Annotated in this window: 112 protein-coding genes (2 of these 112 cut by a window edge); 45 read left to right on the top strand and 67 right to left on the bottom strand. The window is 67.4% G+C overall.

Features of this window, described 5'->3' with window-relative positions; genetic code table 11:
- From rplI to dnaB, 3 genes are all read left to right on the top strand, one after another.
- Positions 1–416, top strand: partial view of a 50S ribosomal protein L9 gene (gene rplI / locus AC0IX4_RS08645; protein WP_056074181.1) — the 3' portion only. 43 nt of this gene lie to the left of the window's left edge; the window shows 416 of its 459 coding nt (coding positions 44–459); the start codon falls outside the window, past its left edge; the stop codon is at positions 414–416.
- Between the two features lie 316 nt (positions 417–732).
- The gene (locus AC0IX4_RS08640; protein WP_471828699.1) at positions 733–3006 is read left to right on the top strand and encodes a SulP family inorganic anion transporter; all 2274 of its coding nucleotides are present in this window, start codon (positions 733–735) and stop codon (positions 3004–3006) included.
- Between the two features lie 564 nt (positions 3007–3570).
- A complete protein-coding gene (gene dnaB, locus AC0IX4_RS08635) occupies positions 3571–4959 on the top strand; it encodes a replicative DNA helicase (protein ID WP_042576321.1) in 1389 nt (462 codons plus the stop codon).
- A 2-nt stretch (positions 4960–4961) separates the two neighbouring features.
- Here dnaB and AC0IX4_RS08630 read toward each other — a convergent pair whose 3' ends face one another.
- Positions 4962–5498 carry a YceI family protein gene (locus AC0IX4_RS08630; protein ID WP_471828698.1) on the bottom strand — a complete coding sequence of 179 codons (537 nt, stop codon included), beginning with the start codon at positions 5496–5498 and terminating at the stop codon, positions 4962–4964.
- 132 nt (positions 5499–5630) lie between these two features.
- Here AC0IX4_RS08630 and AC0IX4_RS08625 point away from each other — a divergent pair, with 132 nt between their 5' ends.
- Positions 5631–6509 (top strand): dioxygenase family protein, encoded by an 879-nt coding sequence (locus tag AC0IX4_RS08625; RefSeq protein ID WP_471828697.1) that lies wholly within the window; start codon positions 5631–5633, stop codon positions 6507–6509.
- Position 6510: 1 nt separating this feature from the next.
- On the opposite strand, the gene AC0IX4_RS08620 is transcribed toward AC0IX4_RS08625, so the two are convergent.
- Positions 6511–7896 carry a GGDEF domain-containing protein gene (locus AC0IX4_RS08620; protein WP_471828696.1) on the bottom strand — a complete coding sequence of 462 codons (1386 nt, stop codon included), beginning with the start codon at positions 7894–7896 and terminating at the stop codon, positions 6511–6513.
- A 249-nt stretch (positions 7897–8145) separates the two neighbouring features.
- Between AC0IX4_RS08620 and yczE the strand changes: the two genes are divergently transcribed.
- Positions 8146–8820 (top strand): membrane protein YczE, encoded by a 675-nt coding sequence (gene yczE, locus AC0IX4_RS08615; RefSeq protein WP_082518442.1) that lies wholly within the window; start codon positions 8146–8148, stop codon positions 8818–8820.
- Here the strand turns inward: yczE and AC0IX4_RS08610 are convergent.
- Positions 8763–9158, bottom strand: coding sequence for a hypothetical protein (locus AC0IX4_RS08610; RefSeq protein ID WP_042576317.1), 396 nt, complete (start codon positions 9156–9158; stop codon positions 8763–8765). The genes yczE and AC0IX4_RS08610 overlap by 58 nt on opposite strands.
- 139 nt (positions 9159–9297) lie before the next feature.
- On the opposite strand from AC0IX4_RS08610, the gene AC0IX4_RS08605 reads away from it, so the two are divergent.
- A complete protein-coding gene (locus AC0IX4_RS08605) occupies positions 9298–9999 on the top strand; it encodes a type 1 glutamine amidotransferase domain-containing protein (protein ID WP_042576316.1) in 702 nt (233 codons plus the stop codon).
- 95 nt (positions 10000–10094) lie between these two features.
- On the opposite strand, the gene nuoN is transcribed toward AC0IX4_RS08605, so the two are convergent.
- The 17 genes from nuoN to AC0IX4_RS08520 all read right to left on the bottom strand — a co-directional run bounded on the left by nuoN (position 10095) and on the right by AC0IX4_RS08520 (position 27384).
- Positions 10095–11621 carry an NADH-quinone oxidoreductase subunit NuoN gene (nuoN, locus tag AC0IX4_RS08600; RefSeq protein ID WP_471828695.1) on the bottom strand — a complete coding sequence of 509 codons (1527 nt, stop codon included), beginning with the start codon at positions 11619–11621 and terminating at the stop codon, positions 10095–10097.
- A complete protein-coding gene (locus tag AC0IX4_RS08595; protein ID WP_471828694.1) occupies positions 11618–13165 on the bottom strand; it encodes an NADH-quinone oxidoreductase subunit M in 1548 nt (515 codons plus the stop codon). Before AC0IX4_RS08595 ends, nuoN begins: the two co-directional genes overlap by 4 nt.
- Positions 13162–15048, bottom strand: coding sequence for an NADH-quinone oxidoreductase subunit L (gene nuoL, locus AC0IX4_RS08590; protein ID WP_471828693.1), 1887 nt, complete (start codon positions 15046–15048; stop codon positions 13162–13164). The genes AC0IX4_RS08595 and nuoL overlap by 4 nt, the downstream gene beginning before the upstream one ends.
- A gap of 1 nt (position 15049) precedes the next feature.
- Positions 15050–15349 carry an NADH-quinone oxidoreductase subunit NuoK gene (nuoK, locus tag AC0IX4_RS08585; RefSeq protein WP_042576312.1) on the bottom strand — a complete coding sequence of 100 codons (300 nt, stop codon included), beginning with the start codon at positions 15347–15349 and terminating at the stop codon, positions 15050–15052.
- The gene (locus tag AC0IX4_RS08580) at positions 15346–16041 is read right to left on the bottom strand and encodes an NADH-quinone oxidoreductase subunit J (protein WP_471828692.1); all 696 of its coding nucleotides are present in this window, start codon (positions 16039–16041) and stop codon (positions 15346–15348) included. The genes nuoK and AC0IX4_RS08580 overlap by 4 nt, the downstream gene beginning before the upstream one ends.
- A complete protein-coding gene (gene nuoI / locus AC0IX4_RS08575) occupies positions 16038–16562 on the bottom strand; it encodes an NADH-quinone oxidoreductase subunit NuoI (protein ID WP_042576310.1) in 525 nt (174 codons plus the stop codon). The genes AC0IX4_RS08580 and nuoI overlap by 4 nt, the downstream gene beginning before the upstream one ends.
- Positions 16555–17820, bottom strand: a complete 1266-nt coding sequence (gene nuoH / locus AC0IX4_RS08570; RefSeq protein ID WP_471828691.1) for an NADH-quinone oxidoreductase subunit NuoH — start codon at positions 17818–17820, stop codon at positions 16555–16557. Before nuoH ends, nuoI begins: the two co-directional genes overlap by 8 nt.
- Positions 17817–20171: an NADH-quinone oxidoreductase subunit G gene (locus tag AC0IX4_RS08565; RefSeq protein WP_471828690.1), complete on the bottom strand. Its 2355-nt coding sequence runs from the start codon at positions 20169–20171 to the stop codon at positions 17817–17819. The genes nuoH and AC0IX4_RS08565 overlap by 4 nt, the downstream gene beginning before the upstream one ends.
- A complete protein-coding gene (gene nuoF, locus AC0IX4_RS08560; protein ID WP_042576308.1) occupies positions 20168–21484 on the bottom strand; it encodes an NADH-quinone oxidoreductase subunit NuoF in 1317 nt (438 codons plus the stop codon). The genes AC0IX4_RS08565 and nuoF overlap by 4 nt, the downstream gene beginning before the upstream one ends.
- Positions 21481–22347 (bottom strand): NADH-quinone oxidoreductase subunit NuoE, encoded by an 867-nt coding sequence (nuoE, locus tag AC0IX4_RS08555; RefSeq protein WP_471828689.1) that lies wholly within the window; start codon positions 22345–22347, stop codon positions 21481–21483. Before nuoE ends, nuoF begins: the two co-directional genes overlap by 4 nt.
- The gene (gene nuoD / locus AC0IX4_RS08550; protein ID WP_056074157.1) at positions 22344–23654 is read right to left on the bottom strand and encodes an NADH dehydrogenase (quinone) subunit D; all 1311 of its coding nucleotides are present in this window, start codon (positions 23652–23654) and stop codon (positions 22344–22346) included. The genes nuoE and nuoD overlap by 4 nt, the downstream gene beginning before the upstream one ends.
- Positions 23654–24277 (bottom strand): NADH-quinone oxidoreductase subunit C, encoded by a 624-nt coding sequence (locus AC0IX4_RS08545; RefSeq protein ID WP_471828819.1) that lies wholly within the window; start codon positions 24275–24277, stop codon positions 23654–23656. Before AC0IX4_RS08545 ends, nuoD begins: the two co-directional genes overlap by 1 nt.
- 20 nt (positions 24278–24297) lie before the next feature.
- Positions 24298–24852 carry a NuoB/complex I 20 kDa subunit family protein gene (locus tag AC0IX4_RS08540; protein WP_042576304.1) on the bottom strand — a complete coding sequence of 185 codons (555 nt, stop codon included), beginning with the start codon at positions 24850–24852 and terminating at the stop codon, positions 24298–24300.
- 27 nt (positions 24853–24879) lie between these two features.
- The gene (locus AC0IX4_RS08535; protein ID WP_042576303.1) at positions 24880–25239 is read right to left on the bottom strand and encodes an NADH-quinone oxidoreductase subunit A; all 360 of its coding nucleotides are present in this window, start codon (positions 25237–25239) and stop codon (positions 24880–24882) included.
- Between the two features lie 146 nt (positions 25240–25385).
- Complete coding sequence (locus tag AC0IX4_RS08530) at positions 25386–25790, bottom strand: Rv3143 family two-component system response regulator (RefSeq protein WP_042576302.1); 405 nt, start codon at positions 25788–25790, stop codon at positions 25386–25388.
- Between the two features lie 17 nt (positions 25791–25807).
- On the bottom strand, positions 25808–26437 hold the full coding sequence (locus AC0IX4_RS08525) for an MSMEG_1061 family FMN-dependent PPOX-type flavoprotein (protein WP_042576301.1): 630 nt from the start codon (positions 26435–26437) through the stop codon (positions 25808–25810).
- Positions 26434–27384, bottom strand: a complete 951-nt coding sequence (locus AC0IX4_RS08520) for a ring-cleaving dioxygenase (RefSeq protein WP_042576300.1) — start codon at positions 27382–27384, stop codon at positions 26434–26436. The genes AC0IX4_RS08525 and AC0IX4_RS08520 overlap by 4 nt, the downstream gene beginning before the upstream one ends.
- A gap of 48 nt (positions 27385–27432) precedes the next feature.
- On the opposite strand from AC0IX4_RS08520, the gene AC0IX4_RS08515 reads away from it, so the two are divergent.
- A complete protein-coding gene (locus AC0IX4_RS08515) occupies positions 27433–28362 on the top strand; it encodes a DUF5996 family protein (protein ID WP_056074156.1) in 930 nt (309 codons plus the stop codon).
- Here AC0IX4_RS08515 and AC0IX4_RS08510 read toward each other — a convergent pair.
- From AC0IX4_RS08510 to AC0IX4_RS08485, 6 genes are all read right to left on the bottom strand, one after another.
- Positions 28338–29132: an SDR family NAD(P)-dependent oxidoreductase gene (locus tag AC0IX4_RS08510; protein WP_056074153.1), complete on the bottom strand. Its 795-nt coding sequence runs from the start codon at positions 29130–29132 to the stop codon at positions 28338–28340. The genes AC0IX4_RS08515 and AC0IX4_RS08510 overlap by 25 nt on opposite strands.
- On the bottom strand, positions 29129–29563 hold the full coding sequence (locus AC0IX4_RS08505; protein ID WP_471828688.1) for a GNAT family N-acetyltransferase: 435 nt from the start codon (positions 29561–29563) through the stop codon (positions 29129–29131). The genes AC0IX4_RS08510 and AC0IX4_RS08505 overlap by 4 nt, the downstream gene beginning before the upstream one ends.
- A 7-nt stretch (positions 29564–29570) precedes the next feature.
- Entirely contained in the window at positions 29571–30749 is a 1179-nt protein-coding gene (locus AC0IX4_RS08500) for a dihydrolipoamide acetyltransferase family protein (RefSeq protein ID WP_471828687.1), read from the bottom strand.
- A gap of 144 nt (positions 30750–30893) precedes the next feature.
- Positions 30894–31727, bottom strand: coding sequence for an SGNH/GDSL hydrolase family protein (locus AC0IX4_RS08495; protein ID WP_471828686.1), 834 nt, complete (start codon positions 31725–31727; stop codon positions 30894–30896).
- A 39-nt stretch (positions 31728–31766) separates the two neighbouring features.
- The gene (locus AC0IX4_RS08490; RefSeq protein ID WP_471828830.1) at positions 31767–32531 is read right to left on the bottom strand and encodes a hypothetical protein; all 765 of its coding nucleotides are present in this window, start codon (positions 32529–32531) and stop codon (positions 31767–31769) included.
- A complete protein-coding gene (locus tag AC0IX4_RS08485; protein ID WP_471828684.1) occupies positions 32528–33604 on the bottom strand; it encodes a PLP-dependent cysteine synthase family protein in 1077 nt (358 codons plus the stop codon). The genes AC0IX4_RS08490 and AC0IX4_RS08485 overlap by 4 nt, the downstream gene beginning before the upstream one ends.
- A gap of 95 nt (positions 33605–33699) precedes the next feature.
- Between AC0IX4_RS08485 and AC0IX4_RS08480 the strand changes: the two genes are divergently transcribed.
- On the top strand, positions 33700–34740 hold the full coding sequence (locus tag AC0IX4_RS08480; RefSeq protein WP_056074146.1) for a type III polyketide synthase: 1041 nt from the start codon (positions 33700–33702) through the stop codon (positions 34738–34740).
- Between the two features lie 7 nt (positions 34741–34747).
- Here the strand turns inward: AC0IX4_RS08480 and AC0IX4_RS08475 are convergent, their stop codons facing one another.
- Positions 34748–36367 carry an AMP-binding protein gene (locus AC0IX4_RS08475; protein ID WP_471828683.1) on the bottom strand — a complete coding sequence of 540 codons (1620 nt, stop codon included), beginning with the start codon at positions 36365–36367 and terminating at the stop codon, positions 34748–34750.
- Between the two features lie 124 nt (positions 36368–36491).
- Between AC0IX4_RS08475 and AC0IX4_RS08470 the strand changes: the two genes are divergently transcribed.
- Positions 36492–37727, top strand: a complete 1236-nt coding sequence (locus tag AC0IX4_RS08470; RefSeq protein ID WP_471828818.1) for an APC family permease — start codon at positions 36492–36494, stop codon at positions 37725–37727.
- On the opposite strand, the gene AC0IX4_RS08465 is transcribed toward AC0IX4_RS08470, so the two are convergent.
- On the bottom strand, positions 37721–38092 hold the full coding sequence (locus AC0IX4_RS08465; protein ID WP_042576292.1) for a histone-like nucleoid-structuring protein Lsr2: 372 nt from the start codon (positions 38090–38092) through the stop codon (positions 37721–37723). The two genes, AC0IX4_RS08470 and AC0IX4_RS08465, sit on opposite strands and share 7 nt — an antisense overlap.
- Before the next feature lie 273 nt (positions 38093–38365).
- On the opposite strand from AC0IX4_RS08465, the gene AC0IX4_RS08460 reads away from it, so the two are divergent.
- Together AC0IX4_RS08460 and AC0IX4_RS08455 are read left to right on the top strand one after the other, a co-directional pair.
- Positions 38366–39358: an LLM class flavin-dependent oxidoreductase gene (locus AC0IX4_RS08460; protein WP_042576291.1), complete on the top strand. Its 993-nt coding sequence runs from the start codon at positions 38366–38368 to the stop codon at positions 39356–39358.
- An 89-nt stretch (positions 39359–39447) separates the two neighbouring features.
- Positions 39448–39873 (top strand): VOC family protein, encoded by a 426-nt coding sequence (locus AC0IX4_RS08455; protein ID WP_042576290.1) that lies wholly within the window; start codon positions 39448–39450, stop codon positions 39871–39873.
- A gap of 4 nt (positions 39874–39877) precedes the next feature.
- On the opposite strand, the gene AC0IX4_RS08450 is transcribed toward AC0IX4_RS08455, so the two are convergent.
- Positions 39878–40864, bottom strand: coding sequence for a sigma-70 family RNA polymerase sigma factor (locus AC0IX4_RS08450; RefSeq protein ID WP_042576289.1), 987 nt, complete (start codon positions 40862–40864; stop codon positions 39878–39880).
- Between the two features lie 92 nt (positions 40865–40956).
- Here AC0IX4_RS08450 and AC0IX4_RS08445 point away from each other — a divergent pair, with 92 nt between their 5' ends.
- On the top strand, positions 40957–41358 hold the full coding sequence (locus AC0IX4_RS08445) for a DoxX family protein (protein ID WP_471828681.1): 402 nt from the start codon (positions 40957–40959) through the stop codon (positions 41356–41358).
- 1 nt (position 41359) lies between these two features.
- Here the strand turns inward: AC0IX4_RS08445 and AC0IX4_RS08440 are convergent, their stop codons facing one another.
- A complete protein-coding gene (locus AC0IX4_RS08440; protein WP_471828817.1) occupies positions 41360–43534 on the bottom strand; it encodes a heavy metal translocating P-type ATPase in 2175 nt (724 codons plus the stop codon).
- Between the two features lie 44 nt (positions 43535–43578).
- Complete coding sequence (locus AC0IX4_RS08435; protein WP_042576287.1) at positions 43579–43788, bottom strand: heavy-metal-associated domain-containing protein; 210 nt, start codon at positions 43786–43788, stop codon at positions 43579–43581.
- A 170-nt stretch (positions 43789–43958) separates the two neighbouring features.
- Between AC0IX4_RS08435 and AC0IX4_RS08430 the strand changes: the two genes are divergently transcribed.
- Positions 43959–44879 (top strand): phosphodiesterase, encoded by a 921-nt coding sequence (locus tag AC0IX4_RS08430; protein WP_471828816.1) that lies wholly within the window; start codon positions 43959–43961, stop codon positions 44877–44879.
- On the opposite strand, the gene AC0IX4_RS08425 is transcribed toward AC0IX4_RS08430, so the two are convergent.
- On the bottom strand, positions 44876–46294 hold the full coding sequence (locus AC0IX4_RS08425; RefSeq protein WP_442970574.1) for a stealth family protein: 1419 nt from the start codon (positions 46292–46294) through the stop codon (positions 44876–44878). The genes AC0IX4_RS08430 and AC0IX4_RS08425 overlap by 4 nt on opposite strands.
- Positions 46295–46567: 273 nt before the next feature.
- Positions 46568–47266, bottom strand: coding sequence for a FadR/GntR family transcriptional regulator (locus AC0IX4_RS08420; protein ID WP_042576285.1), 699 nt, complete (start codon positions 47264–47266; stop codon positions 46568–46570).
- A 187-nt stretch (positions 47267–47453) separates the two neighbouring features.
- Here AC0IX4_RS08420 and AC0IX4_RS08415 point away from each other — a divergent pair, with 187 nt between their 5' ends.
- A complete protein-coding gene (locus tag AC0IX4_RS08415) occupies positions 47454–48443 on the top strand; it encodes a malate dehydrogenase (protein WP_471828680.1) in 990 nt (329 codons plus the stop codon).
- A 258-nt stretch (positions 48444–48701) separates the two neighbouring features.
- Positions 48702–49082, top strand: coding sequence for a YchJ family protein (locus tag AC0IX4_RS08410; protein WP_471828679.1), 381 nt, complete (start codon positions 48702–48704; stop codon positions 49080–49082).
- On the opposite strand, the gene AC0IX4_RS08405 is transcribed toward AC0IX4_RS08410, so the two are convergent.
- Genes AC0IX4_RS08405 through AC0IX4_RS08395 form a run of 3 tightly spaced genes read right to left on the bottom strand, consistent with a single transcriptional unit; the run spans position 49064 to position 51937 of the window.
- Positions 49064–49978, bottom strand: coding sequence for an alpha/beta fold hydrolase (locus tag AC0IX4_RS08405; RefSeq protein WP_471828678.1), 915 nt, complete (start codon positions 49976–49978; stop codon positions 49064–49066). The two genes, AC0IX4_RS08410 and AC0IX4_RS08405, sit on opposite strands and share 19 nt — an antisense overlap.
- A gap of 16 nt (positions 49979–49994) precedes the next feature.
- The gene (locus tag AC0IX4_RS08400; RefSeq protein ID WP_471828677.1) at positions 49995–51059 is read right to left on the bottom strand and encodes a PDR/VanB family oxidoreductase; all 1065 of its coding nucleotides are present in this window, start codon (positions 51057–51059) and stop codon (positions 49995–49997) included.
- Entirely contained in the window at positions 51056–51937 is an 882-nt protein-coding gene (locus AC0IX4_RS08395) for a metal-dependent hydrolase (protein ID WP_042576281.1), read from the bottom strand. The genes AC0IX4_RS08400 and AC0IX4_RS08395 overlap by 4 nt, the downstream gene beginning before the upstream one ends.
- A gap of 209 nt (positions 51938–52146) precedes the next feature.
- On the opposite strand from AC0IX4_RS08395, the gene AC0IX4_RS08390 reads away from it, so the two are divergent.
- A complete protein-coding gene (locus tag AC0IX4_RS08390; protein WP_471828676.1) occupies positions 52147–52737 on the top strand; it encodes an Rv1733c family protein in 591 nt (196 codons plus the stop codon).
- Position 52738: 1 nt separating this feature from the next.
- On the opposite strand, the gene AC0IX4_RS08385 is transcribed toward AC0IX4_RS08390, so the two are convergent.
- A complete protein-coding gene (locus tag AC0IX4_RS08385; RefSeq protein ID WP_471828675.1) occupies positions 52739–53212 on the bottom strand; it encodes an alpha-isopropylmalate synthase regulatory domain-containing protein in 474 nt (157 codons plus the stop codon).
- Positions 53213–53440: 228 nt separating this feature from the next.
- Between AC0IX4_RS08385 and AC0IX4_RS08380 the strand changes: the two genes are divergently transcribed.
- The gene (locus AC0IX4_RS08380) at positions 53441–54628 is read left to right on the top strand and encodes an AAA family ATPase (RefSeq protein ID WP_042576278.1); all 1188 of its coding nucleotides are present in this window, start codon (positions 53441–53443) and stop codon (positions 54626–54628) included.
- On the opposite strand, the gene AC0IX4_RS08375 is transcribed toward AC0IX4_RS08380, so the two are convergent.
- Together AC0IX4_RS08375 and AC0IX4_RS08370 are read right to left on the bottom strand one after the other, a co-directional pair.
- Positions 54629–55834 carry an acetyl-CoA C-acetyltransferase gene (locus tag AC0IX4_RS08375; protein ID WP_471828674.1) on the bottom strand — a complete coding sequence of 402 codons (1206 nt, stop codon included), beginning with the start codon at positions 55832–55834 and terminating at the stop codon, positions 54629–54631. It lies immediately after the preceding gene.
- Positions 55831–56514, bottom strand: coding sequence for a TetR/AcrR family transcriptional regulator (locus tag AC0IX4_RS08370; protein ID WP_471828673.1), 684 nt, complete (start codon positions 56512–56514; stop codon positions 55831–55833). Before AC0IX4_RS08370 ends, AC0IX4_RS08375 begins: the two co-directional genes overlap by 4 nt.
- A 186-nt stretch (positions 56515–56700) precedes the next feature.
- Between AC0IX4_RS08370 and AC0IX4_RS08365 the strand changes: the two genes are divergently transcribed.
- The 4 genes from AC0IX4_RS08365 (at position 56701) to AC0IX4_RS08350 (ending at position 61154) form a co-directional block, all read left to right on the top strand.
- Complete coding sequence (locus tag AC0IX4_RS08365; RefSeq protein WP_471828672.1) at positions 56701–58962, top strand: putative bifunctional diguanylate cyclase/phosphodiesterase; 2262 nt, start codon at positions 56701–56703, stop codon at positions 58960–58962.
- Positions 58963–59028: 66 nt separating this feature from the next.
- Positions 59029–59997: an NADPH:quinone oxidoreductase family protein gene (locus AC0IX4_RS08360; protein WP_471828671.1), complete on the top strand. Its 969-nt coding sequence runs from the start codon at positions 59029–59031 to the stop codon at positions 59995–59997.
- A gap of 41 nt (positions 59998–60038) precedes the next feature.
- Positions 60039–60380: a carboxymuconolactone decarboxylase family protein gene (locus AC0IX4_RS08355; protein ID WP_082518481.1), complete on the top strand. Its 342-nt coding sequence runs from the start codon at positions 60039–60041 to the stop codon at positions 60378–60380.
- Positions 60381–60389: 9 nt separating this feature from the next.
- A complete protein-coding gene (locus AC0IX4_RS08350) occupies positions 60390–61154 on the top strand; it encodes a deoxyribonuclease IV (RefSeq protein WP_471828670.1) in 765 nt (254 codons plus the stop codon).
- On the opposite strand, the gene AC0IX4_RS08345 is transcribed toward AC0IX4_RS08350, so the two are convergent.
- The 6 genes from AC0IX4_RS08345 to AC0IX4_RS08320 all read right to left on the bottom strand — a co-directional run bounded on the left by AC0IX4_RS08345 (position 61140) and on the right by AC0IX4_RS08320 (position 66678).
- Entirely contained in the window at positions 61140–62396 is a 1257-nt protein-coding gene (locus AC0IX4_RS08345) for a multidrug effflux MFS transporter (RefSeq protein ID WP_056074105.1), read from the bottom strand. The two genes, AC0IX4_RS08350 and AC0IX4_RS08345, sit on opposite strands and share 15 nt — an antisense overlap.
- 62 nt (positions 62397–62458) lie before the next feature.
- A complete protein-coding gene (locus tag AC0IX4_RS08340; protein WP_056074104.1) occupies positions 62459–62935 on the bottom strand; it encodes a DUF309 domain-containing protein in 477 nt (158 codons plus the stop codon).
- A 10-nt stretch (positions 62936–62945) separates the two neighbouring features.
- Positions 62946–63893, bottom strand: a complete 948-nt coding sequence (locus tag AC0IX4_RS08335) for an aldo/keto reductase (protein ID WP_056074395.1) — start codon at positions 63891–63893, stop codon at positions 62946–62948.
- Between the two features lie 36 nt (positions 63894–63929).
- Positions 63930–64445 carry a VOC family protein gene (locus AC0IX4_RS08330; RefSeq protein ID WP_471828669.1) on the bottom strand — a complete coding sequence of 172 codons (516 nt, stop codon included), beginning with the start codon at positions 64443–64445 and terminating at the stop codon, positions 63930–63932.
- A gap of 294 nt (positions 64446–64739) precedes the next feature.
- Positions 64740–65708: a DNA-3-methyladenine glycosylase family protein gene (locus AC0IX4_RS08325; RefSeq protein ID WP_471828668.1), complete on the bottom strand. Its 969-nt coding sequence runs from the start codon at positions 65706–65708 to the stop codon at positions 64740–64742.
- Positions 65656–66678 (bottom strand): oxidoreductase, encoded by a 1023-nt coding sequence (locus AC0IX4_RS08320; protein ID WP_471828667.1) that lies wholly within the window; start codon positions 66676–66678, stop codon positions 65656–65658. The genes AC0IX4_RS08325 and AC0IX4_RS08320 overlap by 53 nt, the downstream gene beginning before the upstream one ends.
- Positions 66679–66795: 117 nt before the next feature.
- Between AC0IX4_RS08320 and AC0IX4_RS08315 the strand changes: the two genes are divergently transcribed.
- Positions 66796–67281: a ribonuclease H family protein gene (locus AC0IX4_RS08315; RefSeq protein ID WP_471828666.1), complete on the top strand. Its 486-nt coding sequence runs from the start codon at positions 66796–66798 to the stop codon at positions 67279–67281.
- On the opposite strand, the gene AC0IX4_RS08310 is transcribed toward AC0IX4_RS08315, so the two are convergent.
- A complete protein-coding gene (locus AC0IX4_RS08310) occupies positions 67278–67544 on the bottom strand; it encodes a hypothetical protein (protein WP_042576267.1) in 267 nt (88 codons plus the stop codon). The two genes, AC0IX4_RS08315 and AC0IX4_RS08310, sit on opposite strands and share 4 nt — an antisense overlap.
- Positions 67545–67587: 43 nt before the next feature.
- Complete coding sequence (locus AC0IX4_RS08305; protein WP_471828665.1) at positions 67588–68115, bottom strand: DUF4190 domain-containing protein; 528 nt, start codon at positions 68113–68115, stop codon at positions 67588–67590.
- Between the two features lie 116 nt (positions 68116–68231).
- On the opposite strand from AC0IX4_RS08305, the gene AC0IX4_RS08300 reads away from it, so the two are divergent.
- Both AC0IX4_RS08300 and AC0IX4_RS08295 read left to right on the top strand, forming a co-directional pair.
- Positions 68232–69047: an alpha/beta fold hydrolase gene (locus tag AC0IX4_RS08300; protein ID WP_471828664.1), complete on the top strand. Its 816-nt coding sequence runs from the start codon at positions 68232–68234 to the stop codon at positions 69045–69047.
- Between the two features lie 46 nt (positions 69048–69093).
- Positions 69094–69489 (top strand): OsmC family protein, encoded by a 396-nt coding sequence (locus AC0IX4_RS08295; RefSeq protein ID WP_471828663.1) that lies wholly within the window; start codon positions 69094–69096, stop codon positions 69487–69489.
- On the opposite strand, the gene AC0IX4_RS08290 is transcribed toward AC0IX4_RS08295, so the two are convergent.
- A complete protein-coding gene (locus tag AC0IX4_RS08290) occupies positions 69490–69840 on the bottom strand; it encodes a DoxX family protein (RefSeq protein WP_042576263.1) in 351 nt (116 codons plus the stop codon).
- Positions 69841–70105: 265 nt separating this feature from the next.
- Here AC0IX4_RS08290 and lon point away from each other — a divergent pair, with 265 nt between their 5' ends.
- Positions 70106–72427 (top strand): endopeptidase La, encoded by a 2322-nt coding sequence (gene lon / locus AC0IX4_RS08285; protein WP_042576372.1) that lies wholly within the window; start codon positions 70106–70108, stop codon positions 72425–72427.
- Between the two features lie 123 nt (positions 72428–72550).
- A complete protein-coding gene (locus AC0IX4_RS08280; protein ID WP_056074098.1) occupies positions 72551–74425 on the top strand; it encodes an ABC transporter ATP-binding protein in 1875 nt (624 codons plus the stop codon).
- Positions 74426–74433: 8 nt separating this feature from the next.
- Here AC0IX4_RS08280 and AC0IX4_RS08275 read toward each other — a convergent pair whose 3' ends face one another.
- Entirely contained in the window at positions 74434–75642 is a 1209-nt protein-coding gene (locus AC0IX4_RS08275; protein ID WP_042576261.1) for a lipase family protein, read from the bottom strand.
- Positions 75643–75831: 189 nt separating this feature from the next.
- On the bottom strand, positions 75832–78117 hold the full coding sequence (locus AC0IX4_RS08270) for an ATP-dependent DNA ligase (RefSeq protein WP_471828662.1): 2286 nt from the start codon (positions 78115–78117) through the stop codon (positions 75832–75834).
- 108 nt (positions 78118–78225) lie between these two features.
- Here AC0IX4_RS08270 and AC0IX4_RS08265 point away from each other — a divergent pair, with 108 nt between their 5' ends.
- Positions 78226–78654 carry a type II toxin-antitoxin system Rv0910 family toxin gene (locus tag AC0IX4_RS08265; protein ID WP_042576259.1) on the top strand — a complete coding sequence of 143 codons (429 nt, stop codon included), beginning with the start codon at positions 78226–78228 and terminating at the stop codon, positions 78652–78654.
- Between the two features lie 24 nt (positions 78655–78678).
- Positions 78679–79653: a pyridoxal-phosphate dependent enzyme gene (locus tag AC0IX4_RS08260; RefSeq protein WP_471828661.1), complete on the top strand. Its 975-nt coding sequence runs from the start codon at positions 78679–78681 to the stop codon at positions 79651–79653.
- A 3-nt stretch (positions 79654–79656) separates the two neighbouring features.
- Here the strand turns inward: AC0IX4_RS08260 and AC0IX4_RS08255 are convergent, their stop codons facing one another.
- Entirely contained in the window at positions 79657–80064 is a 408-nt protein-coding gene (locus tag AC0IX4_RS08255; RefSeq protein WP_471828660.1) for a hypothetical protein, read from the bottom strand.
- Positions 80057–80437 carry a hypothetical protein gene (locus AC0IX4_RS08250; RefSeq protein WP_042576256.1) on the bottom strand — a complete coding sequence of 127 codons (381 nt, stop codon included), beginning with the start codon at positions 80435–80437 and terminating at the stop codon, positions 80057–80059. The genes AC0IX4_RS08255 and AC0IX4_RS08250 overlap by 8 nt, the downstream gene beginning before the upstream one ends.
- Positions 80438–80624: 187 nt before the next feature.
- On the opposite strand from AC0IX4_RS08250, the gene AC0IX4_RS08245 reads away from it, so the two are divergent.
- The 10 genes from AC0IX4_RS08245 to AC0IX4_RS08200 all read left to right on the top strand — a co-directional run bounded on the left by AC0IX4_RS08245 (position 80625) and on the right by AC0IX4_RS08200 (position 90076).
- Positions 80625–81149 (top strand): MSMEG_0572/Sll0783 family nitrogen starvation response protein, encoded by a 525-nt coding sequence (locus AC0IX4_RS08245; RefSeq protein WP_042576255.1) that lies wholly within the window; start codon positions 80625–80627, stop codon positions 81147–81149.
- A 10-nt stretch (positions 81150–81159) separates the two neighbouring features.
- Positions 81160–82227, top strand: coding sequence for an MSMEG_0568 family radical SAM protein (locus AC0IX4_RS08240; protein WP_471828659.1), 1068 nt, complete (start codon positions 81160–81162; stop codon positions 82225–82227).
- A 1-nt stretch (position 82228) separates the two neighbouring features.
- Entirely contained in the window at positions 82229–83626 is a 1398-nt protein-coding gene (locus AC0IX4_RS08235; protein ID WP_471828658.1) for an MSMEG_0567/sll0787 family protein, read from the top strand.
- Positions 83623–84531, top strand: a complete 909-nt coding sequence (locus tag AC0IX4_RS08230) for a carbon-nitrogen hydrolase family protein (protein ID WP_471828657.1) — start codon at positions 83623–83625, stop codon at positions 84529–84531. The genes AC0IX4_RS08235 and AC0IX4_RS08230 overlap by 4 nt, the downstream gene beginning before the upstream one ends.
- Complete coding sequence (locus AC0IX4_RS08225; protein ID WP_056074091.1) at positions 84524–84808, top strand: MSMEG_0570 family nitrogen starvation response protein; 285 nt, start codon at positions 84524–84526, stop codon at positions 84806–84808. Before AC0IX4_RS08230 ends, AC0IX4_RS08225 begins: the two co-directional genes overlap by 8 nt.
- On the top strand, positions 84805–86052 hold the full coding sequence (locus AC0IX4_RS08220) for an MSMEG_0569 family flavin-dependent oxidoreductase (protein WP_471828656.1): 1248 nt from the start codon (positions 84805–84807) through the stop codon (positions 86050–86052). Before AC0IX4_RS08225 ends, AC0IX4_RS08220 begins: the two co-directional genes overlap by 4 nt.
- An 8-nt stretch (positions 86053–86060) precedes the next feature.
- The gene (locus tag AC0IX4_RS08215) at positions 86061–86912 is read left to right on the top strand and encodes a carbon-nitrogen hydrolase family protein (protein WP_471828655.1); all 852 of its coding nucleotides are present in this window, start codon (positions 86061–86063) and stop codon (positions 86910–86912) included.
- Positions 86894–87979 (top strand): MSMEG_0565 family glycosyltransferase, encoded by a 1086-nt coding sequence (locus AC0IX4_RS08210; protein ID WP_471828654.1) that lies wholly within the window; start codon positions 86894–86896, stop codon positions 87977–87979. Before AC0IX4_RS08215 ends, AC0IX4_RS08210 begins: the two co-directional genes overlap by 19 nt.
- 291 nt (positions 87980–88270) lie before the next feature.
- On the top strand, positions 88271–89686 hold the full coding sequence (locus AC0IX4_RS08205) for a sugar porter family MFS transporter (protein WP_471828653.1): 1416 nt from the start codon (positions 88271–88273) through the stop codon (positions 89684–89686).
- Between the two features lie 33 nt (positions 89687–89719).
- Positions 89720–90076: a universal stress protein gene (locus AC0IX4_RS08200; RefSeq protein WP_042576247.1), complete on the top strand. Its 357-nt coding sequence runs from the start codon at positions 89720–89722 to the stop codon at positions 90074–90076.
- Positions 90077–90099: 23 nt separating this feature from the next.
- Here the strand turns inward: AC0IX4_RS08200 and AC0IX4_RS08195 are convergent, their stop codons facing one another.
- Both AC0IX4_RS08195 and AC0IX4_RS08190 read right to left on the bottom strand, forming a co-directional pair.
- Positions 90100–90705, bottom strand: a complete 606-nt coding sequence (locus tag AC0IX4_RS08195; RefSeq protein ID WP_471828652.1) for a lipocalin family protein — start codon at positions 90703–90705, stop codon at positions 90100–90102.
- A complete protein-coding gene (locus AC0IX4_RS08190; RefSeq protein WP_471828815.1) occupies positions 90702–92780 on the bottom strand; it encodes an MMPL family transporter in 2079 nt (692 codons plus the stop codon). The genes AC0IX4_RS08195 and AC0IX4_RS08190 overlap by 4 nt, the downstream gene beginning before the upstream one ends.
- Before the next feature lie 207 nt (positions 92781–92987).
- Here AC0IX4_RS08190 and AC0IX4_RS08185 point away from each other — a divergent pair, with 207 nt between their 5' ends.
- Both AC0IX4_RS08185 and AC0IX4_RS08180 read left to right on the top strand, forming a co-directional pair.
- Positions 92988–93419 (top strand): MarR family winged helix-turn-helix transcriptional regulator, encoded by a 432-nt coding sequence (locus tag AC0IX4_RS08185; RefSeq protein WP_042576370.1) that lies wholly within the window; start codon positions 92988–92990, stop codon positions 93417–93419.
- Between the two features lie 859 nt (positions 93420–94278).
- Complete coding sequence (locus AC0IX4_RS08180; protein WP_471828651.1) at positions 94279–94413, top strand: hypothetical protein; 135 nt, start codon at positions 94279–94281, stop codon at positions 94411–94413.
- A gap of 26 nt (positions 94414–94439) precedes the next feature.
- Here AC0IX4_RS08180 and AC0IX4_RS08175 read toward each other — a convergent pair whose 3' ends face one another.
- The 9 genes from AC0IX4_RS08175 to AC0IX4_RS08135 form a co-directional block, all read right to left on the bottom strand.
- The gene (locus tag AC0IX4_RS08175) at positions 94440–94874 is read right to left on the bottom strand and encodes a VOC family protein (protein ID WP_471828650.1); all 435 of its coding nucleotides are present in this window, start codon (positions 94872–94874) and stop codon (positions 94440–94442) included.
- A complete protein-coding gene (gene thrC / locus AC0IX4_RS08170) occupies positions 94874–96319 on the bottom strand; it encodes a threonine synthase (protein ID WP_056074084.1) in 1446 nt (481 codons plus the stop codon). Before thrC ends, AC0IX4_RS08175 begins: the two co-directional genes overlap by 1 nt.
- 33 nt (positions 96320–96352) lie before the next feature.
- A complete protein-coding gene (locus AC0IX4_RS08165; protein WP_471828649.1) occupies positions 96353–97456 on the bottom strand; it encodes a threonine aldolase family protein in 1104 nt (367 codons plus the stop codon).
- A gap of 4 nt (positions 97457–97460) precedes the next feature.
- Positions 97461–98264, bottom strand: a complete 804-nt coding sequence (locus AC0IX4_RS08160) for a DNA-formamidopyrimidine glycosylase family protein (protein ID WP_471828648.1) — start codon at positions 98262–98264, stop codon at positions 97461–97463.
- Position 98265: 1 nt separating this feature from the next.
- A complete protein-coding gene (locus AC0IX4_RS08155) occupies positions 98266–99357 on the bottom strand; it encodes a spore photoproduct lyase family protein (protein ID WP_471828647.1) in 1092 nt (363 codons plus the stop codon).
- A gap of 13 nt (positions 99358–99370) precedes the next feature.
- Positions 99371–100417, bottom strand: a complete 1047-nt coding sequence (locus AC0IX4_RS08150) for an adenylate/guanylate cyclase domain-containing protein (protein ID WP_042576240.1) — start codon at positions 100415–100417, stop codon at positions 99371–99373.
- Complete coding sequence (locus AC0IX4_RS08145; protein WP_042576239.1) at positions 100414–101868, bottom strand: HAD-IB family hydrolase; 1455 nt, start codon at positions 101866–101868, stop codon at positions 100414–100416. Before AC0IX4_RS08145 ends, AC0IX4_RS08150 begins: the two co-directional genes overlap by 4 nt.
- The gene (locus AC0IX4_RS08140; protein ID WP_471828646.1) at positions 101865–104111 is read right to left on the bottom strand and encodes a glycerol-3-phosphate 1-O-acyltransferase; all 2247 of its coding nucleotides are present in this window, start codon (positions 104109–104111) and stop codon (positions 101865–101867) included. The genes AC0IX4_RS08145 and AC0IX4_RS08140 overlap by 4 nt, the downstream gene beginning before the upstream one ends.
- 145 nt (positions 104112–104256) lie before the next feature.
- Positions 104257–104739: a pyridoxamine 5'-phosphate oxidase family protein gene (locus AC0IX4_RS08135; protein ID WP_042576237.1), complete on the bottom strand. Its 483-nt coding sequence runs from the start codon at positions 104737–104739 to the stop codon at positions 104257–104259.
- A gap of 124 nt (positions 104740–104863) precedes the next feature.
- Between AC0IX4_RS08135 and AC0IX4_RS08130 the strand changes: the two genes are divergently transcribed.
- Both AC0IX4_RS08130 and AC0IX4_RS08125 read left to right on the top strand, forming a co-directional pair.
- On the top strand, positions 104864–105568 hold the full coding sequence (locus AC0IX4_RS08130) for a DUF6319 family protein (protein ID WP_471828645.1): 705 nt from the start codon (positions 104864–104866) through the stop codon (positions 105566–105568).
- Between the two features lie 60 nt (positions 105569–105628).
- Positions 105629–106300 (top strand): S1 family peptidase, encoded by a 672-nt coding sequence (locus AC0IX4_RS08125; RefSeq protein ID WP_042576369.1) that lies wholly within the window; start codon positions 105629–105631, stop codon positions 106298–106300.
- A gap of 62 nt (positions 106301–106362) precedes the next feature.
- Here AC0IX4_RS08125 and AC0IX4_RS08120 read toward each other — a convergent pair whose 3' ends face one another.
- Together AC0IX4_RS08120 and ilvD are read right to left on the bottom strand one after the other, a co-directional pair.
- Positions 106363–106830, bottom strand: coding sequence for a DUF6764 family protein (locus tag AC0IX4_RS08120; RefSeq protein WP_056074076.1), 468 nt, complete (start codon positions 106828–106830; stop codon positions 106363–106365).
- A 138-nt stretch (positions 106831–106968) separates the two neighbouring features.
- A complete protein-coding gene (gene ilvD / locus AC0IX4_RS08115; RefSeq protein ID WP_471828643.1) occupies positions 106969–108702 on the bottom strand; it encodes a dihydroxy-acid dehydratase in 1734 nt (577 codons plus the stop codon).
- 190 nt (positions 108703–108892) lie between these two features.
- On the opposite strand from ilvD, the gene AC0IX4_RS08110 reads away from it, so the two are divergent.
- The gene (locus AC0IX4_RS08110) at positions 108893–109519 is read left to right on the top strand and encodes a sigma-70 family RNA polymerase sigma factor (RefSeq protein WP_471828641.1); all 627 of its coding nucleotides are present in this window, start codon (positions 108893–108895) and stop codon (positions 109517–109519) included.
- On the opposite strand, the gene AC0IX4_RS08105 is transcribed toward AC0IX4_RS08110, so the two are convergent.
- Complete coding sequence (locus AC0IX4_RS08105) at positions 109516–110892, bottom strand: MFS transporter (RefSeq protein WP_471828640.1); 1377 nt, start codon at positions 110890–110892, stop codon at positions 109516–109518. The two genes, AC0IX4_RS08110 and AC0IX4_RS08105, sit on opposite strands and share 4 nt — an antisense overlap.
- On the bottom strand, positions 110889–111479 hold the full coding sequence (gene lppU, locus AC0IX4_RS08100; RefSeq protein WP_042576232.1) for an LppU family putative lipoprotein: 591 nt from the start codon (positions 111477–111479) through the stop codon (positions 110889–110891). The genes AC0IX4_RS08105 and lppU overlap by 4 nt, the downstream gene beginning before the upstream one ends.
- A gap of 53 nt (positions 111480–111532) precedes the next feature.
- Here lppU and AC0IX4_RS08095 point away from each other — a divergent pair, with 53 nt between their 5' ends.
- Both AC0IX4_RS08095 and AC0IX4_RS08090 read left to right on the top strand, forming a co-directional pair.
- On the top strand, positions 111533–112585 hold the full coding sequence (locus AC0IX4_RS08095; RefSeq protein ID WP_042576231.1) for an ATP-dependent DNA ligase: 1053 nt from the start codon (positions 111533–111535) through the stop codon (positions 112583–112585).
- 3 nt (positions 112586–112588) lie between these two features.
- Positions 112589–113516, top strand: partial view of a DNA polymerase domain-containing protein gene (locus AC0IX4_RS08090; RefSeq protein ID WP_042576230.1) — the 5' portion only. The gene runs 158 nt beyond the window's last position; only the first 928 of its 1086 coding nucleotides appear in the window; its start codon is at positions 112589–112591; its stop codon lies beyond the right edge, outside the window.

Here is a 113516-nt window from a genome sequence, read left to right as displayed (position 1 = left end):
CCGGAGACACCGTGGAGGTCAAGGACGGCTACGGCCGTAACTTCCTCCTGCCCCGTGGGCTGGCCATCGCGGCCACTCGCGGAGCACAGAAGCAGGTCGAAGGCATCCGCCGCGCCCAGGAAGCTCGCGCCGTGCGCGGGCTCGACCACGCCAACGAGCTCAAGCAGGCCATCGAGGCCCTCGAGTCCGTGACCCTCGCGGTGCGTACCGCGGGTGGTTCGGGCAAGCTCTTCGGCTCGGTCACCGCAGCCGACGTCGCCGCCGCGCTCAAGAGCGCCGGCGGACCCGTCGTCGACAAGCGCAGCATCGAACTGCCGAAGTCGCACGTGAAGTCCACGGGCAAGCACCGCATCTCCGTCGCGCTGCACCCCGACGTCACCGCGGCGTTCGACCTCGAGGTCACTGCCTCGGAGTGATACTCCCTTCTCGACCACGAAGACCCCGGCTGTTCGCAGCCGGGGTCTTCGTGCATTTGCGTGCATTCTGTTCTCTACACCCGCTGCATTCTTCGCGCCATTCACAGCCGATTTTTTATGCTCGGCGAGTGTTTCTGCCGGCACTTTCTGGTGCAGTGCCCAAACATCGTGTGAAGGCGGTCTCGATCCACCTCCAGGGTCTGCAGTGCTCCGAAAGCCTTACGTACCCTTTGGGAAGTCTTGACTCATTCGTCGAGCATCCCTGTTGAACGTAACCGCACAGACAAACACCCACGTGTCGCCTGGAGGTTCACTCGTGACTGCACAACTCGACCGACCATCGTCCGACGATCCGCCCGTGTCCCTGCAGTCGAATCCGATACGCGATCGAGTGGCCGCCGTCCTGAGATACGACGTGCCCGCCTCCCTGGTGGTGTTCCTCGTCGCGGTCCCCCTCTCCATCGGTATCGCGGTCGCGTCCGGCGCCCCGGTCATGGCGGGGCTCATCGCCGCCGTGATCGGTGGCATCCTGGCGGGGCTTCTCGGAGGCTCACCCCTTCAGGTCAGTGGCCCGGCCGCCGGACTGACGGTCGTCGTCGCCGAGTTGGTCGCCCAGTTCGGATGGCGCGTCACGTGTCTCATCACGGTGGCCGCGGGCGTTCTGCAGGTCGGTCTGGGACTGAGCAGGATCGCTCGCCAGGCGTTGGCCATCTCACCCGTAGTGGTGCACGCGATGCTCGCGGGCATCGGTATCACCATCGCGCTGCAGCAGATCCACGTTCTTCTGGGCGGTGACAGCAAGAGCTCCGCGATCGAGAACATCACGTCGCTCCCGGCGTCGCTCGTCGATGCGGAGCTCGCGTCCGTCGCCATCGGTGCAGTGGTCGTCGCCTTGATGCTTCTGTGGCCCCGCATCAAGGGTCCGCTGGGCAAGGTGCCCGGTCCTCTCGTCGCGGTCGTCGCCGGTACCGGTCTGTCGCTGGCCCTCGCGATGGATGTCGAACGAATCGACCTGCCCGGCAACCTGATCGACGCCATCGAGCTGCCGCTCCTGCCCGAAGGGCAATGGATGGGATTCGCGACCGGTGTGCTCACCATCGCGTTGATCGCCAGCGTCGAGTCTCTGCTGTCCGCAGTCGCCATCGACAAGATGCACTCGGGTCGGCGCACGAACTTCGACCGTGAACTGATGGGACAGGGCGCCGCCAACATGGTGTCCGGTGTCGCCGGCGGCCTTCCGGTGACCGGAGTCATCGTGCGCAGCGCGACCAACGTCAAGTCCGGTGCACGCTCACCGGCTTCCGCTGTGCTGCACGGTGTCTGGGTCCTCGTCTTCTCCGTGCTGTTCATCGGTGTCGTCGAGCTGGTGCCGTACGCCGCACTCGCAGGTCTGCTGGTGATGATCGGTGTGCAGTTGGTCAAACTCGCCGACATCAAGTCGGCGAAGCGGACCGGTGACGTCGCCGTCTACGCCGTGACCGTCGTCGGTGTGGTCGCGCTCAACCTCCTCGAGGGTGTCCTCATCGGTCTGGCCCTGTCGGTGCTGCTGGTTCTGCGTCGAGTGCTCTGGGCGCGTGTGCGTTCCGAGGAAGTGGGTGCCGACTCCTGGAGGGTCGTCGTCGAGGGTTCGCTGAGCTTCCTGTCGCTTCCGCGACTGACCCGTGTGCTGCAGGCCGTCCCGGCCGGCCGCTCGGTCACCGTCGAACTGGTCGTCGACTTCCTCGACCACGCGGTCTACGACGCTCTCCACGAATGGATCCGGCAGTACGAGGCCACCGGCGGCACCGTCGTGGTGGACGAGGTCGGCGCTGTCGACATGGAGTCGGCCACCGAGGGTCCGCCGAAGCGCCTGCCCAACCTCCTCTCCGCTCGTACGTTCATGCCCTGGTCGCAGTGGCAGACGGTGGACAGCCATTCCGGACCGTTCACGGCCGACGCCGTCACCCCGGCAGCGCTACGGCCGGTCCTGGCCGGCGTGGAGGAGTACCACCGCCGGAGCGCGGACTCCATGCGTCCGCACCTCGAGAAACTGAGCGAGTTCCAGGACCCCGATACCTTCTTCCTGAGCTGCGTGGATTCACGGGTGATGCCCAACACGATCACCAGCGCAGGCCCCGGAGACCTGTTCACCGTCCGCAACATGGGCAACCTGATCCCGGTGGGCGCCCCGGACACGTCGCTGGAAGCGGCACTGCACTACGGAGTCGACACGCTGAACATCAGCTCGATCGTGGTGTGCGGTCACTCCGGCTGCGGAGCCATGCGGGGATTGCTGGCCGGTGCCCACGACGGTGACGGGGTCGTCGCCGACTGGCTGTCGCACGGCCGTGCGAGCCTCAGTGCGTTCCGCAGCGGGCACCCTGTGGCTCGGGACGCGTCAGAATTGGGCTTCTCGGACATCGACCAGTTGGCGATGGTGAACGTCGCCGTACAACTGCAGACGCTGTCCCGACACTCCGTGGTGGGCAAAGCCTCCGCGGAGGGTCGCCTCCGTGTCGTCGGCTTGTTCTTCGACATCCCGACGGCGCGCGTCCTCCTTGTCGACGCGGCCTCCGTGACCGAGCTCCGAGAGCCGATCGACGCCGGCTGAACCACCGACCGACCCTGACGGGCGACGCGACGCACTGTGCGTCGCGGCGCCCGTGTCGTGTGCGGCCTCGGACGTGGATGTCCGGCGTGAAACGAGCCGCGGTGAGTGTGCCGTGACGGTTTTCCGGACCGGATCAGAATTCGCTGGCCGTTTACCACCGGTTACCGAGATGTGAGCTGCGTCATGTTGATAAGTGCGGCTACCCGAGACCTGACACGCCCGACATGTCAACTCGGCGGGACACGCCGAGGCCGCATTCATCCACAGACGGTCAACAATCGAAACGGCTCTGACGTGCGACGACACCCACTGTGATGTTGTTGGTCCCCAGGTTCTGCACAGGTGGTCAACACGGCTGTCCTGCAGTATCCCCAATTGCTCCACAGGTTCGCCAACATGACGGTTTGGCGCTGCGGTTCACAAGCCCTAACGTCCCTCCGGCACACCATCTCGAGCTCACGGCACACGTGTCGGACGTCGGGAGTACAAGTTGTCTGCGACGGCGTCGTGTCCCGAATTTCTCGGTCACGCGCCGGTCGACGAGCGAGGGAGAGGGCGGCATCCGTGGCGGTCGTGGACGATCGAGGAGCGAACGACTACCAGGGACCGTCCGAGGCGCCGGGCGAGGACTTCGGTCGTCAGCCCCCTCAGGACATGGCGGCCGAGCAGTCGGTACTCGGTGGCATGTTGCTCAGCAAGGACGCCATCGCCGACGTCCTCGAGGTCCTGCGGCCCGGTGACTTCTACCGCCCCGCTCACCAGATGGTCTACGACGCGATCCTCGATCTGTACGGCCGCGGAGATCCCGCGGACCCGGTGACGGTCTCGGCCGAACTCGAGCGCCGAGGCGAGCTCAAGCGCATCGGCGGACCGCCCTACCTGGTCACGCTGACGCAGACGGTGCCCACCGCGGCGAACGCGTCGTTCTACGCGGAGATCGTCGTCGAGAAGGCCATCCTGCGTCGCCTCGTGGAGGCCGGTACCCGCATCGTGCAGTTCGGCTATGCCGGCGCCGACGGGCAGGACGTCGCGGAGGTGGTGGACCGCGCGCAAGCCGAGGTCTACGAGGTCACCGAGCGTCGTACCGCGGAGGACTTCGTCCAGCTCGAAGAGCTGCTGCAGCCCACGATGGACGAGATCGACTCCATCGCCAGCCGCGGCGGCATGTCGAACGGCGTGCCCACCGGCTTCACCGAACTCGACGAGGTCACCAACGGCCTGCATCCCGGCCAGATGATCATCGTCGCGGCGAGGCCTGGTGTCGGGAAGTCAACGCTCGGAATGGATTTCATGCGCTCGTGCTCCATCAAGCACGGCATGGCCAGCGTCATGTTCTCGCTCGAGATGAGCCGCACCGAGATCGTCATGCGTCTCCTCTCCGCCGAAGCCAAGATCAAGCTCGGCGACATGCGCTCGGGAAAGATGACCGACGACGACTGGACGCGTCTCGCTCGCCGGATGAGCGAGATCAGCGAGGCACCGCTCTTCGTGGACGACTCCCCCAACCTCACGATGATGGAGATCCGTGCCAAGGCGCGGCGCCTCAAGCAGCGGCACGACCTCAAGTTGATCGTCATCGACTACTTGCAGCTGATGTCGTCGGGCAAGAAGGTCGAGTCACGGCAGCAGGAAGTCTCGGACTTCTCCCGTTCGCTGAAGCTGCTGGCGAAGGAACTGATGGTGCCCGTGGTGGCGATCTGTCAGCTCAACCGTGGTCCCGAGCAGCGCACCGACAAGAAGCCGATGGTCTCCGACCTCCGAGAGTCGGGTTCGCTCGAGCAGGATGCCGACATGGTCATCCTGCTCTACCGTCCCGACGCCACCGAGCGGGACGATCCGCGCGGCGGCGAGGCCGACTTGATTCTGGGTAAGCACCGAAACGGCCCGACCGCGACCATCACCGTTGCGCACCAGCTGCATCTGTCGCGGTTCGTCGACATGGCGCGGGGATAGGACTAGCGGGGTAGCTCGGCCTCGAAGGTGACGGTCACGTCGTCGACCACCTTCATGGCCCCCAGCAGCTGCGAGTAGGGCTTGATGTCGAAGTTTGTTTGCCGCACAACGGTTTCGGCGGAAACCCGCGTGCCGTCGATGACGACGTCGATGTACTGCGCACGGGTCACTCCGTGGATCTTCAGTTTCCCGGTCAGGCGGTAGCCCTGGTCGAACGCCTCGATATGTGTGGTGTCGAAGTGGATCTCAGGGAACTTGTCGGCGTGGAACGTCCCCAGTGCGTTCGACCGCGCCAGCATCTTCTCCGGCCCGATCAGCGGCGTGACTCCGCCCTCACCCGACACCACCTCGAGGGACTCGACGGGCACCCGCAGGCTGACCGAGGTGGGCTGACCGTCGGTCTGCTCGACGGTGGCCTCCCACGTCGCCATGCGCAGACGCAGTCGGTGCCCCATCTTCGAGGCGCGCCCGGTGACGCCCGTTCGTATCTCCAGCGCACCGCCGTCCGATGCCGACAGGGTCCACGTCGAGGAAGTCATTGCACCGACTGTATCCACAGTTCGCCCGAACCCCCTGCGACGTGTCCCGGGGAGCTCCCAGCGTGACCCCGGGTTCGTCGCAGACGGGCCCTGTTGTCTGGTGTCGACCACCAACCGTTCACGGAGGAATCGATGACACACGACCACGATCGCGGCCTGGGCCACGACATGACGACGATGCTGTCCCGCCGACGCGCCCTGCTGGTGTTCGGCACCGCGAGTGCAGCGGCCCTCGCGGCGTGCTCGTCCGGAACCTCGGCGCCGGCAGTGGAGACGGCCGCGTCGTCGTCGAGTGCCGAGACCGCCGTGGCCGGAACATGTGTCGCTGCCGTTCCGCAGGAGACGGCCGGTCCGTATCCCGGTGACGGGAGCAACGGGCCGAACGTGCTGATCGAGTCGGGGATCGTCCGCCAGGACATCACCACCAGTTTCGGGTCGTCGACGGGAACTGCGGACGGCGTGCCGACCACCGTCTCGATGACCCTGCAGGACCTCACTGCGGACTGTGCGCCGGCTGTGGGGATGGCCGTGTACCTGTGGCACTGCAACCGGGACGGCGAGTACTCGCTGTACGGCGACGGCATCACGGACCAGAACTATCTGCGCGGCATCCAGGTCGCGGACGCGTCAGGGAAGGTGTCGTTCACGTCGATCTTCCCGGCCTGCTATTCCGGTCGCTGGCCTCATATCCACTTCGAGGTCTTCGAGTCCCTCGAGGCCGCGATCGCCGGCGAGAGCGCTCGCCTCACGTCGCAGATCGCAGTGCCTCAGGAGGCGTGTGCCACCGTATTCGATTACGACAGTGGGTATTCGAGCAGTACGGCCAATCTGTCGAAGGTGTCGTTGGCGTCCGACAACGTCTTCGGCGACGGATGGGATGCGGAGCTCGCGACGGTGACCGGAGAACCGTCGAGCGGGATGGAGGTGTCGATCACCATCGGCGTCGCCGCCGCGTCCGAGAACACCGCGGCCGCGCCGTCGGGCGGTATGGGCGGGCCGCCGCCGAGGTAGTTCACACCAGGTCGACGGAGACCACGGTGTTGCGGCCCGATCGTTTGGCGTCGTACAGCGCGTGATCGGCGGAGATCAACAGGGGCGACACCGAGGGAGGTGAGTCGTTGGTCCACGCGAGCCCGATGCTGACGGTGGCGGTCCGCGCGGACAGGACGTGCAGCCGCTCGTGGTCGCGGCGGATCAGGTCGGCGATGGCAGCCGCATGATCTCGGCCGGCGCGGGGGAGCAGCACGGCGAACTCCTCCCCGCCGATCCGCCCGGCGATGGCGTCGGTCGGCAGTGCTCCGAGGATGCAGGCGGCACTGCGCACCAACGCGATGTCTCCGACGGCGTGACCGAGGGTGTCGTTGATGGACTTGAAGTGATCGAGGTCCAGCATGAGGAGCGCGACGGGTCCGGAATCGGCGAGCAGTCGTTGCTGGCTCCTGCGCAGAAAGGCTGCGCGAGAGAGAACTCCGGTCAGACTGTCGTACTCGAGCGCTGCGCGCAGCTTGTTCTGGACGGCCATCCGGTCGAGGCACACCGTCGCGACGAGCAGCGGGCCGAGGGCGATCAACGCGACCGACAGGGTGGCCGTCGCGCCGTCCTGACCGTCGGCACCCAGGATTCCGCCGGTCTCCAGGGCGCCCTGGCCCAGGAGGACGAGGGTCCACCCCGCCCACAGCGCGGTGAGCAGCGCTGTTCCGAGCATCGGAATCCGTGTCGCACACCAGAGCAGAGCCGGTAGTGGCAGTGCCAGCAGCAACGGTCCTTGCACTCCCAGCCCGACCAGCATGAGTGCGACGGTGAGGGCGACGGGCGCCCACTCCCAGGCGAGTGTCGACTTCGAGGTGGGTCTGCGCCGAGGCGTCGATGCTCGGATCGACAGGAAGACGGGTACCAGCAGCAGGTAGCTCGTGACCTCGGAACTGAACCAGCTGAGCGCTTCGACGGCCGGTGCACCGGGGTCGGGATGTCGCGCCGACAGGGCTGCGACGGACGCCGACAGGATCGCGGCCACGACGATGCCGATGCACATTCTGGAGAAGTCGGCGGAGCCCGACAGGGTGAGAGGTGCGTCTCGGCGGTGGCGGATCACGAAGGAGCCGCCGATCACTCCGACGATGTTGGCCACGTTGAACGTCACGGCCGCGTACGTGTCCGTGCCCGACACCAGATCTGCGGCGATCAGGGCCACCAGGGCCGCGGCAACGGCAGTGACGGTGAACATTCTGGGCCACCGCGCGAACACGGCGAGCGCGACGGCGTTGGCCAGCCATACCGAGGCCAGCAGTCCGGGCGGGCGTGACTGGATGCCGACGAGTGCCGCGACGAACACGACGACCGCGAACAACGCCACGTACGTCGTCGCGCGCGACACGGGTACGTCGATCGAACGGGTCACGGGCAGGGCCATCCTTCGTAAGGAAAGGAACCCCCTGTGACTTTTCAGTCGTTCCCAGCCATGTTGTTGGTACGAAGTGCAGTATCCACTACCTCAACGTGCCGTGAGGGGGTTGAGGCACACGCGGTCCGCCGGGTCATGCTTCGCGCTCGCGTGAGAGCCGAGAATGGGAACGGAACCTACGAATGCAGTCCACCTGCGTGCAGTGGCCTGCTCTGGCGACGTACGCGAGCGGCGAGACTCGAGCGCATGACCTACTCCGCTCTGCGCGAGACCGTGCTGCGTACGGGACTGCTGATCGGCGGTCTCGCGCTGTACGGCACCTCGATGGCCATGATGATCGCGGGCGGACTCGGCCTCAACCCGTGGGACGTGTTGCACCAGGGCCTCGAGAATCGCCTCCCGGTGAGCTTCGGTGCGGTGACCGCACTGACGGGAGCCGTGGTTCTGCTGCTGTGGATACCGCTGCGCCAGCGTCCGGGCATCGGCACCGTCGCCAACATCGTCGTCATCGCCGTGACGGTCGATCTCGCGCTGACATTCCTGCCGACGAACAGCGGTCACCTGGTCGGATCGGCGCTGCTCGTCGGTGGGGTGGTCCTCAACGGACTGGCGACCGCGGCGTACATCTCCGCCGGGCTGGGCGCGGGCCCGCGCGACGGCCTCATGACGGGGCTCGTCGCGCGGACGGGTATGACGGTGCGCTCCGTGCGCACGGCGATCGAGGTGACCGTGCTGGCCACGGGGTGGCTTCTCGGCGGGACCGTCGGCATCGGGACCGTGCTGTACGCGCTGGCGATCGGACCGCTGGCCCACATGTTCCTTCAGGTGATGCCGCAGCGGTGGGTCACGATCGGTTCAGGTTCTCACTCCTCCGTCGGCAGGTCGGTGCCCGCGGAGAGGATGCCGACCGAGACGCCGTAGGGAAGGAACCGCACCTTGCGGCTGGGATCGACGTTGTCACGGTGGGCCCGGAGTGCGTCGAGTTCCGTCGCGAAGACCTGGTCGACACCGGCCGTCCCGGTCTCGTCGACCGTGTAGATCGCCCACACACCGTCGCCTTTCTGACCGGTGGTCTCAGGCTCGGGCGCAGTGGCCTTGCCGGGGGCTGCCCCGAACAGACCGGCCCAGGGCACGTCGACGCCCGACTGGTTGGCCTTCTTCATCGCCTGACCGAGCATGTCGCGGATGCCGTCGCCGGCCTCGCGTGCGACGCGCTCGAAATCCTCGGGATCGAAACCGAACTGTCCGTTGCCGCTCATGACTACCTCGCAGAGTGTTAAGTGACTGTGATCGGTGCAACGAATGGGCGGCCTCGTCCGTTCCCGCGTTGTGAAGGTCGTCCGGGGGTACCCCCGGATCGAACACGACCACATTTCTACGACGGATGGACATCACCTCATGACGAAACTGCTCTTCGTGGTCACCGGCTCCGATCACTGGACCCTGAACGACGGGACGAAGCACCCCACCGGCTACTGGGCGGAGGAGCTCGTAGAGAGCCACCGGACCTTCACCGAGGCAGGGTGGGATGTCGTCGTCGCCACTCCCGGCGGCGTGACGCCCACGGTCGACCAGGGATCGCTCGCAGTGGAGGCCAACGGCGGCGACGAGAGCAAGGTCGCCGATCAGAAGCAGTACCTCGAGTCCATCGAGGGCGTGCTGGCCTCCCCCGCTCGCCTCGAGGATCAGACCGCGTCCTCCTTCGACGTCGTGTTCGTCCCCGGCGGTCACGGTCCGATGGAGGATCTGGCCGTGTCGACCGACTTCGGAGCCCTGGTCACGGAGTTCCTCGAATCGGGCAAGATCGTGTCCGCCGTCTGCCACGCGCCGGCAGCTCTGCTGTCCGCCACCCGCGACGACGGCAGCTGGCCCTTCTCGGGATACAAGCTCACCGGCTTCACCAACGAGGAAGAAGAGCAGGCCGGTCTCGCCGCCAAGGCACCCTGGCTACTCGAGACGCGGTTGCGCGACGGCGGAGCCGAGTTCTCCTCCGGCGACGCCTGGGGACCCCACGTCATCGTCGACCGAACGGTCTTCACGGGCCAGAACCCGGCGTCGACCAAGCCGCTGGCGGACAGGCTCGTCGCTGCCCTGAGCTGACCAACCACCCCGCACCCCCGCGAGTACGTCCATAACGTCGCGACTCCCCCCGGAATCACGACGGTATCGACGTACTCGCGGGAGGGGTCAGGTGGTCAGGCAATGGCTGCGGCCGCTCGCTCGGCGAGGTCGAGCAGGGGCTGGGGGAAGACGCCGAGCGCAACCGTGACGATCGCGCAGACACCGATGGTCAGGGCGGCACCGGGACTTCGGCTCATCGTCACGGAATCCCCGTCCGCGTCGGTGAAGAACAGGACGACCACCACCCGGATGTAGAACGACGCCGCGATGGCGCTGCTGACGACTCCGACGATCACGAGAGCTGTCCCGCCGTCGGCGAGGGCCGCCTGGAACACCGCGAACTTGCTGGTGAACCCGCTGGTCAACGGAATGCCGGCGAACGCGAGCAGGAACAACGCGAACGCGCCCGCCACCGCCGGGGACTGCCGACCCAAGCCCGCCCACCGGCGGAGCTCCGACACCTCGCCACCCTGGTCGCGGACCAGCGACACCACCGCGAACGCACCGAGGGTGCTGAACGCGTAGGCCGCGAGGTAGAACAGCGTCGCCGAGACACCGGGGCCTCCGGCGTAGACACCGGTGAGGATGAACCCGGCGTGGGCGATGGAGGAGTAGGCCAGCATCCGGATCACGTCGGTCTGGGTGACGGCGATGACGGCACCCACCAGCATCGTCACGATGGCGACGGCCCAGAGCATGGGACGCCATGCGTCCTGCAGATCGGGGACGCCCACGACCAGGATGCGGACGAGGGCGCCGAAGGCCGCCACCTTGGTTGCCGACGCCATGAAGGCCGTCACCGGCGTCGGGGCGCCCTGGTAGACGTCGGGAATCCACGAATGGAACGGCACCGCACCGACCTTGAACAGCAGTCCCACCGCGACGAGGCCGACGCCGAGAACCCCGAGCACGCGATCGCCGTCGGCCACCGCCAGGTCGTCGAAGCGCACGCTGCCCGCGTAGCCGTAGAGCAGCGCCGTCCCGAACAGGAAGAATGCCGACGAGAAAGCGCCGAGCAGGAAGTACTTGAGCGATGCCTCCTGCGACAACAGGCGTCGACGACGGGCCAGCCCGCACAGCAGATAGAGCGGCAGTGACAACACTTCGAGGGCGACGAACATCGTCAGGAGATCGTTCGACGCGGGCAGCACCATCATGCCGCCGACGGCGAACAGTGTCAGCGGATAGATCTCGGTGCGGGTCACCTTCGCGGTGACGGCGCGGGCCTCGGCGAGGCTGCCGGGGACGACCGACGCGAGAGGTGTGAAGGCGTCCGCCGCTTCCGCTTCGGGATGGTCGACGGTGCGATGGGCCATCAGCGCGATCGATGCTGCCGAGACGGTCAGGAGCACACCCTGCAGGAACAGTGTCGGCCCGTCGACGACGACGGATCCGGCCGCGGCAACGGTACTGGTGCCTGCCAGCGCGATGACTGCCACCAGTGCCGCGGCGAGGGACCCGATGCTCAGGACGAGGTGCGTCGCCCGCCGACGTTCGGCGGAGACGAATGCCTCGACGAGAACTCCGACCACCGCTGCTACCAACACGATGATCATCGGCGAGAGCAGGCTGTACTCGATCGACGGCGATTCGACGGTCATGGTTGCGCCACCCCTGTCTCCACCTGTTCGACGGATGTGCGTTCGACTGCGGGCGTGATGACGTCGAGAAGCGGCTTGGGGTACACCCCGAGGACGATCACCAACGCCAGAAGTGGTGCCACCACCGCTATCTCGCGCGGTACGAGGTCCCCGATGCGGTCGGAGCCGGCCGCTGCCGGCCCTGTCATCACGCGTTGGTAGAGCCACAGCACGTACATCGCGGACAGCACGAGCGCGCTCGCGGCGATAACCGCGGCGACGCCGTATCGGGGGAACGTGCCGATCAGGACGAGGAACTCGCTGACGAACGGGGCGAGCCCGGGTAGCGACAGCGTCGCGAGCCCGGCGACGAGGAAGGTGCCCGCCAGGATCGGCGCCACCTTCTGCACTCCTCCGTACTCGGCGATCAGAGCAGTTCCTCGACGGGTGACCAGGAATCCGGCCACGAGAAACAGTGCAGCCGTGGCAATCCCGTGGTTCACCATGTACAGCGCGGAACCGGCCTGCGACTGGCTGGTCATCGCGAAGATGCCGAGGATGATGAATCCGAAGTGCGAGATCGAGGTGTAGGCGATGAGGCGCATGATGTCCGTCGACCCGATCGCGAGGATCGCGCCGTAGACGATGCCGACCACGGCGAGGGTGATCACGAGCGGCGCGAAGGTGGCCGACGCGTCGGGAAAGAGTTGCAGGCAGTACCGCAGCATGCCGAACGTGCCGACCTTGTCCACGACGGCCATCATCAACACGGCTGTCGCAGGCGTACTTTCGGTCGCCGCCCCGGGTAGCCAGGTGTGCAGGGGCCACAGCGGCGCCTTCACGGCGAAGGCCACGAGGAAGCCGAGGAAGATCGCGTTCAGGACGCCCGGCGACGCACCGAGTTCTCCCGCCGCGGCCGCGTCGGCGATCGCCCGCACGTCGAACGTCCCGGACTCGAACGGGCTGGTGTCCGACGCGGTCACCACGTAGAGACCGATGACCGCCGCCAGCATCACCAGTCCGCCGACCAGGTTGTACAGCAGGAACTTCACCGCCGCGACACGTGATCGCTCCGCGTCCCGTCCGAAGCCGCCGATCAGGAAGTACATCGGTACGAGCATCGCCTCGAAGAAGATGTAGAACAGCAGGATGTCGAGGGAGACGAAGGACACCATGACCATCGACTCGACGACCAGGATCAGAGCGACGTAGGTCTGGGGGCGTCGTGAATCCTGCGCGTGTGCGGTGTCGTTCCACCCGGCCAGCAGGAGCAACGGCACCAGCACGGCGGTCAGCAGGACCAGCGTCAACGCGATGCCGTCGATCCCGAGTGTGTAACCGGCGCCGAACGTCGGTATCCACTCCCGTGATTCGACGAACTGGTAGCCCTCACGCCCGGGCTCGAAGTTCACCGCCAGCGCAGCCGCGAGAACGAGGACCGCGCCGGCAGCACCGACGCCGGTGATCCGCGCGGCGCGGCTGTTCGATCGCGGGACCGCCATGACGGCGAGAGCGCCGAGCAACGGCACGATCCACAGCGCGCTGAGTACGGGAAGGTCGGTCATCGCGTCACCCCCAGTGCCACGGTCAGGGCGACGACGACGAGAACCGCGCCGGTGAACATCGAGAGCGCGTAGGACCGTACGAAGCCGTTCTGCCAACGTCGCAACCGCGTCGAGGCGGTGCGGACCGACAGGGCGAAGGCCTCGACGACGCCGTCGACACCGGCGCGGTCGGCTGTCACGACGGCCTCGGTGACGCGCCGACCCGGGCGCATGAACACGGCCTCGTTCACGGCGTCTCCGTACAGATCGCGTCGTGCCGCGGTGGTGAGCACCGACCCGGCAGGGGCGGTCCGTGGAACAGCCGATCGGCCGTACATGCGCAGCGCCACGGCTATTCCGGCGGCCACGACGACGAGGACGACGGCCGTGACGATCCAGGCGGGCACGACGTGAGCTGCCTCGTGCTCGCCGACGACCGGGGCCAGCCACCCTTCGAGTCGGCTCCCGACCGCGAGAAGTGCTCCCGCGCCGACAGATCCGACCGCCAGCACGATCATCGGTGCCGTCATGCTCGCCGGCGCCTCGTGGGGGTGCGCATGGTCCGTCCACCGACGCTCGCCGAAGAAGGTGAGGACCATGACACGCGTCATGTAGAAAGCAGTCAGACCCGCGCCGACCAGGGTGGCGATTCCCAGCAGAACTCCCTTCACGCCGCCGGCGTCGAGAGCGGCCTCGATGATGCCGTCCTTCGACCAGAATCCCGAGAACGGGGGCACTCCGATGATCGCGAGGTAGCCCAGCCCGAAGGTCACGAAGGTGACGGGCAGGACCGTCCGCAGGCCGCCGAACCGGCGCATGTCGGTCTCGTCGTCCATCGCGTGCATGACGGAGCCCGCGCCGAGGAAGAGTCCCGCCTTGAAGAAGCCGTGCGTGAGCAGATGCATGATCGCCACCGCGTAACCGGCCGGACCGAGACCCGCGGCCAGAACCATGTAGCCGATCTGGCTCATCGTCGACGCGGCCAGAGCCTTCTTGATGTCGTCCTTGGCGCAGCCGATGACGGCGCCGAAGAGCAATGTGACCGCACCGACTGCAGCGACGACGTTCTGGGCGACCGGCGACGCCTCGAACACCGCGCCGGACCGCACGATCAGATACACCCCGGCGGTGACCATGGTCGCCGCGTGGATCAGGGCCGACACCGGGGTCGGCCCCTCCATCGCGTCGCCGAGCCAGGACTGGAGGGGCACCTGGGCGGACTTGCCGCAGGCGGCGAGGAGAAGCATCAACCCGAGTGCTGTCGCCGTGCCGGTGCCGGCGTCGCCGATTCCGGAGAACACGTCGTCGTAGGAGACGGAGCCGAATGTGGCGAACATGATCATCAGAGCCACCGCCAGGCCGATGTCTCCGACCCGGTTGACGACGAAGGCCTTGCGCGCTGCTGTCGCGGCGGAGGGCTTGGCCGACCAGAAGCCGATCAGCAGGTAGGAGGCCAGTCCGACGCCTTCCCAGCCGACATACAGGCCGAGGAAGTTGTCGGACATGACCAGCAGCAGCATCGCGGCGACGAAGAGATTGAGATACGCGAAGAAGCGGCGCCGGTCGGGGTCGTCCCGCATGTAGCCGATGGAGTAGACGTGGATCAGGGCGCCGACTCCGGTGATCAGCAGGACGAAGCAGACGGAGAGTTGATCGAGCCGGAGCCCGAGGTCGACCTGGAGGGTGTCGACGGGTATCCACGAGAACACGGTGCGGGCGAGGGTCCGGTCGTCCTCGGCGCGGCCGGCCATGTCGAGGAACGTCACCACCGCCACGACGAACGATGCGGCCATCGCCGCGCAGGCGAGCAGATGGCCCCACGCATCTGTACGTCGACCTCCGAGGAGGAGCACTGCGGCGCCGAGGAGTGGGATCATGGGCAGCAGAACCAGATTCGTCCCCATGTCAGTACTTCAGCAGACTGTCGTCGTCGACCGAGACGGATCGACGGGATCGGAAGATGGCCATGATGATGGCGAGTCCGACGACCACTTCCGCGGCGGCGACGACCATCGTGAAGAAGGCGAACACCTGGCCGTCGAGTCCGCCGTGCATCCGCGAGAACGTGACGAAGGCCAGATTCGACGCATTGAGCATCAGCTCGACACACATGAAGACGACGATCGCGTTGCGCCGCAGCAGTACTCCGGCGGCGCCGATCGTGAACAGAGCCGCCGAAAGGTACAGGTAGTACTCGGGATTCATGACCGGTCCTCGCGGAACTGTCGGCTCACGGAGTCCGCGGCCGGTGCTCCCCCGGGTAGCCGGGCGGGGATGTCGACGCCGTTGTGTCGGGCGTAGACGCCGGGGCTCGGCAGCGGAGTCACTCGCGCGCCGAGTCGGAAGCGGTCCTGCGACAACTCCTTCTGCGTTCTGGTGCGGCCGATCGCGTCGCGGTGGGTGAGCACCATGGCGCCGATCGTCGCGGTGATCAGCAGGGCGCCGGTCAGTTCGAAGGCCCACACGTAGCGCACGAAGACCAACTCGGCGAGACCCTCGACGTTCGGCGGAGATGCGGCGGTGAACCCCTGGAAGTCGGAAAGCGATGCGTTGCCGAGGCCGCCGATCAGGAGGATGCCGAAGCCCAGTCCGACGACGATGGCCGCGGCGCGCTGTCCACGCAGTGTCTCGATCAGTGAGTCGGACGAGTCGACACCGACGAGCATCAGCACGAACAGGAACAGCATCATCACGGCACCGGTGTAGACGACGATCTGCACGACGCCGAGGAAGACCGCGCCCTGCACGATGTAGAAGATCGCGAGGACGACCATGGTCGAGGCGAGGAACAGTGCCGAGTACACGGCCTTGGCCGAGGCGACGACGCCGATCCCGCCGATGAGGGCGAGAGGCGCGAGGATCCAGAAGGCGACGGCTTCCGACGTCGACACGATCATCGGTCGCCGTCCCGTCGGGCGGTGACGGTGCCGCGGTAGTAGTCCTCGTCGGACGCGCCCTCGGCCATCGCGTGGGGTGGTGCGTCCATGCCCTCGGTGAGCGAGGCCAGCAGGTCCGTCTTCTCGTAGATGAGATCGGCGCGGTTGTCGTCGCACATCTCGTACTCGTTGGTCATGGTCAGGGCTCGCGTCGGGCACGCCTCGATGCAGAGCCCGCAGCCGATGCACCGGAGATAGTTGATCTGGTAGACGCGGCCGTATCGTTCACCGGGAGAGAATCTTTCGGTCTCGGTGTTATCGGCGCCCTCGACGTAGATCGCATCGGCGGGGCACGCCCAGGCGCACAGTTCGCATCCGATGCACTTCTCGAGTCCGTCCGCGTACCGGTTGAGCTGATGCCGCCCGTGGTAGCGCGTCGCCGTGGGAACCTTCTCCTCCGGGTACGACTCGGTCTCGGCTTTCTTGAACATCGTCGCGAAGGTGACACCGAAACCGGCTACGGGACCGAGGAATTCAGGCATCGGTGGTCTCCTTCGCAGTGGGGCGAGTTTTTCGAGCGGGAAGCGGCGGTACGGGGAAGCCGCCGGCATGAGGATCGGCCGGCGCGGTGTTCTCCGGGTCCGAGACGGTGCGCTCGAGCCGGCCCCTACGCAGCGTCCTGGTCAGGACGGCAACCAGGGCGGCGGTGTAGACGAGGGACGCGACCACGGTGACCGGCCGGACGTGTGGTGAGTCGACCAGCAGAATCCGCACGCCGGCGATGACCAGGATCCACAGCAGGGCGGCCGGGATCAGCACCTTCCACCCGAAGTTCATGAACTGGTCGTAGCGCAGCCTCGGCAGCGTGCTGCGCAGCCAGATGAAGACGAACAGGAATCCCCACACCTTGATCGTGAACCAGAGGACGGGCCACCATCCTTGATTCGCACCGTCCCACAGGCTGATCGGGAACGGTGCCCGCCATCCTCCGAGGAACAGGGTGGTCGCGAGCGCGGACACGGTGACCATGTTGACGTACTCCGCCAGCATGAACATGGCGAAGCGTAGCGACGAGTACTCCGTGTGGAATCCGCCGACCAGTTCGCCTTCTGCCTCCGGCAGATCGAAGGGTGCGCGGTTGGTCTCCCCGACCATCGAGGTGACGTAGACGAGGAACGACGGCAGCAGCATGACCACGAACCACAGGCGTTCCTGCGAGGCGATGATGCCCGATGTCGACATGGTGCCCGCGTACAGGAACACGGCAGCGAAACTGAGTCCCATCGCGACCTCGTACGAGATCACCTGCGCGGTCGACCGCAACGCTCCCAGCAGCGGATACGTCGACCCCGACGACCATCCGGCGAGCACGATCCCGTACACACCGATCGAGGTCACCGCCAGGATGTAGAGGACCGCGACGGGCATGTCGGTCAGCTGCAGCGGGGTGATGTGGCCGAAGATCGAGACGGTCGGACCGAACGGGATGACGGCGAAGGCCATGAACGCGGGGACGACCGAGATGACCGGCGCCAGCAGGTAGATGGGCCGATCGACGCCCTTCGGGATGATGCCTTCCTTGAGCGCCAGCTTGATGCCGTCTGCAAGGCTCTGCAGCATGCCCCGCGGTCCGGTGCGGTTGGGACCGATGCGCATCTGCATCCACGCCATGACCTTGCGCTCGACGTAGATCGCGATCAGCGGGGTCAGCACGAGGAATCCGAAGACGGCGAGAGCCTTGGCCACGACGAGCCACAGCGGGTCGAGTCCGAACATCGACAGATCGGTCGGCGTGGTCATCGTTCGCCTCCGACGGCGATCGAGACGGTCGCGCCCGGTGAGACCCCGAGTTCGACACCGATGCGCGACGGTCCGGAGTTCAGGGGGAGCCAGACGACCTGGTCGGGCATCGCGGTGACCAGGAGCGACAGGGTGATCGCACCCGAGGCAGTGGACACGGTGACGGGGTCCCCGTCGGCGGCGCCGATGTCCGAGGCGGTGCCCGGGGAGAGTCGGACCACGGGGGTGCGTGCCGTACCCGCGAGATCGTCCTCCCCGTCCTGCAGGCGACCCGAGTCGAGCAGCATGTGCCAGCCCGCGAGCACCGCGGAATCCGACCCGGGGGCGATGGACGGCACGGGCGGCGGAGCGGCGACGTGCGAGTCGCGCGGCGCGGACCCGGCCGCATCCAGTTCCCGACGAGCCGAGGCTGCATCCGGAAGTCCGAGGTGCACGCCCATCTCCGAGGCCAGCGCATCGAGCACGCGGAGGTCGGACATCCTGGACGGGGTGGGAAGTGCGGCATCGAACGTCTTCCGGCGTCCTTCCCAGTCGAGAAAGGAGCCGGACTTCTCGGCGACGGAGGCGACGGGGAACACCACGTCGGCCATGGCGGTGACCGCACTCGAGCGGATGTCGAGTGCGACGACGAACCGTGCGCGTTCCAGCCCTGCCCGGGCTGCGGCCGGGTCGGGGAAGTCGTCCGGGTCGACACCCGCCACGACCAGCGCACCGAGGGACCCGTCGAGCATCGCAGCGGCATCGCGACCCGGACGCTCGGGGAGATCGGACACGTTCCACGAGGTCGCGACGGCCCGCCGCGCATCCTCGTCGTCGACACGCCGACCGCCGTGCAGAAGTGTGGGAAGCGCCCCTGCTTCGAGCGCCCCGCGGTCTCCGGCGCGGCGCGGGATCCATGCGAGACGGGCGCCGGTCCGCTCCGACAGTCGGACGACGGCGGCCAGGGCGCCGGGACTGGTGGCGGCACGCTCACCGACCAGAACGACGGTGTCGCCGGTGACCGTCTCGGTCCCGAGGGTGTCGAGCACGGCGGCCTCGCGGCCGGGGACCGTCTGCAGGACGTCGGCCGACATCTTGCGGGAGCCGGCCGAGGTGAAAGGTGCGAGCGTGACGACGCGGGTACCACCGCGTCGGACGGCCTTGCGCAGGCGGAGGAAGACGATCGGACTCTCCTCCTCCGGCTCGACACAGACGAGCAGTACGGTCGGCGCCGCCTCGAGGGACGAGTAGGTCACTGCCATGTCGCGACCGGCGACCCGGGCGGTGAGGAAGTCGGTCTCCTCCTCGGACAGTGCCCGCGCGCGGAAGTCGATGTCGTTGCTGTGCAGAGCGACTCGAGCGAACTTGCTGTAGGCGTAGGCGTCCTCGACGGTGAGGCGTCCGCCGGTGAGGACGCCGGCATCTCCCCCCGCGCCGGCCAGTCCGCGGGCTGCGACGGCCAAGGCTTCCGGCCACGAGGCCGGCTCGAGGTCACCGCCGGCGCGGCGCACCAGCGGGGTGGTCAGACGGTCCGGGAGGGTGCCGTAGGCGAACGCCCACCGGCCCTTGTCGCAGGTCCATTCCTCGTTGGTCTCGGGATCGTCCCCGGCGAGCCTGCGGACGACCTTGCCGCGACGGTGATCGGTGCGCTGGGAGCACCCGCTGGCGCAGTGCTCGCAGACACTGGGCGTCGACACCAGGTCGAAGGGGCGGGCGCGGAAACGGTAGGCGGTGTTGGTCAGCGCCCCGACCGGGCAGATCTGCACGGTGTTGCCGGAGAAGTACGACTCGAACGGCTCGGCACCGTAGATCCCGACCTGTTGCAGCGCACCGCGTTCGAGTAGATCGATGAAGGGGTCCCCCGCGATCTGCTCGGAGAAGCGCGTGCACCGGGCGCACAGGACGCAGCGCTCCCGGTCGAGCAGGACTTCCGTCGACAGCGGAACGGGTTTGGGGTAGGTGCGTTTGGTCTCGGTGAAGCGGGACTCCGTGCGCCCGGCGGACATGGCCTGGTTCTGCAGGGGGCACTCGCCGCCCTTGTCGCAGACGGGGCAGTCGAGGGGATGGTTGATCAGGAGCAGTTCCATGACACCGCGCTGCGCCTTCTCGGCGATCTCCGAGCTGTGCTGCGTCCTGACGATCATGCCGTCGGACACGGTGGTGGTGCACGACGCCAACGGCTTCCGCTGACCTTCGACGTCGACGAGGCACTGCCGGCACGCTCCGACCGGGTCGAGGAGCGGGTGGTCGCAGAACCGGGGGATCTGAATGCCCAGCATCTCGGCGGCACGAATGACCAACGTGCCCTTCGGAACCGTCATGGGCACGCCGTCGATCGTGATGTCCACCGTGCTTTGCTGTACTGCGGTCACGCGTACTCACCTGCCATCAGGGTGGAGAGATGCGGGTCGAACGGGCATCCGCCCTGCTCGACATGGGCGACGTACTCGTCACGGAAATGTGCGATCGAAGACACGATGGGACTGGCGGCACCGTCGCCCAACGCGCAGAACGACTTTCCGAGGATGCTGTCCGCGACGTCGAGCAGCTTCTGCAGATCGCCCTCCGACCCGGTGCCGTTCTCGAGCCGTGCCAGGATCTGCACCAACCAGTACGTGCCCTCACGGCACGGGGTGCACTTGCCGCAGGACTCGTGGGCGTAGAACTCGCTCCACCGCCGCACGGCGCGGACCACGCACGTGGTCTCGTCGAAGATCTGCAGAGCCTTGGTTCCCAACATGGACCCGGCGGCGCTGACGCCCTCGTAGTCCAGGGGTACGTCGAGGTGCTCGTCGGTGAAGATCGGCGTCGACGATCCACCGGGAGTCCAGAACTTCAGACGATGACCGGCGCGCACACCGCCCGCGAGATCGAGCAACTCGCGCAACGTGATTCCGAGAGGGGCCTCGTACTGGCCGGGCGTGGTCACGTGCCCCGAGAGGGAATACAGCGTGAACCCGGGCGACTTCTCGCTCCCCATCGACCGGAACCACTGCGTCCCGTTCGCCAGGATGGACGGCACGCTCGCAATGGATTCCACATTGTTGACGACGGTCGGACTTGCGTAGAGGCCGGCCACCGCGGGGAAGGGCGGCCGCAGCCGGGGCTGGCCGCGTCGCCCCTCGAGCGAGTCGAGAAGGGCGGTCTCCTCGCCGCAGATGTAGGCACCGGCGCCGGCATGGACGACGAGGTCGAGATCGAAGCCCGACCCCTGGATGTCCCTGCCCAGGTACCCGGCGTCGTACGCCTCCGCGACCGCGGTCTGCAGTCGCCGGAGTACCGGAACCACCTCGCCGCGGAGATAGATGAAGGCGCGCGTGGACCGGATGGCGTACGCGGCGATGATGATGCCCTCGACCAGCACGTGCGGTGTGGCCATCAGCAGCGGCATGTCCTTGCACGTGCCGGGCTCCGACTCGTCCGCGTTGACCACCAGATAGTGCGGCACTGTCTGGTCCGCGGGTGTCGGACCGTCCTGCGGGATGAAACTCCACTTCATGCCCGTCGGGAATCCGGCGCCACCGCGGCCGCGCAGACCAGACTCCTTGACGGTGGCGATCACCTCGTCGGGCGCGGAGGACAGCGCCGCCCGCAGGCCGTCGTAACCTCCGTGTCGGAGATAGGTCTCCAGAGTCCAGGACTCGGGTTCGTCCCAGTAGCGGCTCAGCACGGGGGTCAGCGTCACGGCCGTGGTCCCTTCGGAACGTCGGCGGACGGTGCGGGCGCCGGCTTGTCGCGGGTGGAATCGGTGGGCACCGCTGCCGCGTCCGGCGCGGGCACCTCGGCTCGGCGGTCGTCCGTCGAGGGTGCTGCCATTCCCCGTTCGCGGGCGATCGTCAGGCCGGCCAGGGTGGCCGGTCCCGCGGTGGCGGTGCCCCCGGCGCCCGGTCGAGGATCGGGGAACCCGGCGAGAATGCGCGACGTCTCGCGGAACGTACACAGAGTCGCGCCGCGTGTCGGTGTCACGGGAGCGCCCGACCGCAGATCGTCGACGAGTGTTCGCGCCGACTCGGGCGTCTGGTTGTCGAAGAATTCCCAGTTGACCATCACCACCGGCGCGTAATCGCAGGCGGCATTGCACTCGATGTGCTCGAGGGTGATCGCATCGTCGCCGTCGAGGTGCTCGGTCAGCGCGTCGTAGATGGCGTCGCCGCCCATCACCGCGCACAACGTGTTGGTGCAGACCCCGACGAGGTAGTTCGCGGTGGGTTCGCGTCGGTACATCGAATAGAACGTCGCCACCGCCGCGACCTCGGCCCCCGTCAACGACAGGGTGGCGGAACAGAAGTCGATCGCCGCGGGAGTGAGATAGCCGTCCTCGGCCTGCAGGAGATGGAGGATCGGGATGATGGCCGACCGCGGGTGGGGATAGCGCGCGATGATCTCCGCCGCATCACGAGTGAGTCGGCCCAGCACCGCGTCGGGATAGCTGCGTCGGGCACCCGGCTGCACCAGCTGAACCCGTTCCTCCGGCTTCGGCCCGAACGCCACGAACACCGGTTCGTGCATGCTCGATTCCGGCCGGCCTCCGGCCTTCCCGCTGCTCATCGGTCCACCCCACCCATGACGGGATCGATACTGGCCACCGAGGCGATGACGTCGGACACCATGCCTCCCTCGCACATAGCGGCCACTGCCTGGAGATTGGTGAACGACGGATCGCGGAAATGGACCCGATACGGTCTCGAGCCGCCGTCGGACACCATGTGCACGCCCAACTCGCCGCGTGGCGACTCGACGGCCACGTACACTTGACCCGCGGGCACGCGGATTCCCTCGGTCACCAGTTTGAAATGGTGGATGAGCGATTCCATGGACCCGTCCATGATCTTCGCGACGTGTTCGCGGGAGTTGCCCAATCCGTCGGATTCGGAGACCAGATCCGCCGGCCATGCGATCTTCTTGTCCGAGATCATCACGGGCCCCGGCCGCAGGGCGTCCAGGCACTGCTCGACGATCTTCAGTGACTCCGTCATCTCGTCGACACGGATGAGATAGCGCGCGTAGCAGTCGCTTTCCTGCTCGGTGATCACGTCGAACTCGTAGTTCTCGTACCCGCAGTACGGCTCCGCGCGCCGCAGGTCGTGCGGCAGTCCGGTGGCGCGGAGAACGGGGCCGGTCACTCCGAGCGCCATGCACCCCGTCAGATCGAGGAAACCGATGCCGCGGGTCCGCCCCTTCCAGATGGGGTTGTCGTCGAGCATCGCACCCATGTCCCGCAGTCGAACCGGCAACAGCGTCAGCAGGTCCCGGATCTTGGGTACCGCGTCGTCCGGAAGGTCCATGGCCAGCCCGCCGGGGCGGATGAAGGCGTGGTTCATCCGCAGGCCCGTGATCGTCTCGAAGATGTCGAGGATCAGTTCCCGCTCCCGGAAGCCGAACAGCATGGCGGTGACGGCGCCGAGTTCCATGCCGCCGGTCGCCAGCGCCACCAGGTGCGAGGAGATCCGATTGAGCTCCATCAGCAGGACACGCACCACCGTCGCGCGCTCGGGAATGTCGTCGGTGATCCCGAGCAACTTCTCGACGCCCAGGCAGTAGGCGGTCTCGTTGAAGAACGGCGACAGGTAGTCCATACGTGTCACATAGGTGACGCCCTGAGTCCAGTTGCGGTACTCCAGGTTTTTCTCGATACCTGTGTGCAGGTAGCCGATTCCACACCGCGCCTCGGTCACCGTCTCGCCCTCGATCTCGAGAATCAGGCGCAGCACTCCGTGCGTCGACGGGTGCTGGGGACCCATGTTGACGACGATGCGCTCCTCACCGGCGGTGCCGGCCAGATCGACGATCTCGTCCCAGTCCTGTCCCGATGCGGTGTAGACGGTCGGTGTGTCGTGATCCTTCTCGAGTGTCATCAGTTGTACGACCTGCGCTGATCGGGGGGAGGAATCTGCGCGCCCTTGAATTCGACGGGGATGCCGCCCAGTGGATAGTCCTTGCGCTGCGGGTGACCCGCCCAATCGTCCGGCATCTGTATACGTGTCAACGACGGGTGGCCGTCGAATTCGATGCCGAAGAAGTCGTACGTCTCGCGCTCGTGCCAGTCGGTGGTGGGATAGATGCCGCACAGGGAGGGAATGTGCGGATCCGACTCGGGCACCGACACTTCGAGACGCAGTCGGCGTCCGTGGGTGATGGACTGCAGGTGGTACACGGCGTGCAGTTCACGACCAGCGTCGTCGGGACGATGCACCCCGCTGACTCCGAGACAGAGTTCGTAGCGCAGAGCCGCATCGTCACGCAACGCCGAGGCGACGGACGGAAGGTGGGTCCGCGCGATGTGGAAGGTGAGTTCGCCGCGGTGGACGACGGCTCGTTCCACGGCGTCGGACAGGTGACCGCCCAGCGCCCGGTCGAGTGCCACGGCGACGTCCTCGAAGGAACCGTCGAAAGGTCGAGTTGCGGTGTCGTGTCGGGGTTTCGGCGGCGCCAGTCGACCGTACCCGGACACGTCGCCCGATCCGCGGACGCCGAACATGCCTCGCGGCCCCCGGGTGCTCACCGGAACAGCGTCTTCGCGTCGATGACGGACGGTGAGGCCAGTGCAGCCTTCTCGGTCTCGGCGATCGCACGGACCCGGTCGACACCGAGTGGCATCGCTTGGATGGACGCGTGCAGTTGCAGAATGGCGTTGATCAGCATCTCCGGACGCGGCGGGCACCCGGGGAGGTAGATGTCGACCGGAACCACGTGATCGACGCCCTGGACGATGGCGTAGTTGTTGAACATCCCGCCCGACGATGCGCAGACACCCATGGCCAGAACCCATTTGGGCTCCGCCATCTGGTCGTACACCTGCCGCAGGACGGGAGCCATCTTCTGGCTGACGCGTCCGGCGACGATCATCAGATCGGCTTGGCGGGGTGAGGCTCGGAACGCTTCCATCCCGAACCGTGCCAGATCGAAGCGGCCCGACGTGGTGGACATCATCTCGATGGCGCAGCATGCCAGCCCGAACGTCGCGGGCCACAGGGACCCTTTGCGCGCGAAGCCGGCCAGTCCCTCGACAGTGGTCAGCAGGAAGCCGCTCGGCAGCTTCTCTTCCAATCCCATTCGATCACTTCTTCCACGACGTGTGGATCAGTCCCAGCTGAGACCTCCACGACGCCACTCGTATGCGTAGGCGACGGAAACGTTGACGATGAAGAGGGCCATCGCAGCCAAGCCGAAGACGCCCAGCGCCTCGAAGTGCACAGCCCACGGGTAGAGGAACACGATCTCGATGTCGAAGATGATGAAAAGCATTGCGGTGAGGTAGAACTTGACCGGAAAGCGGCCACCACCCGGATGCTGCGGTGTGGGCTCGACGCCGCATTCGTAGGCATCGAGTTTGGCGCGGTTGTAGCGCTTCGGGCCCACCGCGGACGCGACGAAGACCGAGAACACGGCGAAGGCGACAGCGATCACACCGAGTACGAGGACTGGCACATAAGCATTCATGCCGCTCGAACTCCTGCCTGTCGTGTCGGCTCCCGAGGGAGTCGAAACCATCAGTGGAAGTGACCTGTGCCACACAGTAGGACGTTCGACGGCGCGATGGGTCTGATTTCGAGCGTTGTCACGACAATCGCAACGGATCGGTGACCTCAGGCAGGAGGGCGGAGCAGCGACACCACGGCGCGCGAGAGTTCGAGCGGGTCGATCGGATGCGTGACCGACGCGTCGGCGCGAGACCACGTGGCGAGCCACGCGTCGTCGGGGCGGCCGGTGATCACGAGAAGTGGTGGACATGGGTCGATCTCGTCGCGCAGCTGCTTGGCCAGCCCCATGCCGCCGACGGGGGCCGACTCGCCGTCGAGGATCACCAGGTCGACGCCGCCGCGGTCCAACCGCTCGAGGACGACGGGCGCGGTGGCGACGTCGAGGTACTCGATCTCGGGGAGGTCGGGGTGTGGACGCCGGCCCAGAGCGCCGTGGACGGCGTCGCGCGTGCGGGCGTGACTGCTGTAGACCAGCACCGACAGCGTCGCATTCGCCACGAGGCGAACCATACCCTCGAGACGGAGATCTAGGACCGGTACAGCGACTCCTCGTACGCGGGCCCGTAGTACTCCCGGAGCTGGTCGAGGGATTCGGGGGACTCCGGGATCAGGATCTTCGTCATCTCGGCCACCGTGGGAAGAACGGACGGGTTCCACGTCTCGGGCTCCCACAGCCGCGAGCGCATGAACGCCTTCGCGCAGTGGTGGAAGATCTGCTCGATGTCGACGACCAGACAGAGGATCGGCCGGTGCCCCTTGACGACGAGGTCGTCGAAGAACGGTGCATCCGAGATCAGGCGCGCGCGGCCGTTGATGCGCAGGGTGTCGCCGCGGCCGGGCACCAGGAAGTCGAGGCCGACGAACGGGTTGAGCAGGACGTTGCGGTAGCCGTCCATGCGCTTGTTGCCCGGCCTCTCCGCCAACGCGATGGTCGCGTCGTCGAGGACGTGGACCAGCGAGCCCGCCGGGTCGCCTTTCGGGGACACGTCGCACCGCCCGGTGTCGTCGGCGGTCGCCACCAGGCAGAACGGCGACGCCGCGAGGAAGTCCCGATCGAGCGGATGAAGCCTCGGACGGTCCTTGTGCGCGGCGCGGAAGGACGGGGTGCCGTACATCGCCGTCAGCTGGTCGCTATCGGTCACCTCGGTCCAGGTCACGACTCGTCGCTCGGGGGCAGCGCAGGCAGGTTCTGCTGGATCTGTTCCCGCGTCGGTTCGAGCCACGGCGGCAGTTTGAGCGACTTGCCGAGTTCGAGGAGCGGCTCGTCGACGTCGAAGCCGGGGGCCTCCGTCGCGATCTCGAACAGGACGCCGCCGGGTTCGCGGAAGTAGATCGACTGGAAGTACTGCCGGTCGAGGATCTCCGTGACATGCGCGCCGCTGTCGAGCAGCTCGGCGCGCCACGCCGTCAGCGTCTCGTGATCGGGTGCGCGGAAGGCCACGTGGTGGACTGTTCCGCCTGCTTGCAGGCCTTTGTCGGCGCGGTCGGCGGCGACGTCGACCAGTGCGCCGGCGCCGCCCGACGACATCGCGAACCGCGCGCTGCCCGACGCTTCGCTCGCGACCGTCATGCTCATGCGTCCGGTGAGGAGTTCGGCCGTGGCGTCGAGCGTCTTCTCGGTCAGAGTCACCGAGTGCAGTCCGCGTACCGCGTGTTCCGCGGGGATCGATCCCACGCCGTCCCAGCCGGAGCGGGTGTCCCCGTCGGATGCGACGAGGTCGAGGACCATCCCGTCGTGGTCGTACAGGCGCAGTACCTCGTCGTCACCCCGCGTGACCGGATCGTCGACGCGGACGTTCATCGCTCGGAGACGGTCGTGCCAGAACGACAATGACGACCCCGGCACGCTGAACGCGGTCGAGGTGGCCAGACCCGTTCCTTGTCGCCCTCGCTCGACGTCCTTCCACGGGAAGAAGGTGATCAGGGACGACGGGCTCCCGTGCTCGTCGCCGTAGTACAGGTGGTAGGTGCCGGGGTCGTCGAAGTTCACCGTCTGCTTCACCAACCGGAGGCCGAGCACTCGCGTGTAGAACTCGACGTTCCGGCCGGGATCGGAGGCGATGGCGGTGACGTGGTGCAGACCGAGGGGAGCAATCGTCGTCATGGGGATATCGTCCACCGTGATCGCAGAATCTTCTCGGAAAGGACGCCCGTGTCACCAGAGTTCGAACCCTGGCCCGAGCTCGACGTCGCCTCCTGGCAGGACACACGCGACACCGTGCACATGTGGACACAGATCGTCGGAAAGGTGCGGATGGCATTGTCGCCGCACGTCAACCACTGGTGGAACGTCACCTTCTACGTCGACGCGACCGGACTGACGACGTCGTTGATGCCGTACCGCACCATGGGTGTGGAAATCAGGTTCGACTTCGTCCGTCACCGGCTGATCGTCGCGACGACGCAGGGCACCTCCCGGGAGCTGGAACTGCGGGCGCGCACCGTGGCGAGCTTCCACGACGAACTGTTCGAGCATCTGCGCGCCCTCGGGATCGAGGTGACGATCATGGGATCACCCGTCGAGGTCGACCCGGCGATCCCGTTCGCGGAAGACACGGTGCACAGCAGCTACGACGCCGACGCGATGCACCGGTACTGGATGTCGCTGGTGTCCGCCGACAGGGTGTTCTCGGCGTTCCGCGGTGACTTCCGCGGCAAGACGAGCCCGTCCCACTTCTTCTGGGGTGCTTTCGATCTCGCGGTGACCCGCTTCTCGGGTCGACGCGCGGCGCAGCACCCCGGCGGCGTGCCGAACTGCCCGGACTGGGTGATGCACGAGGCCTACAGCGACGAGGTCTCGAGCGCCGGCTACTGGCCAGGAGGCGCATCGGAGGGCATCTTCTACTCCTACGCCTACCCCCAGCCCGACGGATTCGACACTGCGACAGTCGAACCCGAGGCCGCCTATTTCGACACCGCGCTCGGCGAATTCGTCCTCCCGTACTCGGTGGTCCGGCAGTCGGAGAACCCCGACGCGACCCTGCGGACGTTCCTGGACAGCACCGCGCGGGTGGCAGCCGAGTTGGCGGAGTGGCCGTCCTCGGACGGCGACGCGACTCAGGGGAGGATCGAGTCCACGTAACCACCGTCGACACGTAGTGCCCCGCCCGTGGTCGCGGACGCCAGCGGAGAACTCAGGTAGACCACCATGTTCGCGATCTCCTCGGGCTCGATCAGTCGCTGGATCAGGCTCTGCGGGCGGTACTTCACCATGAACTCGTGCTGGGCCTCGTCCCACGGGAGATCGTCGCCGACCAGCTCGCGCACGAACGTCTCCACTCCCCCCGTGTGGGTCGGACCGGCCATGACCGAGTTGACCGTCACCCCGGACCCGGCGGCGTCCTTGGCGAATCCGCGGGAGACGGACAGCAGCGCCGTCTTCGTCATGCCGTAGTGGATCATCTCGGTGGGAACGACGACGGCCGAGTCGCTGGCGATGCTGAGCACGCGTCCCCATCCGGCGTCCTTCATCGACGGCAGGTAGGCGCGGATGAGGCGCACGGCAGCGAGGACGTTGATCTCGAAGTAGCGACGCCATTCGTCGTCGTCGATCTCGAGAGCCGGCTGCGCGCCGAAGATTCCGAGGTTGTTGACCAGGATGTCGACCCGGGGATGCGCGTCGGTCAGGGATCGCGACCCCGATTCGGTTCCGACGTCGGCGGGCGCGGCGACGAAGGTGCCGTCGACGACCTCCGCGGTCAGTCGCTCGATGGCCGCGGACACCGAGGCTTCGGTTCTGCCGTTCACCAGCACGGTGGCTCCGCTGCGCGCGAGGCCGGCCGCGATGGCGTAGCCGATTCCTTGGGTCGAACCGGTCACGAGGGCAGTCTTACCCGAGAGGTCGATGATCATGCCCGGGTGAACAGCATCGGCACGTGGTCTATGCCCGCCTCGAGGTAGTTCGCGCCGGTACGCACGAAACCGAATCGGCCGTACCACTCCTCGAGGTAAGCCTGCGCGGAGATGGCGATGTCGGTACCGGCGCACTCCATGGCGGCGCGCATCACCTCGGCCGCGACCCCCCGACCGCGAGCGGATGTCGCGGTGGCGACGCGGCCGATATGGGCGGGGAGCTCGTCCTGCAGCAGACGCAGCGTCGAGACGACGCGACCGTCGTCCTCCGCCCAGAAGAGCGTGGTGGTCGGTTCGAGGTCACGGCCGTCGATCTCCTGGTCGCCCACGATGCCCTGCTCGTGGATGAACACCTCGGTGCGCAACTGCAGGATGCGGTACAGCGCAACGGGATCGACGTCGCGAACGGTGGCGTGGTGAATGCTGGTCACCTCCCCACTATCCCAGGGCCGTGAACCCCACCGGATCCGACAGCAGCGTCGCGACCGTCGACAGGAACTTCGAGCCCTGCTCGCCGTCGACGAGTCGGTGGTCGAACGACAGGCTCAGCGTCGTGACGTGTCGCAGCGCGACCTCACCTCGGTATTCCCACGGCTGACGACGGATCGCTCCGAAGCACAGGATCGCCGCCTCGCCGGGCGTGAGGATCGGGGTGCCGGAGTCGATGCCGAACACCCCGATGTTGGTGATCGTGATCGTGCCGTCCGCGAGGTCGGCCGGACCGGTCTTTCCCTCCTTGGCGACGGACGTGAGGTCCGCGAGGGCGGCGCAGAGATCCCGGAAACCGAGAGCGTGCGCGTTCTTGACGTTGGGCACCATGAGTCCGCGCGGAGTCGCCGCGGCGATGCCCAGGTTGACGTACTTCTTGGTGACGATCTCGTCGGCTGCCTCGTCCCAGTGCGAGTTGAGGCTGGGGTGCTCACGCACAGCGATGAGGAGTGCCTTCGCGACGAGCGCGAGCGGTGTGACGCGGACGTCGGCGAGCAGCGGGCTGCTCTTCAGCTGCTCGAGCAGCTCCATCGTCGGGGTGACGTCGACGGTGACGAACTCGGTCACGTGCGGCGCGGTGAACGCGCTGCGCACCATCGCCTCGGCCGTGTGCTTACGCACGCCCTTGATCGGCGTGCGGTCCTCGTCGAGTCGCGACGACGCGAGGTCGGCGCGGGTCACGTCGCCGTGGGAACCCGTCGGGACGATCGTGGACAGGTCGATGCCGCGATCACGCGCCTCCTTACGGACAGGCGGGGCCGCGAGCGGCCGGCGTGACGACGACTCTTCCGCGACGCCGTAGCCGACCAGAACGGGTGTGCGCGTCGGGGGATCTGCCGGTGGATCTGCAGGGGCGGGAACAGGGACGTCGGCCGTGTCGGTGGACGGCACTTCGATGTCGAGGAACGGTGCGCCCACGTCGACGGTCGTGCCCTCCTCCGCATGCCGTGCGACGACGACGCCGGCGTAGGGAGACGGCAGTTCGACCGATGCCTTCGCGGTCTCCACCTCGGCGATGGTCTGGTTCAAGGTGACGGTGTCGCCGATGTCGACGGACCACGCGAGCAGTTCGGCGTCGGCGAGTCCCTCACCGAGGTCGGGAAGCAGGAAGGTCTTGACCGTGGACATGGCGGATGCTCCTCGTGAGTGCACGTCGTGTGAAGCTGTGTGTCACATCACACAAGCACCGACGGTCACTGTGCGCAAGAGAATGCAGCCGCGATGAGCACGATGACCAGTGGCGGGGCTCCGACGGGCGCATCGCGGGTGCACTCAGCGCAGCACGGCCTCGATCTGCCGCGCTGCGTTCGCGTGACCCGCCGCCGTCGGATGCAGGGGAACGAACGCGTCGAGGGAGGTCGGAACGATGCCGACCATCCAGCTGTCCTCGGCACACACGTCGTGGTCACGCGAGGACTCGGCGAGATCGACGTAGGTGGCGCCGTGCCGGTCGGCCGCGGCCTCCATGACGTCGTTCAGCTGGTCGATGCGTGCCTGCAGGTAGGTCGCATCGGTGGGCCGGACGGGCTGACGATCGGGGCAACCGCCGGGTCTGATGCCGGTCGGGTACCCGACCATGAGGACGCGCGCAGCCGGGGCCCGGCGAGCAACCTCGTCGAGCACCGTGTCGTAGGTAGCGGCGAAGGCGTCGATACGCGAGGGGTAGGTGTCGTCGGGAAGAGTGGCGCACGGAGCGCTGAGGGGCAGCGCGATGCAGCGCGCTGCCAGTTGCACCAGCTGGATGTCGTTGCCCCCGATGCCGACGGTGACCAGCGTCGTGTCCGTGCTCAGCGCGTCGTACTGCGGTTCGGCGATGCCGCCGGGCCCGCGCTGCGGTCCGGCGAGGTTCGCGGACTCGGCCGACCCGCACGTCACGTCCCGGACCACCGGGATCTGCAGGTCACGTGCGAGGAGACTGGGGTAGTTGACGCCGGATCGACCGCAGATTCCCGACGGTGTCTGCGGCGCGATGCCACTGCCCGCGGCGAAGGAGTCACCCAGTGCGACGTACACCTCGGGAGTGGGCGCTGCCGTGGCACTTCCACCCGTCAGCACGGCCGCGGCGACTGCCGCGGTGAGGACGATTCCGATGCGACTGCGTGACATGTTTCCCCCGAACGAAAGCCCCGATACGTCGGTCGAAACCTAGTCTGCGCCCTCGCGTGCCTCTGCATCGGCAACCTCGGGGGCGTTCTCGCGCGTCGCCATGCCGCCGGCACCACCCTGATCCGACGGGCCCGGGCGGCCACCCTTCGGTTCGGTCTCGTCGTTCTTCTTCTTGTCGGTCGCCATGATGGCAGCGTAGTCCGGCAGGCGCAGGCCCGACGCGGACAGTTCGAGCCTCGCGAGTTTCCTGATGACGTCGGTGTCGCCGCCCCGCCACGCCCCTGCGGGGTCGTCGTGCACCCGGGCGAGATCCGTCAGCGGCCGGCGGGTCAACGCACGCAGCGCGAACAGGTCGAGGTCGGCGCCGGAATCCAGCAGCGTTGCCGCGGCAGTGGCCTGGCGTGCGAAGCGGAGACGCCGAGGGAGCCACACGAGCAGCAGGAGCGCGATGGGGAGCAGCGCGATGGTGACACCGAGGAACGTCGCCAGGGTCTGCACGGCGTCGACCTGCGCTTCGCCCGCCGACCGCAACGCGGCACCGGCGTCGCTCGCGCGGTCGAAGGGGGTGCGGACGTCGTCACCGATGAGCGGTACGCCCGACACCTTGTCCCCCGCCGCGCGCAGGTTGTTCTCCAATCCGCTTCCGGCGTCGGCTATCTCACGTCCCGGCGCGGCGAGCGAGGCGACCGCGTCGTGCAACGACATGCCGGTGCGGATCCAGAAGATCGTCCACACCGCGGCCACCACGTCCGCGATCACCTGCCGTACGCGGCGAGCCGGTAGATCGGAGTAGAGCCTGATCATGCGTCCTCCGTCCAGTCGCCCGTCGCCAGGAAACGGTCGATGCGGGCACGGTGCAGTCGTGGGTCCATGCCGTGGCTCTCTACCCAGGAATCGTCGTAATAGGTCCCCTCGTACCGTTCACCGCCGTCACACAGCAACGTGACGATGCTTCCCTTCTCCCCTCGCTTCTTCATGTCCGCGGCCAACCGGAACGCGCCGATCAAGTTCGTGCCGGTCGATCCGCCGGCGTGCAGTCCGGTGACGTCGTCGAGCATGCGAACGGCGGCGACGGAGGCGGCGTCGGGAATCTGCATCATGTGCTCGATGACCGCGGGAACGAACGACGGCTCGACGCGAGGCCGCCCGATGCCTTCGATGCGTGATCCGGTGCCGACCGCGGCGCGGGTGTCGTCTCGCCAGGCCTCGTAGAACGCGGAGCCTTCCGGGTCCACCACACACACCCGCGTGACGACGCGGCGATACCGGCAGTACCTGCCGATGGTGGCGCTGGTTCCTCCGGTGCCGGCGCCGACCACGATCCAGGTGGGGACGGGGAAGCGTTCGAGGGCCATCTGGTCGAAGATCGACGCCGCGATGCTGTTGTTCCCGCGCCAGTCGGTGACCACGGAGGCGTTGGTGAACTGATCGAGATACAGCCAGTCTCGCTGGCGGCCCAGGTCCTCGGCCACGTCGTACACGGCGCCGGAATGGTCGACGAGGCGACAGATGCCGCCGTACCGCTCGATGAGCTTGATCTTCGCGGGGCTGGTCGCGGCGGGCATCACGGCGACGAATTCGAGACCGATCAATCGGGCGAAATACGCCTCCGACACTGCCGTGGACCCGGACGAGGCCTCGACCAGCGTGGTTCGCGGGCCGATGTCACCGTTGGCGAGTCCGAACAGGAACAGCGAACGCGCGAGACGGTGCTTCAGCGAGCCGGTGGGGTGTACGGACTCGTCCTTCAAGTACAGGTCGATGCCCCACTCGGCCGGCAGCGGGAACGGATGCAGGTGCGTGTCGGCGCTGCGGTTGGCATCGGCCTCGACGATGCGGAGGGCGTTCTCGACCCAGGCGCGGTCTTCGATTCTCATGCGGCCATTCTGTCCGACCAGCGTCACACCGCGACCGGTGATTGACTCGGGAGGCGGTAGGGAACCCGACGAGCAACCCTGCAGGAAAGGCACCAGTGACTACTGCGTACATCAACTCGATCTCGACAGCTGTACCCGAGCACGACGTGCACGACGATTTCGTCGCCTACGCCGACAGCACGTTCACGCTGCGGCGCAAACAACTGTTGTTCCGCAGAATGGCCGACCGGGCGCAGATCTCGCATCGGTATTCGGCGTTCCCGTCGATCGCGTCCTTCTACGGCGACGATCCGAACGCGGTGGACACGCAGGCTCGCATGCAGGAGTTCGAACGCACCGCGCCGGGACTCGCGGTCCGCGCCGTGGACGGTCTGGGGTTGGGCGACACCGCGGCGGACATCACTCATCTCATCGTTCTGACCTGCACCGGGTTCTACACTCCCGGAATCGATTTCGAGATCATGAAGCAGTGCGGTGTGCCGACGTCAGCCGAGCGTACGCAGGTGGGTTTCATGGGGTGCTTTGCCGGCATCAACGGTCTCAAGCTCGCGCATCACATCGTCCGGTCCGAGCCGTCCGCACGCGTCCTGGTGGTCAGTGTGGAGCTGTGCTCGCTGCACATGCAGAAGACGGACGATCTCGAGACGATGCTGTCGTTCCTCGTGTTCGGTGACGGTGCAGCTGCGGTCCTGGTGACCGCGGAACCCACCGGGCTCGCCATCGACTCGTTCCGCGCGTTGATGATCGAGGATTCCCGCGACCTGATCACGTGGCGTATCGGCGGCATGGGCTTCGACATGGTCCTGTCGGGCAAGGTTCCGGGGTCGCTCTCGCGAGCGCTGGACGAGACCACCATGAAGACGGTGCTCGACGGGGCCGAGACCTCGTCGGTCGATCTATGGGCGGTGCATCCCGGCGGCCGGTCGATTCTCGACGCCGTGGAGGGCGCGCTGCACCTCGACGCGGACGCACTGACGTCGTCGCGGTCGGTGTTGGACAACTACGGCAACATGTCCTCGGCCACCGTGCTGTTCGTGCTCGCCGACATGCTCGAGCGCGGAGACACCGGGTCGGGGTGCGCCATGGCGTTCGGCCCCGGACTCACCGCGGAGACGATGCTGTTCCACGCGTCCTGATCCGAGGTCAGGCGAGGAACTCCTCGGCGTCGCGCCGCAGATCGATCTTGCGGATCTTGCCGGTGACCGTCATGGGGAACGCGTCCATGACGCGCAGGTACCGCGGGATCTTGTAGCGGGCGATCCGACCGTCGCAGAACTCCCGGAGGTCGTCCACGGTCATGGCGGGGGCATCGTCACGCAGTCGGACGCAGGCCATCAGTTCCTCGCCGTACTTCTCGTCCGGGACCCCGATGACCTGGGCGTCGAGGATGTCGGGATGCGAGTAGAGGAATTCCTCGATCTCGCGGGGGTAGATGTTCTCGCCGCCGCGGATCACCATGTCCTTGATGCGTCCGGTGATGGCCACGTAGCCCTCGTCGTCCATGGTGCCGATGTCGCCGGTGTGCATCCATTTGTCGGCGTCGAGTGCCTCCGCTGTCTTCTCGGGATCGTCCCAGTACCCGAGCATGACCGAGTACCCGCGCGTGCACAGCTCCCCCGGCTCCCCGCGCGGAACCGTCTCCCCGGTGACCGGATCGACGATCTTGACCGCGAGGTGCGGGCCGACGCGGCCCACGGTGGACACGCGTTGTTCGATCGAGTCGTCCGAGCGGGTCTGCAGGGACACCGGTGAGGTCTCGGTCATGCCGTAACAGATGGACACCTCGGCCATCCCCATGATGTCGATGACCTGCTTCATCACTTCGGTGGGGCAGGGAGAGCCGGCCATGATTCCCGTCCGGAGCGAGCTCAGATCGTACGAGTCCAGTTCCGGGACAGCCAGTTCGGCGATGAACATGGTAGGCACACCGTAGAGCGACGTGCATCGCTCCGAGGCCACGGCGGCCAGCGTCGCGGCCGGCGAGAACGACGGTCCGGGGATGACCATGGTCGACCCGTGCGACGTGCATGCCAGGTTGCCCATCACCATGCCGAAGCAGTGGTAGAACGGCACGGGAATGCAGACCGAATCTGCATCGGTGTAGTGGCACAGCTCGCCCACGAAGAATCCGTTGTTGAGAATGTTGCGATGGCTGAGCGTCGCGCCCTTCGGGAATCCCGTTGTGCCCGAGGTGTACTGGATGTTGATCGCGTCGTCGGGAGCGAGCTGACCGGCTCGCTCGATCACAGCGTCGCGTCCGGCGGCGGTTCCCGCCTCGGCCAGATCGTCCCAGTCGGAGGTTCCGATGTAGACCACGTTCTTCAGCGTCGGGCACTCTCCGCGGACCGTGTCGATCATTCCGGCGTAGTCGGAGGTGCCGTGCGCGCGGACCGCTATGAGCATGGCCGCTCCGGATTGATCGAGCACGTACTGCAGTTCGTGCGCGCGATACGCAGGATTGACGGTGACCAGGACGGCGCCGATCTTGGCCGTCGCATACTGCGTGATCGTCCACTCGGGACAGTTCGGTGCCCAGATGGCGACGCGGTCACCGTGTCCGATGCCACGGGTGATCAGTCCTGCGGCGACGACGTCCACGTCCGCCTGCAACTGTGCGTAGGTCCACCGACGCCCGGACGGAATGTCGACGAGGGCATCGGAGGATCCGACGCGCTCGACCGTGCGATCGAAGTTCTGTCCGATCGTCTCGTCGAGCAACGGGGTGTCGGTCGGTCCTGACGAGGAGGAAAGCTGGGGGGTCATCGACGCTCCTGACGGCTCGGTTCGTCGACGACGCTAACGCACCGCTGTGGTCGCTGCGTGGCGTTTCCGCGAATTCGGTTAACGACGATTCATCGAAATCGCGTTACCGCACGGAACACCTACGCTGTCGCAGGTGACACTCGAGAGACGGCTGGGAACCCGCGACGCGGTGGTCATCGGAGTCGGATCGATGGTCGGCGCCGGGGTGTTCTCGGCGTTCGCGCCGGCCGCTGCCGTCGCGGGCAGGGGTTTGCTGATCGGGCTTGCCGTCGCTGCCGTCGTCGCATTCTGCAACGCGACCTCCTCCGCGCAGCTCGCCGCGGCCTACCCCACGTCGGGCGGTACCTACGCCTACGGACGTGCCCGTCTGTCCAATTTCTGGGGCTTCGTCGCCGGGTGGGGCTTCGTGGTGGGGAAGACGGCCAGCTGCGCGGCGATGGCACTCACGTTCGGCGCCTACGCGTGGCCCGACCACGCACGCATCGTCGCCGTCGGCGCTGTGGTGGCTCTGACGTGTGTGAACCTGGTCGGAATCACGCGCACGGCATTCGTCACCAGGATTCTCGTCGCGATCGTGCTGGCAGTTCTCCTGGTCGCGGTAATCGTGGGAACCACAGGGCGACCTTTAGGAGTCGACGTCGGATTCACCGGATCACCGGTCGCGATCCTGCAATCGGCGGGGATCCTGTTCTTCGCCTTCGCCGGATATGCACGCATCGCGACACTGGGCGAAGAGGTGCGCGACCCGGCTCGCACCATTCCCCGCGCGATCGTCGTCGCACTCGCGTGTGCGGTCGTCGTCTACACCGCGGTGGCGCTGATGGTTCTGCACGTCCTCGGCGCCGACGGTGTGGCGCGGTCGAGCGCTCCTGTCGCCGCCGCGATGAGCGCGGTCGGCGCGCAGTGGGCCGATCCCGTGGTGCGCGTCGGAGCTGCCGCGGCATCGGTCGGCGCCCTGCTCGGGTTGATCACCGGGGTGTCGCGCACGACCATGGCGATGGCCCGTGAACGGGATCTGCCGGTATATCTGGCACGCGTCGATGTGTCCCGATCGGTGCCACGCGCTGCGGAACTGACCCTGTGCGCCGTGATCGTCGCGCTGGTCCTCACCGTCGATCTGCGGGAGGCGATCGGTTTCTCCTCGTTCGGCGTGCTCGTCTACTACGCCGTCGCGAATGTCGCGGCCTTCACCCAATCCGGCAGCGATCGGCGTTATTCCCCGGTGCTGCAGATCGTCGGGCTTCTCGGATGCGCCGCCCTGGTATTCACCCTCCCGACCACCGCTCTCGTCACCGGATCGTGCGTGCTGACGGTCGGTGCGGTCGGTCGGTGGGTGACCAGGCGCGGCTCACATCACTGAGCGGAGTTGTACGCCTGCTCGACGTCTGCGGGAATGCGGCCGCGACTCGACACGGTGAAACCGTTCTGGTTCGCCCATTCACGAATTGCCTTGGTCTGCAACGGGTCACGTGCCGGAACGGTCGATGCGGTCGATGCCGTGGCGGACGACTTCTTCGCAGTCGCCTTCTTGCCGCGCGAGCTGACCTTGGTCGCATGCTCGGCCCAGTAGTCGAGTTGTTTGCGGAATTCCTTGGCGTTCTTCACGCCCAGATCGATCTCGTACTCCACGCCGTCCACCGAGAATCCGATGGTCTCGCCTTTACCTGTTTTGATAGGCGCGCCGTCGATATCGTCGACCAATTCTACGTAGACCTGTTTAGCCATGACGAATGTCCTTTCGATGTGTGATGTCCCCGACCGAACCGGCGACCCGAATTCCCCATGGAACTCGCGATGGGGATTCGGTGTGTCACGGTCCAGTTGGACCGAGTTTATCCACGTCGACGTGCAATAAGCGAGTTACGGCGCAATTCGGGTATCGGGCTTCAGGTGAAACCGAATGGTCCGGTCGACGGCCGCAGCGTGCGCGGAAATATCCGGACGGCGGTGAGCGTTGCGACAGTGAAGAAGTAGTTGTCGTCGAAAGGGTGAACGCTCGTGGCTGTTCCGCTGTCCGTACTCGATCTCGCACAGGTCGGCGAGGGCACGACGCCTCGCGACAGTTTCGACGCGAGTGTTGCTCTGGCCCAACTCGCGGAGACGAGTGGTTATCGACGGGTCTGGTACGCCGAGCACCACAACATGCCGTCCATCGCGTCGTCCGCGACGTCGGTGTTGATCGCACACGTGGCAGCGCACACGTCGAGCATCCGTCTGGGAAGTGGCGGAGTCATGCTCCCGAACCATTCTCCGTTGACCATTGCCGAGCAATTCGGGACACTCGCGACACTGCACCCCGACCGTATCGACCTCGGACTCGGGCGCGCGCCCGGCTCGGACCAGACCACCATGCGCGCGCTGCGCCGTGACCCGTCGTCCGCCGAGACCTTCCCGCAGGACGTGCTCGAACTGCAGGGATATCTGTCGTCGTCCAGTCGTGTTCCCGGGGTGCAGGCCATCCCAGGAGCGGGCACCGAGGTGCCGCTCTACATTCTCGGATCCTCGCTGTTCGGTGCGCAGTTGGCCGCGCAGCTCGGACTTCCCTACGCCAATGCGTCGCACTTCTCCCCCGAGTCGCTGGAGGAAGCGGTAGCCGTCTACCGCGAGACCTTCCGCCCCTCCGCACAGTTGTCCGAGCCGTACGTCATTGCCGCCGTCAACGCGGTCGTCGCGCCGACGACCGCCCGTGCGCAGGAAATTTTCACCGCGAGCGTGCGCCGTCGCGTGGTCATGATGGTGGGCCGCGGTCGGTCGTTCTCCGAGGAGGAGGTCGACATGATCATGGATTCGCCGGCAGGACGCCAGATCCAGGGCATGGTGCGGTACTCCGCAGTCGGTACCCCGGCCGAGGCATCGGATTACATCGATCGTTTCGCCGCACATGCACAGGCGGACGAGGTCATCGTGGCCAGCGCCGTCGACGACCGCGAGGAGCGACTCGAGTCCTACCGGCTGCTCGCGGAGCAGCACCTGCACGCGAACGCAGCCTGACCGGCCGCGATGAATTTAGCGGGTCAGCGGTGTCGGTAGTGGTGAGTGGCCCTGATGCCGGGGCCGACGACACCACACCAGGAGACACCATGTCCGGCATGATCTTCGTCAACACCTTCGTCCAGGACGTCGCCGCGAGCCGCGCGTTCTTCTCGTCCTTGGGGTTCGGCTTCAACGACACCTTCAGCGACGAGAACACCGCCTGCCTGATCATCAACGAGCAGGCCGTCGTGATGCTGCTGAACGTCCCGCGCTTCAAGGACTTCATCCGCGACGACGTCGCGGACCTCTCCACCTCGCGCGAGATGCTGCTGGCCGTGTCGGCCGACAGCAAGGAGGCCGTCGACGCCATGGCCGACGCGGCGCTCGCCGCGGGCGGCAGTGACTGGATGGATCCCCAGGACCACGGCTTCATGTACGGGCGGTCGTTCCGCGACCTCGACGGTCACGTGTGGGAAGTGACCTGGATGGACCCGGCCGTCGCCTCGGGCGAGGCGTCTCCTCCCGACATGTGAGCGCTCAGCCGCCCGCGGTGTACGCCGCGGGCAGGCCGAACCGCTCGAAGAGAGTCGTGTCGAAGAAGCACGCGACGTGGGCGACTCGATTGTCGACGACCTCGAGGACGTGGAGCTGGAACGGATGATGCACTCCGTCCTCTCCGAGCATGTAGAGGCCGAAGGCCGGCTGCCCGTTGGCGGTGGTCGCCATCATTCTCATCGACTCGGGGCCGGTCGCGGGGCACTTCGTCGAGATGAGGGCGCCGATGTCGACCGGGCCGCGGTACCACCCGACGAACGGGGGCATCTCCCAGACCGCTTCTGCGGCAAAGAGCTTGACGATGCCGTCGATGTCGTAGTTCTCGAATCCGTCGACGTACCGCTTCAGTAGTTCACGTGTCTCCGCCGACTCGGGCTCCACCACGGAGTTCTCGTCGGGCATGATCGCGTCGATCTGCCCTCGTGCACGCTGGAGCAGACTGTTGACTGCCGCCGGCGTCGTACCGAGTAGCTCTGCCACCTCGGATGCTTTCCACTGCAGTACTTCTCGCAGCACCAGCACGGCGCGCTGCCGAGCGGACAGGTGCTGGAGCGCGGCGATGAACGCCAGGCGCACCGATTCTCGCGAGCCGACCATCGACGCCGGGTCGTCGTCGACAGGATCGCCGAACGGCGGCGCCGGCTCGAGCCACGCGATCTCGTGGCGCTCGACCAGCTCGTCCGACGGATCCGACGACGGCGTGCCCAGCCCCGACGGGAGCGGCCGGCGCTTTCGACCTTCGAGCGAGGTGAGGCACGTATTCGTGGCGATGCGGTACAGCCATGTGCGCAGGGACGAGTCGCCCTTGAAGTTCGCGTATCCCTTCCACCCTCTGACCAGGGTGTCCTGAACCAGATCCTCGGCATCGTGGATCGATCCGGTCATGCGGTAGCAGTGCGCCAGGAGCTCGCGTCGATACGGTTCCGCGAGGGTCATGAAGTCGCTGCCGAGCTCCTGCGTCGCAGTCATGCGAGGAGGATAGTCCTCGCAGGGACGACTCGCCGAGGAAAATTTCCGGGGCTCCGTGATGAGTTTCCGTGGCGCACGCGGTCGACAGTCACATGACCACTCACCCCACGACCACCGCTCCCTCCCGTGGAGCCGTCCGAGCGGGCTGGATCATCAGCCTTCTCGTCATCGCCTTCATGCTGTTCGACTCGATCATCCACCTGCTGAACCTGGACGTGGTGAAGACCTCGTCCGCCGACCTGGGTCTGCCCGTGGACATGGCGCCGAAGATCGGGATCATCGCGCTGATCATCATCGTGCTGTACGCGATTCCTCGCACGGCTCCGCTGGGCGCCGTCCTGCTGACCGGCTACCTCGGCGGAGCGGTGATCACGAACTGGCGCACGGAGCAGCCGCTGGTCTCGACCGTCCTGTTCGCGGTCTACGTCGGGATCTTCGCGTGGCTCGGGGTGTGGTTGCGCGACAGCAGAGTTCGCGCCCTGCTCCTGCCCTGAGTCAGATGGTGGAGCGGAACGACCGTAGGCGGAGGCTGTTGGTCACCACGAACAGTGACGACAGCGCCATCGCTGCACCGGCGAACATCGGGGTCAGCAGACCGGCTGCTGCGAGCGGGATGGCCGCCACGTTGTAGGCGAACGCCCAGAAGAGATTGACCTTGATGGTCCGCAGCGTTGCCCGTGCCAGGCGTACGGCGTCGACGGCGACGCGCAGGTCGCCTCGGACCAGAGTGAGGTCGCCGGCTTCGATGGCGACGTCAGTCCCCGTGCCCATGGACAGTCCGAGATCCGATGTCGCCAGCGCGGCAGCGTCGTTGACGCCGTCCCCGACCATCGCCACGGTCTTGCCCGACGCCTGCAGCTCGCGGATCGCGTTCGCCTTCTGCTCGGGGAGGACCCCTGCGATCACGGTGTCGATACCGACGGCGTCGGCCGCTGCGCGAGCTGCGAACTCGTTGTCCCCGGTGAGCATGATGGGCTCCAGACCCAGTCTGCGGAGACCCGCGACAGCGGAGGCCGAGGTCTCCTTGACCGAGTCGGCCACGGCGACGACTGCTCGGTCCCGACCGTCCCACGCGACGACCACGGCGGTCGCGCCCCCGGACTCGGCGTCGGTGAACGCGCGTCGGAGGTCGTCGGGGAGGTCCGTGGTCGACGATCCCGACGATGCGAGGCCGGGACGTCCGACCACGACGCGGTGGCCCTCGACCAGTGCGGAGATTCCGCGACCGGCTGTCGTCGTGAACTCGGTCGCCTCCACCGGCTCCCCGAACGACGCCCGGTACCTGTCGACGATGGCCCGCGCGACCGGATGCTCGGAACCCGATTCCGCTGCCGCCGCGAGACGCAGTGCGGTGTCGACATCGTCGCCGACCACCGAGCGCACGCTCATGATCCCGGTGGTCACCGTGCCGGTCTTGTCGAGCACGATCGTGTCGACCACGCGGGTGCGCTCGAGCACCTCGGGTCCTTTGATCAGGACGCCGAGCTGGGCGCCGCGGCCCGTGCCGACCATCAGAGCGGTGGGTGTCGCCAGACCCAGGGCGCAGGGGCACGCGATGATCAGGACGGCCACCGCCGCGGTGAAGGCGGCGGACCAGCTGCCCGTGAGCAGCACCCAGGCGACCAGGGTGGTGAGTGCCAGTCCGATCACCACCGGGACGAAGACGCCGGAGACACGGTCGGCCAGGCGCTGCGCCTCGGCCTTGCCGTTCTGAGCGTCCTCGACGATGCGGGCCATCCGCGCCAGGTTGGTGTCGGACCCGACGCGCTCGGCGAGCAGGGTGAGCGCGCCGCCTACGTTGACGGTTCCGCCGATCACGGTGTCGCCGGGACCGACCTCGACGGGGACGGACTCACCCGTCATCGTCGAGGTGTCCACTGCGGATGTCCCGCTCTCGACCGTGCCGTCCACGGCGATGGTCTCGCCGGGCCTGACCAGCAAGCGGTCGCCGACCACCACCGACTCGGCGGGGACGCTCGACTCACGGCCGTCGCGCAGGACGGTCACGTTCTTGGTGCCGACATCGAGCAGCGCGCGCAGGGCAGCGCCGGCGCTGCGCTTGGACCGTGCCTCGAGGTAGCGGCCGGCGAGCAGGAAGGTGGTGACTCCCGCGGCGGCTTCGAGGTAGATGTTCGAACTGCCGTCGGTGCGTGCGACGGTCAACTCGAAGGCGTGCCGCATGCCCGGCATGCCGGCGTGACCGAAGAAGAGGGCGTACAGGGACCACGCGAAGGCGGCCAGCGTGCCGACGGACACGAGCGTGTCCATGGTCGCGGCGCCGTGACGCAGGTTGGTCCAGGCAGCGCGGTGGAAGGGCAGTCCGCCCCACACGACGACGGGTGCGGCGAGGGTGAGCGAGAGCCACTGCCAGTTGTCGAACTGGAGGACGGGGATCATGGCCATCGCGATGACCGGGATCGACAGCACCGCGGACACGATCAGCCGTGTGCGGAGCGGATCGCTCGGCGCGGCGGTGTCCGCCGGATCGTCCTTGCGCGGAACGGTGGCGGTGTATCCGGCCTTCTCGACCGCGGCCACCATGTCCTCGGGTCCGACCGCCCCGTCGCTGACGATGCTGGCCTTCTCGGTGGCGTAGTTGACCGTGGCCGTCACCCCGTCGAGGCGGTTGAGCTTCTTCTCGATGCGGTTGGCGCACGACGCGCAGGTCATGCCGCCGATGTCGAGCTGGATGTTCGCAGCCTTCTCCCCGGTGGTCACGGCTGCGCTACTTCGTACCCGGCCTCGTCCACTGCGGCGGCGATGGCAGCGTCGTCGATGGGTGTGTCCGACGCGACATCGACGCGTCCGGAGGCGAGGTCGACCGTCACTCCGGTGACTCCGTCCAGGGCGCCGACCTCCTCCGTCACGGCCGAGACGCAGTGCTGGCAGGTCATTCCGACGACGGTGACTGTCTTCGTGTTCATGAGACCTACCATACCCCCCTACGGTATGCAGTCAACCCCGTGTCGCCTTCCGTTCGGCAGCTCGACACCCGGTGTGGTTAGGGTGGACGGTGCCCGGCTCTCCCGCGGAGCCGGACAGCTTCATGCCACGCGCCGAACGGCGATGCGGCAGCACCGGGAAGCGAGAACTCATGGAGTCGGCCGAGCACACCTGGCGTACCTCCGAGCACCCCAGGCCCGAGCACTTCCTCCTGCACATCAGCGACACGCACCTCGTCGTCGACGGTGAGCTGTACGGCGCCGTGGACAGCGAGGCGCGGCTGCGTCAGATCTTCGACGAGCTCGAGGCGAGCGGCGCCCGTCCCGACGCGCTGGTCTTCACCGGCGACCTGGCCGACAAGGGCGAGTCCGACGCCTACCGGTCGCTCCGAGCGATGGTCGAGCCGGTGGCGGATGCGCTCGGGGCGCAGGTCGTCTGGGCGATGGGCAACCACGACGATCGGACGACCTTCCGACGGGCGCTGCTGGACGAACAGGGCTCCGCCGATCCGGTCGACATCGTCTACGACGTGGGCGGCCTCCGCGTGATCACGCTCGACTCGACAGTGCCGGGGCACCACTACGGAGCCGTGTCCGAGGCTCAACTGCGCTGGCTCGCGGACGTCCTCGCGTCACCGGCTCCCTACGGCACGGTCCTGGCCATGCACCACCCGCCGGTCCCCTGCGTCCAGGATCTGGCCGTGCTGGTCGAACTGCGGCAACAGAAAGCCCTCGCCGACGTTCTCGCGGGCACCGACGTGCGTGCGATCCTCGCGGGCCACCTGCACTACTCCACCAGTGCGACGTTCGCCGGCATCCCGGTGTCCGTCGCCTCTGCCACCTGCTACACCCAGGACCTGAACGTGCCCGTCGGTGCGCAGCGCGGACGGGACGGAGCCCAGGCATACAACCTCGTGCACCTGTACGAGGACACCGTCGTGCACTCGGTCGTCCCCATCGGGACCGGAACGACGGTCGGCACCTACGTCTCGGCCGACGAGACCGCCCGACGTCTGCACGACGCCGGGATCGTCATCGCCGATGCTCCGGGAAAGCTGGCCACTCAGCGCTAGTTCTGCTCCCACGGCGCCGGAACGGGGAAGTACGTCTCGAGGAACGCCGTGACCTTCGTAGCGCGCTCGTCGGCGCCGATCTCGGGGAAACTGCCGTCGTTCAAGCAGAAGAAGTCCATCGAGCGTTTCGCCAGCAGGCGATCCATGTCGCGGAGTCCACTGCGCATCGTGGTGTCGACGTACTTCACGGCAGCGCGGGTCTGCACCACGGCACGGCCGGTGAGCAGCGCGTAGTAGTGATAGAGCGAATTGGTCACCGAGATGTTGGAGCTCGCACGGAATCTGCTGCCCGCAGTGGCGGTGAACTCGTCCGGGAATTCTTTCTCGAGCTCGAACATCACACTGCGCCGCAACGGAACCGGCGCGTGTTCGAGGTGCCGGGTGGTGATGCGGCCGAACCGCTCGTGCAGCAGCCGCCGATTCACGCGGGCAGCATTCTCGAAGCCGCTGCGCTGTTCGTCGTTGCTGCCCAACCCGATTCGAGTTCCCGCTTCGACGAACATGCTGATCCCGCCGGGCGAGAAGAACATCTGCGGGCCGACCGGGCGTCCGAAGAACATGTCGTCGTTCGAATACAGGAAATGCTCGGCGAGACCGTCGATGTGGTGCAGCTGGCACTCGACTGCCTGAGAGTTGTACGTCGGGAGCACCGAGGTGTCGGTGAAGAACTCCTCGCTGCGCACGAACGTGACGTCGGCGTGCTCGGCCAACCATGCCGGTTTCGGTGAGTCGGTGACGACGAAGATCCGCCGGATCCACGGCGCGTACAGATGCACCGAGCGCAGCGCGTACTTCAATTCGTCGATCTGACGGAACCGCGCCTCGTGGTCGTCACCCTCGCCGACGACGAACTCGCGCAGGTGCGCGGCGCGTTCTGCCTGCCACTCGGCGTCCGAGCCGTCGACCCACGAGAAGACCAGGTCGATATCGAAGTCGATGTCCGACGCGTGATCGGCGAACATGTTCTCGATGGTGGGCCAGTGCCGACCGAAACGTTCGACGGTGCCGCGCACCGCCTCGTCCTCCCGGATCGTGCGCCGTGTCAGCGAGTTCTCCACGGGCAGCACGATGGTGTCGTCGGAGAACTCCCACAATTCGACCTGAATGCCCTTCGCGGAGCCGTAGAACAATCCGCTGGTGCGATGTGCTCGTGGACGGAACAGCCGGAAGATGCGCGCCTGCGACGCCGAGGCCAGCAGTCCGTCGGCGATCAGGAGCGCGGTGCCGCCCTTGACGTCCATCGGCTTGGAGTAGAACGGCTCGTTCGCGCAGGCTGCCACCAAGGCGTCGCGAAGCGTGGGTCGGTCGTGTCGATCGATCGCGATGACCGGACGTTCGTCGTTGCCACGCACCAGCAGGTACTCGATCGCGGTCGCATCCAGGACGTCGCGCACGAAGAGCAGGTCCTCGACCATGGCCTCGTGCGGAGTGGTCGTCGTGATGGACAACGCGAACTTGTCCTTCACCAGCGAGATGTCCGAGCGTTCGGTCAGACGCGTCCGGGATGCTGCCGATGCCACACGTGCGCGTTCGATCTCGTCGCTGTCCGGCGGGACGAGGTAGACGTCCGGTGTCTCGACGTTGTGGAGAGCTGGTGGCTGTGTGATGGTGAACCTTCCCGGTGTGGGCGCGACGGCCGTGTGACCTGGTTATTCTACGGGCAGACGGCGGTGCTCCCGGCCACGAGCTCAGTCCCCTCGGAGCTGCCCGATCGCGTCCTGGACGTGGGTCAGATGCCGGTCCATCGCGTCCGATGCGGCCTCGCCGGACCCGGACTCGATGGCGTCGACGATGCTCTCGTGCTCGACATTGGAGCGGTGCTGGCGATCCGGCAGCAGGTTGACCATCTCGGACTGCTGCGCCAGCGCCTCGCGGATCTCTGCGATGACGGCGGCGAACACGTCGTTGCCACTGGCCGTGGCGATCAGCAGGTGGAACTCGGCGTCGAGCCGCACCCACTCCTTCGGGTCGGTCTCCGCGATCATCGTCTGCAGCAACGCGCGCATGGCGGCCATCTGTTCCGGAGTACGGCGCTCTGCCGCCAGTGCGGCTGCCGGCACCTCGATGTGGGGTCGGGCCTCGCGCAGGGACGCCACCGAGTGGTTGCCGAAGACGGCGTTGGTCTCCACCGTCGACGCGAGGACGAACGTGCCCTTGCCCGTGTGCGTCTCGGTCAGACCGAGAGCGGTCGTCGACCGCAGCGCCTCCCGGACGACGGACCTGCTGACACCGAACCGTGTGGCCAGTGCAGCCTCGGACGGCAGGCGCGTGCCGACCTCGAGCTCGCCGCTCTCGATCGCCGAGCGAAGCTCACGGAGAACGGCCTCGGCCGCCCCCACGCGCGTCACCGTGGCCTGTTTGCTGGCCCAACTGTCCGACAGGGTCATGGCGTCACTGTGAACGAGGATCGGGTGTGGGGCAAATCGGGCGAACGCAGGTCGATATTCATCATTCTTGCTTGCGAGCTAGAAAGCCGAAGAGAGCCCGATGGACGGTGATCCGGTGCAGTCCGACACACATCCGTGCACTCGGTCGGCTGCGGGATCTACGGTCGGAGGGAACGAAGGAGTTCACATGACGCACAGCATCGTCACCGTCACGGGCGCGGCCGGCAGCATCGGCTACGCGGCACTGTTCCGCATCGCATCGGGTGCCATGCTCGGTCCGGACACGTCCGTCACGCTGCGGCTTCTCGAAATCCCGCCGGCACTGCGAGCAGCCGAGGGCACGGCGATGGAGTTGCACGACAGCGCGTTCCCTCTGCTTCGGTCGGTCGAGATCCACGACGACCCGGTCGACGCTTTCGACGGAACGAACGTCGCGCTGTTGATCGGCGCCCGTCCTCGTACCGTGGGGATGGAACGCGCCGACCTGCTCGAGGCCAACGGGTCGATCTTCGGGCCGCAGGGCGCGGCTCTCGAGGCGGGCGCCGCGTCCGACATCCGGGTGGTGGTCGTGGGCAATCCTGCCAATACCAACGCGGCCATCGCCGCGGCGCACGCACCCAGCATCCCCGCGGATCGGTTCACCGCGCTGACCCGGCTCGACCACAACCGCGCCGTCGCGCAACTGTCCGCTCGTGCGGACGTCCCGGTGGGCGAAATCTCGCGGGTCAGCATCTGGGGAAATCACTCTGCCACGCAGTACCCGGACATCTTCCACGCGCGGGTCGGGGACCGGTCGGGCGCCGAGTTCGCCGCGGACACCACCTGGCTCGAGAACGTCTTCGTGCCGACGGTGGCTCGCCGAGGCACCGCGATCATCGAGGCGCGTGGTGCGTCGTCCGCTGCCTCCGCGGCGAACGCCACCATCGATCATGTGCGCGACTGGGTCCTGGGCACTCCCGCCGACGACTGGACGTCCGTCGCGCTCCCGTCGACGGGCGCATACGGCGTGCCCGAGGGACTGGTGTCCTCGTTCCCCGTGCGGTCCTCCGGCGGTGCCTGGCAGATCGTGGAGGGTCTCGAGATCGGCGAGTTCTCCCGGCGGCGTATCGACGCGTCCGTCGCGGAACTGCAGGCCGAGCGCGACGCCGTCACGAAACTCGGGATGCTGCCGAACTGACGCAGGGTTCGGCGGGGCTGACCGCGCGATATTCCGGAACACTGCGTGCACAGGACGATATTCGAGTATCTAGCGATAGTGGTAGATCAGTGCAGAACCTGATGTCGAACGCTCGACCGTCGTTGCAGGCGAGCGACGCACGTTTCGCCACATTTTGAGTGGATGTTCTGCCATCCGGCAGAAATCTGCGTGATCGGGTGCGTCTACGTGCACGGCGGCGCATCTCGATCCGCTGCGGGGACCGTAGGCTTCACAGCCATGCCCGACACCTGCCCGTGCGGCACTCCGCTGCCGATGTCCGAGTGCTGCGGACCCATGCTCGACGGCCGGGTCGGCGCGCCGACCGCCGAGCGTCTGATGCGCTCGCGGTACACGGCGTTCACCGTGCTCGACGCCGACTACCTGCTGCGCACATGGCATCCGGACACCCGACCGTCGTCCTTGGACCTCGATGACCGCCGCGAATGGACGGGCCTCGAGATCCTGGGCACGACGGGCGGCGGGATGCTTCACACCACCGGCACCGTCGACTTCGTCGCACACTTCCGCGACGCCGGTGCGCGCCGGCCGGGTTCGCAACGGGAGAACAGCACGTTCTCCCGCGTCGACGGAGCCTGGGTCTACGTCGACGCGGTGTGACGCGACGCTTCGATGCGGTCGACGAAGTCGGCGGTGATCCGAGCGATGTCCCAGGGGTGCGACAGCGGAGACCAGTGTCCTGCATCCAGATCCGTGCGCGAGAGCTCCGCGACCCACCGCTCGGTGTCGTCGTAATGGAACGGGCGCACGGCAGCGTCCCGCGTGTTCACGATCAGGTGCACTGGGAGGGTGACGTAGCGGCGACGCGGCTTTCGGAAGCGAGGCAGCAGGTTCGCCCGATAGATGCGCAGGCCGTTCCATGCGTCGTCCAGCAGTGTCGGTGACTCGTGGACCATCGAGGCGGGAACGTCGGAGAACTCTCCGATGAACTGGGTCCAGCCCTTGCGCTTCATTCGGTACATCCGCAGGCGAGCGAGCGGCGGGATGTGGAAGGTGACGGTGTACCAGGACGCGCGCGTCTGCGCGAACACCTGCGCCAGATTGCGGGGGGTCGGGCGGCGCAGCCGTGATCGGGCCCAGAGCGCGAGATGGTCGAGGTTGGGGCCGGACACCGACGTGTACGACGCGATGCGGAGCGGTGCATCGGCTTCGGCGACCAGTTCCCACGCCTCGACGGCGCCCCAGTCGTGACCCAGGATGTGCACCGGCGCATCGGGACTCACCGCGTCGATGACCGCGCGGAGGTCCGAGGCCATGTGCGCCAGGCTGTAGTCCCGGGTGCGGGCCGGAACGGTGGAGTCACCTGCACCGCGCGAGTCGTAGGTGACGACGCGGTAGCGGTCGGCCAGCAGAGCCGCGACGTGATTCCAGAGTGTGTGGCTGTCGGGCCACCCGTGCACCAGGACGATCGTCGGCCCGTCGGCGGTGCCCGAGGTGTAGACCGCGAGGTCCACGTCGCCGTTCGAGACGGTCGAACGTACGTCGGTAACGGTCATCGCGGATTCTCTTCTCTCAGAGGTCGAGGGTCAACGTGTCGGAGTATGCACGAGAGACGCACGGCAGCATGTGCTCTCGCTGTTCGGCGGGATCGAGTCGGGTCTCGCGGTGGTCGGGTTCGCCGGCCAGGACGCGCACTTTGCAGGTACCGCAGAATCCTTGGCGGCACGAGTAGGCGACGGTCGGATCCTGGTCGACGATGACGGACAGCGCCGACCGGTCCGCGGGTACTTCGAGGGTGCGCCCACTGCGTGCGAGGGTGACGGTGAACGGGGTTCCACCCACGACGGGGGGTGCTCCGAACCGTTCGAAGTGCAGGGCGGACGCCCCGCAGTCGGCGAACGAGGTCCGCACCGAGTTCAGCATGGGTGTCGGGCCGCAGCAGTACACGGCCGAGTTCGCCGGCGCGGCGCCCAGAAGGTCTGCAGCGGTCGGGATTCCGTCGTCGAGGATGCGAACGCGCGAGGAGCCCCAGCTTTCGATCTCCTCCAGGAACGGCATGCTGTCCCGGGAGCGGCCGCAGTAGACGAAGGTCCAGTCGAGGCCGGCATCGCGCGCGGCGCGGACCATCGGAAGGATCGGGGTGATGCCGATGCCGCCGGCGACGAAGTGGACGGCGGGTTCCCCGGCGAACAGGAATGCGTTGCGTGGACCGCGCACGGTCACGGTGTCGCCGACGCGCAGTGCATGCATCCGAGCGGAGACGGTCCCGATGTGGCGCACCGCGATCCGGTAGCGCGAGGTGTCCTCGGGGTCGCCGCACAGCGAGTACTGCCGTCGGAGCGGTCCGTTCGCGTCGCCGTCGAGGTGGATGTCGATGTGGCACCCCGGCTGCCACCGAGGCAGCGGGGAGCCGCCGGCGTCGACGAGGTCGATCTGCACGACGTCACCGTCGGCGGTGATCGGTACGGCCGCATCGACGATGAGAGTCGCCGCGGTGTCCGGCGGGCGGAGTGCGACACGGGAGTCGTACGGCATCCGCGACAGGGCGCCGAGGTAGTTGCCGACCACGAGCCCGATGAGACCGAGAGCCCGGTCCGAGCGTGGGCGGCCACGGAGGTCGCGAGGCGCGTCGATCATCGCGACGCGGCCCGCGCGGCGGGCGACGAAGCCAGGTACGCGACGGCCTGAGCGGTCGAGCCTTCCTGGCTGGGGTGGTAACTGCGTCGGAAGTAGCGGGAGAGCCGCAGGCCGAGATCGATGGGCCCCGGCACCGTGCCCTTCTTGGCGGCACGACGCCATGCCAGTGGCGTGGGTCGGCGATGCGACGCGGGTGCATCGGCCAGGGTCGGGTCGTTCTGCATCAGGAATCGGGTGCCGCGGATCCACAGGTAGACCAGCAGCGGTGCGGCGAGGGCCTGCGTCCGCAGCCGGCGGACTTCACGCCGATCGAAGTAGCGCATCGTCTCGTAGGCGACGGACCGGTGCTCGACTTCCTCCGACCCGTGCCAGCGCAGCAGGTCGAGCATGGTCGGGTGGATGCCGGCGCGGTCCAGTCCCTCGGCATTGAGCACCCAGTCGCCCAGGAAGGCAGTGATGTGCTCGATGGCGGCAATGATGGCCAGGCGTTCGACCAGGTAGTTCTTCTCGCGGCTGCTGGTGACGGGCCGCGGACCGAGAACCTTGCCGAAGACCCAGTTCATCTGGTCGGTGAACGGCGTGGGGTCGAGGCCGCTGCGCTGGAGGTGCTCGAGAACGCCGGAGTGGGCGGACGAGTGCATCGCTTCCTGGCCGATGAAGCCGATCACGTCGTCGCGGAGCTTCTCGTCCTCGATGAAGGGCAGTGCCTGACGGAACGTCTCGACGAACCATTCCTCGCCGGCGGGCAGCAGCAGATGCAGAACGTTGAGCGCATGTGTGGAGAACGGCTCGTCGGGGATCCAATGCATCGGGAGGTCGTCCCAGTCGAAATGGACGTCGCGTGCCTGCAGCACCAAGTTGTCGGCGTCGGCCGTCATGGCAGGTCCTTTCGATGCATGATCACCGGCTGTGGTCCGGCTTACACAGATTACTATGACAGACGGTAACGGTAAAGCACCTCGGGTAACCGGGAACACATGTGATGTGAAACGAACTACCTTGCGAGGACGTCGACGGGACGGGACCCTCGGTAGAGGTCGGAACCTCGGACGCCGCTCGCGGCGCGACACTCAGTCAGGACATCCACATGGCGGACAACAAGAGAACTGCACGTCGGACGGATGCGTCCGGACGACCGCTCGATTCTCGGCATCCGCTGATGCGTCCCGTCGACCGAGCCGAGGCGCGCATGCACCGGATCCTGGTGACGCTGTTCCTGATGTCCGTGCCGTTCGCCGTCGTCGTCGGCGTGACTCTATTCCACTCGCAGCAGTCGTCCGCCCTGGAACTGGCCGCCCGTACCTCGACGGTCCAGGCGTCGACGACCATCGAGGCGCCTGCCGGCGTGGTGGCGTCCGATCAGTTCTCCCCCGTCGAACCGACGGTGCTCACTCCCGCGACGTGGACCCTCGACGGTACGAAGCACGTCGGGTCCGTCCCGGTTGCGGCCCACAGCCCGGCAGGGACGACCCTGCCGATCACCGTCGACGACCAGGGCCGTCGGACATCGCCGCCGCCGACCGGTGTCGACGTCGCCGTGGTCAGCGTCTTCGGCGCGGGAGCCCTCATCGGCCTGATCGCGCTGGCCCTGGTCGTCACTCGCTCAGCCCTCGTGCGCATCTACGACCGGACGCGCGAGCGCGACTGGGACGACGCACTCGCGCGACTGCTCTCCTGACTCAGGCGGTGCGGTTGGCCGCGGCCACCAGGGCCTTCGCGGTCGCCTCGGTCGCATTCGATCCGGTGCCCATCGCCCACGCGATGCGTGAATCCTGCTGTCCGCGAATGAACGTGACGATTCCCGTCTCGGTGATCTGCTGGTGGAACGACAGGATCTCGAGGTTCACCCCGGCGTCGTAGAGCATCGACGTGAATGCTTCGGCGGGGCCGTGGCAGGTCACCGACGAGCTACGGATCGTATCGCCGACGGCGAGAGTGGCCGTGAATTCGAACCGGCCCGCGCCCTTCGGCGCGCACTCCGCGGAACCCAGCCGGATCGGACCTGCAGTCGGCGAATACGTGCGGGCGAACTCTGCGAAGAACATGCCGTCAGCTTCCGCGCGCAAACCGTGCGGCAGGGGTGAGGAGGCATGAATGGCAGCCGAATTGTGCGAGAAGAAATCCGGCGTGAAGGAATGTGCGCTGGTACTCATAGCGAGGTCTTTCCGAGAAGAGGAAGGACCGACACGCAACCCGACGACCCGCAGCGGGGGGTCGGTCCGAGATCAGACCCCGCTGCGGCGGCGAACTACGAGAATGCGCGACATGGCTCCAGGTTAACCGTTCGTCGAGGTCACAGGCAAGACATATCTTTCTGCTCGGTTCTAGAACACGCGCTAGAGAGTCGCAGAGATGGCTACGATCGTTGCTACCGTCCCGTTATGGATCCCGTTCGCAATCCGTACGCACCCGGCGCCGGTCAGCGGCCACCCGAGCTCGCGGGGCGGTCGAAGCAACTCGACGCCTTCGATGTGGTGCTCGAGCGCATCGCTCGCGGTCGCCCCGAACGCAGCGTCGTGCTCACCGGTCTACGCGGCGTCGGCAAGACAGTGTTGCTCAACCATCTGCGGTCGGCCGCCATCTCCCGCAAGTGGGGTACCGGGAAGATCGAGGCTCGACCCGATCAGGACCTGCGCCGTCCCCTGTCGTCCGCGTTGCACATGGCAGTACGGGAAATCGCTGTGGCGCATCGTGATCCCGAGCGAGTAGATCAGTTCCTCGGCGTCCTCAAATCGTTCGCGTTGCGCGCATCTGCCGACAAGGGGATGCGGGACAAGTGGCAGCCGGGGATCGATGCCCCGGCGCTCAAGGGCCGCGCGGACACGGGCGACATCGAGATCGATCTGGTCGAATTGTTGATGGACGCAGCATCTCTCGCCCGCGATGTCGGTGTGGGCATCGCCATCTTCATCGACGAGATGCAGGACCTGGCGACCGAGGACATCTCGGCCATCTGCGGTGCCTGCCACGAACTCAGTCAGGATGCCGCGCCGCTGATCGTCGTCGGGGCCGGGCTGCCGCACCTCCCCGCGGTGCTGTCGGCGTCGAAAAGCTACTCGGAGCGGCTGTTCAGCTACCACCGCATCGATCGGTTGGATCGCCTCTCGGCCGATCGCGCCTTGATCGCTCCTGCGGAACGTGAGGACGTCGAGTACACGACCGAGGCACTGGATGCGTTGTACGAGGCCGCTGACGGATACCCGTACTTCGTGCAGGCGTACGGCAAGGCGACCTGGGATCACGCGGCGGACAGCCCCATCACTGTCGACGACGTCCGCGTGGCGGCACCGACCGCGGAGGACGAATTGGCCGTCGGATTCTTCGGATCCCGTTACGAAAGGGCAACTCCCGCGGAACGCGAGTACATGCGCGCGATGGCGGACCTGTCGGGCGACGACGGTCCCGTCTCCACCGCGAAGATCGCGGTGGAGCTGGGCCGTAAGCCTGCCTCGCTGTCACCCGCGCGCGACGGGTTGATCAAGAAGGGCTTGATCTACTCCGCCGAGCGCGGGTCCATCGGGTTCACCGTCCCGCACTTCGGCCGCTACCTCCGCGCGCAGACGGACTGATCAGGCGGACGGAACCCGCAGGATCAGGGCGTCGCCCTGACCGCCGCCGCCGCACAGGGCTGCGGCTCCGGTTCCGCCGCCGCGTCGCTTCAGCTCGAGGGCGAGGTGCAGGGCGATGCGGGCGCCCGACGCGCCGAGGGGGTGACCGATCGCGATGGCGCCGCCGTTGACGTTGACCTTGTCGGCGTCGATGCCCAGTTCACGGGTGGAGACGATGCCGACCGCGGCGAAGGCCTCGTTGATCTCGACGAGGTCGAGGTCGGTGGGGGCGATGCCTTCCTTGGCGCACGCTGCGGTGATGGCGTTGGCGGGCTGGGACTGCAGCGACGAGTCGGGTCCGGCGACGACGCCGTGAGCACCGATCTCGGCCAGCCAGGTCAGACCGAGCTCCTCGGCCTTGGTGCGGCTCATCACGACCACTGCTGCGGCGCCGTCGGAGATCTGCGAGGCGGAGCCGGCGGTGATGGTGCCGTTCTTGTCGAAGGACGGGCGGAGCTTGGACAGGCTCTCGGCGGTGGTGTCCGCGCGGATGCCCTCGTCGCTGGTGACGACGACGGGGTCGCCCTTGCGCTGCGGGATGCTGACGGGAACGACCTCGTCGTCGAAGACGCCGTTCTTCCATGCCTGCGCGGCACGCTGGTGCGACGCTGCGGCGAAGGAGTCCTGCTCCTCGCGGGTGACGAACTGCGTGTCGGCGTTGCGGTCCTCGGTCAGGGCGCCCATGGCCTGATCGGTGAAGATGTCGTACAGGCCGTCGTAGGCCATGTGGTCCTTCATGGTGACGTCGCCGTACTTGAATCCGCTGCGGCTCTTCTCGAGCATGTGCGGGGCGAGGGACATCGACTCCTGCCCGCCGGCGACGACGATGTCGAATTCCCCGGCGCGGATGAGCTGGTCGGCGAGGGCGATGGCATCGACACCCGACAGGCACACCTTGTTGATGCTCAGGGCGGGAACGCTGAGCGGGATGCCACCGGCATGAGCCGCCTGACGTGCGGGGATCTGACCTGCGCCGGCGGTGAGGACCTGGCCCATGATGACGTACTGGACCTGGTCGCCGGTGATTCCGGCCTTCTCCAGCGCGCCGGCGATGGCGACGCCGCCGAGGTCGGAGCCGGAGAGGGTCGACAGCGACCCCAGGAGGCGGCCGACGGGGGTGCGTGCGCCCGCCACGATGACGGATGTGGGGCGTGATGATGCGGTCATGCTGATTCCTCACTGCTGGTGAACTGGCTTCTCGTGACGGGCGGGGTTGTCGTGACGGGCAGGTCGTCGATCTCCAGGGCACGCAGGACCATCCTCGACAGTCGACGCCGCAGGAGGGTGATCGACACACGTCCCACGGACTGCGGTGTCGAGTTGAGCAATCCGAACGCGGCGTGGGCCTGCACCCGTGCGTCGTCCTCGGTGCGGTCCGGGTCGATCTCCCGCAGCGTCCGCACCCAGATCTCTATGTAGCGACGCTGTAGTGACCGCACCGTCCGCTGCGCGTCCGCAGGGAGATTGGCGAGGTCACGGAACTGGATCTCGATGAGTCGGGGTGAGGTGAGCGCGAAGTCGAGGTGGAAGTCGACCAGTGCTTCCAACGTCTCGAGGGACGACGGTGTTCCTGCAGCGACGACCGCGGCTCCACCCGAATGCAGGTACTCGGAGATCCCGACGAGCAGTTCGACGAGGACGGCTTCCTTGTTGGGGAAGTGTCGATAGACGGCCGGCCCGCTGATTCCGACGGCAGCTCCGAGGTCCTCGAGGCGAAGGCCGTGGTAGCCGCGCTCGGCGACCAGGACGGCGGCGGCGTCGACGAGGTTGGTCCGGCGCTCGGCCTTCATGCGGGATCGCTCGGTGGACGCGGTCGGACCGTCCGCGGTGCGGCGCTGGGACACCATCGTCTCGCTCCCCTTCCGCGTCGGCTGAGCACGCAGTTTACCGCACTCGGTTAGTCGGGATTCACTTGCAGAGGGGAGTCGACGCTATCCTGACGATCGGCCGTGGCGCGCGCCCGGTTGGCAGTACATTGAACGTGTATTCGCGCTGGTTTTCGACTGTGTACTCGGGGTCACGAGAGAGGGAACATGAACTCGGTGTCCTCGCCGTCCAGATCCATCGCGCCCTCCGCATTTCTCGCGCTGGGGTCCACGGCCATCGCGGTCTATGCGTTTCTTCCCGTCGGGATCCTCGCCAGCGCTGTGTACTGCGTGATCGCGGTCGCCGTCGTCGCGGCCGTTCCCGTGGGGATCCTGTCGGGCCGCAAGGTCAGCGCGCACTCGTGGTGGCTCATGGTCGTCGCACTCGGCTTGTGGGTCGCGGGTGATATCTACTACGGCATCGCCGAGAACACCTCGGGCGTGACCACTCCGTCTCCCGCGGACATCGCCTACGTTGCCGGGTACCTCCTGATCGGGTTCGCTCTCGTGTCCGTGCGAAGCGAAGGCACACCGATGCTCGGATTCCCCGACATCCTCGAAGCGGCGATCATGACCGCGGGCGTCGGTCTGGCGTCGTGGGTGTTCGCGTCGGGAAACAAGGATCCGGACGCGTCGATCTGGCTCGGGATCTTCTACACCGAATTCGACGTGTTCCTGCTCGTACTGGTCGTGTTCGTGGTCCTGCACCGTCGCGCCGGCTCCCCCACGCACTGGTTGCTCGGCTCGGCGATGGCGCTGATGGTGATCGCGGACTACGCGTCGTACGTGCTCGAGGCGGACGGCGTGATCACGACGCGGGTCCTCAACATCTGCTGGCTGGCGTCGTACCTGCTGTTCGGAGTCGCCGCGTTGCGGAAGGACGAACGTCCGCGGGTGAGCACGATCAGCAGAGCGCGAACCGGCATGACACGCCTGGTGATCCTGACGACCGCGGTCGCGATGACGCCGATCGCGATGAGTGTGCAACTCGCTCGCGGTGTGCCCGTGACGCAGTGGGGACCCGTCCTGGTCGTCGCGGCGTCCGTCATCGTGGCCCTGGGTGCCCTCCGGATGTGGTCGTTCCTGGCTCTGCTCCAACGTCAGTCGGCCGCGCTGCGGCGTGCGGCGGACACCGACATGGTCACCGGGCTGGCCAACCGTGCACTTCTGGGCCGCCGACTCGGGGAAATCCTCGGGCCCACCGGTCGTGACGGCGTGGCCCTGGTGTTGATCGACCTCAACCGGTTCTCCGACATCAACCAGACCTTCGGCTACACCGTCGGTGACCAGGTTCTCGCCGAGATCGGACACCGTCTGACGTCGGTCGTCGGCCCGGACGCACTGGTCGCACGACTCGGCGGCGACGAGTTCGCGGTCGTCCTCCCCGGCCCCTCCGACCGACACGACGCCGTGGCGACTGCGATGGCCGCGCAGCGCGCGGTGGGTGCACCCATGACTGTCCGCGACATCAAGCTCACCCTCGAGTGCTCCGTGGGAGTGGCGCTGTCCGCCGATCGGCCCAGCGTGGGGGCGGAGGAGCTGGTTCAGCGCGCGTACGCCGCCGTCGTCGCGGCCAAGACGCGGCAACCGAGACTCGCTGTGTGGGACCGCACGATGGACGTCGACCGGGTGGACCAGCTCCGGCGCATGGGCGAACTCGAGGACGCCATCGCGACGGGCGAACTCGAAGTCTGGTTCCAGCCCCGTCTGGACCTGCGGACCGGACGGGTTTCGGGTCTGGAAGCTCTTCTGCGGTGGCGTCATCCGACGGAAGGCTTGCTCCTACCCGCAGCCTTCCTGGCCAGCGCGGAGCAGACCGGCATGCTTCCGGCGGTGACCGCGTTCGTGTTGGACACCTCCATGGCGGCATGCCGCCAGTGGCGGTTGGCGGGCCTCGACGTCGACGTCGCGATCAATCTCTCCGTGCGTGACCTGGTGGACGCGTCGTTGGCGAACCAGGTGCAGACCTCGCTCGACCGACACCTCCTGCCGGGTTCGGCGGTGGTGTTCGAGGTGACGGAGACCTCGGCGATGATGGATCCGGAACGCTCCATCGACACCCTGGAAGCTCTTCGCTCACTGGGGGTTTCGATCTCGATCGACGACTTCGGCACCGGCTACAGTTCCCTCGCCTATCTCGCGTCTCTTCCGGTCCAGCAACTGAAGATGGACCGGTCGTTCGTCACCTCGATCTTCACCGACTCGGCGAATCTGGCCATCGTCCGTTCCACCATCGACCTCGCGCACAGTATGGGACTGCACATCGTGGCGGAGGGTGTGGAGGACGCGCGCACACTCGGCGTCCTGCACGGGCTGGGGTGCGACGCGGTGCAGGGTTTCCACATCGCCCGTCCCGTCCGAGCCGACCAGGTCCTGGCCACCGTGCGTTCCGTGAACATCTCGACCAGCGCGGCCATCAGCGGAGTGTGACCCGTGCCGCACCGCCGTGGGGACCCTTTGTAACGTGGGGTCGTCGACCCGACGAAAGGACCGCTCGTGCGCGCAGTTCAGGTAAGCACTCTTCAGGGCCCCGAAGCCCTGACCGTGGTGGACATCGACGAACCGACAGGTGACGGCGTCGTGATCGATGTGCGAGCCGCCGGTGTCGCCTTCCCCGACGCGCTGCTCAGTCGCGGTCTCTACCAGTACAAGCCGGAACTGCCGTTCGTGCCGGGCAGCGAGGTGGCGGGAACAGTGCGGTCGGCGCCCGAGGGATCGGGCTTCGCTGCCGGAGATCGCGTCGCGGCCCTCACCGGATTCGGCGGCGGTATGGCCGAGGTCGCCGTGGTGACTCCCGATCTGGTCTTCGCGCTTCCCGACGCGGTGTCGTTCGAGGCAGGTGCCGGACTGCTGTTCAACGATCTGACGGTGCACTTCGCCTTGCGTCAGCGCGGTCGTCTCGCACAGGGCGAGACCGTTCTGGTCCACGGCGCCGGTGGCGGCATCGGCACCTCCACGCTGCGGCTGGCTCCCGCCCTGGGTGCGTCCCGCGTGATCGCGGTGGTCAGCAGCGAGGGCAAGGCCGAGATCGCCCGCGCTGCCGGAGCATCGGACGTCGTGATGCTCGACGGGTGGAAGGACACGGTCAAGGAGTTGACCGGCGGCCGCGGCGTCGACATCGTCATCGACCCGGTGGGCGGTGACAGGTTCACCGACAGCATCCGCTCTCTCGCACCGGGCGGCCGATTGGTGGTCATCGGCTTCACCGGCGGCGACATTCCCACGGTCAAGGTCAACCGCCTCCTGCTGAGCAACGTGGAGGTCGTCGGCGCCGGCTGGGGCGCGTGGTGGATGAGCCGACCGGGGTACACCGCGACCCAGTGGGCCGAGCTCGAACCCCTTTTCGCCTCGGGTGAGCTGTCGGCTCCGGAACCGGTGGTCTATTCGCTCGAGGATGCGGGCGACGCCATCGCGTCTCTCGAGAACCGCACGGCCACCGGCAAAGTCGTGGTGTCGCTCGCGTGAGCGACGCGTACGAGGCCGGCCTGGCGGTTCGTCGCGAGGTCATGGGCGAGTCGTTCGTCTCCGCGGCTCTCGAGGGCAGTGCGGGCACCGATTCGGAGGCGTTGCAGACGCACGTCACGGAGCACGTGTGGGATGCGGTGTGGAACCGGCCGGGCCTGGACCGGCGCAGCAGGAGCCTGCTGAACATCGGCATGCTGATCGCGCTGCGCGCCGAACAGGAACTGGGCGGACACATCCGCGGGGCGTTGACCAACGGCCTCACGCGCGAGGAGATCGTCGAATCGGTGGTGCACGCGAGCGGCTACTGCGGTGCTCCCGCCGCGCTGGCGGCCATGCGTGTGGTGCAGCGAGTGTTGGACGAGGAGCTCGGCCCGCTCGAGTAGGCTCGTTCCATGCGCATAGGTGCCCACGTACGTGACTCGGAGAACCCGCTCGGCGAGGCCGGAGAGCTCGACGTCGATCTGGTCCAGCTGTTCGTGACCGACCCGCAGAAGTGGAACAAGCCGGTCGTCGGCGAGGGCCTCGAGGCCATCCATGCGAGCGACGTCGATGTCGTCGTGCACTCCTCGTACGTTATCAACGTCGCCAGCCTGAACAACCGCATCCGCATCCCGTCGCGCAAGGCGGTCGCGCAGCAGGCCGACGTGGCGGCGGAGATCGGCGCGCTCGGCATGGTCGTCCACGGAGGGCATGTTCGCGACGGCGAAGACCCGGCGGAGGGTATTGCCAACTGGCGCAAGCTCTTTGAGCGTCAGGCGGAGTCGGGCGGATTCGCGGTGCCGATCTGGATCGAGAACACCGCCGGAGGCGACTTCGCGATGGCGAGGCACTTCGACGGCATCGCCCGTCTGTGGGACGCAGTCGGTGAGTTCGGTGCAGGTTTCTGCCTGGACACGTGCCATGCCTGGGCCGGCGGTGAGGACCTGGTCGACGCTGTCGAGCGGATCAAGGCCATCACCGGACGCATCGACCTGGTCCATCTGAACAATTCGCGCGACGAGTTCGACTCCGCGCGAGACCGGCACGCGAACCTCGAGAGCGGCGAGATCGATCCACAGCTTCTCGCGGCAGTGGCGTCCGCGGCAGGCGCCCCGATCATGCTCGAGACGCCCGCCGACGGAATGAAAGCCGACGTGGCGTTCCTACGCGCTCTCTGACTCCGACTCGGTCTCGGACCGGACGCTCGCCAGCGCGAGCAGTGCGATGGTGGCGCCACCGGTCATCGCGATAGCCATCGCAGGACCGTCGTTACCCAGGACGCCGACCAGCGGCGCGATGAGCGCACCGATACCGAACTGTGCGGCGCCGAGAAGTGCGGCGGCGGTTCCGGCTGCCTCGCCGTGGCGTGAGAGTGCCAGTGCCGGTGAGTTGGGCATGACGAATCCGGCGGACGCGAGGACGAACAGCACGGGAACCATGAAGCCGACAATCCCGCCGAAGCCGGTGGTCGTCGTGGCGATGAGCGACGCCCCGGACAGAGCCATCGCGACGAGGGCGACCGTCACGATGCGCTGCGGGCTGAACCGCTGCAGAGCAAGCACATTGAGCTGCGACGCGCTGATCAATGCCACGGCGCCGATGCCGAACACGAGAGCGAACTGCTGCTCGCCCAGTCCGTAGCCGTCCTGCAGGACGAACGAGCTGCCGGAGATGTAGGCGAACAGTGCCGACATGCCCAAACCGGCCACCAGGACGAGGACGACGAACCGTCGATCACGGAGCAGCGAGCCGTACGTCCGCAGGACAGGGACGAACTCCGGCGGCCGGCGGCGTTCCTGCGGCAGGGTCTCCTTCAGCAGGAAGATGGCGACGAGCATCAGTGCCACACCGGCGACGGCAAGGCCCGCGAACACGCCGCGCCACGACCCGTGGATCAGAACCAGGCTGCCCAGGCTGGGGGCGACGATCGGTGCGACACCCATGACGAGGACGAGCCGCGACATCACGGTCGCGGCGGCTCTGCCGTCGAAGAGGTCACGCACGATGGCGATGGCGATGACCATCGCCGCCGCGGCGCCGAAGCCCTGCAGCGCGCGCATGAACCCGAGGACCGCGACGTTCGGCGCGATCATGCACAGCAGAGACGCCGCGATGTGCACGACGGTGCCGGCGATCAACGGCCGTCGACGGCCCAGCGAATCGGAGAGCGGTCCGATGACCAACTGACCGACGGCGAGACCGATGAGTGTTCCCGTCAGCGTGAACTGGACGGCGGCATCCGTCGAGCCGAGGTCGGTCGTGATCGCCGGAAGCGCCGGTAGGTAGACGTCGATAGTCAGCGGTCCGAGTGCGACGAGCGCACCGAGAACGAGAATCGTGCGCAGAGTGGAGGGGCCTGGCACGGTGGCGGTGTGCGCCGCCGTGCCGGTGTCGGTCGTGAGGGTGGGGTTCGTCGTCACCCGGAGTGCAGCACCGCCGAGCGCCGATGTGTTCCCGCCGCGTGTGACGGCTGGGTGAACAACTACCCGTGAGTCAGAGACGGGACTGTCGGGCGCGGCACATCGCCGCGGGCCAGCGCTGCCGAGAGCGAGTCCGCCCACCCCATCAGACCTGCGACATCGATGTCGTGGGGCGCATCCGGGTAGGTGCCGATGCGGTCCCTGCCTTGCGTCAGCAACGACGCGGCGCCGACGACGTTCCCACGCATCAGGTGGGTGAGACCCACCGCGAGTTGGGCGAGGCCCTGCCACAACTCGCGCTCGTGGGGCTCGGAGATCTTCCACGTGCCCTCGAGTATCTCGTGGGCGTGGAACGGCTTGCCCTCGTCGAGCAGCTGCTGCGCACGGAGAAGGGACTGCGCGGGTGGCAGCTGCACATCGTCGGGAATTCGCTCGACGCCCTCGGAGCCACGCGGCAGAGGACGACCCAGCCCGTCACGAGGACGCGCGTTCTGAGCCCGTCCCTGTGGATTGCGTTCGCGTTCCTCCGCGCGTCCCATCCCGCCGACGCTACGCGCCGACCTTGTCCGACAGCGCGGTCAGACGGTCGAGCTCGTCCGCCGTCAACGACAGAGCGGGAGCATCGGTCAGCGATCCGAGCTGGTCGATGCGGCTGGCACTCGCGATGGGCGCCACGATGCCGTTACGGGACAGCAGCCAGGCGAGAGCGACCGTCGGAACGGCTGTGTCGTGCGCCGCGGCGATGTCGGCGAGGGCACCGACCACGTCGAGCCCCTCGTCGGTGAAGTAGCCGGAGGTGATGCTCGAACGCGGAGTTCCCTCGATGTCCTCACGTGTGCGGTACTTGCCGGTCAGGAATCCCGAGGCCAGTGCGAAGTACGGGAACACGCCCAGCTGGTTCTGCTCAGCGAGGTCCATCAGATCGGGCTCGTAGCTGCGACGGTGCACCAGGTTGTAGTGCGGCTGCAGCGCCACCGGCACGTCGAATCCTTCGCGTCGGGCGATGTCGATCCACTGCTGTGCGCGCTCGGCCGTGTAGTTCGAGATGCCGACGTAGCGCACCTTTCCGGCCTTCACCAACGCGTCGAACGCGGCAACCGTCTCCTCCAGCGGAGTGTTCTCGTCGTCGAAGTGCGCGTAGTAGAGGTCGATGCGGTCGGTCTGCAGACGCTGCAACGACGCGTCGGCTGCGGCAGCGACCGTGCTCGCCGCCAGACCCTTGAACTGCGGGTGCTGGCTCACCTTGGTGGCCAGGACGACATCGTCGCGCCGACCCGTCGAGGTGAACCAGTTCCCGATCACCGTCTCCGACTCGCCGCCCGAGTTGCCGGGAGCGAAGGCCGAATACGAGTCCGCGGTGTCGATCAGCGAACCACCGGCTCCGAGGAAGGCCTCGATGATCTCGTGTGATGCCGCTTCGTCGCTGGTCCACCCGAAGGTGTTGGCGCCCAGCGCGAGGGGGAAGACGTCAAGGTCAGAGGTTCCGATACGCGTCATGTTCTGTGCAACGCGGTCCACGCGACGCTATTCCTGTCACCGCGCCGGGCTGCTGACCCCGATGCCGCCGAGGGTGTCGGCGCCGTAGCGAGCGACCTCCGCGTCGATGTCGAGCGCGGCGAGCGTGCTGCGACGGTCGATGACCTCGGCGTCGATGCGATCCGCGGGGACGAGCCAGGCGATCTCGAATTCGATGCCGTCGGGGTCCTGTCCGTACAGGCTCTTCGACGTGGAGTGATCGGTCGCACCGACCAGTGCCCCCGCTGCGGCCAGTGCGTCGCGGAGTCCGACCAGGTCGTTCAGCGTCTGCACCTCCCACGCGAGGTGGTAGAGGCCGACGGTGGACCGTCCGGCCGAGGGTGCACCCGCGGCGTCGCCGATGGAGAACAGGCCGAGGTCGTGGTCGTTCGCACTGTCGGGTGCCTGCAGGAAGATCGCCCTGTCACCCATCCGGTTCACGACGCGGAAGCCGAGGACGTCGGCGTAGAACTGGGCGCTGCGCCCGGCATCGCGGACGTAGAGAACGGCGTGGTTGAGGCGAGTGATGGCCATCGGGTGTCCTTCGGGTCGGGGTTGACTTGAAGCTTCAACCCAGAGGGTACGCCGGTTGTTCCGGAAGGTGTGTGTACACCGCCTGCGTGAGCCGAACACCCCCTCCTGCGTGCGGGACAGGATGTGCGCTCACCAGCAGCGGTGTGCACACACCTTCCAGCGGCCGGCGCGCCCGACACTGTCCTGTAGCCGTGTGCACACCGCCTGCATGAACCGAACACCCCCTCCTGCGTGCGGGAAAGGGTGTGCGCTCACCAGTACCGGTGTGCACACACCGTCCAGCAACCGCCGGACTCAATGCAGCCGGTGATCGGTCACCTGTGTCCTGGGGCCGAACTTGGGCCGCACGGCCGTGCCGCTCACCTCGAGCAGCCGCACTGCCCGGTACCGGTGCGGACGAAGCGGCGCCAGGTACTCGACCATCGCGTCGTCGTCCATGGGAGCGCCGGTGAGTGTCCACCCGATCACCGAGGCCAGGTGATAGTCGCCGACGGACAGAGCATCGGTGTCTCCGAGCGCCCGTTGCATCACCTCGGCCGCAGTCCACGCCCCGACACCGGGTACGACTCGCAGCCGCCGCTCGGCGTCCTCGCGTCCCATCGTCGTGATCTGTTCGAGTTTGTCGGCCAACTGCGCGCTCCGCACGATGGTCTTGGAACGTTTCGGGTCGACGTTGGCGCGGTGGAATTCCCACGACGGGATCCGTCGCCACACCTCGGAGGGCGGCGGCACCCGCATGCCGCGTGGCGCGGGACCCGGCGCCGGCTCACCGAACGTGGACAGGAGATATCGCCACGACGCGAAGGCGGCGATGCCGTGCACCTTCTGCTCCAGGATTGCCGGTACGAGCGCTTCCATGACCCGGCCGGTCCTACCGATGCGCAGGTGCGGGAAGCGCCGGTGAGCCTCGGCGAGCAGGCGATGCTCGGGCTCGAATCCGGAGGCGTCGTCCTCCAGTCCGACCAGGCCCGGGAGTGAGTCCAGGAACTCGGCGGCCCCCGGCCCCCACGCCTCGCACGTCACCTCGGTGCGGCCGGCCTGTCGGATGCGGTACGTGACAGGTCCCGTCGGGAACCGCGCTGTCCGCCAGATCGACCCGTCGGTATCCACGCGGTGGGACGGATCGCCGGCGCCACGTCGGTGCGGCGACAGCGAATACCGCACGCTGAGCGGGTGCTCCGAGGTCAGGACGATGTCCACCGCGACCCGACTACTGGACGCGGACGAGGGTGCGACCGGTGTTGTCACCGGCGCGCAGGGCATCCAGAACGGCCTCGACGTCGTCGAGAGCGACCTCCGTGGTGACGTCCGCGAGACGGCTCGGGCGGAACTCGTCGGCCAACTCGCTCCACAACGTGCGCCGAGCGGCGATGGGCAACTGCACCGAGTCGATGCCGAGCAGGGCCACGCCGCGGAGGATGAACGGGAGCACCGTCGTCGACAATCCCGGACCGCCGGTGAGTCCACTTGCCGCGACAGCCCCGCCGTACTTCACCGTGCTCAGCACGTGCGCGAGGGTCTTGCCTCCGACACAATCCACCGCGGCCGCCCACTGCGCCTTGCCCAGAGGGCGCGGCTTCGCGTCGGGATCCTCCGGCAACCGGCCGATGATCGAGGACGCGCCGAGCGTCGTCAGCAGGTCGTGAGCGGACTCCTTGCCCGTCGATGCGACGACCTCGAAACCGCGGTGCGACAACAGGTCGACGCTGACCGATCCGACGCCGCCGCTCGCGCCGGTGACCAGCACGGGACCGTCCTCGGGAGTCAGTCCGCGAGCCAGCAGCGCCTGCACGCTCATGGCGGCGGTGAATCCGGCGGTGCCGATGGTGGCCGCGTCCGCCGTGGAGAGTACGTCGGCGAGCGGGACGACCCAGTCCGCCGGAACGCGGGCGTACTCGGCGTATCCACCGTGACGGCCGGTGCCGATCTCGTAGCCGTGCGCCACGACGCGATCTCCGACTGCGATCGACTCGTCGCTCGAGGAGACGACGACGCCGGCGAGGTCGATACCGGGAACGATCGGATACTCGCGCACCACACCGCCCTTCGGCGTGACGGCCAGGGCGTCCTTGTAGTTCGCGCCGGAGTACTCGACACGGATCGTCACCTCACCCTCCGGGAGGAACGACTGGTCGACGGTCTCGAAGCCCACGTCGATCCGGTCCCCCGACTCGCGGGCGACCAGCGCGCGGAAAGTGTCGCTGGTGGAAAGGCTTCCGGGCTGGGTGCTCACGGTGGGAACTCCTCGATCGACGGGTGGCGGCCGACATCGAGACTATGCCTGCCGAGCCGCCGCGTCGTACGGCGCGGGACCACAGGATTGTCGGTGGCCGCCCGTACTCTCTCGAGGGTGATCATCGTGAGTACCGACGGTTCGTGCCTGAAGAACCCCGGCGGAGCCATCGGCTGGGCCTGGGTCGACCACACCGGCCCCAGTGCCTCCGGTGGTGAAGCGTCGGGCACCAACCAGATCGCCGAACTGCGCGCGTTGTTCGAGGCAGTCCAGGCGCATTCCGGGCCGGAGCCGATGCTCATCGAGTCCGACAGTCAGTACGCCATCAAGTGCGCGTCCGAGTGGCTCGTGGGATGGAAGCGGAAGGGGTGGCGTACGTCGACGGGCGCGCCCGTCCGCAACCTCGAACTGGTCCGCGCGATCGATCGGGCGATCACCGAACGTGAGGGGCCCGTGAGATTCCGCTGGGTCCGCGGCCACGTCGGGAATCAGTTCAACGAGATGGCGGACGAACTGGCGGGAATCGCGGCACGCGAGATCCGCGACGGAGTCCTGACGCCGTCCGAGCCGGTCGGCGCGCAGGAGCCCGTCACGCTGTTCTAGTCCTGGCGCGAGGTCTGCTTGTCGTCCTTGTCGCCGGCGGTCACATCGCGCGGACTCGGCGTGGGTAGATCTTTGCCCTCGTCCACGGCGGCCTCACTGCGATCGAGGGTCGGCGCCGGCTCGGCCTCGGCATGGTTGTCGAACTCGCGGATCGCCTCGTCCCGCTCACCCGAGCTCTGAGCGGTATCGGCTCCCGTTCCCTTCGATTCCTCACGTGGATCGATGGACGCGGTGTCGACGGGGGTGTCTGCAGAATCGCTCATGCGTCGGGAATGCCCTGTCGAGCCGGCGGTCAACCCTGCGCGATCACGGCGTCGGCAACGGAGTGATGGTCACCGAGAACTGCTCCTCGAGGTTGCCGGTGAAGTCACGGGCGCACTGCTCCTGTCGGGCCTGGTCCGCGCCTGCATCGGTCAGGCACGATGTCAGGTCCTGGCCGCCTACCGCGTTGAACACCCAGACACTCAACGCGATGAACACTGCTCCGCCGATGATTCCCAGGATGCCGAGAACGATGCCGGTGGTCGCAACCCCGCCGTTCGTGGCTTCCCGCCGCTTGACCCGGCCACGTCCGATGACGCCGAGGATCACAGCGATGATGCCGAGCAGGATGCCGAAGCCGAACGTCCAGAACGCGAGAATGGACAGGATGCCGAAGATCAGCGCCGCGATGCCGAGACCGTTCTTCGGAGCGACCGGTGGCCCGCCGTACGCAGGTTGGCCGTACTGGGGATCCTGGCCGTACTGGGGGTACTGAGGCTGCTGTCCGTACTGATTGCCGGGATAGTTCCGATCATCGGGGCCGGGTTGTCCCGGGTACGCGGGGCCGCTCATGATGCCTCCTGACGTGCAGCGTGGCTGATGCGCTGCACTGTAACCCCGCGGGGACCGACCGGGCGCCGGTGTGACCGCACCGTTACCGACGACTCGGCGCGGGGTATCCGCTGTCTATGAGCACCGTGACCGTCAGCGATGGAACAGTCCTGCACTACCGAGAGCAGGGCGCCGGCCGTCCGCTCGTCCTGCTGCACGGCTGGGGATTCAGTGGGGAGTTCTTCTCCGGCAGCATGGATCGGTTGGCGGAGCACTCCCGGGTGATCGCGCTGGACATGCGGGCGCACGGTGATTCGGAGGATCCTGGCCACGGTTACCGCGTATCGCGTCTGGCGAAGGACCTCTTCGACGTTCTCGCGGCGCTCGACTTGGCCGACGTGACCGTGCTGGGCTGGTCGCTGGGGTGCCCGGTCATCTGGTCGTACCAGGAACTCTTCGGCAACGAACGTCTCGCGCAGGCCATCTATGTCGCCCAGACTCCCCGGCAGTACCGCACCCCGGAATGGTCGCTGGCTCATACCAGCATCTTCGACGATGCATCACTCGCTGCCGTCCAGGGCCGAGTTCTCTACGACCGCACCAACTTCGACGCGGAGCAGCTGGACGAGATCACGGCGACGGACCTCCCGGCCGACCGCGTCGAGATTCTTCACGCTGAAATGGCGAAGATGTCCGGCGCGGCCCGGAACGCGGTGATGGCCGATCACACCCACCACGATTGGCGGGACCTGTTGCCGACGCTCGATCTCCCGTCCCTCGTCATGGTGGGCAAGCATGACAAGGCGTTCCCGTGGGAGGCGGCTCGCTACGTCGGCGACACCGTTCCGGGAGCACGCACGGTCCTCTTCGAGGACAGCAGTCATGCGCTCTTCCTGGACGAACCGCAGAAGTTCGGGGACGAGGTCGTCGCGTTCCTGGCCGAACATCGGTGACGAACGCCCTGGTTTGCATCCCCCTGTTCGCGGACACCCGAGACGTATGAGTCAAGACCTGTACACCGCCACTGTCACTGCTACCGACGGATCGATCTCCTCGAGCGACGACGTGCTGTCCTTGGACGTCCACGAGCCGTCCGACCTGGGTGGGCCCGGCGGAGCGACCAACCCCGAGCAGCTGATGGCGGCTGCCCTGAGCTCGTGCCTGCTCGAATCGCTGCGCATCGCCGTCGGTACCGCCGGTGGAACACTCGACGGGGCAGCCGTCGAAGGCCGTGTCACCCTCTCCAACGCCGACGGAGCGGGCTACGACGCCGCCTACCAGCTGGCCGTCACCCTTCCAGGCGTCGACAATCCGGGGGATGTGCTCGAGCAGGCGCGATCGATCTGCCCGTTCCTCAAGTCCGTCACCGGTGTGGATGTAGCCCTGAAGAGCTGATCAGGCGGTGACGAGCCGCAGAACGAGTGCCGCGACGGACACGACGGTGAGGAAGGCCGACGGCCCGATGCCCGCCGTGTCCTTCACTCGCAGATGTGCGACCACGGCGCCCACGAAGTAGAGAATGACCCCGATCGCCGCCGCGACGCCGATGGGCCAGACGAACAGTCCGATGACCAGGCCGACCGCGCCCGCGATCTCGAGGTACGCCAGGACCGGCACTCTGTTCGCGGGCACTCCGACGCTGTCCATGATGGGCATGACCGACGCGCTCTTGGTCAGCTTGCCGATCGCAGAGAAGGTCAGTGCGACGGCGAGGAAAATCGTGACGACATACAAAGCGATGGTCATTGGTGTGCCTCCCGGTCGGCTGGGTCGCCGGTGGAAGACTATGCCCTGACACATTTCTCTTCCCGCGGCCGTTCCGTCTTACCGTGGTTGCTGCAGTAGCAGCGGAAAGACGGATTTAGCGCGGGAATGACGCCAGGGGCGCCGGAGCAGGCAGTGCGCCGGCCGTTCACACCGTCCTGTACGCCTCCAGCGAACGTGCTCACCAGCGGGAACACGAGGGCACTTCGACAAGTTGAGCTGATCACGCGCAACCTTGGAGGACCCCATGAGCGAATCGACTCGCTTGCCCGTTCTGTTCCTGACCGACCCCGTCGTCCTGCCCGGCATGGTCGTGCCGGTCGAACTGGACGACGCTGCCCGCGCCGCGGTCGACGCCGCGCGGACCAGCGCCGACGGCACTCTGCTGATCGCCCCACGACTGGACGACCGCTACCCCGCCTACGGCGTCGTGGCGACGATCGTGCAGGTCGGCCGTCTCGCGACCGGTGAGCCGGCCGCGGTGCTGAAGGCCGAGAAGCGTGCACACATCGGCACCGGTGTCAGTGGCCCGGGCGCCGCTCTGTGGGTGGAGGCCGAGCCGGTATCGGAACCGGAGCCGACGGAGGCCGTACGGACCCTCGCCGCGGAGTACAAGAAGCTCGTTCTGGCCATGTTGCAGCGCCGTGAGGCATGGCAGGTGATCGACTCGGTGAACAAGCTTCTCGACCCGTCCGCGCTGGCCGACACCGCCGGCTACGCCTCGTGGCTCACCGATGTCCAGAAGCGCCAGCTGCTCGAGACCCCGGACGTGGCAGCACGATTGACGGTGCTGACCGAGTGGACCACCGACCACCTCGCCGAGGTCGAGGTGACGGACAAGATCGCCGGGGACGTCCGCGACGGCATGGAGAAGACACAGAAGGAATTCCTGCTGCGTCAGCAATTGGCTGCGATCCGCAAGGAACTCGGCGAGGGTGAACCCGATGGTGCCGACGACTACCGCGGCCGCGTCGAGTCCGCCGAGTTGCCGGACGCGGTGCGTGAGGCCGCGCTGCGGGAGGTCGGTCGGCTGGAGCGGTCCAGTGACCAAAGCCCCGAAAGTGGCTGGATCAGAACGTGGTTGGACACGGTGCTGGAGCTGCCGTGGACGGTGACCACCGTCGACACCACCGACATCGAGGCGGCCCGTGCCGTGCTCGACGCGGATCATCACGGCTTGGACGATGTGAAGGACCGCATCACCGAGTACCTCGCCGTGCGCTCGCGCCGCGCTGAGCGAAGCATGGCAGTGGTGGGTGGACGTGGTTCCGGAGCCGTCATGGTGCTTGCCGGTCCTCCCGGTGTCGGCAAGACGTCCCTGGGTGAGTCGGTCGCGAAAGCGCTGGGCCGCAAGTTCGTTCGCGTCGCGCTCGGCGGCGTCCGCGACGAGGCGGAGATCCGCGGGCACCGGCGCACGTACGTCGGTGCGCTGCCCGGTCGGATCGTGAGGGCCATCGCCGAGGCAGGATCGATGAACCCCGTGGTGCTGCTCGACGAGATCGACAAGATCGGATCGGACTTCCGCGGCGATCCTGCCGCGGCTCTGCTCGAGGTGCTCGACCCCGCGCAGAACCACACGTACCGAGATCACTACCTCGACCTGGATCTGGACCTGTCGGATGTGGTGTTCCTGGCCACGGCAAACGTCGTCGACCAGATTCCGACGGCACTGCTCGATCGTATGGAGCTGGTGACCATCGACGGCTACACCGAGGACGACAAGGTGGTCATCGCGCGGAACTACCTGTTGCCGCGCCAGCTCGAACGTGCGGCGATGACGGACTCCGACGTGGCCGTCACCGACGCGGCGCTGCGCAAGATCGCCGCCGACTACACGCGTGAGCCGGGTATGCGTCAGTTCGAACGACTGCTGGCGAAGGTGCTGCGCAAGGTCGCCATCGAACTGGCCACCGGTGAGCGGATGCTGACGGTGGACGAACCGGATCTCCGCACCTACCTGGGTCGACCCCGATTCACGCCCGAGGTGCACGAACGCACCGAGGTTCCCGGCGTGGCGACGGGTCTCGCCGTGACCGGTCTCGGCGGGGACGTGCTGTTCATCGAGGCGAGCTCGACGGGCGACAAGGCCGGGCTCACGTTGACCGGCCAGCTGGGCGACGTGATGAAGGAGTCTGCGCAGATCGCGCTGTCCTACGTCCGGTCGCACGCGGAGCAGCTGGGTGTCGACCCGGCAGCGCTGGACAAGGCCATCCACATCCACGTTCCTGCGGGTGCGGTGCCGAAGGACGGCCCCTCGGCCGGCGTGACCATGGTGACCGCGCTGGTGTCCATGGCGACCGGACGGCCCGTGCGGTCCGACGTGGGCATGACCGGGGAGGTGTCGCTGAACGGCCGAGTCATGCCGATCGGCGGACTGAAGCAGAAGTTGCTGGCCGCCCAACGTGCCGGACTGACGACGGTCTTCGTCCCCTCCCGCAACGAGCCGGACCTGGACGACGTGTCGGCGGACGTGCTCGCCGCGGTCGAGGTGCGCCCGATGTCGGACGTCGCCGATATCGTCGCCCTGGCGCTCGAACCCCGTGCGGAGGACGCGGCCGCCGCAGCGTGACGGCGGAATGACGGGGAGCTCGCCGAGGTTGTCACGGACAGTTGCCCCACAGGCAGACGACCTCGCGATGCGACCCGGGGGGACCACGCACCAGAGGCGCCGAACGAGCAAGGGGGATTCCCGATGAGTATGGAAATGACCGCGTGGAACCAGATGTATCGGTCCATGCATACCGACGACAAGGGCAGACGTCCGTTCTCCCGCGTCACGGTGCGCCGGATCATGGTGTTCGCGCGGCCGCTCCGCACGCTGCTCATCGGATTCCTCGTGCTCAGCGTCGTCGCGGCGGTCCTCGCCGTGGCGACGCCGGTATTGGCCGGCCGCGTGGTCGACGCCATCGTGCAGGGCAAGGACTATCGGATCGTCCTGATCCTGGCCGTCGTCATCGCCGTCGTGGCGCTCCTCGACGCGGGGACGGGCCTGGTCAATCGCTGGCTGTCGTCGCGTATCGGGGAGAACCTGATCCTCGATCTCCGCACGCGGGTGTTCGACCACGTGCAGAAGATGCCGATCGCGTTCTTCACCCGCACCCGTACCGGCGCGCTGGTGAGTCGGCTGAACAACGACGTGATCGGTGCGCAGCGCGCGTTCAGTGGAACGCTCTCCGGCGTGGTCAGTAACGTGGTCACGTTGCTGCTGACGCTGGTCGTGATGGTCGGCATCTCCTGGCAGATCACACTGCTCGCGCTCCTGCTCCTCCCGGTGTTCGTCCTCCCCGCCCGACGGATGGGCACCCGGTTGGCGCGTCTGCAGCGGGAGGCCGCTGCCCACAACGCGGCCATGTCGACGCAGATGACCGAGCGCTTCTCCGCGCCCGGAGCGACACTCATCAAGCTGTTCGGGCGCCCCGACCACGAATCGTCGGAGTTCGCGCTGCGTGCAGGCCGAGTCCGCGACATCGGCGTTCGGTCGGCGATGGTGCAGACCGTCTTCGTCACGACACTGACTCTCGTCTCGGCTCTCGCGCTTGCGCTGGTCTACGGGCTCGGAGGGTTCTATGCATTGCGCGGCCAGCTGGACGCCGGCGCCGTCGTCACGTTGGCGCTGCTGCTCACAAGGTTGTACGCACCGTTGACAGCTCTGGCGAGCGCGCGCGTCGACGTGATGAGCGCGGTCGTCAGCTTCGAGAGAGTGTTCGAGATCCTCGACCTCGATCCGCTGATCACGGATGCGCCTGATGCCCGGACGGTTCCGGAGGGTCCTGTCACCGTCGAGTTCGACGACGTCCGGTTCGCCTACCCGTCGGCGGACAAGGTGTCGTTGGCATCGCTCGAAGACGTGTCCGTGCTGGATTCGCGCGGCGGCGAGGAAGTGCTGCACGGAGTGTCGTTCCGCGCAGAGCCGGGCAAGATGGTGGCCCTGGTCGGGTCCTCGGGTGCCGGTAAGTCGACCATCGCACAGCTGGTCTCACGGTTGTACGACGTGGATTCCGGGGCCGTGCGGATCGGCGGTATCGACGTGCGAGACCTGACGGCGGAGTCGATCCGCCACACCGTCGGCATGGTGACGCAGGACGGGCACCTCTTCCACGAGACGCTGCGCTCCAATCTGACATTGGCGCGTCCCGATGCGACGGAGGACGACATCTGGTCCGCGCTCCGACGCGCACGACTCGAAGACCTGGTCCGATCCTTGCCCGACGGCCTCGAGACCGTGGTCGGTGAGCGCGGCTACCGCTTCTCGGGTGGAGAGCGCCAGCGCGTCACCATCGCACGGCTGCTGTTGGCTCAGCCGACTGTCGTGGTGCTCGACGAGGCCACGGCGTCGCTGGACTCCACGTCCGAGGCGGCGGTGCAGGAAGCACTGTCCGAGGCTCTGGTGGGTCGGACGTCCATCGTCATCGCTCACCGTTTGTCCACCATTCGCGCGGCGGACCAGATCCTGGTGATCGAGGACGGGCGGGTCGCGGAGAACGGGACGCACGCGGAGCTGCTGGCCCGGTCGGGTCGCTACGCGCAGCTGTACCGCACGCAGTTCGACGAGCCCGTCCGGGCCTGAGCAGCAGCTCAGCAGGTGCTGGGCGCCGGGAGTCGGGCGAACCGGTCGTTCAGCCACTGCAGTGCTGCCGGCAATCCGAGCAGCGCAGCGCTGAGGTGGTCCGGGCTGGGTGTGAGCAGCGTCTGCACCGGGGTTCCGGCGCGGCAGTACCGGGCGGTGGAGCTGTCGATGGCGTCGACGGGGATCAGCGCGTCGGTAGGGCTGTGCCACTCGAAGATGGGCGCGCGGGGAACTCCGGGGTAGAGCTCGACGCTGTTCTCCTCCACCACGGCGCGTCCCTGCGGATCCGCGAAGACCGACCTGTTCGCGGTGATCTCCGCGGCGCTGTGGTTGGCACCCACGGACAGGATGTCGTTGGTGCAGGAGTTGGCGATCTGGTTCATCATCGACGTGCCCTGGGGAGTCAGGCTCTGCGACACCGGCATCCGGTCCGGGTACTCGCGGCCCAAGCCGATTGCCGCGGCGAGCGCGAGCCCGAACACGGGGTGAGGGGTGTTCTCGCCGAGCATGTAGGCCATTTTGACCAGGTTCATCGGGACGCCGCCCTGCGCGCTCCCCACGATGTCGAGCTCGGGTGCGTACGACGGTGCCAGTGCTGCAGCCCAGGCTGTGGCCATGCCACCACCGGAGTAGCCGCCCATGCCGACGGGACTGTTGCGCAACTGCAGCGGCTCGAAGTTCTTGGCGGCGCGGATGCCGTCGAGGGTGATCTGACCACCCATCTTGGCGGCGCCGTACGCACTGTTGGGGCCGAGGTGATCGGGCATGGCCACCGACCAGCCGCGGGAGAAGACGACGTTCAGCGCTGCAGCGTCGCGGATGACGACGTTCGGATCCTCCGAGTACAGCGCCTGCGACGGCGCGCACTTCAGACCGAGTGCGTTGACGATCTGCTGGTACGACAGCAAGGGGCCGTCGGGGGCCTTGACCTGCGGGATGAACACCGTGGTCACGCCGACGATGGGATTGCCCTCGCCGCCGGTACTGCGGAAGGCGAGCTGCCAGGTGTTCACGCCGACGAAGTTCGGCGGATTCGGCATCGGACGGCTGGCCAGCACGGTGCCGGGAGCGAGGCCGGAGATGTCTCCCGGCGCCGAGTAGAACGGGTCGGCGTTGGGGATCGGATATTGCGCATCGGCCGATGCGGTGCCGGGAAGTGCGGCTGCGAACAGCGCCGCAGTGACGGTTGCCAACACGAGGCGACGAATGGATCTCACAGAACACTCCTACGAACCGACTGTGCGGTTATCGAACGACAGATGCATTGAACACCGCCCGAGCGTCTGACTCCACCCGAGTTACCGACGCCCCCGCCTCGTTACCGAACCGTAAACAGCCACGCCGACGTAGGCAACCAGTCGAAGCGGTTCCTGTGTAGGCTCCAAAGTTCTTCGTTTCGCGTGTGGTCAGGTTTCGCGCCGCACATCCGCAATGCTCTTGTCCTCGCGCAGGCCCCGCCAGCTCGGATGCCGCAACGAACCGCCGTCCGTCCACTCGAAGAATCGGACCTCCCCGACCAGGGTCGGTGTCACCCATGTCGCGTCCCGACGATCGGCCGTCGGCAACGGTCGGTCGAACGGGGACGTCTCGACCACCGTCGGTGTCAGCAGGTCCAGGAGTTCGTCGCGCTGACGCGCCGTGAACCCGGTGCCGACGCGTCCCACATAGCGCAGGCCGTCGTCCGACGGGATGCCCAGCAGCAGCGATCCGATACCGCCGCTGCGGGACCCCTGGCCGGCGCGCCACCCGCCGATCACGACCTCCTGCGTGCGCCAGTTCTTCACCTTGATCCATGCCGAACTGCGGCGTCCGACCTCGTAGGTCGACTCCCGGCGCTTGGCGACGATGCCTTCCCACCCGCGTCGCTCGCTCTCCGACAGCGCCCCGGCCGCCGTTCCCGGCATCAACGGAGACAGCGTGACCGTCTCGAGTCCGGACAGCAGGAGCTCGAGAATGCGCCGCCGGTCGGAGAACCGTTTGCCCGTCAGGTCGGTTCCGTCCAGGTGCAGCACGTCGAAGCAGATGAACTCCACGTCGTCCGGATGCGCGTCCTGCAGCATCTGGAAGCTGGTGACCCCGTCCTCCCGGTAGACGACGGCCTCGCCGTCGAGGACGACGGCGTGATCGCTGAGATCGGCTGCCAACGCCGCGATCCCTGCGTAGCGACGCGTGAGGTCCTGCCCCGTCCTGCTCTCGAGCACGATGTCGCCGTGGTCGATCGTCGCCACGACGCGGACGCCGTCCCATTTCCCTTCGAACGACCACTCGTCCGCATCGAGCCCCGCCAGGTCGCCGGGGGAGGCCAGCATCGGGCGGAGATGCTTGGGGAGGTCCGCAGCGGGCTGATCTCCGGCGGCTCCGGGTCGGGGTTTCATCCTGTGGACCAGCCACTGGTCCCCGTCCGTCCGGATCAGGGCGTACCGGCCGGTGATGCGTGAGCCGGTGAGCTCGACGATGACCTCGTCGTCCCTCCACTTCTCGGTGGTGAAGGTGCCGTGGTCCCACACGGTGACCTCACCGCCGCCGTATTCACCCTTCGGGATGGTGCCTTCGAAGTCGGCGTAGTCCATCGGGTGGTCCTCGGTGTGCACGGCCAGGTGGTTCTTCTTCTCGTCGGTCGGGAGGTTCTTCGGCACGGCCCAGGACACCAGGGCCCCGTCGTGTTCGAGTCGGAAGTCGTAGTGCAGGCGCCGCGCGTGGTGTTCCTGGATGACGAAGACGGGGTCGGTGGCGTCCTTCTTCTCGGTGCGTGTGGGGACGGGTTCCGGTGTGCGCGAGGCAGTTCGCTTGCCTCGATACGGGCCGAGCGAGTCGGTGTCGGGCGTGGGATCGACCTCCGGGTCGAGTGCCGCGAGCAGGTCGCCGTCGCGGCGGTATCGCTCGAGGACGTCCTCGAAGCTCAGCTGTGCGAGGCCGCCCCCGGAGATCTCGTCCCAGGTCCGTGGTGCGGCAACTGTCGGCCGGCTACGTCCCCGCAGTGAATAGGGCGCGATGGTGGTCTTCTTGCCGTTGTTCTGACTCCAGTCGAGAAAGATCTTCCCGGGCCGGACGGCTTTCGACATCGAGGCGGTGACCAGGTCCGGCATCCGCTCTTCCAGAAGCGTCGCAACGCGTTTCGCGACCGTCGACGCGCCGGACGACGACACGGGTTTGTCCAGGGGAACGTAGAGGTGAATTCCCTTGCTGCCGCTCGTGAGGGGGAATGCGGTCAGTCCGATGCCGTCGATCATGCTGCGCACTTCGAGCGCGACCTCCGCGCAGGTGTCGAGGTCGACCCCTTCGCCGGGGTCGAGGTCGAAGACGATACGCGTCGCCTTCCCTTGCTCGTCGCCCTCGAAACGCCATTGCGGCACATGGGCTTCCAGTGAGGCCTGTTGTCCCAGCCATGCCAGATCCGCGGCGGTGTGGAACACCGGGTAGACGACCACTCGGTCGGAATGATGCAGACGACGACGGTCCAGCCAGTCGGGTGCGGACGCTGCGAGATTCTTCTCGAAGAACGCACCCGACTCGACGCCGTTCGGCCAGCGTTTACGGGTGACGGGCCGGCCCGCGAGGTGAGGCAGCATGGCGGGGGCGATCTCGACGTAGTAGTCGATCACCTCACCCTTGGTGGTGCCGGTCTCGGGGAACAGCACCTTGTCCACGTTGGTGAGCGGGATCCGCTGCCCTGCGACGTCGAGCGATGCCATGACGCCAGGATAGGTTGCACGCCCGCCATGGTGGGTATGTTCGAGACGGTGACCGGGGCTTCCCGGATCCATCCTGCAAGCATCACCGCACCAAGGAATGAGGACCGCGTGGCCGGAGTGAACGTGTCGGTGGAATCGACGATGACACCGGACGAGGCATGGGCCAGGGCGTCCGACCTGTCGAGTTTCCAGGAGTGGATGACCATCTTCGGCGGGTGGCGCGGTCCCGTGCCGACCACCCTGAGCGAAGGCGTGACCATCGATTCGCTGATCAAGGTGAAGGGTTTCCGCAACGTCATCACGTGGACCATCACCGAGTACGACAAGCCCTACGAGATCGCGCTGCTCGGAAAAGGCAAGGGCGGCATCAAGATCGATCTGAAGATGTCGGTGGCACCGAAGGACGCGGGCTCGGAGTTCACGCTCGACGCGAACTTCCGCGGCGGCTTGCTGTCCGGGCCGATCGGCGGGGTCGTGGCCAAGGTGCTCGAGTCCGACGTGCGTGACAGCGTCACCAATCTCGCGAAACTGGGTTAGACCACCCCGGCCGGAAGGTCCCCGATGACTGCTCCTCGCGACGATCGACGTGTCCGACTCGCAACCTGGCCGACGCCCCTCGAACCCGCGCCGCGGTTGTCCGAGGCGATCGGCCTCCGGGCCGGCGATCTGCGACTCAAACGAGACGATCTCACGGGACTCGGAGCGGGCGGCAACAAGATCCGCAAATTGGAGTGGACGGTGGGGGCTGCGGTCGCCGACGGTGCCGACGTTCTGATCACCACCGGTGCGCCACAGTCCAACCACGCGCGGCTGACCGCGGCTGCGGCCGCCCGGCTGGGGCTGGACTCGGTCCTGGTGTTCCCGGGTGATCCACGGCCGTTCGTGGGGAACCTGCTGCTCGACGCGCTGCTGGGCACCGGCATCGAATGGATCGGTCCGATCGATGCCGGGTCCGACACACAGACCGAACTCGATTCCGCAGCGCAGCGGGTCGCCGACAGGCTGCGACGGCTGGGTCGGCACCCCGCGATCATTCCGTTCGGTGGCTCGAACAGCGTCGGTGCACACGGGTACCGGCTCGCGGGGCAGGAGATCCTCGAGCAGGCGCCGGACGTAGACCTGGTGGTGTGCGCGGTGGGGTCCGGCGGCACGATGGCCGGGCTGGTCGCCGGCCTCGGAGCCGATCACGTGCTGGGTGTCGACACGGGCGCGGTGCCCGATGCGGCAGATCGCGTGCGGCACATCCTGGGCGGCATGGACGGCGTGTCGGCGACGGCTGCACTGCGTATCCGCACCGATCAGGTGGGTGCCGGCTACGAGAGCCTCGCTGCGGGAGCCCGGCGCGCGTCGACGATCGCGGCGCGCACGGAGGGCCTCGTCCTCGATCCGACCTACTCGGCGCGGGCACTCGCCGGACTGGTCGCGGCAGTGGCCGACGGTGACGTCGTACCCGGAACCGACGTCGTGTTCCTCGCGAGCGGTGGTCTACCCGGCCTGTTCGGCCATCCGCAGGCGCAGGACTTCACCGTCGACTGATCGTCACGGCCGTCCGTCGGTTCTGCGCAACCACCACAGAGCGGCGATCGGCAGGATGACCGGAATGAACACGTATCCGGATCCGAAGTGCGACCACACGGTGGGCTCCGGGAACTCCTGCGGCACCACGTAACTCGCGATGGACACGCCGATCACGCCGACGATCTCCACGATGCACGACACGGTGGCGATCCGGCGCGACACGACCGATGCTCGCGCCAGACAGACCGTGCCGACGATGTAGACGAGGGCGGCGAACGCCGACAGCAGGTATGCGACGGGAGCATCCTCGAACCGGGTGCCGATCTGCACGGCCGAGCGTGACGCCGCCGCGACCGAGAACAGTGCGTACAGCGCGATCAGCACGCGCCCCGGCCCGGAGCGGGTCGCCGTCTGCAGGGAGTCAGGCATGGCCGGCCCAGATCTGGTTCAGTCGCAACACCATGACGGCCAGCGTCAGCGTGACGACGATCAGTACGGCCGTTCCGCCGCGGCTGCGATCTCCGAGGGACCACCACACACCGATGGGCAGCAGCAGAGCGAGCCCGACGAGGTAGGCGCCGAAGGTGACGGCGTGCACGTCACGGTCGGTGGTGGCCAGGGCGACGAATCCGACCACGGCTTGCGCGATCACCAGAAGTTCGATGCCCACGAGGAAGCGGAAGAACACGCGGTCGCTGCGGTTCGCCAGCAGGAGGGCCTTGTTGCGGACCAACTTCACCATCGCCCAGACGGCAGCGACGAGTGGCAGCACGTAGAGGGCGACCGTGATGGGAGTGAACATGGTGTCCTCAGTTTATCCCCGTCCGATTCGTCCCCCGGACGGCGGCGCATGTGTCCTGCGCGTTACCCGAGTGAGCAGGACGAAACCGGGCGTTGTTCCGCGGGTGACCATCCGGACATCGGTCGCGCTTGTACTTGTGCGTAGAGACGGATCGTCTCCCTCGCTCCCTCATCCTCGGAGGTTTCCAGTGGCCGCGTTCGATCAGACCATCCTCGACAACATGTCCGCTTCGCTCGCCGAGATCCCGCACCCGTCACTTCCCAAGGGCAGCAACATCTATGGCGGTACCAAGATCTTCCCCGACTACAAGGCGGAGGACGGGGAGTCCTACTTCACCCTGGTGCACGGTATCGCACACGAGTCGTCGGTCAGTTTCGTCGCGGTGCTCCAGGCCACCCGCGCCCTGCGCAAGGGATACGAGTCGGCGATGTACTTCTACGGTCCGGGCGCGATCAACTGCCTCGCCACGCGCGGCTTCCCGACCACCGGGGACTCCGGCTTTCCCGGTGAGCAGAACATCAACGACGCGTTGGCGACGTTCATCTCAGAGGGTGGCACGGTGTTCTGCTGCCGCTTCGGACTCGCGCTGCACGGCGGCCGCGAGGAGGACTTGATCGAGGGCGTGATCCCTGCGCACCCGCTCGACGTGCAGGACGCGTTGATCCACTACGCCCGCAAGGGCGCGATCATCAACTCCACCTACATGGTCTGAGGCCGGTCCGATGTCCGTCACCCAGACCAGGAACCACCGCGTGGACCTCGCTCTTCTCGGTATCCGCGGCACTCCGCCCGTGCGGCGCACGGCCGGCGCGGGACCCAGCGACGACGGTCATGTCAGCATCGACGGCCTGGGCGCCGCACTGCCGCGGAACCCGTCGAGTCCGTACGTCCTGGACGGCGACCGGGTCCTGTTCGACGGCGACGACATCGGACTCGACATCGCCGCCATCGCCCGGCCGGCTTTCTACGACCTGACGACCGACGAGGGCGTCCCCTACGAGAAGCTGGCCAAACTGCACGGCAAGGGCGTCCTGGCGACGACGGTGGTGCAGACCTGCATCCGCTACGACGAGTCCCAGCGGTGCCGGTTCTGCTCCATCGAGGAATCGCTGCGCAGCGGCGCCACGGTGGCCGTCAAGAAGCCGGCCGATCTCGCCGCCGTCGCCGAGGCCGCGGTGCGGCTCGACGGCGTCACGCAGATGGTCATGACGACGGGCACCTCCGCCGGCACCGACCGTGGAGCGTTGCATCTGGCGCGCTGCGTCCGAGCCGTCAAGGCGCGGGTCCCGGAGTTACCGATCCAGGTGCAGTGCGAACCTCCCGGTGACCTCGCCACCATCACGGAGTTGTACGACGCGGGTGCGCGGTCCATCGGTATCCACGTCGAGTCGCTCGACGAGGACGTCCGCCGGGAGTGGATGCCCGGCAAGGCGTCGGTACCGCTGGACGACTACCGCGCAGCATGGGTCGAGGCCGTCCGCGTCTTCGGCCGCAACCAGGTGTCGACGTACCTGCTCGTCGGCCTCGGTGAAGATCCGGACGAGCTGGTGGCGGGGGCCGCCGAGCTGATCGAGATGGGCGTCTATCCCTTCGTCGTCCCGTTCCGTCCGCATCCCGGCACGCTGGCAGTCGACGTCGACGGTGCCCGCGCACCCTCGTCGGATCTGCTCACGGACGTCAGTACGAGGGTCGCCGAGACGCTTGCCGACGCCGGAATGCTGGGCACCGATCAGAAGGCCGGATGCGCGGCGTGCGGTGCCTGCAGTGTGCTGCAGCCGATGGGGGGCTGACATGGCGTCCGAGCTGTCCATCCTGACGGGTGAACCGTCGACTGTCCTCGCACCCTTCCTGGTGCGGCCGGCGGAGTCGAACGCCGACCTGGGTGCCTACCGGCAACTCCGGCGTGAGTCGTTCGTCGTCGACCAGGGGCTGTTCGAGGGTTCCGATCGCGACGAGGTCGACGACGATCCGCGGGCGACCGTGCTGGTCGCGACAGCCCCGGACGGCACGGTGCTGGGCGGTGTCCGGGTGGCGCCGTGCACGGACGTCGACCTGGGGTGGTGGGCGGGTAGTCGTCTGGTGGTCGCGCGCGGAAGCCGCGGTCGGACAGTAGGTCCCGCGCTGGTGCGAGCGGCCTGCGCGTACGTCGAGACCCTCGGCGTCCTGCGTTTCGACGCGACGGTGCAGTCGCAGTACGTGCCGATGTTCACCGAGCTCGGCTGGGAATCCGTGGGCGCCGCGTGGATCGCCGACACGCCGCACGAGTCGATGCGGTGGCCCCTGCATACCGTGCAGCGACTGGTCGACTCCACCAAATCGATGCTCGCCCGCGTCCTCGCCCCGCTGGCGACGGGCCCACTGGGGCTGGGCGCCAGTGGTTTCCGAGGTGACGACGGCGTGCCGGTCCCCGGATCCGACATCGTCGCCGCGTGCGACGCCATCGTCCCGTCGATGGTCGAGCGCGATCCCGAATGGGCCGGGTGGTGCGCGGCACTGGTCAATCTGAACGATCTGTCGGCGATGGGCGCGACACCGGTCGGGATGCTCGACGCGGTCGGCGCCCCGACGACCTCTCTCCTGACGCGTGTGATTCGTGGATTGGCGCGTGCAGGGGACGCGTGGGGCGTGCCGGTCCTCGGTGGACACACCCAGGTGGGCGTTCCTGCGTCACTGTCCGTGACGGCTCTCGGCAGAACGACCCGCCCCGTGCCTGCAGGGGGTGGCAGCGTGGGCGACGACCTGCGACTGACCGCCGATCTGGGCGGCGGTTGGCGCGCCGGATATCAGGGCGCGCAGTGGGATTCGTCGTCGACGAGGTCGCGGGACGAACTGGTGGCGATGGGGTCGTTCGTGGCCCGCGCGGCTCCGCGAGCGGCCAAGGACGTCAGTATGGCCGGCTTCGCCGGCACGACCGGGATGATGGCCGAAGCGTCGGGGACGGGTGCGGAGATCGACGTCGCCCGGATACCTCGCCCTGCCGGCGAAGATCTCGGCCGGTGGATCACGTGTTTTCCAGGGTTCGCGATGATCACCGCGGACCGGCCGGGACGCCGCGTCCCGGCCGCAGGACCGGCAACGTCGGCTGTGTGCGGCCGACTCACCAGGACGCCGGGCGTCACCTTGCGGTGGCCCGACGGCGTCGTCACCTCTGCGGTGTCCGCCGCAGTCACAGGATTGGGACGAGCATGAGCGAGATCGTGATATCGGTTGCGTCGGAACGGTTCGGCCGCGATATGGCCGAGTCCTACGCGACGATCGAGAGGAACATCGTCGAGGCACGACGACGCGGCAGTTCACTGCTTGTCCTGCCGGAAGCCTGCCTGGGTGGCTACCTTCCCAGCCTGGGCGGGGGTGAGGAGACGGAGGAGAAGCGGCAGCGACGGTTGCAGAACCTTCCGCCGGCTCTGGAACTCGACGGCCCGGAGATCGCCAGGGTCGCCGCGATGGCCGGAGACATGGTGGTGACGTTCGGCTTCTGCGAGGCGGACGGACCGGTGCGGTACAACGCCGCGGTGACCGTCCACGGCGACGGTGTGCTGGGCTCCTACCGCAAGGTGCATCAGCCACTGGGCGAAAATCTCTGCTACTCAGCAGGTTCGGAGTACCGGGCGTTCGACACGCCGGTCGGCCGGATGGGGATGCAGATCTGCTACGACAAGGCCTTCCCCGAGGCCGCGCGGGAGATCGCTCTCGACGGCGCGGAGATCATCACCTCCCTGTCCGCATGGCCGACGTCGCGGACGGGTCGGGCTCCCGACATGGCGCAGGACAGGTGGAAGCTCCGTTTCGACATCTACGACCAGGCGCGTGCGCTCGAGAACCAGGTGGTCTGGGTCGCCGCGAACCAGGCGGGCTCGTTCGGCTCGCTCGACTTCGTCTGCAGCGCCAAGATCGTCGGGCCGGGCGGGGAGATCCTGGCGGGGACGGGCATCGAGCCCGGCCTGGCCACGGCCACGCTCGACGTCCAGCGCGCGATCGCCGCAGCTCGTGGAGGCGGCATGTACAACCTCAGGGATCGTCGACCGTCGATCTACGGGACCATCACCGACGAGGACAGCATGTCCCGCGTGGATCGGGTGATGAGCCGTGCCTGAGATGACGTTCACCGTGCTCTGGCCCAACGGGCTTCGACAGCAGTGCTATTCACCGTCGTTGGTCGTTCGCGACCACCTGACGGTGGGCGACCGTTACGAGATCGTCGACTTCGTCCAGCGCAGCAGGACGGCGCTGACGGAAGCGAGCGATCGGGTGATGGCCAAGTTCGGCTTCGCGTGCACCTCGGCCGCGGCCACGCTACGGGAGATCGAGACCACCGCAGCAGCATTCGACTCGGGCACGGTCCGAGTTCTCGACCTGGGAGGCCCGCGATGAGCGAACATCACAGCGCGATCGTCATCGGTGCGGGGCAGGCCGGGCTGTCGATGAGCTGGCACCTGACTCGCCGCGGCATCGACCACGTCGTCCTGGAGCGGGACACCGTCGCGCACGAATGGCTCGACGGCCGCTGGGACAACTTCACGTTGGTGACGCCGAACTGGCAGTGCGTGCTGCCGGGCTACGAGTACGACGGTGACGATCCAGACGGGTTCATGACCCGGGATCTGGTGTACGACTTCGTGCGTCGGTACGCGGAGTCCTTCGATGCGCCGGTACGCGAGCACGTCACCGTCCTGAACGTCCAGCAGCGCCCCCGGGGCGGGTATTCGGTCTCCACCTCGTCAGGTGCGATGACGGCGGATCAGGTCGTGGTAGCCGTCGGTGGGTACCACATCCCGTCGATACCTCGACTCGCCGAACGCATTCCGCCGTCGATCACGCAGATCCACTCGTCGGCGTACCGGAGCGCGAGCGCACTGCCTGCCGGCGGAGTCCTGGTGGTCGGCACCGGGCAGTCCGGGGCACAGATCGCCGAAGACCTCCACCTCGAGGGCCGCCAGGTGCACCTCGTCGCCGGATCCGCTCCGCGGGTGGCACGGTTCTACCGAGGGCGCGACTGTGTCGCGTGGCTGCAGGACATGGGGGTGTACGACGTCTCCATCTCCGCCCATGCCGGTGGTCTGTCGAAGCGGGAGAGCACGAACCACTACGTCACGGGCCGTGACGGTGGACGCGACATCGACCTGCGGGCGTTCGCGGTGGACGGCATGCGGCTCTACGGCCGTCTCACCGACGTCGACCAGGACGGGCGGCTGCACTTCGCGCAGACCCTCGAACAGTCGCTCGACGCTGCCGATGCCGTGTCCGAGGGCATCAAGAACGACATCGACGCGTACATCGCCAGGGCGGGTCTGGATGCTCCCGTCGAGGAGCGGTACACGCCGGTGTGGCGGCCGGAGGTCGAACCCACGGAACTCGACCTCGCGGCCGAGGGAGTCACGTCCATCGTGTGGGCCGTCGGTTTCCGACGCGACTACCGGTGGCTGAAGGTGGGTGTGTTCGACGGTGAGGGTCACCCGGCCCACACACGCGGGGTGACCGCGGCTCCGGGCCTGTACTTCCTCGGCCTGCCCTGGCAGAACACCTGGGGCTCCGGACGTTTCGCGGCGGTGGCGCGCGATGCCGAATACCTGGGCGAGCAGGTGGCGGCCGGCGCACGCGTGCCGGCGCGAGTCTGAGTGCACCGGTGGCCCCCATCCGAGCAGCGGCGCTCGCAGGTCATTTCGGCAGGGACGTCGAGCGGTCTCTGGAGAAGATCCTGGGCATCATCGGTCATGCGCACGATCGCAAGATCGACCTCCTGGTGCTTCCCGACGCGTGTCTCGGTGGGTACATCGGCGATCTGAACAACCCGGACCTGGACGAGTTGCCGCCCGCTCTGGACGAGGACGGTCCGGAACTGTCCGGCATCGCGGCCGCGGCGCGCTCGATGACCGTGTGCGTCGGCTACACCGAGCGGGCCGGAGATCAGCGGTACAACGCTGCGGTGTGCCTTACCGGTGACGGCGTGTTGGGGAGTCACCGCAAGGTGCACCAGCCTGCAGGGGAGTCCCTGGCATATTCGGCGGGAAACGGCTTCTCGGCGTTCGACACACCGGTGGGGCGGATGGGTATGCTGATCGACTACGACAAGACGTTCCCCGAGTCGGCGCGCACGTTGGCGCTGGACGGCGCGCGTATCGTCGCGGCCCTGTCGGCGTGGCCGGCGAGTGTGACCGATCGAGCGTCGAAGTTGGCCAACGACAGGCAGTCTCGTCTGTTCGACCTCTACGACGCAGCACGTGCCGCGGAGAACCAGGTCGTGCTGCTGTCCTCGAACCACACGGGGGTGATGGGCTCGTTGCGCTTCCTCGGGCAGGCGAAAGTGGTGGGCCCCGGCGGCGACGTGCTCTGCCGGACCCGGGACAAGGGCGGGCTGGCGTGTTGCGACATCGATGTCGATGCCGAGGTGGATCGCGCGCGGAGGGTGTTGCGCCATCTCCACGAGCGGCGCCCGGACGCGTATCACCGGGAGGTCTCGTGCGCATCGCACTCCTGACCTACTCGACGAAGCCGCGCGGCGGAGTGGTGCACACCGTCGAACTGGCCGAAGCCCTCTCGCGGGCCGGAGCCGAGGTCACCGTGTGGTCTCTGGCTCGCGGCGGAGACGAGGGTTTCTTCCGCACCGTCGACCCGTCGGTCCGGGTGCGGTTGGTTCCGTTCCCCCCGCGTGACGACGAGTCGGTGGGCGAGCGCATCCTCCGCTCGATCCGGGTGATGCGCGAGGCGTTCGACCCGGCCGACGCCGACATCGTGCACGCGCAGGACTGCATCACGGCCAACGCTGTCGGACGGTGCATCCGCACGATCCACCACCTCGAGAACTTCACGACACCCGAGCTGGCGGCGTGTCACGAGCGCGCGATCGTCGAGCCCTACGCCCACATCTGCGTCTCGCGGGCCGTGGCCGACGAGGTCCGGGCCGGCTGGGGTTTCGAGCCGACGGTCATCCCGAACGGGGTGGACCACGTGAGGTTCGCGTCGGCGCGCGGCGACGACTGGCGTGCGCGCCTGGGCAGGTACGTCCTGGCCGTCGGCGGCATCGAGCCGCGGAAGGGCAGCATCGACCTGCTCGACGCCTATGCCGTTCTGCAGCAACGCCATCCCGACGTCCGACTGGTCTTCGCCGGCGGTGAGACGCTGTTCGACTACCGCGGATACCGGGCAGAGTTCGATGCGCGTGCGGGCCTGGCAGCGGCGGCCCCCGTCGTGATGGGGACCGTCGACAACGATGTGCTCCCGTCCCTCGTCGCCGGGGCGTCGGCGTTCGCGTTCCTGTCCACGAAGGAGGGCTTCGGCCTCGCCGCGATGGAGGCTCTCGCCGCGTCCGTCCCCGTGGTGGTGCGCGACCTCCCGGTGTTCCGGGAAGTGTTCGGCGACGCGGTGCGGTACGGAGGCGACGCCGAGGAGACGGCCGAGGCGCTCGAGGATGCGATGGGCTCCAGCGATCGGGCAGCGGCTGGACGTGCGCTCGCCGCCGCAGCGGACTGGGACGACGCGGCAGCCCGGCATCTGGAGTTCTACGAACGCATGTCCCCGGCGTTGGGGCACTCCGCCGACGCGTGACCCTCGACGGTGGCGTCGTAGAAGAGTTGGACGAACGACGACGGCGCTGCACGCCTCTTCTCGGGTCTGTCGTGCTCGCGATCGTCGGGTGATGTCGACATGAATGGTCCCCTCCGAACACTCTCATCTACTGAATAGTTGAACAACTGAGAGAGTACCCGCTGCGGCGATTGCATGCAGAGGGGATTTTGATGTGACCCACTTCTCATTGGCGCCGAAGTATGTTAAGACATACAGACATGGATTGAGAGCCTCGCAGGGCTGGAGGCCACACGCCGACGATGGGATGTCATGTCTTCGCAAGTCACCGGTACGGGAAGTTCGCTCCCGGCCGACTCTCCCGGCCCGCATTCACGACGACTCGGGGTCATCGCCGTCGTGGCGACCTTCGGTGGTCTGCTCTTCGGCTACGACACCGGCGTCATCAACGGCGCGCTGGAGCCGCTGAAGGAGGACCTGTCCCTGACGTCGTTCACCGAGGGCTTCGTCGTCAGCATCCTGATCTTCGGAGCGGCGATCGGCGCCCTGGTCGGAGGCCGGCTGTCGGACAAGTACGGGCGTCGCCACAACATTTTGATGCTGGCGGGCGTCTTCGTCCTCGGCACGCTCGGATGTGTTCTCGCGCCGTCGTGGGAAGTACTCGCGGTGTTCCGCTTCGTCCTCGGCCTGGCCGTCGGTGGCGCATCCGCGACAGTGCCGGTGTACCTCTCGGAGGTCTCACCGTTCGAGCGCCGCGGCTCACTGGTCACCCGTAACGAGGTCATGATCGTCAGTGGCCAGTTCGCCGCTTTCGTCATCAACGCCCTGATCTTCAACATCTGGGGCGACCACGAGTCCGTCTGGCGGTACATGCTTCTGGTCGCGGTGCTACCGGCCTTCGCTCTCTTCTTCGGGATGCTGCGCATGCCCGAAAGTCCGCGCTGGTTGGTCTCGCAGGGCAGGGACGACGACGCGTTGGCCGTGCTGAAGCAGGTGCGCTCACCGGAACGCGCCGAGGCCGAGATGGCAGAAGTCCACGCGCTCGCCGAGGAGGAGAAGCTCTCCCAGACCGGCGGAGCGGCCGATCTGTCCGTGCGCTGGATCAGACGGTTGATCTTCATCGGGGTCGGACTGGGTGTCTTCCAGCAGTTCACCGGCATCAACTCCGTGATGTACTACGGCACCCAGCTGCTCGGTGATGCCGGGTTCTCCAGCAGCGCAGCAATTCTCGCGAACACCCTCAACGGTCTGTTCAGTGTTCTCGGCATCACCGTCGGACTGTTCATCATGAACAGGGTGAACCGTCGCACGATGCTGATCGCGGGGTTCTCGCTGACGACGTTCTTCCATCTGCTGGTCGGGCTGTCGGCCCTTCTGCTTCCCGACGGCACCGCGAAGGCCTACTTCATCCTCGTCTTCGTCGTTCTCTTCGTCTTCTGCATGCAGGGGACCATCGGGCCGCTGGTGTGGCTGATGCTCGCGGAGATCTTCCCGTTGAAGATCCGCAGCTTCGCCATCGGTGTCTGTGTGTTCATGCTCTGGATCGCCAATGCTGCGGTCGCACTGGCATTCCCACCGGTGGTGGAGGCGCTGGGCATCGCGCCGACGTTCTTCATCTTCGTCGGACTCGGCATTCTGGCCCTGGTCTTCATCGTCACCCAGGTGCCCGAGACCCGCGGCCAGAGTCTGGAACACTTGGAAGCTCGCTTCCGCCGCGAATACTCCTGACACGACCGACACACGAAAGGTAGGTGACACGTCATGGCAGTGCTGGTAGCAGTGACCGACAGCGACGAGGGGCGTCACGCTCTGCGGGAGGGCGTGCGTGAAGCACGCATGCTGGACACCGACGTGATCGCGGTGAACCTGACTCTCGGAGCGCTCGACACCGGCGACCTCGACGACGACGTGCCGGTGCGCGTGATCGAGCGCGCCGGGCGCGAGGACCGCGATCCGGTGGTGGCGGTCATCGACGAGATCGATGCGCACCCGCAGGTGACGCGCCTGGTGATCGGTATCAAGAAGCGCAGTCGCGTCGGAAAAGCATTGCTGGGCAGCGTCAGTCAGCGACTGCTGATGACGTCACCGGTCCCGGTTCTCACCGTTCGGCCCGACTGAGCCGAACGGCGAGCGGGGATCGATCAGACCGTGCAGAGCGGGCGGATCTCGTTGCTGCCCTCGGTGGTCGGGGACGTCAGCAGCAGGCACGCGTTGTAGCCGCGGCTCTCGACGACGCTGCGGATCTGCTTCCACTGATCGGTGCTCACCTGCGGCGAGCGCGACAGGACGAAGCCCGACGTGCGGAACGGGTCGCCCACCAGTGCCCACGAGTAGTCGTCGGCGATGTAGGTGACGATGTAGTTGGTCGGGCCCTCGGGGTTGTCCTGGGTGGGAACGCCGGGGAAGCTCACGTGCAGCTGCGCCTGCGTGACCGGATCGTTCACCCGGGCGTTGCCGATGATCTCGTTGGCTCCGCCGTCCCAGCGAGTGCAGTTGTTCTGCACGCGCACGTTACTGGGGTCGAGCAGCTGGTAGTTGGCCCTGGTGTCCTTGGCGCAGTTGAGGTTGAACGGCTGCGGCACGGCAGCGATCTGCCACCAGTCACCCGTGTAGCTCTGGACGTCGAGCTGCTGGATCGGCTGCAGAGGTTCGAACAACGGCTGCGCGGAGGCCGCGCTGCCTCCGGCCAGAACCGCGCCGGTGACGAGCGCTCCGGCGACAGCCGTGCGGATGATGCTTCGGATCATGGGGTGACTCCTTCTCGAGTGGTGCTGTGACTGTCTTCGGAGTGGGGGTCCAGTGTGGTCGGCCACCAGATGCGAGGGCCGACGAGAGTGAAGAGCGCGGGGATCACGACAGTGCGCACGACGAACGTGTCCAGCAGGATGCCGAGACCGACCACGATGCCCAGCTGGGTGAGCAGGATCAGCGGCAGCACGCCCAGGACGGCGAACACGGCGGCGAGCACGATGCCGGCGCTGGTGATGACAGCACCGGTCGACGCGACCGCGCGGACGATCCCCGTTCGGGTGCCGTGAGTGGGTGTCTCCTCACGAGCCCTGGTCACCAGGAAGATCGTGTAGTCGACGCCCAGTGCGACCAGGAACAGGAAGCCGAACAGCGGGACGTTGTCACCGAGGGCGGGGAACCCGAAGACGTGTTGGCTGACCCAGCTTCCGACGCCCAGGGCAGCGAGGGTGCTGAGCACCGTCGTCGCGACGAGGACGATCGGCGCCAGCAGAGACCGCAGCAGTGCGATCAGCACCAGCAGGACCACCAGCAGAATCACGGGAATGATGACCAGGCGATCGCGTGCCGCGGCGTCGGACGTGTCCAGCGCCTGCGCGTCGCTGCCGCCCACCACGGCGTCGGCTCCCGGGATCTCTCCGACCGTCGCCCGCACGTTCCGGACCGCGTCGAACGCGCCGTCGGACGACGGTTCTGCGCCCAGAACCACCGACAATTCCGTGAGTCCGGTCTCGGAGGTGGCGGTCTGCGTCACCGACACCACACCGTCGGTGCCCCGCACCGCGGACTCGACCTGCTGCGCGGAATCGGTGTTCGCGACGACGATCGTCGGATCCGATTGCCCGGCCGGGAAGTGGTCGGCCAGAGTGTCGATGCCGTCGACGGATTCGGCGGTGACGCGGAACTGCTCGGTCTGTGACAGCCCGACGTTCGTGCCGATCAGCCCGAGGATGCAGACGGCCAGTGCGACCACGGAGACGACGGCCGCGCGGCCGGGCCGACGGCCGACGGCGTTGGCCACTCGGAAGAATACGCCCTTCTCGGTCGGCTCCGGATCGCCGACGCGAGGAACGAACGGCCAGAACAGCTTCCGGCCACACAGTGACAGCAGTGGAGGCAACACGAAGAGGACGAAGACGGCAGCGACGACGAGACCGGCGGCGGCCAGTCCGCCGAGGCTGCGCGTACTGGGCAGGGTGCCCAGAAGGAGAGTGAGCAGTGCCAGGACGACCGTCGCGTTGCTGGCCACGATGGCGGGGCCGGCCCGTCGGACGGCGTGCCGTAGCGCGACCCGGTGGTCGGCCTCACGGCGCAGTTCCTCGCGGTAGCGGGAGATGAGCAGGAGCGCGTAGTTGGTTCCCGCGCCGAACACCAGGACGCTCGTGATGCCGGAGGTACTGCCGTCGAAGGACAGCCCCGTCAGCTCCGAGACCGCGGTGCCGACCGCCCCGGCCACGCGGTCACCGAAGCCCACGACGAGGAGAGGCACGAGCCACAGCACCGGTGATCGATAGGTGGCGATGAGCAGCAGCGCGACGACCAGGGCCGTGACAGTCAGCAGGACGAAGTTCGCGCCGGAGAAGGAGTCGGCGATGTCGGCGGCGAAGGCGGGTCCGCCGGTGACCTGGAGTGTCAGTTCCGCGGGCAGGCCGTCGGTGGCTGCGGACCGGAGATCGGTGACCAACTCGGCCAAGCCGGCGCCGTTCGATTCCGTCGACACCTGGACGGGCGCGATGGCTGCTTCGCCGTCGGGTGCGGGGATGACGGGGGCGTCCTGCACCGACGGATCGACGCCTCTGTCGACGGCGTTCATCCGCTCCCGCGCGGCTGCGACGTCCGCCAGGTCCTGCTCGGACAGCGCGCCACCGTCGGTACGGGTCGCCACGAGAATGACCGGTGACAGGTCGGCGTCGGGGAAGTCCTGCAGGAGTGCGTCGACCTGTGCTGACTCGGCATCCGCCGGCAGGGAGGTGGGCGAACTCTCGGCGGCGGAATTGCTGCCGATCGCGCCCATGAACCCGCCCGATGCGAGCACGACGAGGAGGGCGACGATCCAGGATCGGCGTCCGGACACCAGTCCGGCGATGCGGTCCCACACGGAGTTCTCGTTCACGCCCGCCAGTGTCTCAGTCTGTTGATCATTAAGCAACTGAAGTAATATGGACGGCAGTGTGGCGAGTACGCTGACGCCGGGGTTCGCGAAGGAGCATGAGTGTCGGAGCAGGATCGGTCGGACGGCGATGCCGCACGGCGCGAACTCGAATCGCTGATCGCCGCCGACATGCGCGCCATGACCGCCGAGTCGGATCAGCTGGGACGAGTCTTCGGAGCTCGGCACCACCTCAACGCGAACGACTTCCGGGCTCTGCTGCACATCATGGTCTCCGACGTCGGCGGACGCCCCGTCTCTCCCGGTGAACTGGGCTCACTGCTCGGACTGTCGTCCGCGGCGATGACCTACCTCGTCGAACGCATGATCGTGTCCGGCCACATCCGCCGCGAACCCGACGTCCGTGACCGTAGACGCGTCATTCTCCGCTACGACGAGCCCGGAATGGACGTCGCTCGACAGTTCTTCGGTCCGCTGGGGCAGCACGTCTCACAGTCTCTCGCGGACCTCCCGGACGACGACCTGGCCGCGGCGCACCGCGTCTTCGGTGCGCTCACCGATGCGATGCAGACGTATCACCGGGAGATCAAAAGCGCCGAATGATGCTCGGCAACCGCACAGTTTCCGATCGGGCTCGACGGGTAGCCGAGCCGGATGCCCGCCGTCAGAGTTGCCACCGATCGTGGCTTCGCCGCGACCGTCGCCGACTCGATCGTCACCGGTCTCGACGGATCGACCACGCGCGACGGAGACCTGCTCACCGTCGACCGGGTCACCGTCCCCCTGCCTCCGGTGCAGAGCGGAAGCCCTGATCTCGACACATGGTCGTCCCTGCTCGGTGACACCGGAGGGAGCGAGGACACCGTGACCGTGTGTGTCTCCGAGATACCGCGGCGCGTGCGCTCGCGCCCCGTCCTCGCCGAGATCGTCGGTTCGTCGATGGTGGTGATCTACGTCCCGTCGTTCGGCACCCACCGGGTCGCGCGACGTGCGCGCGCCGTCACGCTGGCCGCTCTGGAAGCGCTGCGCGACACCACCGGTGTCGACCGACCCGATCCCGCCACCGGTCCGGCGCACTGGTCCACCGTGTCCGGCCACGACGCCCTGGTGGCGCCCGCCCTGCTGGGGCATGCGCGGGTGGTCGCGGGCATGATCCGCACCAACCGCCCGTGGAGGCTGGTACCGACGCTATCGGGCGCGCTCGCCGCGGCGACTGCGACGTCCGCATTCGGCCTCTTCTACTCGAGCATCAGGCAGATGGCGGCGTCGATGTCGATCGTGCGCCTGACCGCGGTGTCCGCCACTGCTCTGCTCGCCGTCACAGCGTGGCTCATCTTCCCGAACAGTCTGTGGGAGAAGCGCACTCGGCGCGAGCGAGGGATCGACCGCACGATGTACAACCTCGCCACCCTCGGTACGGTCGTCGCCGGAGTCGTCACCATGTACGCGGTCGCTGGGCACCGTGGCGGGTGCCGTCGGCAGCACCGTGGCCGACCAGGAGCAGATTCTCTGCGCGACGTTCGGACACCGCGAGTTCTTGCGTCGACGCGCGGCGGCCGGCCGATTGGACGACACGCGGGACCACGCCGACTCGTGATCACCGAATTACGCTCGGAGAGTTGGCTAGTCGACCAACTTCTGGGCGAACATGACGATGATGTCGCTGGGACCGCGCAGGTAGGTCAGCTTGTACACGCCCTCGTAGTTCGCGACACCGCGCAGCGGAAAGCACCCGTGCCGGGCGGCGATCGCGAGCGCCTCGTCGATGTCGTCCACGGCGAAGGCGACCCGGTGCATGCCGACCTGATACGGGAGCGTCGGTTCCGTCTCGATCATCGTGGGATGGCGGTTCTGGAACAGCTCGATGCGGCCGGTCCCGTCCGGAGTCTCGAGCATCGCGATGTCCGCATGATTGCCGTCGACTCCCACGGCGGTATCGGCCCACTCACCGCTGACGGTGTCGCGGCCCAGCAGGGTCAGTCCGAGGTCGGTGAAGAACGCGACGGCCGCGTCGAGATCGCGGACGGCGATCCCGACGTTCTCCAGACGGATCGGCATCAGCGCGCGGTGTGCTCGACGATGACGGCCTTGACGCGTTCGACGTCCGCGGGGACGACGTCGAAACGTTGCGGGAGATCCTCGATGCCGTCGAATGCCGCCGGTCGTTCGGGTTCCTCACCGAGAGCTTCGCGGACGATGTCCGCGAACTTCGCCGGCAGTGCGGTCTCCAGCACGATCATCGGGATGCCCTCCCGAAGATTGCGGCGGGCCACGACGACGCCGTCGGCCGTGTGCGGGTCGATGGTCACCCCGTAGCGGTCCTTCACGTCGCGGATCGTCGCGACGCGATCGGCGTGCGTACTGCGCCCGGAGACGAAGCCGAACTCGGCGATCCGATCGAACTCCGCGGTGCCGGAGAAGTCGAAGCCGCCGTCGGTGTCGAGCGCGCGGAACAGCTCGCCGAGCCGGGCCGCGTCCTGATCGACCAGGTCGTAGAGGAAGCGCTCGAAGTTCGACGCCTTGGAGATGTCCATGCTCGGGCTCGAGGTGTGGTGCGTCTCGGCGGGCGACCGCGGGCGGTAGACGCCGGTGCGGAAGAACTCGTCGAGGACGTCGTTCTCGTTCGTCGCGACGACCAGCTGATCGATGGGAAGGCCCATGCATCGTGCGATGTGTCCGGCGCAGACGTTGCCGAAGTTGCCCGACGGGACCGAGAACGACACCTTCTGTCCGGGTCCGTCGGTGGCGAGCAGCCACCCGTGCACGTAGTAGACGACCTGCGCGACGACGCGAGCCCAGTTGATGGAGTTGACGGTGCCGATCGCGTGGTGTGCCTTGAACTCGGCATCCTTGGACACCGCCTTGACGATGTCCTGGCAGTCGTCGAAGTTCCCCTCGACGGCCAGGTTGACGATGTTGTCGTCCTGCAGGCTGAACATCTGGGCGCGCTGGAAGCTGCTCATCCGTCCGTGCGGACTCAACATGACGACGCGGATACGGTTCTTGCCCCGCATCGCGTGTTCGGCGGCGCTACCGGTGTCCCCGGAGGTGGCGCCCAGGATGTTCAGCTCGTTGCCGCTCGCGGCGAGGGTGTACTCGAAGAGATTGCCGATGAGCTGCATGGCCATGTCCTTGAAGGCCAGCGTGGGCCCGTTGGACAGTCCGAGCAGCTTCAGCGGTGCACCGTCCTCGTCTCCGAGAGTGCGCAGCGGGGTGATCAGCGAGACGTCGTCACCCTCGCGGCCGTTGCAGTACACCTCGGCGGTGTACGTGCGGCGCGTGATGTCGTGGAGATCGTCGGCCGGGATGTCGTCCGCGAACTTCGAGAGGACCGCGAACGCGAGGTCGGCGTAGGACAGCCCGCGCCACGACTCGAGCTCGTCGGCGGTCAGCTGCGGGTACTCCGACGGCAGGTAGAGGCCCCCGTCGGGCGCGAGACCTCCGAGGAGGATGTCCGAGAAGTGCTGGGGCAGGTTGTGACCCCGCGTCGACTGATACTGCATCACGTGACTCTCTTCGTCCGGGTGGAGGCGCGGTCAACCTTGCCATATCGCTGAATCGGCACGCGCCAGCTCCGTGCGGATCGCCTCGACGAACCTCTCGACGTCGGCCTCGTTGGTGTCGAAGGAACACATCCAGCGGACCTCGCCGCGGGAGGCGTCCCAGTCGTAGAACCGGAAGCGCTCGCGGAGGCGGTCCGCCACACCGGCCGGCAGGGTGGCGAAGACGGCATTCGCCTGTGTCGGTTGGCTGAACCCGAGGCCCGGTGCGTCGCCCGCGTCGACGAGTGCCTCGAGGGACGAGCGCAGACGGGCGGCCATCGAGTTGGCGTGCGACGCCGAGCGGAACCACAACCCGCGGTCCTCACCCGGCTCGAGCAGAGCGATGAGCTGAGCGGCACCGAACCGCATCTTCGACGCCAGCTGCATATCGAGCTTGCGCAGGTACGTGATCCCCTCGGACGCCGACGGGTCGAGCACCACGATGGCCTCGCCGAAGATGAGGCCGTTCTTGGTGCCGCCGAAGGACAGGACATCGACACCCACATCCGTGGTGATGGCGCGGAGCGGAACGTCGAGCGCCGCGGCCGCGTTCGCGATGCGAGCTCCGTCGACGTGCAGTCGCATGCCGTATCCGTGAGCGTGGTCCGCGACGGCCCTGATCTCGTCCGGCGTGTAGACGGTGCCCAGTTCGGTGGACTGCGTGATCGACACGACCAGCGGCTGCGCGCGGTGCTCGTCGCCCCAGCCGTACGCCTCGCGGTCGATCAGCTCCGGGGTCAGCTTCCCGTCGGGTGAGTCGACCGTCAGCAGCTTGATGCCGCCGACTCGCTCGGGTGCCCCGCCCTCGTCGCCGTTGATGTGGGCGGTCGACGCGCAGACGACGGCGCCCCAGCGGGGGAGCATCGACTGCAGTCCGACGACGTTGGCGCCGGTGCCGTTGAAGACCGGGAAGACGGCGATGTCCGGACCGAAATGCTCGACGAAGACCTCGTCCAGACGCCTGCTGTAGTCGTCTCCGCCGTACGCGACCTGGTGACCGCCGTTCGCGGCGGCGAGAGCGTCGAGGACTTCGGGGTGCACGCCCGCGTAGTTATCGGACGCGAACCCGCGGACGGTGCTGTCATGCAGAGAGATCACCGAGTCATTCTCGCTCCGGCCCGGGTTGGCAGTGCGGGCACCACCACGTACGGCGTCGCTCCGGGTCGCCGGGCACCTCGGCGACGACGCGGATGGTCGTGCCGCATCGGAGGCACGGTTTGCCGGCTCGGCCGGCCACCCAGTGCTGTCGACCGGGCCGCGTGTCCCCGGTGGTCACCTGCATGGCCCGCGGAGTGGAGACGGAGTGCCGCATCGCTTTCCGGGTCAAGGCCACCAATCTGTCGGCGTCGACCTCGGTCGCCGGGACCCACGGGCCGAGACCGCGGAGAAAGCACAGTTCGTTCGCCCACAGGTTCCCGGGTCCCGCCATCACGCGCTGATCGAGCAGCACGGCGACGACCGGGCGCGGATCGCGTCGGACGTTGGCCGCCGCGAGTGCGGCATCGAAGTCGTCGTGCAGCGGGTCGGGCCCGAGGTAGGCGAGCCCGGCGTCGGCGTCGGCCGTGGTGGAGAAGTCCACGACCGGCAACATCAGGCCGTACGCCGTCGGGCCGTCCCTGACGGCGAGCCGGACACGGACGTCGGGATCGAGTCGACGGGGAAGGCGACGGCCGGGCCGGGTGATCGTCCACGACCCGGTCATCTTCAGATGCGTGTGCAGGGTGAGATCGCCGTCGATGTCCGTCAGCAGGTGTTTCCCGTGCGTGCGGTGGCGGAGGACGATGCGACCGGCGAGATCCTCGGTGGCGTGTGCGGGGACGTTCAGCCGCCCCTCGAGAAGGACCTTGCCGTCGAGTGCCGCGCGCAACCGTGCCGCGAGTGCGAAGACGGTGTCACCCTCGGGCACGTCAGGTCCAGTACAGCAGCTGCGCCGCGGGTAGGACGCGCTCGAGTTCGGCGGTGAACCACGACTTCATCTCCGCCATCGTCGCTTTCGGGTAGACGTACTTGACGCCGCCGAACTTCGAGCGCTTAGCCGACCTCGCGTCCTCGTCCATCTCGAGCTTCGTGGCCGGGTACCAACTCAGCAACACGTCCTTGCTGGACGGCGTGAACCGGTGGGTGATGATCTCGGCCGTCAGGTCGACATCGGGAACGTCCGCCACTGCGGCCGCGATGTCGGCGAGGAGGTCGCCGTACTGCTCCTGCCAGCCGGGGACGGGCATGATCGGCGCGATGGTCACACCGACCGGGTACCCGGCCAGGGCCAGCGCACGCAGAGCGGCGATGCGTGCCGGCATCCTGGCGGTTCCGCCCTCGAAACGGTTGCCGATGTCGCGAGCATTGACCGACAGGCGCACGCGGGTGCGTCCGCCGTGATCGAGGCCGACCAGCTCGGTGACGTCGTCGAACTTGGTGGTGAAGCGCAGCGAGGCGCCTGCACCGAATTCCCCGCTGCCGACGCGGGAGATGGCCGCGGCGAGCGAGCCTGTGACGTGCTCGATCCCCAGAGGATCTGTGTAACAGGACATTTCGAAGGTCGTGCCCTCGTGCCCTCGCTCGGCGGTGCCGCTGGTGATGGTGCCGCGGCCGACGTGTGAGGCGATGGGCGCCAGGACGTCGTCGAGGTTGGCGTACACGCGGGTGACGGGCGGGCCGGACAGAGACCCGGCCAGGTAGCAGTACTGGCAGTGCGCGGGACATCCCTTGGCCAGATCGATGCGCCAGTCCGCGCTCGGCGGGATGGGCTGCGGCTTCAGCGCGCTGGGCGGCGCCACGACGACGGCGAGCGTGGACTTCGCCCGCGCGTAGGTCTCCCGCTCGGACTCGCCTCGCAGGCCGGTGAGTCGGTCGGCCGTCAGGACGTCGATCTCGGTGACGCCTGCTGCCTCGCACCGCCGCACGATCTCGGCCGTGTGCGGAAGATCGGCCGCCGACTTGGTGATCTGGACCCGACGGGGCGTCCACAGGCGAGTGGGGGCGAGGAGTGAGTCGGTCACGAACTTTACAACGTCAGGACGGCGGCGATGCTTCCCTCTGCTTGTTCCAGCGCAGCGCATAGGTTCGCAGCTTGCTGAAGCCGCGCACCCGCAGCGGCCTGAGCGATTTCAGATAGAACTCGTCCTGACCTGCCAAGGCGTCGGCCGTCTCGCTGTCCACGAGGACCGTGCCGGGGTGCGCATTGCTGGTCAGGCGTGCCGCGATGTTGACCACCGACCCGTACAGATCGCCGAAACGGGCCAGCGCCGGGCCCACCGCGATACCCACGCGCAACGCGGGCACGTCGTCGCGGTCGTCGAACGCCTCGTGCAGATGGAGTGCGATCCGGGCGGCATCCGCGGCCGTCGCCGCCTGGAACATCACCTCGTCTCCGACGTTCTTGACCACGGAGCCGTGACCACGGGCAATGATGCCGGTGGCGACGGACTCGAACTCCTCGAGCAGAGAGGTGAGCGCGTCCACGTCGAGACGTCGGGTGAGGGAGGTGTAGCCGACCATGTCCGCGAAGCCGACCGCCACGACGTTGCGCGTGTCGCCCGACGCGTCCACCGCGAGCGCGCGTCCGGACGCCGCGGCGAGATGGCGCCGCCAGACGTAGTTCTGCAGCTGCTCGATCGACGGCACCGTCTCCGCGGCGATGACTCGGGCCTCGGCGCGGATGGCGTCGCGATCCGATTCGGACGCCGCCTCGGCATCGGCGATACGGGTGGCGATGTAGGAATTGACGACGCCCACCTGCCACTCCGCGAGGCGCGACATCGACTGCCCCAGGGTGCGGGCGACAGCGACCTCCATCGACTTCTCGACCACGTTCGTGTCGACCATGGTGGTGATCAACTTGAGCGCGTCGACATCGGCGTCGGTGTACATGACGACATCCGGATCGGGATCCGTCGGGAATCCCATGGCGACCCAGAGCTGTTGTGCGCGTTCCAGATCGACGCCGGCGCGTTCGGCCACCTGGTCTCGCGAGTACTTCGCCTCCTCGCCGAGGAGCGTCTGCTCGACATCCGCCTGGCGGAACGTGCGGGGGACGTCGTCGTTGTCGTGATCCGTCATCGTCGAACGTCGTCCAGCGTTCGTTCGAAGACGCCGCGGACCTCGGCGATATGGTCGTCGAGAGTGTCCAGCGACCAGTCCGTGGTCGGGATCGGGGCCCCGACGGTGACGGTGACCGTTCCGGGGTGCGCGGTGAACGACGACTTCCACATGACGTCACCCGCCCCTTGCAGGATGAGCGGCACGACAGGGACTCCGGCCTCCAGAGCGAGGTGGAACCCGCCCTTCTTGAACCGTCCGAGTCGGGCGGTGGGCATGCGCGTGCCTTCCGGGGCGACGGCCACGGAGACGCCGCTGTGCAGCTTGTCGATCGCGGGCTTCATCGCCTCGCGGGCCGCGGCATTGTTGGACCGGTCGACGTACGCGACGTCGAACAGGGCGCCGAGAGGGGCGAACCGCGGGTCGCGGCTGAGTTCCTTCTTCGCGACGGCCGTGATGTCGCGTCGGAGGACCCGTGCGACGACGATCATGTCCATCGACGACTGGTGGTTGAACATGAAAACGGCGGGTCGGTGCGACCACGCGTTCTCCTCGTCGATCACCTCGACCGTGACCCCCGTCAGAGCCAGTGCGACCTCGGGCGCGACGGCGTTGGTGACGTTCGCTCCGACGCGGCGGCTCCCGCTGAGGATGCCCATCGTCGCGCCCAGTCCGGCACTGGCCAGGACCGAGCCCAAGGCGGCGACGCTGCGAACCGTCGAGGTCAGGTCGGCTCCCCGCGTGGGTTTGCGGAGCTGCACACGCGACCATCCGCGATTCTGCGCGATCCGATCGAGCTCCGGGTCCGGGTTCAGCGCAACGGGTCGTCCAACCGTCTCGAGCATCGGGACGTCCTCGACACCGTTCGAGTAGCCGAAGCAGATGTCCGTGTCGACGCCCGCCTCGGTCGCCCAGTCCTCGATGGCCTCCGCCTTGCGCGGACCCCACAAGGATTTGCCGTCGAGAAGTCCGGTGAGCACGCCGTCCTCGGCGATCTCAGGGTGGGTGCAGATCAAGTCGTCGAACGTCAGATCGTCGACCACGGGCTGCGCCTGGTACGGAGTTGCCGACGTCGACATCACCACGCGATGACCGGCCCGGCGGTGGGCGGCGATCAGCGTCCGGACCTGCGGGAAGATCTGCGATGCGATCTCGGACCGGAACAGGCGGTAGGCCTGGTCGAGAAGTTCGTCGTGAGTCTTGCCTGCGAGGGCGCGCACGGCCTTGTCCATCAGATTGTCGACGGTGGTGCCGCGCACGCGCATCTCCACCACCGCGCTGCTGATCTCCCACAGCTCGAACAGATCGACGTCGAATCGGCGCAGCCGCTCCTTGAACACCGCTGTCGCGGAGTAGCCGTCGATCACGGTTCCGTCGAAGTCGAAGAACGCCACGACGTCCGGGCCCTCGGGCGCCGCCGCGACGTCGGCGATCAGGTCGTCGAACGTCCGCGCGGGATGCGTGGTGGTCACCGGGTTCCTCCGTGGGTGTCGACCGAGTCGAGAGAGACGTGCACCATCGTCCGGATGCGTCGGGCTACGTGTCCCCACGCGGCAATTTCGGCGGCGAACGCGGCACGGCGCTCGGCGACTGCGTCACCGGAGGGATCGAGCAGGCCGCGATTTTCGGCGAGTTGCAGTGCGGTGTCGAACAATTCGTTGGAGATGGCCTCGCTGTGCTCGAGCTGCTGACGCAGTCGGCGTGACTGCGCCACGCCCATGCACTCCTTCAGGAACGCCGGTTTGTCCAGTTCGACGCCCGGGGCGAGCGTCATCAACTGGTCGGCGACCACCTGGTACGCCTCGAAGATGGGTTGCAGAACACGGTGCGCGAGGTGGAAAGGCTGTGACTGCAACGACTTCAGAGCGTATCCCTGGTGATCGAGCCCGGTGCGCCACTCCGGATCGATCATCGTCACCTCGTCCTCGAGGCGCTCGCCGAATTCCTTCTTCTCTCCGAAGAAGAACTCGAACTTGAGCAGGTCCCGCAGTTCGAGCGCGGACTTCCACAGGTCGTCCGCGGCGACGGACCCGGTGGGGCAGTCCTCGGTCCGCAGGACCACCAGCTCACCGATGGCCCGCATGACGAAGAAGTGGATCGCGTTGTTGCGGAAGAAGGATGCGACCAGATGCTTGTCCTGGGCGAGGAGGAACAGCGGCTCCGGACCGTCGTCGAAGCGTGTCACCACACCGGCGGCCACCTGCGCACGCACCGCGGCCGTCATGACCTCGATGTCGGTCAGGTCGGTACCGCCGGCCGTCGGCAGCCCGCGCTGGTGGACGTACTGCGCGAGCGGCTCGACGATCGACCACATCTCACGCTGATTCAGCGCACGGTCCTCGATACCCAACATGGCCATCGCGACGAGCGCCGCGGGACTGACGGGCGTGGACTCGTTGATGGCGTGCGACACCGCCAGCGCGGCGCGCTGGACGGCGACGCGCTTGTCGTCGTACTCGTCGAGGAATCCGCGCGCGGACATGGGCTTGCCGAAGCGCAGATACACGGTGCCGCGGATCTGTCCCTGGGCGCGCACGTATCCGATGGCCATCTTGATGCCCTCGGCCTGCTTCTGCGCGCCGTGCGACTCCTTCGCCATCTCGCCGACCTCGTGCAGCCGGTCGTACGTGATCGACGTGGGCACCAGGTAGGCGTCGGCGGCGGTGCTGTTCTCCAGGGCGTCGAAAAGGTAGCTCAGCAGGCCGAACCGTGGGGGGCGCAGCTTGCCGGTGCGGGATCGGCCGCCCTCGATGTACCACTCGAGGTTGAACTTCTTGCTCAGCAGGAAGCTCATGTACTGACGCAGAGTCCACTTGTAGACGGCATCGGAGAACTTGCGCTGGATCAGCACCACACCACTGCGCTTCGCCAGGGGGCCGATCGGCCAGAAGCCGACGTTGATGCCGCCCATGACGTGGTTGAGGGGGAACCCCTGCTCGAGTAGAGCGGGCCGCAGCACCAGCGGATCGAGGTACGACCTGTGGTTCGGCAGGAAGACCAGCGGGAAGGACTTGTCCAGTTCCCGCAGTTCGGCGACACGGTCCGTGTCCACCTCGACGCGGTAGGCGCGCGAGAAGAACGCGCCGAGCTGTCCCCACAGTTCGACGGCGCGCTTGTTCTCCGTCGCGACCATCTCGTCGAGGATCTCGTGGACACGGGAATTGACCGCCGACACCGGCTTGTCGACCGACGCCGCCAGTTCCGCCAGATCGGCGCGGAACTGCGAACGCTCCGTCATCTCTTCGACGACGAAACGGGGGACCTTGTACTCGCTGCCGATGACCTCGCGCTCGGCCTTGTCCAACGTCAGACTGGCCTGGCGGGAGATGTAGGACGAGAGAGACCGACCGCCCGAGGCGCGGAAACGCTCCGTCAGATCGGTCAGCAGTGCCGGCTCGCCGACGATGACTCGCGGCTCGCCGCGCTGAGCACCGGCCCACACCCGCAGGCCTCGGCGCGGCTTCTTGGTCCAACTGACTCTCAGCGGCGTCACCAACGGGTCGTAACCGCCGCTGCGGTCGGTGAGCTCGTCGAGGGCTTTACCGGTCATGACCACGGATTCGGGTCGACCGTCGTCGTGGTGCCGATCGATCCAGTCGTTCGCGGCGTGGACGTCGACGTCGGAGACGGCATCGATCAGGAAGACCTGGCCGTGACCATCGGACGGCGGTGGATCGTCCGTCGTGGGAAACCCCGTCGAATCGAGTTGAGACATGACTGCTCGCCTTCCCCCGGGAGGAGCCACCGGCGGTGGGCCCGTGCATGTGATGGACCACGAGCGACCGACACGAGAAGTCGGCGCCCGCTGTGCGGTTGGCCGCAACGCTACGCCCGGGGCCGCTCCCGCGGTGGAGAACTCGTCACGACATGTCGACGGTTTCGTTGTCACCCACGTCCGGCTTGTCTCCGGTGATCCGCGACTTGGCGTACGCGATCAGTGTGGAGACCTTCGAGCCCGGCGCGGACCAGAACTCGGCGCCCTCTGCCTCGACGCGGAGCAGGACGACCTCGTCCGACTCGGGTCCGTTCTCGAACCAGGCCGCGACGCCCTGGCTCCAGAGGTCCTTCTTCTTGGCGTCGTCACGTACGACACTCGCGCGTCCCGACAGGGACACCCACGAGGTGCCCGACTGGAACGAGACGTTGACCGAGGGGTCGACGCCGATGTCGGCGACCTTGCGCGAGTCGTTCGCCGCGAAGAACCAGAGATCGCCGTCGAACTCGGTCTCCTGCAACGCCATCGGCCGCGACTTCAGGTGTCCGTCGGTGCCCTTGGTGGTGAACATGCAGAGTTTCGCGTCGGACATGAGGTCGGCGACGCGTGCGGTTCCATCAGTAGTCATGCCGACCGGCTACCCGACTCGAGCGCGTCGCAATCGAACGGAGCGGGAAGTGTGTCGGTGGCTCGTGCGAAACTTTGCCCTGGCTCAGCCGAGCACCCGATATTTGCGAGAAGAGGCACCCGAATTGAGCGCTCCCGCCCGGCGCCGCGCCGCCCGCGTCCCCGGTGACGCCTTGACGTCCGAGGACCTCGCGACCATCGAGGCCGGTCTCGCTGCCGGTCGTCGCGTCACCGTCTATCTCCGCGAGGCGACCCCGTCCCTCGGGTTGGAGGCGGGTGCCTCCGCACGCGTGCTGTCCGTCGACGGCACCACGGTCACGGTCAGCCCCAAGGGCGTCGACGACCAGTTGCCGTACGAGGCGGACGAATTGCGGATCAGCAAGGATGCGCCGGAACCTCCCCGCAAGGCCGCGAAGGTTCCCGCTCGCAGGCCGGCGCCGAAGGCAGAGGTGATCGTTCCAGCCCCAGCCCCAGCCCAAGCCCCAGCCCAGGCCCCCGCGCTTGCTCCCGAGACGTCCGTCAAGCCCCCGGCTCGCCCGGCGCGGCGCACGAAGGCGCAGCCGGCTCCGGTGTCGGTCACCGTCACCTCCGGCCCCGACGATCAGTGGACCGTGACGGTGTCCCACGGTGCGAAGAAGGTGGCCAAGCCCGCCGACGTGTCCGCCGACCGGGTCCTGCGGGCGGTCCGCGAACTCGGCGACGAGGCGGCGTCGGCAGCCGTGGAGGAGAAGATCGAGGCCGCTCGCGCAGCCGCGCTCGAACGCGTCGAGGCGCTGAGTCGGGAGCTCGACGAGGCCCGCCGAGCGCTGGACAGATTGAAGAACGAGTAGAAGTCGTACGAACCCCGCGTCACGTATTGCTACGGTGTGCGTGACCTCGGAGGGGAATACATGCTCAAGAAACTCGTGCTCGTCGCTACCACCGCACTGGCGCTCGCCGGTGGACTCGGTGCCGGAACAGCGGCCGCCGCACCCGTCGCAGTACTCGGCGGAGGATCCGGCCTACTGGTCGCGGACAGCGCCGGCAAGGGAAAGTTCGACTGCACCTTGACCACCATCGGTAACGATGCGGCCGGTCGGCTGGTCGGACTCACCGCAGGTCACTGCGGTGTTCCCGGAGATCTGATCGGTGCGGAATACCTTCCCGACGCGGGGGCAGTCGGGCGCATCGTCTCCTCGGTACCCGGCCTGGACTACGCCGTCATCGAGTTCGACCGCGGACGGGTCGCACCGACCAACCGCGTCGGCAACGTGACCATCACCGGCGTCGGCGCTCCGGCGCTGTTCCCCGGCATCATGTGCAAGGAGGGTCGCACGACGGGCAACACGTGCGGCATCACCTACGGTGAGCTCTTCCAGAACGACCGCACCTACACGCAGATCTGCGTCCAGCAGGGTGACTCGGGCGGCCCCGTCGTCGCCGGCACCACGCTGGTGGGCATGGTGAACGCGTACCTCGGCGTGCCGTGCATCGGACCCGAGGTCGGCACCAACATCCAGACCGTCTTCGACGACATCAACCGCGGCGGCGGCGTCGGCACCGGATTCGTTCCCACGCCGTAAATGCCCGTTGCACGAAAAAGGCCGTGACTCCCTCCCAGGAGTCACGGCCTTCTTCGTGTGGATCAGTTGACGCGCAGGCATGCCTTCAGCGTGGTCAGGTCGCCGGCGAAGCCGGGGCCGTCGCAGGTGACGCCGCCGAGGGAGTCGACGGTGACGGTCGAGCCCGGTCCGGCGATCGCGATGGACAGACCCGGGTTCAGGCCGAGGGCGTCGGCGACGCTGCCCGGTCCGAACGCGATGGCGGCGGGTGCGGCGAAGCCGACCGCGCTGCTGCTGGCAGTGCCGCCGTTGAGGCCGAGCGCGAGAGCCAGTGCGTTACGGCTGGCGTCGGCCGACGCGTTCCCGTAGGCGGCAGCGGCGCTGCTCGCATCGCTGGTGGCCTCGCAGAGGCCGTCGGCGGGAACAGCGTCCGCACCGAACGGCGCCTGGCATGCGGTGACCGGTGCTGCCGACGCGGTTGCGGGCAGGAATGCAGCCACACCCAGCGCGATTCCGAACGCTCCGGCGATTGTCTTCTTCACTACTGACATGGTGTGGGTTGCCCTCTCCCGAATACGGTCGACGGCAACGGATGCTGCCGCGTCTTGTCCCTGAAGAGTGCCCCCGCCGGGTATCGCCCAACGTCCGCTGAGATCACGGAGTCGTCACACGTTGATAACGGTGCGGTCTCAGCTGCAGACAGCGCCCTGCGAGGCCGAGCCGACCAGCTTCGAGTACTTGGCCAGCACACCGCGGGTGTAGCGCGGAGGCAGCGGGGCCCAGTCGGCGCGACGCGATTCGAGTTCCGCCTCGTCGACCAGCAGGTCCAGCGTGCCCTTGCCGACGTCGAGACGGATCTTGTCGCCGTCCTTCACCAGTGCGATGGGTCCACCGTCGACGGCTTCGGGCGCGATGTGCCCGACGCAGAGGCCGGTGGTGCCGCCCGAGAACCGGCCGTCCGTCATCAGGAGGACGTCCTTGCCCAGGCCTGCGCCCTTGATGGCGCCGGTGATGGCGAGCATCTCGCGCATGCCCGGTCCACCCTTCGGGCCCTCGTAGCGGATGACGACGACGTCGCCCGCAGTGATGGTGCCGTCCTCGAGTGCGTCCATGGCGGCGCGCTCGCGCTCGAAGATGCGTGCGGTGCCCTCGAAGACGTCCGAGTCGAAGCCTGCGGACTTGACGACGGCGCCGCCGGGAGCCAGCGAACCCTTGAGGATGGTGATGCCGCCGGTGGGGTGGATCGGCTCGCTCATCGCGCGCAGCACCAGGCCGTCGGGATCCGGGGGAGCGATGTCGGCGAGGTTCTCCGAGACGGTCTTGCCGGTGACGGTGAGGCAGTCACCGTGCAGCAGGCCGGCGTCGAGAAGCGCCTTCATGACGACGGGAACGCCGCCGATGCGGTCGACGTCCGTCATGACGTGGCGACCGAAGGGCTTGACGTCCGCGAGGTGCGGGACCTTCGAGCCCACGCGCACGAAGTCGTCGAGCGTCAGTTCGACGTCGGCCTCGTAGGCGATGGCCAACAGGTGCAGGACGGCGTTGGTGGACCCACCGAACGCCATGACGACGGCGATGGCGTTCTCGAACGCTTCCTTGGTCATGATGTCGCGCGCGGTGATGCCGCGGCGCAGCAACTCCACGACGGCCTCGCCGCTGGCACGCGCGAATCCGTCACGACGCTTGTCGGGGGCGGGCGGGGCTGCACTACCGGGAAGCGACATACCCATGGCTTCGGCCGCGCTGGCCATCGTGTTGGCGGTGTACATGCCGCCGCAGGCGCCTTCGCCGGGACAGATGGCGCGCTCGATCGTGTCGACGTCCTCGCGCGACATGAGGCCGCGCGAACACGCCCCCACCGCTTCGAACGCGTCGATGATGGTGACCTGGTGCTCGCTGCCGTCGGACAGCGTCGCGAAACCGGGGAGCGTGGATCCCGCGTAGAGGAAGACGCTGGCCAGGTCGAGGCGCGCGGCCGCCATCAGCATGCCGGGGAGCGACTTGTCGCAACCGGCCAGCAGCACGGAACCGTCGAGGCGTTCCGCGCTGATCACGGTTTCCACGGAGTCGGCGATGACCTCGCGCGAGACGAGGGAGAAGTGCATGCCCTCGTGGCCCATCGAGATTCCGTCGGAGACGGAGATGGTGCCGAACTCGAGCGGGAAGCCGCCCCCGCTGTGCACGCCTTCCTTGACTGCCTTGGCCAGGCGGTCGAGGGAGAGGTTGCACGGCGTGATCTCGTTCCACGACGAGGCGACACCGATCTGGGACTTGCCCCAGTCCGCATCTCCCATGCCTACTGCGCGCAGCATCCCGCGCGCGGCAGTCTTCTCGAGACCGTCCGTGACGTCGCGGCTACGGGGCTTGACGTCCGCGGCATCTGTGCTGGTGGGGGCAGTGGCATCTGAGGGGGTGCTGCTCATGGCAAAAACCCTAGACCGCACCGGTGACGCCCCTGATCGGGTGGTCCGCAACGCCCTCGATCTCCGTTACCTTGCCGTTATCAACCAGTGACCTGATCGCGACACTCGCGATGCGCTACCGACTGGTCGCCCTGGCATCGTCGTGCCTATCGAAAGCACGACCGGCGTTCGATGGATCGAGGTGAGAACCGTGAATACAACTGTCGCTCAACCTATTACGGAAAATTCCGCGGAGGCATCATCGGCCCGTCCGGCGTCGCGATCGACAGCGGAGCTGTCCGCTCTGCTCCAGGCTGTCGGGCGCGGAGACCGTGAGGCATTCGCCCGTTTCTACGACGCGACCTCGTCGCGGGTCTACGGCGCTGTGCTCCGTGTGCTCCGCGACCGCGGGTTCTCCGAGGAGTGCGTCCAGGACGTCTACCTCGAGGTCTGGCAGAAGGCCCCGACCTTCTCCCCGGCCCAGGGCTCGCCGGCGGCATGGCTGGTCACGATGGCTCATCGCCGCGCGATCGACCGTGTCCGCTCCGAACAGTCGCGCACCGACCGTGAATCCAAGTACGCCATGCTCGACGCGGCGACCGGATCGACGGACACCTCGGATCGCTTCCTGGACCGCCGACCCGTCATCGACGCGATGTCGGAACTGTCGGGTCGCCAGAAAGAATGCCTGTTCATGGCGTTCTTCGAGGGACTGACCTACGCGGAAGCGGCCGACCGGATGGGTGTGCCGGTGTCTACGATGAAGTCGCGCATCCGGAGCGCGCTGGCGAAGATGCGCGTCGATCCGCGGATCGCCTGCCTCGCCGACATCGCCTAGAGCCTTCTCGGCGACCGTATCGTGACGGCGGCGATGATGCCCGCGAGAGCGAGCATGCCCGCGCACAGCAGCATCGCGCTGCGGAAACCCGACGAGAACTGGTTCGGGTCGAGCTCGCCCGAGATCCCGACGATGCCCGGGATGGCTGCTACCGCGAGCAGTTGGGACGTCCGCGCCACCGCGTTGTTCACCGCGGACGCCGTGCCCGCGTGCGACGCCGGAGCGGCGCCGATCACCGCGGACGTCAACGGGGCGACCAGCAACGAGAGGCCGACGCCGAACACGATCACGGCGGGCAGCACCGACTCGACGTAGGACGATCCCGGAGCGATGCGGGTCATCAGCACCAGCCCCACGGCGGCGACAGTAGGCCCGATCGTCATCGGCAACCTCGGTCCGATCCGGCCCGCCAGCGCACCGGCTCGGGCGGACAGCAGCAGAAGGGCCGCCGTGATGGGCAGAGTCGCGACGCCCGCCGCCAGCGCGGTGTAGCCCAGAGCGACCTGCAGTTGGAGCAGTAGAAGGAAGAACACGCCGCCGAGCGCCGCGTAGGCCGCGAACGTGACGACGTTCGCCGCGACGAACACCGACGACGAGAACAGCGACGGTGGTACCAGCGGGTGCTGCGTCCGACGTTCGATGATGACGAAGACGGCGACCGCGACGAGCCCCAGGACCACCGGTAGCCACCGACCGTAGATCGCCCCATAGGTGAGGGCGGCCAGGCCACCGGCGATCACGACGGCCCCCGGAAGGTCGAGTCGGCCGCTCGCGTCGGGATCACGGGTCTCGGGAACGTGACGGAGCGTCACGGCGACGACGGCCACGGCGAGGGGGACGTTGATCCAGAAGATCGATCGCCACCCCACGAACTCGACCAACCAGCCGCCCAGCAGAGGGCCGACAGCCGACCCGATTCCTCCTAAGCCGGACCACAAGCCGATGGCGGCACCGCGATCCTTCGAATCGATCGACGCGGACAGGATGGCGAGCGACCCGGGAGTCACCAGCGCCGCGCCGACGCCCTGCACCACGCGGGCCAGCACGAGGAACTCGACGTTCGGCGCGAGCCCGCACGCCACCGACGCGGCCGCGAACCAGACGGTTCCCAGCACGAAGATCCGTCGGCGGCCGAAGCGGTCACCCAGCGACCCTCCCAGCAGCACGAAGGCCGCCAGAGTCAGCGTGTATCCGGTGACCGTCCACTGCAGGCCGCTGACGTCCGCGCCCAGATCGGTTCCGATGTCGGGGAGCGCGATGGTGACGACGGTCCCGTCGAGCAGAGACAGCGTCGATCCCAGCACGGTGGCCAGGACGATCCACCGACCCCGTGCCGACGCCAGTGGGACCGTCGACGCGGACGGCGTCGTCACGCGGGGTCGAAGCAGACGACGAAGTCACGCTCGTCGTAGACGTAGCTCTGGTCCGAGGAGCAGTCGTTCTCGTCGGACGTTCCCTGCAGAATCTCGACGACGCGCACACCCTCGATCATCGACGCGTCGCAGTCGCTGCGTTCGGGATCGGGCGTGCCGAGATCCATGCAGCCACCCACGACGAAGTCGATGTCGAGGCACAGTGCGCCCTGCTCGACACCGTTCAGGGTCTCGTAATAGGTCTGATCGACGTCGGACGGGCAGAAGTCGACCGAGGTCTCCGCGGAGACCACGCGGTAGTTCGACTCGGGCGACCCGCACGGGGCCTCCTCGATGGTGGCGTCGTCGACCGTTCCGCCCAGGCGGACGCAATCGCCTGCCTGCGCGTCGATCGAGACGTCTCCACCGGTTCCCGACGGCGTCGTCGTCGGAGGTAACAACGTGTCGTTCGGGAGTTCCGTCGCGGGAACGGTGTCCTGCTGGGCGACGGCGGTCCCGGTCACGGTCGACGAGCACCCTGCCACCAACACGACCGTTGCCAGGACAGCCAGGATGGCGGCCGCGGACGGTCGCCGAGAAATGGTCATGGACGACACTTTATGCCCGTTGCGGGCGTATCCACGCGTGTAAGGATGACGATGTGGATCTCCCAGTCTCGCCCCCGTTGCAGCCCATGCTCGCCAAGGCCGCGAAGGTCGTCCCCGACCAGCCCGAGTCGGGTGATCCGACGTGGTCCTACGAGCCGAAATGGGACGGTTTCCGCACCATCGTCTTCCGCGACGGCGACGAGGTGGTCCTCGGGTCGCGCGGAGGCAAGGATCTGGCGCGCTACTTCCCCGAGATGGTCGAGGCCGTCAAGGAGGAGCTGCCCGAGAGGTGCGTCGTCGACGGTGAACTGGTGGTCGCACTCGAGACCGACGGGTCCTGGCGCCTCGACTGGGATTCACTGTCCGAGCGCATCCACCCGGCCGACAGCCGGGTGCGGATGCTGGCGGAGAAGACGCCGGCCCAGTTCATCGGATTCGACCTCCTCGCACTCGGCGACGACGACCTCACGGCCTTGCCCTTCGCCGAGCGACGTGCGCGGCTCGAGACGATTCTCGACGGATCCCGCACGGCGCCGCGCTGCCACGTCACCCGCGTGACGGACGATGCCGCACTGGCCACCGACTGGTTCGACCGTTTCGAAGGTGCCGGGTTGGACGGCGTCGTCGCCAAGAGGTTGGACGGTGTCTACGTGCCCAACAAGCGCGAGATGATCAAGGTCAAGCACGCGCGTACCGCCGACTGTGTGCTGATCGGGTATCGGATCCACAAGAGCGGCAACGGTATCGGGTCGATGCTGCTCGGCCTGTACAACGGGGACCAGCTCCAGATGATCGGCGGCGCCTCGGCATTCACGGACGCGAAGCGGCTGTCGTACCTGGCGGAACTCGAACCGCTCCGCGTCGGCGACGACGTGGTTGCCGACGGTGAGCAGACCCGCTGGCGGTCGGGAATGGATCGCACGTGGATCCCGGTACGCCCCGAGCGGGTGCTCGAGGTGGCGTACGACCAGATGGAGAAGTCGAGGCTCCGTCACGCCGCGAGGTTCGTCCGGTGGCGCCCGGACCGCGATCCGCTGAGCTGCACGTACGACCAACTCGACGTGCCCGCCGAGTACGACGTCGCCGACATCCTGGACGGTGCCTGAACCATGGCCAAGAGTGCAGCAGCGATGGTGCAGGTGGGTGAGCGCGAGGTTCGCGTGTCCAGCCCCGACCGGATCATCTACGAGGCGACGGCGCGGACGCCCGACATCACCAAACTCCAGGTGTGCGAATACTTCGCGTCCGTCGGCGAGCCGATCGTGCGGGCGCTGGGGGATCGACCGACGGCGATGGAACGGTGGCCCGACGGCTATCGGGACGGTATGCGTCTGGCCACCGGACCGCAGGACAAGGGCGGCGACGGTTTCTACCAGAAGCGCCTTCCGCGTGGGGCTCCCGACTACATCGAGACCGTGGAGATCACGTTCCCCAGCAAGCGGCGCGCGGAGGAACTGTGCCCGTCGGAACCGGCGGCTCTGGTCTGGGCGGCGCAGATGGGAACCCTCACGTTCCATCCGTGGCCGGTGCGCCGACCCGACGTGGACCACCCGGACGAGCTCCGCATCGACATCGACCCGCAGCCGGGCACCACGTTCACCGATGCGCGTCGTGTCGCGCTCCTGACGCGCGATGTGTTGCAGGAGTTGGGGATCCGCAGTTTCGTCAAGACCAGTGGTAACCGCGGCGTCCATGTGTACGTGCGTATCCGACCGGAGTGGGGCTTCGAGGACGTGCGGCACGCGGCCATCGGGCTGGGGCGGGAACTCGAGCGCCGAGACGACTCGGTGACCACCGCATGGTGGAAGGAGCAGCGTGGGGAACGTCTGTTCATCGACTACAACCAGAACAATCGTGACCGCACGATCGCCGGTGCGTGGAGTCTGCGGGCGCGACCGGGTGCACCCGTGTCGACGCCCCTGACGTGGGACCAGTTGGCGGACACCGACGATCCCGCGGTCTACAACATCGTCACCGTCGCGGACCACCTCCGCGACGGCGGCGATCCCTGGGCCGGCATGGACGACGAGGCCTTCT

The sequence above is a fragment of the Rhodococcus sp. AC861 genome, assembly GCF_979256035.1.
The sequence above is the reverse complement of the archived record's forward strand: the minus strand, read 5'-3'. Positions and strand labels throughout refer to the sequence as shown.

Excerpts from the sequence above, each read along its gene's own strand:
- AC0IX4_RS08630 (WP_471828698.1), bottom strand. The coding sequence starts at position 5,498 with ATGACTTCCTCGACGTGGACCCTGTCGGCATCGGACGGCGGTGCGCTG.
- AC0IX4_RS08625 (WP_471828697.1), top strand. The coding sequence starts at position 5,631 with ATGACACACGACCACGATCGCGGCCTGGGCCACGACATGACGACGATG.
- yczE (WP_082518442.1), top strand. The coding sequence starts at position 8,146 with ATGACCTACTCCGCTCTGCGCGAGACCGTGCTGCGTACGGGACTGCTG.
- AC0IX4_RS08610 (WP_042576317.1), bottom strand. The coding sequence starts at position 9,158 with ATGAGCGGCAACGGACAGTTCGGTTTCGATCCCGAGGATTTCGAGCGC.
- AC0IX4_RS08605 (WP_042576316.1), top strand. The coding sequence starts at position 9,298 with ATGACGAAACTGCTCTTCGTGGTCACCGGCTCCGATCACTGGACCCTG.
- nuoN (WP_471828695.1), bottom strand. The coding sequence starts at position 11,621 with ATGACCGTCGAATCGCCGTCGATCGAGTACAGCCTGCTCTCGCCGATG.
- AC0IX4_RS08595 (WP_471828694.1), bottom strand. The coding sequence starts at position 13,165 with ATGACCGACCTTCCCGTACTCAGCGCGCTGTGGATCGTGCCGTTGCTC.
- nuoL (WP_471828693.1), bottom strand. The coding sequence starts at position 15,048 with ATGGGGACGAATCTGGTTCTGCTGCCCATGATCCCACTCCTCGGCGCC.
- nuoK (WP_042576312.1), bottom strand. The coding sequence starts at position 15,349 with ATGAATCCCGAGTACTACCTGTACCTTTCGGCGGCTCTGTTCACGATC.
- AC0IX4_RS08580 (WP_471828692.1), bottom strand. The coding sequence starts at position 16,041 with ATGATCGTGTCGACGTCGGAAGCCGTCGCCTTCTGGATCCTCGCGCCT.
- nuoI (WP_042576310.1), bottom strand. The coding sequence starts at position 16,562 with ATGCCTGAATTCCTCGGTCCCGTAGCCGGTTTCGGTGTCACCTTCGCG.
- nuoH (WP_471828691.1), bottom strand. The coding sequence starts at position 17,820 with ATGACCACGCCGACCGATCTGTCGATGTTCGGACTCGACCCGCTGTGG.
- nuoE (WP_471828689.1), bottom strand. The coding sequence starts at position 22,347 with ATGAGCAGCGGGAAGGCCGGAGGCCGGCCGGAATCGAGCATGCACGAA.
- nuoD (WP_056074157.1), bottom strand. The coding sequence starts at position 23,654 with ATGACACTCGAGAAGGATCACGACACACCGACCGTCTACACCGCATCG.
- AC0IX4_RS08545 (WP_471828819.1), bottom strand. The coding sequence starts at position 24,277 with ATGTTCGGCGTCCGCGGATCGGGCGACGTGTCCGGGTACGGTCGACTG.
- AC0IX4_RS08540 (WP_042576304.1), bottom strand. The coding sequence starts at position 24,852 with ATGGGATTGGAAGAGAAGCTGCCGAGCGGCTTCCTGCTGACCACTGTC.
- AC0IX4_RS08535 (WP_042576303.1), bottom strand. The coding sequence starts at position 25,239 with ATGAATGCTTATGTGCCAGTCCTCGTACTCGGTGTGATCGCTGTCGCC.
- AC0IX4_RS08530 (WP_042576302.1), bottom strand. The coding sequence starts at position 25,790 with ATGGTTCGCCTCGTGGCGAATGCGACGCTGTCGGTGCTGGTCTACAGC.
- AC0IX4_RS08520 (WP_042576300.1), bottom strand. The coding sequence starts at position 27,384 with ATGACGACGATTGCTCCCCTCGGTCTGCACCACGTCACCGCCATCGCC.
- AC0IX4_RS08510 (WP_056074153.1), bottom strand. The coding sequence starts at position 29,132 with ATGATCATCGACCTCTCGGGTAAGACTGCCCTCGTGACCGGTTCGACC.
- AC0IX4_RS08500 (WP_471828687.1), bottom strand. The coding sequence starts at position 30,749 with ATGTCCACGGTCAAGACCTTCCTGCTTCCCGACCTCGGTGAGGGACTC.
- AC0IX4_RS08495 (WP_471828686.1), bottom strand. The coding sequence starts at position 31,727 with ATGTCACGCAGTCGCATCGGAATCGTCCTCACCGCGGCAGTCGCCGCG.
- AC0IX4_RS08490 (WP_471828830.1), bottom strand. The coding sequence starts at position 32,531 with ATGATCAGGCTCTACTCCGATCTACCGGCTCGCCGCGTACGGCAGGTG.
- AC0IX4_RS08485 (WP_471828684.1), bottom strand. The coding sequence starts at position 33,604 with ATGAGAATCGAAGACCGCGCCTGGGTCGAGAACGCCCTCCGCATCGTC.
- AC0IX4_RS08475 (WP_471828683.1), bottom strand. The coding sequence starts at position 36,367 with ATGACCCCCCAGCTTTCCTCCTCGTCAGGACCGACCGACACCCCGTTG.
- AC0IX4_RS08465 (WP_042576292.1), bottom strand. The coding sequence starts at position 38,092 with ATGGCTAAACAGGTCTACGTAGAATTGGTCGACGATATCGACGGCGCG.
- AC0IX4_RS08455 (WP_042576290.1), top strand. The coding sequence starts at position 39,448 with ATGTCCGGCATGATCTTCGTCAACACCTTCGTCCAGGACGTCGCCGCG.
- AC0IX4_RS08450 (WP_042576289.1), bottom strand. The coding sequence starts at position 40,864 with ATGACTGCGACGCAGGAGCTCGGCAGCGACTTCATGACCCTCGCGGAA.
- AC0IX4_RS08445 (WP_471828681.1), top strand. The coding sequence starts at position 40,957 with ATGACCACTCACCCCACGACCACCGCTCCCTCCCGTGGAGCCGTCCGA.
- AC0IX4_RS08440 (WP_471828817.1), bottom strand. The coding sequence starts at position 43,534 with ATGACCTGCGCGTCGTGCGCCAACCGCATCGAGAAGAAGCTCAACCGC.
- AC0IX4_RS08435 (WP_042576287.1), bottom strand. The coding sequence starts at position 43,788 with ATGAACACGAAGACAGTCACCGTCGTCGGAATGACCTGCCAGCACTGC.
- AC0IX4_RS08430 (WP_471828816.1), top strand. The coding sequence starts at position 43,959 with ATGGAGTCGGCCGAGCACACCTGGCGTACCTCCGAGCACCCCAGGCCC.
- AC0IX4_RS08425 (WP_442970574.1), bottom strand. The coding sequence starts at position 46,294 with ATGGTCGAGGACCTGCTCTTCGTGCGCGACGTCCTGGATGCGACCGCG.
- AC0IX4_RS08420 (WP_042576285.1), bottom strand. The coding sequence starts at position 47,266 with ATGACCCTGTCGGACAGTTGGGCCAGCAAACAGGCCACGGTGACGCGC.
- AC0IX4_RS08415 (WP_471828680.1), top strand. The coding sequence starts at position 47,454 with ATGACGCACAGCATCGTCACCGTCACGGGCGCGGCCGGCAGCATCGGC.
- AC0IX4_RS08410 (WP_471828679.1), top strand. The coding sequence starts at position 48,702 with ATGCCCGACACCTGCCCGTGCGGCACTCCGCTGCCGATGTCCGAGTGC.
- AC0IX4_RS08405 (WP_471828678.1), bottom strand. The coding sequence starts at position 49,978 with ATGACCGTTACCGACGTACGTTCGACCGTCTCGAACGGCGACGTGGAC.
- AC0IX4_RS08400 (WP_471828677.1), bottom strand. The coding sequence starts at position 51,059 with ATGATCGACGCGCCTCGCGACCTCCGTGGCCGCCCACGCTCGGACCGG.
- AC0IX4_RS08395 (WP_042576281.1), bottom strand. The coding sequence starts at position 51,937 with ATGACGGCCGACGCCGACAACTTGGTGCTGCAGGCACGCGACGTCCAT.
- AC0IX4_RS08390 (WP_471828676.1), top strand. The coding sequence starts at position 52,147 with ATGGCGGACAACAAGAGAACTGCACGTCGGACGGATGCGTCCGGACGA.
- AC0IX4_RS08385 (WP_471828675.1), bottom strand. The coding sequence starts at position 53,212 with ATGAGTACCAGCGCACATTCCTTCACGCCGGATTTCTTCTCGCACAAT.
- AC0IX4_RS08380 (WP_042576278.1), top strand. The coding sequence starts at position 53,441 with ATGGATCCCGTTCGCAATCCGTACGCACCCGGCGCCGGTCAGCGGCCA.
- AC0IX4_RS08375 (WP_471828674.1), bottom strand. The coding sequence starts at position 55,834 with ATGACCGCATCATCACGCCCCACATCCGTCATCGTGGCGGGCGCACGC.
- AC0IX4_RS08370 (WP_471828673.1), bottom strand. The coding sequence starts at position 56,514 with ATGGTGTCCCAGCGCCGCACCGCGGACGGTCCGACCGCGTCCACCGAG.
- AC0IX4_RS08365 (WP_471828672.1), top strand. The coding sequence starts at position 56,701 with ATGAACTCGGTGTCCTCGCCGTCCAGATCCATCGCGCCCTCCGCATTT.
- AC0IX4_RS08355 (WP_082518481.1), top strand. The coding sequence starts at position 60,039 with ATGGGCGAGTCGTTCGTCTCCGCGGCTCTCGAGGGCAGTGCGGGCACC.
- AC0IX4_RS08350 (WP_471828670.1), top strand. The coding sequence starts at position 60,390 with ATGCGCATAGGTGCCCACGTACGTGACTCGGAGAACCCGCTCGGCGAG.
- AC0IX4_RS08340 (WP_056074104.1), bottom strand. The coding sequence starts at position 62,935 with ATGGGACGCGCGGAGGAACGCGAACGCAATCCACAGGGACGGGCTCAG.
- AC0IX4_RS08335 (WP_056074395.1), bottom strand. The coding sequence starts at position 63,893 with ATGACGCGTATCGGAACCTCTGACCTTGACGTCTTCCCCCTCGCGCTG.
- AC0IX4_RS08330 (WP_471828669.1), bottom strand. The coding sequence starts at position 64,445 with ATGGCCATCACTCGCCTCAACCACGCCGTTCTCTACGTCCGCGATGCC.
- AC0IX4_RS08325 (WP_471828668.1), bottom strand. The coding sequence starts at position 65,708 with ATGCCCTGCGCGCCGGTGACAACACCGGTCGCACCCTCGTCCGCGTCC.
- AC0IX4_RS08310 (WP_042576267.1), bottom strand. The coding sequence starts at position 67,544 with ATGAGCGATTCTGCAGACACCCCCGTCGACACCGCGTCCATCGATCCA.
- AC0IX4_RS08305 (WP_471828665.1), bottom strand. The coding sequence starts at position 68,115 with ATGAGCGGCCCCGCGTACCCGGGACAACCCGGCCCCGATGATCGGAAC.
- AC0IX4_RS08300 (WP_471828664.1), top strand. The coding sequence starts at position 68,232 with ATGAGCACCGTGACCGTCAGCGATGGAACAGTCCTGCACTACCGAGAG.
- AC0IX4_RS08295 (WP_471828663.1), top strand. The coding sequence starts at position 69,094 with ATGAGTCAAGACCTGTACACCGCCACTGTCACTGCTACCGACGGATCG.
- AC0IX4_RS08290 (WP_042576263.1), bottom strand. The coding sequence starts at position 69,840 with ATGACCATCGCTTTGTATGTCGTCACGATTTTCCTCGCCGTCGCACTG.
- lon (WP_042576372.1), top strand. The coding sequence starts at position 70,106 with ATGAGCGAATCGACTCGCTTGCCCGTTCTGTTCCTGACCGACCCCGTC.
- AC0IX4_RS08280 (WP_056074098.1), top strand. The coding sequence starts at position 72,551 with ATGAGTATGGAAATGACCGCGTGGAACCAGATGTATCGGTCCATGCAT.
- AC0IX4_RS08270 (WP_471828662.1), bottom strand. The coding sequence starts at position 78,117 with ATGGCATCGCTCGACGTCGCAGGGCAGCGGATCCCGCTCACCAACGTG.
- AC0IX4_RS08260 (WP_471828661.1), top strand. The coding sequence starts at position 78,679 with ATGACTGCTCCTCGCGACGATCGACGTGTCCGACTCGCAACCTGGCCG.
- AC0IX4_RS08255 (WP_471828660.1), bottom strand. The coding sequence starts at position 80,064 with ATGCCTGACTCCCTGCAGACGGCGACCCGCTCCGGGCCGGGGCGCGTG.
- AC0IX4_RS08250 (WP_042576256.1), bottom strand. The coding sequence starts at position 80,437 with ATGTTCACTCCCATCACGGTCGCCCTCTACGTGCTGCCACTCGTCGCT.
- AC0IX4_RS08240 (WP_471828659.1), top strand. The coding sequence starts at position 81,160 with ATGTCCGTCACCCAGACCAGGAACCACCGCGTGGACCTCGCTCTTCTC.
- AC0IX4_RS08235 (WP_471828658.1), top strand. The coding sequence starts at position 82,229 with ATGGCGTCCGAGCTGTCCATCCTGACGGGTGAACCGTCGACTGTCCTC.
- AC0IX4_RS08230 (WP_471828657.1), top strand. The coding sequence starts at position 83,623 with ATGAGCGAGATCGTGATATCGGTTGCGTCGGAACGGTTCGGCCGCGAT.
- AC0IX4_RS08220 (WP_471828656.1), top strand. The coding sequence starts at position 84,805 with ATGAGCGAACATCACAGCGCGATCGTCATCGGTGCGGGGCAGGCCGGG.
- AC0IX4_RS08205 (WP_471828653.1), top strand. The coding sequence starts at position 88,271 with ATGTCTTCGCAAGTCACCGGTACGGGAAGTTCGCTCCCGGCCGACTCT.
- AC0IX4_RS08200 (WP_042576247.1), top strand. The coding sequence starts at position 89,720 with ATGGCAGTGCTGGTAGCAGTGACCGACAGCGACGAGGGGCGTCACGCT.
- AC0IX4_RS08195 (WP_471828652.1), bottom strand. The coding sequence starts at position 90,705 with ATGATCCGAAGCATCATCCGCACGGCTGTCGCCGGAGCGCTCGTCACC.
- AC0IX4_RS08185 (WP_042576370.1), top strand. The coding sequence starts at position 92,988 with ATGCGCGCCATGACCGCCGAGTCGGATCAGCTGGGACGAGTCTTCGGA.
- AC0IX4_RS08175 (WP_471828650.1), bottom strand. The coding sequence starts at position 94,874 with ATGCCGATCCGTCTGGAGAACGTCGGGATCGCCGTCCGCGATCTCGAC.
- thrC (WP_056074084.1), bottom strand. The coding sequence starts at position 96,319 with ATGCAGTATCAGTCGACGCGGGGTCACAACCTGCCCCAGCACTTCTCG.
- AC0IX4_RS08150 (WP_042576240.1), bottom strand. The coding sequence starts at position 100,417 with ATGACGGATCACGACAACGACGACGTCCCCCGCACGTTCCGCCAGGCG.
- AC0IX4_RS08140 (WP_471828646.1), bottom strand. The coding sequence starts at position 104,111 with ATGTCTCAACTCGATTCGACGGGGTTTCCCACGACGGACGATCCACCG.
- AC0IX4_RS08135 (WP_042576237.1), bottom strand. The coding sequence starts at position 104,739 with ATGACTACTGATGGAACCGCACGCGTCGCCGACCTCATGTCCGACGCG.
- AC0IX4_RS08125 (WP_042576369.1), top strand. The coding sequence starts at position 105,629 with ATGCTCAAGAAACTCGTGCTCGTCGCTACCACCGCACTGGCGCTCGCC.
- AC0IX4_RS08120 (WP_056074076.1), bottom strand. The coding sequence starts at position 106,830 with ATGTCAGTAGTGAAGAAGACAATCGCCGGAGCGTTCGGAATCGCGCTG.
- ilvD (WP_471828643.1), bottom strand. The coding sequence starts at position 108,702 with ATGAGCAGCACCCCCTCAGATGCCACTGCCCCCACCAGCACAGATGCC.
- lppU (WP_042576232.1), bottom strand. The coding sequence starts at position 111,479 with ATGACCATTTCTCGGCGACCGTCCGCGGCCGCCATCCTGGCTGTCCTG.